68 protein-coding genes, 5 pseudogenes and 1 riboswitch (1 of these 74 cut by a window edge) are annotated in these 101,523 nt (G+C 43.2%); of the genes and pseudogenes, 22 read left to right on the plus strand and 51 right to left on the minus strand.

Going from position 1 to position 101,523, the window contains the following annotated elements:
* The 4 genes from VB836_RS16125 to bioB form a co-directional block, all read right to left on the minus strand.
* Nucleotides 1-1,792, minus strand: the 5' portion of a protein-coding gene (locus VB836_RS16125; protein WP_323220652.1) for a transglycosylase domain-containing protein. Its footprint begins 470 nt before the window's first position; only the first 1,792 of its 2,262 coding nucleotides appear in the window; it begins with the start codon at nt 1,790-1,792; its stop codon lies beyond the left edge, outside the window.
* 102 nt (nt 1,793-1,894) lie between these two features.
* Nucleotides 1,895-2,404 carry a signal peptidase II gene (gene lspA / locus VB836_RS16130; RefSeq protein WP_323220654.1) on the minus strand — a complete coding sequence of 170 codons (510 nt, stop codon included), beginning with the start codon at nt 2,402-2,404 and terminating at the stop codon, nt 1,895-1,897.
* A gap of 244 nt (nt 2,405-2,648) precedes the next feature.
* Nucleotides 2,649-3,233 (minus strand): biotin transporter BioY, encoded by a 585-nt coding sequence (locus VB836_RS16135; RefSeq protein WP_323220656.1) that lies wholly within the window; start codon nt 3,231-3,233, stop codon nt 2,649-2,651.
* A gap of 357 nt (nt 3,234-3,590) precedes the next feature.
* Nucleotides 3,591-4,724, minus strand: a complete 1,134-nt coding sequence (gene bioB / locus VB836_RS16140; protein ID WP_407659680.1) for a biotin synthase BioB — start codon at nt 4,722-4,724, stop codon at nt 3,591-3,593.
* Nucleotides 4,725-5,385: 661 nt separating this feature from the next.
* Here bioB and pstS (VB836_RS16145) point away from each other — a divergent pair.
* The 5 genes from pstS (VB836_RS16145) (at nt 5,386) to pstB (ending at nt 10,873) form a co-directional block, all read left to right on the plus strand.
* Complete coding sequence (gene pstS / locus VB836_RS16145; RefSeq protein ID WP_323220658.1) at nt 5,386-6,561, plus strand: phosphate ABC transporter substrate-binding protein PstS; 1,176 nt, start codon at nt 5,386-5,388, stop codon at nt 6,559-6,561.
* A 153-nt stretch (nt 6,562-6,714) separates the two neighbouring features.
* The gene (gene pstS / locus VB836_RS16150; protein ID WP_323220660.1) at nt 6,715-7,893 is read left to right on the plus strand and encodes a phosphate ABC transporter substrate-binding protein PstS; all 1,179 of its coding nucleotides are present in this window, start codon (nt 6,715-6,717) and stop codon (nt 7,891-7,893) included.
* A 143-nt stretch (nt 7,894-8,036) separates the two neighbouring features.
* Entirely contained in the window at nt 8,037-8,993 is a 957-nt protein-coding gene (gene pstC / locus VB836_RS16155; protein WP_323220662.1) for a phosphate ABC transporter permease subunit PstC, read from the plus strand.
* An 82-nt stretch (nt 8,994-9,075) separates the two neighbouring features.
* The gene (pstA, locus tag VB836_RS16160) at nt 9,076-9,966 is read left to right on the plus strand and encodes a phosphate ABC transporter permease PstA (protein ID WP_323220663.1); all 891 of its coding nucleotides are present in this window, start codon (nt 9,076-9,078) and stop codon (nt 9,964-9,966) included.
* An 85-nt stretch (nt 9,967-10,051) separates the two neighbouring features.
* Nucleotides 10,052-10,873: a phosphate ABC transporter ATP-binding protein PstB gene (gene pstB / locus VB836_RS16165; protein ID WP_323220665.1), complete on the plus strand. Its 822-nt coding sequence runs from the start codon at nt 10,052-10,054 to the stop codon at nt 10,871-10,873.
* Between the two features lie 65 nt (nt 10,874-10,938).
* Here pstB and VB836_RS16170 read toward each other — a convergent pair whose 3' ends face one another.
* Together VB836_RS16170 and VB836_RS16175 are read right to left on the minus strand one after the other, a co-directional pair.
* Nucleotides 10,939-12,141 (minus strand): RNA-guided endonuclease InsQ/TnpB family protein, encoded by a 1,203-nt coding sequence (locus tag VB836_RS16170; RefSeq protein WP_323220667.1) that lies wholly within the window; start codon nt 12,139-12,141, stop codon nt 10,939-10,941.
* 245 nt (nt 12,142-12,386) lie between these two features.
* Complete coding sequence (locus VB836_RS16175) at nt 12,387-12,554, minus strand: NblA/ycf18 family protein (RefSeq protein ID WP_046277609.1); 168 nt, start codon at nt 12,552-12,554, stop codon at nt 12,387-12,389.
* Nucleotides 12,555-12,862: 308 nt separating this feature from the next.
* On the opposite strand from VB836_RS16175, the gene VB836_RS16180 reads away from it, so the two are divergent.
* On the plus strand, nt 12,863-13,456 hold the full coding sequence (locus VB836_RS16180) for a phycobiliprotein lyase (RefSeq protein WP_046277608.1): 594 nt from the start codon (nt 12,863-12,865) through the stop codon (nt 13,454-13,456).
* 216 nt (nt 13,457-13,672) lie between these two features.
* Here the strand turns inward: VB836_RS16180 and VB836_RS16185 are convergent, their stop codons facing one another.
* The 6 genes from VB836_RS16185 to VB836_RS16210 all read right to left on the minus strand — a co-directional run bounded on the left by VB836_RS16185 (nt 13,673) and on the right by VB836_RS16210 (nt 20,480).
* Nucleotides 13,673-14,830, minus strand: a complete 1,158-nt coding sequence (locus VB836_RS16185; protein ID WP_323220669.1) for a sensor histidine kinase KdpD — start codon at nt 14,828-14,830, stop codon at nt 13,673-13,675.
* A gap of 227 nt (nt 14,831-15,057) precedes the next feature.
* Nucleotides 15,058-15,633 (minus strand): K(+)-transporting ATPase subunit C, encoded by a 576-nt coding sequence (kdpC, locus tag VB836_RS16190; protein ID WP_323220671.1) that lies wholly within the window; start codon nt 15,631-15,633, stop codon nt 15,058-15,060.
* Nucleotides 15,634-15,680: 47 nt separating this feature from the next.
* Nucleotides 15,681-15,923: a K(+)-transporting ATPase subunit F gene (kdpF, locus tag VB836_RS16195; protein WP_323220673.1), complete on the minus strand. Its 243-nt coding sequence runs from the start codon at nt 15,921-15,923 to the stop codon at nt 15,681-15,683.
* A 566-nt stretch (nt 15,924-16,489) separates the two neighbouring features.
* Nucleotides 16,490-18,547, minus strand: coding sequence for a potassium-transporting ATPase subunit KdpB (gene kdpB / locus VB836_RS16200; RefSeq protein ID WP_323220675.1), 2,058 nt, complete (start codon nt 18,545-18,547; stop codon nt 16,490-16,492).
* Nucleotides 18,548-18,609: 62 nt separating this feature from the next.
* Nucleotides 18,610-20,295: a potassium-transporting ATPase subunit KdpA gene (gene kdpA, locus VB836_RS16205; RefSeq protein ID WP_323220676.1), complete on the minus strand. Its 1,686-nt coding sequence runs from the start codon at nt 20,293-20,295 to the stop codon at nt 18,610-18,612.
* A gap of 17 nt (nt 20,296-20,312) precedes the next feature.
* Nucleotides 20,313-20,480 carry a hypothetical protein gene (locus tag VB836_RS16210; RefSeq protein WP_160315393.1) on the minus strand — a complete coding sequence of 56 codons (168 nt, stop codon included), beginning with the start codon at nt 20,478-20,480 and terminating at the stop codon, nt 20,313-20,315.
* A 375-nt stretch (nt 20,481-20,855) separates the two neighbouring features.
* On the opposite strand from VB836_RS16210, the gene VB836_RS16215 reads away from it, so the two are divergent.
* The 3 genes from VB836_RS16215 to VB836_RS16225 all read left to right on the plus strand — a co-directional run bounded on the left by VB836_RS16215 (nt 20,856) and on the right by VB836_RS16225 (nt 23,679).
* A complete protein-coding gene (locus VB836_RS16215; RefSeq protein ID WP_046279692.1) occupies nt 20,856-21,965 on the plus strand; it encodes a sensor histidine kinase in 1,110 nt (369 codons plus the stop codon).
* Between the two features lie 3 nt (nt 21,966-21,968).
* The gene (locus VB836_RS16220; protein ID WP_046279691.1) at nt 21,969-22,649 is read left to right on the plus strand and encodes a response regulator transcription factor; all 681 of its coding nucleotides are present in this window, start codon (nt 21,969-21,971) and stop codon (nt 22,647-22,649) included.
* Between the two features lie 268 nt (nt 22,650-22,917).
* Nucleotides 22,918-23,679 carry a phycobilisome rod-core linker polypeptide gene (locus tag VB836_RS16225; RefSeq protein WP_323220679.1) on the plus strand — a complete coding sequence of 254 codons (762 nt, stop codon included), beginning with the start codon at nt 22,918-22,920 and terminating at the stop codon, nt 23,677-23,679.
* A gap of 142 nt (nt 23,680-23,821) precedes the next feature.
* Here the strand turns inward: VB836_RS16225 and VB836_RS16230 are convergent, their stop codons facing one another.
* The 5 genes from VB836_RS16230 to VB836_RS16250 all read right to left on the minus strand — a co-directional run bounded on the left by VB836_RS16230 (nt 23,822) and on the right by VB836_RS16250 (nt 27,833).
* Complete coding sequence (locus VB836_RS16230; RefSeq protein ID WP_323220680.1) at nt 23,822-24,421, minus strand: TerD family protein; 600 nt, start codon at nt 24,419-24,421, stop codon at nt 23,822-23,824.
* A 66-nt stretch (nt 24,422-24,487) separates the two neighbouring features.
* Nucleotides 24,488-25,057, minus strand: coding sequence for a TerD family protein (locus tag VB836_RS16235; protein WP_323220682.1), 570 nt, complete (start codon nt 25,055-25,057; stop codon nt 24,488-24,490).
* A gap of 44 nt (nt 25,058-25,101) precedes the next feature.
* A complete protein-coding gene (locus VB836_RS16240) occupies nt 25,102-25,671 on the minus strand; it encodes a TerD family protein (protein WP_323220684.1) in 570 nt (189 codons plus the stop codon).
* A 263-nt stretch (nt 25,672-25,934) separates the two neighbouring features.
* Nucleotides 25,935-26,453, minus strand: a complete 519-nt coding sequence (gene def, locus VB836_RS16245) for a peptide deformylase (RefSeq protein WP_046279686.1) — start codon at nt 26,451-26,453, stop codon at nt 25,935-25,937.
* A gap of 117 nt (nt 26,454-26,570) precedes the next feature.
* Complete coding sequence (locus VB836_RS16250; protein ID WP_046279685.1) at nt 26,571-27,833, minus strand: HhoA/HhoB/HtrA family serine endopeptidase; 1,263 nt, start codon at nt 27,831-27,833, stop codon at nt 26,571-26,573.
* Between the two features lie 326 nt (nt 27,834-28,159).
* Between VB836_RS16250 and dnaA the strand changes: the two genes are divergently transcribed.
* Entirely contained in the window at nt 28,160-29,521 is a 1,362-nt protein-coding gene (gene dnaA / locus VB836_RS16255) for a chromosomal replication initiator protein DnaA (RefSeq protein WP_046279702.1), read from the plus strand.
* Nucleotides 29,522-29,608: 87 nt separating this feature from the next.
* Here dnaA and VB836_RS16260 read toward each other — a convergent pair whose 3' ends face one another.
* From VB836_RS16260 to VB836_RS16295, 8 genes are all read right to left on the minus strand, one after another.
* Nucleotides 29,609-30,706 carry a hypothetical protein gene (locus tag VB836_RS16260; protein ID WP_323220686.1) on the minus strand — a complete coding sequence of 366 codons (1,098 nt, stop codon included), beginning with the start codon at nt 30,704-30,706 and terminating at the stop codon, nt 29,609-29,611.
* Nucleotides 30,707-31,055: 349 nt separating this feature from the next.
* The gene (locus VB836_RS16265) at nt 31,056-31,241 is read right to left on the minus strand and encodes a hypothetical protein (RefSeq protein WP_323220688.1); all 186 of its coding nucleotides are present in this window, start codon (nt 31,239-31,241) and stop codon (nt 31,056-31,058) included.
* Nucleotides 31,242-31,649: 408 nt separating this feature from the next.
* The gene (gene cysS, locus VB836_RS16270) at nt 31,650-33,248 is read right to left on the minus strand and encodes a cysteine--tRNA ligase (protein WP_323220690.1); all 1,599 of its coding nucleotides are present in this window, start codon (nt 33,246-33,248) and stop codon (nt 31,650-31,652) included.
* Nucleotides 33,249-33,376: 128 nt separating this feature from the next.
* Nucleotides 33,377-33,748, minus strand: coding sequence for a phosphoribosyl-AMP cyclohydrolase (gene hisI / locus VB836_RS16275; RefSeq protein WP_323220692.1), 372 nt, complete (start codon nt 33,746-33,748; stop codon nt 33,377-33,379).
* 60 nt (nt 33,749-33,808) lie between these two features.
* Nucleotides 33,809-34,240, minus strand: coding sequence for a SufE family protein (locus tag VB836_RS16280; RefSeq protein ID WP_323220694.1), 432 nt, complete (start codon nt 34,238-34,240; stop codon nt 33,809-33,811).
* Between the two features lie 113 nt (nt 34,241-34,353).
* Complete coding sequence (locus tag VB836_RS16285) at nt 34,354-36,975, minus strand: bifunctional diguanylate cyclase/phosphodiesterase (protein ID WP_323220695.1); 2,622 nt, start codon at nt 36,973-36,975, stop codon at nt 34,354-34,356.
* A 237-nt stretch (nt 36,976-37,212) separates the two neighbouring features.
* Nucleotides 37,213-38,208: a porphobilinogen synthase gene (gene hemB / locus VB836_RS16290; protein WP_323220697.1), complete on the minus strand. Its 996-nt coding sequence runs from the start codon at nt 38,206-38,208 to the stop codon at nt 37,213-37,215.
* A 176-nt stretch (nt 38,209-38,384) separates the two neighbouring features.
* Nucleotides 38,385-39,806, minus strand: a complete 1,422-nt coding sequence (locus tag VB836_RS16295; protein WP_323220699.1) for a pentapeptide repeat-containing protein — start codon at nt 39,804-39,806, stop codon at nt 38,385-38,387.
* A 567-nt stretch (nt 39,807-40,373) separates the two neighbouring features.
* Here VB836_RS16295 and VB836_RS16300 point away from each other — a divergent pair.
* The gene (locus VB836_RS16300; protein WP_323220701.1) at nt 40,374-41,729 is read left to right on the plus strand and encodes a sensor histidine kinase; all 1,356 of its coding nucleotides are present in this window, start codon (nt 40,374-40,376) and stop codon (nt 41,727-41,729) included.
* Here VB836_RS16300 and VB836_RS16305 read toward each other — a convergent pair.
* From VB836_RS16305 to VB836_RS16345, 9 genes are all read right to left on the minus strand, one after another.
* Complete coding sequence (locus tag VB836_RS16305; RefSeq protein WP_323220703.1) at nt 41,726-42,601, minus strand: glycosyltransferase; 876 nt, start codon at nt 42,599-42,601, stop codon at nt 41,726-41,728. The genes VB836_RS16300 and VB836_RS16305 overlap by 4 nt on opposite strands.
* The gene (locus VB836_RS16310) at nt 42,598-43,671 is read right to left on the minus strand and encodes a glucose-1-phosphate thymidylyltransferase (RefSeq protein ID WP_323220705.1); all 1,074 of its coding nucleotides are present in this window, start codon (nt 43,669-43,671) and stop codon (nt 42,598-42,600) included. Before VB836_RS16310 ends, VB836_RS16305 begins: the two co-directional genes overlap by 4 nt.
* A gap of 128 nt (nt 43,672-43,799) precedes the next feature.
* Nucleotides 43,800-44,681 (minus strand): dTDP-4-dehydrorhamnose reductase, encoded by an 882-nt coding sequence (gene rfbD / locus VB836_RS16315; RefSeq protein WP_323220707.1) that lies wholly within the window; start codon nt 44,679-44,681, stop codon nt 43,800-43,802.
* A complete protein-coding gene (rfbC, locus tag VB836_RS16320) occupies nt 44,678-45,226 on the minus strand; it encodes a dTDP-4-dehydrorhamnose 3,5-epimerase (RefSeq protein WP_323220709.1) in 549 nt (182 codons plus the stop codon). The genes rfbD and rfbC overlap by 4 nt, the downstream gene beginning before the upstream one ends.
* Before the next feature lie 100 nt (nt 45,227-45,326).
* Nucleotides 45,327-47,192 (minus strand): hypothetical protein, encoded by a 1,866-nt coding sequence (locus VB836_RS16325; RefSeq protein WP_323220711.1) that lies wholly within the window; start codon nt 47,190-47,192, stop codon nt 45,327-45,329.
* Between the two features lie 198 nt (nt 47,193-47,390).
* Nucleotides 47,391-49,346 (minus strand): chromosome partitioning protein ParA, encoded by a 1,956-nt coding sequence (locus VB836_RS16330; RefSeq protein WP_323220713.1) that lies wholly within the window; start codon nt 49,344-49,346, stop codon nt 47,391-47,393.
* Between the two features lie 265 nt (nt 49,347-49,611).
* The gene (locus VB836_RS16335; protein ID WP_323220715.1) at nt 49,612-52,611 is read right to left on the minus strand and encodes a peptidase domain-containing ABC transporter; all 3,000 of its coding nucleotides are present in this window, start codon (nt 52,609-52,611) and stop codon (nt 49,612-49,614) included.
* Nucleotides 52,608-53,360, minus strand: a complete 753-nt coding sequence (locus VB836_RS16340; protein WP_323220717.1) for a peptidylprolyl isomerase — start codon at nt 53,358-53,360, stop codon at nt 52,608-52,610. The genes VB836_RS16335 and VB836_RS16340 overlap by 4 nt, the downstream gene beginning before the upstream one ends.
* A 492-nt stretch (nt 53,361-53,852) precedes the next feature.
* Entirely contained in the window at nt 53,853-57,575 is a 3,723-nt protein-coding gene (locus VB836_RS16345; RefSeq protein WP_323220718.1) for a glycosyltransferase, read from the minus strand.
* A 206-nt stretch (nt 57,576-57,781) separates the two neighbouring features.
* On the opposite strand from VB836_RS16345, the gene VB836_RS16350 reads away from it, so the two are divergent.
* Together VB836_RS16350 and VB836_RS16355 are read left to right on the plus strand one after the other, a co-directional pair.
* Nucleotides 57,782-59,488: a glycosyltransferase family protein gene (locus VB836_RS16350; protein ID WP_323220720.1), complete on the plus strand. Its 1,707-nt coding sequence runs from the start codon at nt 57,782-57,784 to the stop codon at nt 59,486-59,488.
* 22 nt (nt 59,489-59,510) lie between these two features.
* On the plus strand, nt 59,511-60,389 hold the full coding sequence (locus VB836_RS16355) for a calcium-binding protein (RefSeq protein ID WP_323220722.1): 879 nt from the start codon (nt 59,511-59,513) through the stop codon (nt 60,387-60,389).
* Between the two features lie 282 nt (nt 60,390-60,671).
* Here VB836_RS16355 and VB836_RS16360 read toward each other — a convergent pair whose 3' ends face one another.
* The 10 genes from VB836_RS16360 to VB836_RS16405 all read right to left on the minus strand — a co-directional run bounded on the left by VB836_RS16360 (nt 60,672) and on the right by VB836_RS16405 (nt 79,369).
* Nucleotides 60,672-62,798 carry a beta strand repeat-containing protein gene (locus tag VB836_RS16360; RefSeq protein ID WP_323220724.1) on the minus strand — a complete coding sequence of 709 codons (2,127 nt, stop codon included), beginning with the start codon at nt 62,796-62,798 and terminating at the stop codon, nt 60,672-60,674.
* 367 nt (nt 62,799-63,165) lie between these two features.
* Nucleotides 63,166-64,407, minus strand: coding sequence for a glycosyltransferase family 4 protein (locus VB836_RS16365; RefSeq protein ID WP_323220726.1), 1,242 nt, complete (start codon nt 64,405-64,407; stop codon nt 63,166-63,168).
* 61 nt (nt 64,408-64,468) lie between these two features.
* Nucleotides 64,469-66,070: a sulfotransferase domain-containing protein gene (locus VB836_RS16370; RefSeq protein ID WP_323220728.1), complete on the minus strand. Its 1,602-nt coding sequence runs from the start codon at nt 66,068-66,070 to the stop codon at nt 64,469-64,471.
* A 51-nt stretch (nt 66,071-66,121) separates the two neighbouring features.
* Entirely contained in the window at nt 66,122-72,439 is a 6,318-nt protein-coding gene (locus VB836_RS16375; RefSeq protein WP_323220730.1) for a glycosyltransferase, read from the minus strand.
* 64 nt (nt 72,440-72,503) lie between these two features.
* On the minus strand, nt 72,504-74,051 hold the full coding sequence (locus tag VB836_RS16380; protein ID WP_323220732.1) for a methyltransferase domain-containing protein: 1,548 nt from the start codon (nt 74,049-74,051) through the stop codon (nt 72,504-72,506).
* Between the two features lie 30 nt (nt 74,052-74,081).
* On the minus strand, nt 74,082-75,533 hold the full coding sequence (locus VB836_RS16385) for a class I SAM-dependent methyltransferase (protein WP_323220734.1): 1,452 nt from the start codon (nt 75,531-75,533) through the stop codon (nt 74,082-74,084).
* A gap of 108 nt (nt 75,534-75,641) precedes the next feature.
* A complete protein-coding gene (locus VB836_RS16390; RefSeq protein WP_323220736.1) occupies nt 75,642-77,048 on the minus strand; it encodes an ABC transporter ATP-binding protein in 1,407 nt (468 codons plus the stop codon).
* A 69-nt stretch (nt 77,049-77,117) separates the two neighbouring features.
* Nucleotides 77,118-77,948 carry an ABC transporter permease gene (locus VB836_RS16395; RefSeq protein WP_046281659.1) on the minus strand — a complete coding sequence of 277 codons (831 nt, stop codon included), beginning with the start codon at nt 77,946-77,948 and terminating at the stop codon, nt 77,118-77,120.
* A gap of 230 nt (nt 77,949-78,178) precedes the next feature.
* Nucleotides 78,179-78,532: a DUF4278 domain-containing protein gene (locus VB836_RS16400; RefSeq protein ID WP_323220738.1), complete on the minus strand. Its 354-nt coding sequence runs from the start codon at nt 78,530-78,532 to the stop codon at nt 78,179-78,181.
* Between the two features lie 41 nt (nt 78,533-78,573).
* Nucleotides 78,574-78,681, minus strand: a riboswitch (Glutamine riboswitch).
* 565 nt (nt 78,682-79,246) lie between these two features.
* Complete coding sequence (locus VB836_RS16405) at nt 79,247-79,369, minus strand: membrane protein (RefSeq protein ID WP_046281663.1); 123 nt, start codon at nt 79,367-79,369, stop codon at nt 79,247-79,249.
* Here VB836_RS16405 and VB836_RS16410 point away from each other — a divergent pair.
* Complete coding sequence (locus VB836_RS16410; RefSeq protein ID WP_323220739.1) at nt 79,368-80,051, plus strand: DNA-3-methyladenine glycosylase; 684 nt, start codon at nt 79,368-79,370, stop codon at nt 80,049-80,051. The genes VB836_RS16405 and VB836_RS16410 overlap by 2 nt on opposite strands.
* Nucleotides 80,052-80,287: 236 nt before the next feature.
* Here the strand turns inward: VB836_RS16410 and VB836_RS16415 are convergent.
* Nucleotides 80,288-81,249 (minus strand): annotated as a pseudogene (locus tag VB836_RS16415) (RNA-guided endonuclease InsQ/TnpB family protein); the annotation flags it as partial.
* A 113-nt stretch (nt 81,250-81,362) separates the two neighbouring features.
* Nucleotides 81,363-81,605, minus strand: a pseudogene (locus VB836_RS16420) (hypothetical protein); the annotation flags it as partial.
* A 303-nt stretch (nt 81,606-81,908) separates the two neighbouring features.
* On the opposite strand from VB836_RS16420, the gene VB836_RS16425 reads away from it, so the two are divergent.
* The gene (locus tag VB836_RS16425; RefSeq protein ID WP_323220741.1) at nt 81,909-84,965 is read left to right on the plus strand and encodes a UPF0182 family protein; all 3,057 of its coding nucleotides are present in this window, start codon (nt 81,909-81,911) and stop codon (nt 84,963-84,965) included.
* Between the two features lie 12 nt (nt 84,966-84,977).
* On the opposite strand, the gene VB836_RS16430 is transcribed toward VB836_RS16425, so the two are convergent.
* On the minus strand, nt 84,978-85,724 hold the full coding sequence (locus VB836_RS16430; RefSeq protein ID WP_323220743.1) for a creatininase family protein: 747 nt from the start codon (nt 85,722-85,724) through the stop codon (nt 84,978-84,980).
* Nucleotides 85,725-85,966: 242 nt separating this feature from the next.
* On the opposite strand from VB836_RS16430, the gene VB836_RS16435 reads away from it, so the two are divergent.
* From VB836_RS16435 to VB836_RS16460, 6 genes and pseudogenes are all read left to right on the plus strand, one after another.
* Nucleotides 85,967-86,128 (plus strand): hypothetical protein, encoded by a 162-nt coding sequence (locus VB836_RS16435; protein WP_160315455.1) that lies wholly within the window; start codon nt 85,967-85,969, stop codon nt 86,126-86,128.
* A gap of 85 nt (nt 86,129-86,213) precedes the next feature.
* Nucleotides 86,214-86,954: a winged helix-turn-helix domain-containing protein gene (locus VB836_RS16440; RefSeq protein WP_046281656.1), complete on the plus strand. Its 741-nt coding sequence runs from the start codon at nt 86,214-86,216 to the stop codon at nt 86,952-86,954.
* 88 nt (nt 86,955-87,042) lie between these two features.
* Nucleotides 87,043-88,695 (plus strand): annotated as a pseudogene (locus VB836_RS16445) (PhoX family protein); the annotation flags it as partial.
* 831 nt (nt 88,696-89,526) lie between these two features.
* Nucleotides 89,527-91,341 (plus strand): group II intron reverse transcriptase/maturase, encoded by a 1,815-nt coding sequence (gene ltrA, locus VB836_RS16450; RefSeq protein WP_323220746.1) that lies wholly within the window; start codon nt 89,527-89,529, stop codon nt 91,339-91,341.
* A 6-nt stretch (nt 91,342-91,347) separates the two neighbouring features.
* Nucleotides 91,348-91,941, plus strand: a pseudogene (locus tag VB836_RS16455) (alkaline phosphatase PhoX); the annotation flags it as partial.
* A 180-nt stretch (nt 91,942-92,121) separates the two neighbouring features.
* Nucleotides 92,122-94,053 carry an iron uptake porin gene (locus VB836_RS16460; RefSeq protein ID WP_323220759.1) on the plus strand — a complete coding sequence of 644 codons (1,932 nt, stop codon included), beginning with the start codon at nt 92,122-92,124 and terminating at the stop codon, nt 94,051-94,053.
* A 166-nt stretch (nt 94,054-94,219) separates the two neighbouring features.
* On the opposite strand, the gene VB836_RS16465 is transcribed toward VB836_RS16460, so the two are convergent.
* The 3 genes from VB836_RS16465 to VB836_RS16475 all read right to left on the minus strand — a co-directional run bounded on the left by VB836_RS16465 (nt 94,220) and on the right by VB836_RS16475 (nt 98,831).
* Complete coding sequence (locus tag VB836_RS16465) at nt 94,220-96,268, minus strand: serine/threonine-protein kinase (RefSeq protein WP_323220750.1); 2,049 nt, start codon at nt 96,266-96,268, stop codon at nt 94,220-94,222.
* A 273-nt stretch (nt 96,269-96,541) separates the two neighbouring features.
* Entirely contained in the window at nt 96,542-97,651 is a 1,110-nt protein-coding gene (gene cax, locus VB836_RS16470) for a calcium/proton exchanger (protein WP_323220752.1), read from the minus strand.
* A gap of 637 nt (nt 97,652-98,288) precedes the next feature.
* Complete coding sequence (locus VB836_RS16475) at nt 98,289-98,831, minus strand: DUF1349 domain-containing protein (RefSeq protein WP_046281956.1); 543 nt, start codon at nt 98,829-98,831, stop codon at nt 98,289-98,291.
* Nucleotides 98,832-99,531: 700 nt separating this feature from the next.
* Between VB836_RS16475 and VB836_RS16480 the strand changes: the two are divergent.
* Nucleotides 99,532-100,356, plus strand: a pseudogene (locus tag VB836_RS16480) (DUF3536 domain-containing protein); the annotation flags it as partial.
* Between the two features lie 46 nt (nt 100,357-100,402).
* On the opposite strand, the gene VB836_RS16485 reads toward VB836_RS16480, so the two are convergent.
* A partial coding sequence (locus tag VB836_RS16485) for an RNA-guided endonuclease InsQ/TnpB family protein (protein WP_323220754.1) occupies nt 100,403-101,523 on the minus strand: 1,121 nt, incomplete at its 5' end.

A 101,523-nucleotide genomic window follows, 5' to 3' on the forward strand; every position in this document is an offset into this window, starting at 1 on the left:
CTAACCCCGGAACCGCTTTAAGATCAGAACGAACTCCTAACTGTTTTGCCATAGTGATCACTCGATCTAAACCCACTTCTTGAGCAATTCGCAAAGCAGTAACATTTTCAGATAATGCCATCCCCCGATACATATCTACACTACCGCCTGAGCGTTCACAACCTCGAAAGCTTTGACCCTGCCAAGTTAACGGTTCACAAGAATAGGTACTTCCCGGCGGAATACCTTGATTTAAAGCCGCTGCATAGCTAAAAATTTTAAAAGTCGATCCCGGTTGACGCAAAGCTTGAGTCGCCCGGTTAAACTGACTTTCTTGATAGTCTACACCCCCAACCATCGCAACCACTTCCCCCGTCGTCGAGTTTAACGTCACAATTGCCCCTTGGGAAAAATCCGCCGCCCTCCCGGCTGTGTTGAGACTGTTGCGAAGGGAAGTTTCAGCTTTGTTTTGAAACTGAGGGTCTAACGCCGTTTCGACGATAAAGTTGCCTTCTCGGGCGAGTTGTTCCCCTAAAAGTTCTTCAATTTCGGTGAATACATAATCATAGAAATAGGGTGCAACCGTGCTTTGTAAAAGTTCTTTTGCTTTGGGGTTAATTTCAATTCGCGATCGCCTCGCTCGATCCGCTTCTTCTTCGCTGACCATTCGCAATTCTAACATCCGGCTAATGACGCGATCGCGATATTCTACAGCAAGCTGATAATTTTGAATCGGGTTAAACGTATTCGGAGCGGGTAAAATTCCGGCAAGAGTTGCCGCTTCTGAAAGCGTTAATTCTTTCGCGGATTTATCAAAATAAAACTGGGCTGCATCTTCAAAACCGTACAAATCCAAACCCAAAAAAACCCGATTAATATAGGTTAATAACAGCTTCTCTTTGCTATAAATCGTTTCTAATTTTAAAGCAACAATCGCTTCTCGCAACTTCCGACCCGCAGAATCTTCTGTTCCCACATAATCGCGAAACAAACTTCTTGCCAATTGCTGGGAGATTGTACTGCCGCCTTCACGAATTGTACCGCCTTCCACGTTCGTCAGAAAGGCTCGAGTAATGCCAATCGGGTCAACTCCTAAATGCCAATAAAAACGACTATCCTCAGAGGCAATTACGGCTTGGGGGAGATATTTGGAAACGTCCGAGAGATTTTCAACTTCTAAATGAGCATTATTACTGGATTGACGTAGGGGGCTATTGTCCTGAGAAAATACAATCACAGGCCCCGTGATCGTTTTAGGGAGGGGTCGAACCGAGAATTTTTGCCACTCAACTAAGACCAACACCGTCGCTGAAGCGCTCACCCCACAGAGGCTTAAAAAGCTGTACCACAGCAAACGACTGTACCAAGGGGGGGGATCAACATATTGCAGTCGCACCCCGTTAGCGAGTTCAGGAGGGCCGAGAGTGATTAAATCTCCATGACGCAAGGGAAGTTGACCGATGCGACGACTCCCGAGATAGATACCATTGGTGGAGTTTTCATCTTGGATGACAAATTGCCGCGATCTTGATCGTCCACGACGGACGAGACACAGATGCACCTGACTGACAACCGGGTTTCGCACCACGATATCACAAGAACGAGAGGAACGTCCCAAAGTGTAGCGATCGCCGAGTAGGGGATATACATCAGCAGTATCGGCGTCGGCATTTTGTACCCACAATTCAGGGACTCGGGCATTGGGTTGGAGAACCAGCCGAGAAAAATTGACCTTCGCATGGAGGGTCTGAACAACTTGAGTGATAGCACCCAGAAGGGTTCTAGGCTTCTGTGGAGGCTTCGTTGATGTCATACTGAGCGATGATCGGCAAGCAGCACAAAGCGTTTCACTCATTTTACTCGCAAGTTCTCGAACTTGGGGTGTGTTGGATGTCGGGTGTTGGGGAAAGAGGAATTAAGGTCTTCTCTCGGATGGATCAGTCGGAGGGCGGCGGGGTTGTTCTCCAATAAACATCGCAATTAGTAAACAAACAATCCCAATATTAATCGAAACATCGGCTAAATTGAACACCGGAAATTGAATGAGGCGAAAATCCAAAAAATCGACCACATGACCGGAGACAAATCGATCAATGCCATTTCCTAATGCTCCCCCTAATATTAAGCCATATCCAATTTGTTCCCAACGATTTACCCTTGGCCCCCACCACGCCAACCCCATTAATCCTAAACTTACCCCCAACGATAACCATCGCAACCACAATACCCCCCCATTACTAAATAAACTAAATGCCGCCCCGGTATTGATCACATAGGTCAAGTGAAAAACATCTAGCCACAGGGGAATTGTTTGGGGAGGATTGGTCAGTTCTAAGGTTTGAACGATCCAAAATTTCGTGAGATGATCGACAATTAAACTGAGAATTCCAGCGATCCAAAAAATCGGATTTTTTTGAAATTGCATAAAACAGGAGTCAGAATACAGAATTCAGAATTCAGAATACTCTACCCATAAAGGGATAGAGTTTTAAGGCGAGAATATTTTAATTTTTTTCGCTTGACTGAGGGCGAGGTTTTAACCAATATTCGTCACCCACTCGTACAGAATTCATACTGAATTCTGACTCCTGAGTTCTGAATTCTTCTTATAAACGGGGAACCGGGAAAGAAAAGCGGACATCAACTGTCTATTTTTAGGGGATTTTGATTCAATAAAACATTAACCCACGCAATACATAGGATAACACGGTAATGGCACAGGCGACACCAAGTTGACCGGGGAGAGGATGAAGGGAGTATTTTTGAATGGAGTCTATTAAAGATAGATTTTGAGTGGTGAATCCTTCAAAAACATGATTACCAATTAAATAGGTGATTCCGACTCCATGAATGATTAACAAACCACACAAACAACTAAATGCTAAAAGTTCTAACTTTGGGCTAGCTTTAAAGGCAATCATGCCACAAACCCAACCACCGGGAACAAAACCCAGTAAATAACCAAAGGTAGGTTCTCGTAAATAGCCAATCCCGCCCCCTTCAGAAAAGACAGGTAAAACCGTTAAACCGAGGACGAGATAAGCAATTTGTGAGATAGCGGCTGCATTTTTTCCGCCCATACAACCGACCAACAAAACGGCCCCAATTTGATAAGTGACTCCTAAAGAATAAACCGAGATTTCTTGTTGTTGCCATAGCCAAGATGGATCGGCAGCAAATGCTTCTAAAAATGTGCCACCGATGGTTAAAATAACGCCAATAATTGCCCACAGCAATTCCAAGGGAGGAGTCATTACAGTTATCAGTTATGCAGTGAACAGTGACCAGTTTTTACAGTTTACAGTTTACAGTTATGCAGTTACCAGCTTTTACAGTTTACAGCGCGAAGTGCGATCTTGGGGTTACGCCTGCGTGGAGCGCGTTCCTTGCGACGGGCGCGGTTTCCGGCGAGAGCAAAGTTCGTGCATAGAGCAAAGTTTGCAAGAGAGCAACTTCGCAAGAGAGTTTACAGTTATTAGTTATTAGTTACCAGCTTTTACAGTTATCACTGTTAACTGGTTACTGTTAACTGGTCACTGTAAACTGTTAACTGGTCACTGCATAACTGTAAACTGTTAACTGTTAACTGGTCACTGGTCACTGTTCACTGTTCACTGTAAAACAGGTGCTTCTCCTCCGATCAGTCCTAAAGACTCTAGCATCGCCTGATCTTGTTCAGGGGACTGGCCGAGAGTCGTCAAGTAGTTTCCGATTAACATAGCGTTTATCCCTGATTTTAACCCCAGGCTTTGCAGTTCACCCATGACGGCTTCTCGTCCTCCTGCGTAGCGAAGAATTTGTTTGGGGAGAATCAGTCGAAAGATGGCGATCGCTTTTAAGGCTTCGTAGGGGTCTAGTTTGGGTTGATCACTGAGGGGCGTTCCTTCTCGGGGGTTCAAGAGGTTCAACGGAACTGACTCAACTTCCAGTTCCCGTAAGGCTAGGGCTAAGTCGATGCGATCTTCCCAAGATTCACCCATCCCGAGAATACCGCCTGTGCAGGCTTGAATTCCGGCTGCTTTGAGGTTTTTCACGGTTTCGACGCGATCGCGCCAACTGTGGGTACTGACGATCTGGGGATAGAAGTTCTCTGAGGCTTCTAAGTTATGGTTGTAGCGGGTGACGCCAGCTTCAGCTAAAGCCGTTGCTTGTGAGGGGGTGAGTTCTCCCAGGGCGCAACAGGGTTTGATTTGGGTTTCAGTCTGAATACGCTTGACCGTCTCTAAAATTTGTTCAAATTCAGTAGACTTTGGACTACTATATTTGGGGCCGCGTCCTTGAGAAACCAAACAGAAGCGTTTGGCTCCGGCAGCTTCGGCGGCTTTCGCTTGGGCTAGAATTTCTTCAGGGGATTTTAAGCCATAAACCGGGGAATTGTCACCGGGATGATGAGCCGACTGAGAACAAAAGCCACAGTTTTCTGAGCAGTTTCCTGATTTAACGTTGATAATGCTACAGAGATCAACGATATTACCACAACAGGCTTGACGGACGCGATCGGCGGCTTCACACAGCAGCAGAATCTCATCTTGCGTTGTGATTTGTTGGGTCAGGGCGATCGCTTCTGAGCGACTGATGGAATCTCCGGAAATGATCCGATCGGCTAGATCCTTCAGCCAGGTTTGAAGGGATTGCGAGATTCCCTGTGCTGGAACGTTCTCTAGAGAAGAGATTGAGCCGTCGCCTTGAAGATGGGTTGAGAGTGGGACTTGAACCACGTTACGCTTCTGTAGTTTGAAATTCATCCAAATTTTACCAAAAATTGCCGCACACGCCCCTACCTTTTAGGTATGGGGATATAAGGCTCTTTCAAATGCTATAATAACTCTACTGGCAGGGTATTCAACCAGTTGAAAAACCCAGCATCTAATCGATGCAATGAACCTTGAAAACTTAAGGTATGGGGTTCTTGCCAGGAATGCTTTGGCCATATAAAACCTTAAAGCACCAAGTACAGAGAATCAAGCATTTTTTTCTCAAGTACGGTAGGGCATACCGAAACTATCTCTGAAATGGGATGAACGACTGGGGAGACGAACCCCTCAAAGAGTAGGTTAGGAAACCAGCTTGCTGTAAGGGTTGTCAATGAATCAGTAATCCAAAGCCGTGAGGTTTGGAGAATCCCCTTTCTTTAGAAATGGGGAGTATGTCAACATCTTACTACTTTTGCAGTCATTCCTCACCCTGAATCTGTTACCCGCTACCCCTGTTCCTGTTGAGCTTGTGTGTTGTCTGTCTTGATTGCCAGAGATTTTATACAATTTGGCCCTAGACTGAGACGACTGATTAAGATTTGCTTCTTGATTAATAATTTTGCTGAATCTTTAACCTTTCCTTTACCTTGATTTGTTAGTGAGACGCTATCCTCTAGGGTATTCGTGCAGTCAACACAACAATCCCATTGTTATGGTTTTTCGTCTCAATTCAATCAATCTCTCTAGCTTGATCGCAAAAGTTTCGGCTGTGGCTCTCGTGGCGACGTTAGCCGCTTGTGGAGGGGGCAGCGATACCGCAACCAATACAACAGGTGGTGGTGGCACAACCCCGACGACAGATGGTGGCACAGCCCCGGCTGCATCTGGGGATGGGGCCGATGCTAGACTCGTTCTCAACCAACAAGTAAACTTAGTGGGTGCGGGTGCAACATTCCCTGCTCCTCTTTATCAGCGTTGGTTTCAAGAATTTTCTCAAGGTACACAGAACTTGCAAATTGATTATCAGTCTGTGGGTAGTGGAGCGGGAGTTGAACGGTTTACCCAAGGCTTGGTGCAGTTTGGCGCTAGCGATGTGGCAATGACCGATGAAGAAATTGCCAAAGTTCAAAGAGGCGTTTTAATGCTGCCTGTAACAGCAGGAAGTATCGGTTTAGCTTATAATCTTTCTGGAGTCGAAGGACTCAAGCTCTCTCGGCAAACTTATGCAGACATCTTTCTGGGTAAGATTACCAACTGGAATGATCCAGCGATCGCCGAAGATAACCCCGGCTTGCAATTACCCGATCAACCGATTACTGTAGTCTATCGTTCTGACGGTAGTGGAACTACAGGAGTATTCACGCAACACATGAGTGCTGCTAGTGAAGACTGGAAGAACAGCGTCGGAGATGGTAAAACCGTACAGTGGCCGGTAGGAATTGGCGGTAAAGGGAATGAAGGCGTAACGGCTCAGGTCAGTCAAACCCCCGGCGCTATTGGTTACATTGAATATGGTTATGCTAAGAGTGCAGGTATACCTCTGGCAGCCCTAGAAAATAAGTCGGGTCAGTTCGTTGAACTTACCGATGAATCAACCTCCAAAACACTAGAAGCCATTCAATTACCGGAAGACTTACGAGCATTTGTTCCCGATCCAGAGGGAGAAGAATCCTATCCCATTGTTAGCTATACCTGGCTCCTAATTTACGGAGAATACCCCGATCCAGAAGTTGCTAAATCCATTGAGGCAATGGTGGAATACAGCTTAACTAAAGGTCAAGAAATCGGCCCCGATTTAGGCTATATTAAACTGCCTCAGAACGTCAGAGAGAAAGTTGCAGCAGTTGCCGATCAAATTAGCCCCGATTACCAGATCAATGTAAATTAACTGGGTCGTGATGATCGCTGGGAAGCTGTTTGTTTCCAGGTCAATTATCTGCGAAACAGACAGTTTAAATGGCTTGTCTAACCCGAAAAACGGTTTATGGATGGTTTCGCAAGATTGATTAGGAAAACAAACGCACGCTCAAAACACTAAATTATGGTTACACCTCGTGGTAACGTTCAAGATGTTGGACGATCTCACGCAAAAGCTGAGAAGCATCCCATCCCTTTACTCTTTCGTCTCAATCTAATCAATCTCTCAAGTCGGATCACTCAGGTGTTGGCAGTTGCTTCAGTGTTGGTGCTAGCCTCTTGTGGAGGCAACGACAGTACCAATGGTTCTGGTAATGATCGGCTCGTTCTCAACCAACGAGTTAATTTAGTGGGCGCGGGTGCATCTTTTCCCGCTCCGTTGTATCAACGGTGGTTCCAAGAACTCTCTCGAAAAACGCCAAATCTGCAAATTGATTATCAGTCTGTAGGTAGTGGAGCAGGCATTGAACGATTCACTCAAGGGTTAGTACAGTTTAGCGCGAGTGATGTGGCAATGACCGATGAAGAAATTGCCCGAGTTCAAAGAGGGGTTTTCTTGCTGCCAATGACAGCAGGGAGCATTGTTTTAGCTTACAATCTTCCAGGGGTGGAGAATCTGAGACTGTCTCGGAAGACTTATGCAGATATTTTTCTCGGTAAGATTAGGAACTGGAACGATCCGGCGATCGCCAAAGATAACCCTGGTGTGCAATTGCCAAACCAACCGTTAACTGTGGTTTTCCGTTCTGACGGAAGTGGAACCACAGGGGTATTTACTCGGCACATGAGTGCCATTAGTCAAGAGTGGAAGAATAAAATCGGACAAGGGGTAAGCGTACAGTGGCCTGTGGGAGTGGGCGGGGCGCGAAATGATGGTGTAGCGGCTCAAGTCAGACAATCTCCCGGTGCAATTGGTTTTCTAGAGTATGGGTTTGCTCGGAGTGCGGGCTTACCAGCGGCAACTTTAGAAAACAAATCGGGTAACTTTGTGGAGGCGACTGGCTCTTCAGCGACTAGAGCTTTAGAATCAGTGCCTTTACCGGACGATTTAAGGGCATTTATAGACGATCCAGAAGGGGATGAATCTTATCCGATTGTGACCTACAGTTGGTTGCTCGTCTACAGAGAATCTCCTGATCCCGTCATTGCTAAATCAATTGAGGCGATGGTGGAATACGGCTTAAATCAAGGTCAAGAAATCAGTCCCGAGTTGGGTTACATTCAACTCCCTCAGAACGTTAGAGAGAGAGTAGCAGAAGTCGCAGACAAAATCAGCCCAGATTTCCAGATTAAAGTCAAGTAATCAAGCCCTGATTGGGTAAGCTGAGGCTGAGTGGGTGAACGGCTCCTATAGGCGACGTACTTCACCCCTACTTGAAAATCTTCCTCTGTTTTCTAGAGTTCATCAAAAAATAAACACACAACCCCTTCACGAAACACTGAATTATGGTTGCACCCGTAGGTAATGTTCGAGATGTTGGACGATCTCGCACAGATGTCGAGAAGAAACTAGACTCAGGCTTTATTTGGCTAACGCGCATTTTTGCTTGGGGTATTGCTGGAATTTTGCTTTTGATTGCATTGCCCATTGCCCAGCAAGCGATTCCCGCGTTCCAAAAGTTTGGTTTAGGCTTTCTGTTTACGAGCGCCTGGAACCCGGTTCAAGAAACCTATGGCGCTTGGCCGATGATTTATGGAACCCTAGTTAGTTCCTTTATTGCTTTGCTGATAGCTGTTCCTTTGGGTTTAGGAACGGCGATTTTTTTGAGTGAAGATTTTATTCCTCCCGGAGTTCGCAGAATCTTAACGTTTCTCGTCGAACTGCTGGCTGCTATTCCGAGTGTTGTCTATGGTTTATGGGGAATTTTTGTGTTGATTCCCTTTTTACGACCCATCCAAATGTTTATATACAAAAGCTTTGGCTGGATTCCCATCTTTAGTACACCTCCTGCTGGCCCCGGTATGTTTCCGGCGGGTGTGATTTTGGCGATTATGACTTTGCCAATTATCACTGTTATTGCTCGGGACTCTCTGGCTAGTTTACCTTCGGACTTACGGCAAGCTTCGATGGGCTTGGGTGCAACTCGTTGGATCACGATTTTCCAAATTTTAATTCCGGCTGCCTTTTCCGGGATTGTTGGGGGAGTGATGCTCGGACTGGGGCGGGCGATGGGAGAAACAATGGCGGCTACTATGATTATTGGCAACTCCAACAACGTCAATATTTCTCTATTTGCTCCCGGTAACACCATTGCTTCTCTGATGGCTAACCAATTCCCTGAAGCTTCGGGTTTGCAAGTTTCGGCGTTGATGTATGCCGGTATGGTGCTTTTTCTGCTGACTTTGATCGTCAATGTTCTGGCTCAAATGATTGTCAGCCGAGTTCAATCAAAATACCAGTAACTACTCAGGCACAAATGCACGCTCAAAGACTGATAGGCAAATTGTTTCGAGTTGTTAAACTGAAGTTATCCTCATAGTCGCTATGTCAAATTATGCTCAACCTTACACCGATCCAGGTGCTAAAAGTTTAATTCGCGATCGCAGTCGTCCCCGAGATATTTTAGATGTTGCAATGACGGGCCTTGCTGGGACTTGCATCGCTCTGACGGTGATTCCTCTGTTTGCGGTTTTGTTTTACGTTTTGCTCAAAGGTGGAAGCCGCCTCAATATAGACTTATTTACCAAGTTGCCTCCTGCTGCGGGTCAAACTACGGGTGGAATTGCCAGTGCTATTTTAGGTACCCTGATGGTGGTTGGGATCGCTGCTTTAATTGCGGTTCCGTTTGGAGTGCTAGCCGCTATCTTCTTATCAGAGTTTAGCGGGGGTCAAGTCGCTCAGTCTATTCGTTTCGCAACGAACGTGATGAGTGGAGTTCCCTCGATTATTGCCGGGGTTTTCGCTTATAGTTCAATTGTCTTGACAACCGGACAGTTTTCGGTGATCGCCGGAGCCATTGCATTAGCAGTATTGATGCTGCCAACCATTGTCCGAACTACAGATGAAGCCCTACAAATTATTCCCCAAGATATCCGTCAAGCTTCTGTGGGAATTGGGGCATCGAACTATCAAACGGTTTTACAAGTGGTTCTTCCGGCTGCTATTCCGGCGATTTTAACCGGGGTAACGTTAGCAGTCGCCCGGGCGGCGGGAGAAACGGCTCCCTTGCTGTTTACTGTGGTCTACACCAACAACTGGCCTAGAGGGCCGTTTGCACCGACTTTGCCTTCCTTGGCTTATTTGGTTTACGAATTTGCCCGAGGATTCGATAAGATTTTGCAGGAATTTGCTTGGGCTGCCTCCCTGGTGTTGGTTCTTTTGGTTTTGATCACGAGTATTCTGACTCGTTGGGCTTCTCGTCAAGGTGATTTCTAAGGTCAGAAAACTCAATAATTGGGAGATTTGTACCACTGGGTGCTGGACGATTCAATCTTGAAAAATTTACAGGAAGTTAGGGGTTATGAAGGACTATAGCTATCAAAAAACGGTCAACGAAACGGAAACGGTTCTACAAGCTGAGAATTTAGACGTTTTCTATGGGGATTTTAAGGCGGTTCGGGGTGTTTCTCTGAATATTCCCAAAAATAAAGTCACCGCATTTATCGGCCCTTCTGGATGTGGGAAAAGTACCATTCTGCGCTGTTTTAATCGCCTCAATGATTTGATTCCGATTTTTCATTTAGATGGGAAGATTTATTATCAAAATAAGAACCTCTACGACCCCGATATTGACCCCGTAGAAGTCCGACGCCGAATTGGGATGGTGTTTCAAAAACCGAATCCTTTCCCTAAATCTATTTATGATAATATTGCTTACGGGGTGAAGGTAAACGGATTGGCGAAAACCAAAGAACAAATGGATGAGATCGTAGAGCGATCGCTCCGTCAAGCGGTACTTTGGGATGAAGTTAAAGATAAACTCGGTCAAAGTGGTTTCGCTCTTTCTGGAGGTCAGCAACAACGTCTCTGTATTGCTCGTACTGTTGCGGTGAACCCTGATGTTGTATTGATGGATGAACCTTGTGCTTCTCTCGACCCGATTTCTACACTCTCGGTTGAGGATTTAATTCACGAACTCAAGGAAAATTACACGATTATTATCGTAACTCACAATATGCAGCAAGCAACACGGGTTGCAGATATGACGGCTTTCTTTAACGCCAAGGCGATTGAAGGGGGTAAGCGTTTCGGGTATTTGGTTGAGTTTGATGACACCCAGACGATTTTCCAAAACCCCCAAGAAGAATCAACTCAACAATATGTAAGTGGTCGCTTTGGATAAAACAGAACAATTTTACTCTTTCTACCTCAACTTTGAGGTGGGTTGTTGACACTCCCCCGTCAAGCTTAAGCTGTGACGGGGGATTCTTGTTTCACGGAAGAATGCTTTTTAGTGCAAGCACTACTGAGTCTTATTTCTTCTCCACAAGCTTGAATTCCTGTGTGTCCCACAGTATTTGTTGACAGTATTCTTAGACCTTCTTCCCTAATGTTTTTCGCTGCATTCTCATCTCTATCATGGTGAGTTTTACAGTTTGGACAAACCCATTCACGAATACTTAAATTCAATGAATCGTTTTTGAATTTGCAGCAATTGCAAAGCTTTGTACTTGGGAAAAATCTGTCAACTTCAATCAACTTTCCTCCCTCTCTTTCAATTTTGTAGCCCAGGAAATTAATTAGCATTCCAAAACTAGCATCTAACACAGATTTTGCTAGCTTGGTGCGTGCTAATCCTTTAACGCAAAGGTTTTCCACTACAATGACTTGGTTCTCGTCAACTAACTTTCTGGAAAGTTTATGAAGGAAGTCAACTCTTGTGTTTGCTATCTTTTCATGGACTTTAGCAACCCTTTTGACTTGCTTCTTACGGTTATTAGAACCCTTTGTCTTTCGAGATGATGCTTGCTGCCTTCTTTTTAATCGCTTGGCATATTTTCTAGTGGGTTTAATTGGATCGACTTTCGTGTAAGTTTCACCGTCAAACATCGTTACCAAACTTGTTAACCCTAAGTCGATTCCTGAGATTTTCCCAGTGATATCAAGGGGTAAATTGTCAGATTCAAACAGAATAGCAGCAAAATATTTATCTGTACTTGTCTTAGACACGGTAACAGATTTAATTGGGCTGCTAATTGTTTTTGAGAGTTTGGCTTTAACAATCCCTAGTTTGGGAAGTTTGACTCCATTCCCTTTAATCGAACAACTTTCGGGATAACGAATTGATTGTTTTTTCCGCTTGTTTTTGAATTGAGGAAATCTAGCTCGGTGAGCAAAGAAGTTTTTGAAAGCAGTTTCTAAATTCTTTAATGATTGCTGTAATGTAGCAGCAGTAGCTTCTTGTAGGAACGAGTAATTAGGTAATTTTTTAAGTTGAGTTAAATATGCAGCCATGTCGCAATAACTTAACCCTTTTCCTGTTTCCTTGTACTGAGTGTTGGTTTTCTCTAAATAATAATTCCATACCATGCGACAGCAGCCAAAGTTTTTAGCTAAAGCCACTTCTTGTTCTTTGTTTTGGTACAGTCTTACTTTGAGAACCTCTAACATTGCTACTCTACATTGAGAATCTTCTGTTTAAATAACACTTAACGCTTAAAAATGTCAATTGAAAAAATATGTTGAGCAACAGGCAACTCCACAAAATTAATCGGATTCGCTACCGCTCATATTTATTTTTGTCGTGATTCATCTCACCGCCAAACCTCACGGATGTGGTGGGAGTCCTCTCACGATATTAAGATAGAAGTCAGAGGACAGAGGTGCTTCTGACTTCTTTTTTGTGTTGTCCTTCGTCAAGGGTTTTTCATCCAGTGACGCATCAAATTATCTTTAACCATACTTTGGCGTAAGACTTCCAGCAAATAGTCTTGAGCTTCTTCTAGGCTCAGACCCTTAACTTGCTCCCGCAGGACTTGGAGCTTGAACTGTTGCTCTAAACTTAGATTTCCAGGTGCTTTCATTGTGTTCTCCTCTTGGACGTGCAACTTCGACCTACAGAATTAGCAGGTAACGTGGGACCGTCTACTCTGCTCTTCTCTATTTGTAAATTATCGTAACAACTACTTGACAATCTGTCCATGATGTACAATTTTTCACTAATATACTTTGCAAAAGTTTATAGTTAGATCAGGGTACTGGGTACTGGGTACTGGGAATAGGTAAAAAATTGCTGACGGGGGTGAGCGATGACTGTCTCCCCCGGAACCCTAATAGCCCTATCATAGAAAAGGTATTAGCCTATAAAATCAATCAAAGGGAGAGTTTCTGCATGGATGCAATGCAATTCTTTCGGCAGAGTGCGGGACAGTGGCAGTCTTTACGAACTACCCATCATTTAGCTTTTAGACAAGCTGAAAAGGGTCATTCTAAAATCAACGTTGAAGCCCTGAGTGCGGATGATCCAAAAGTGGTTGAAATCTGCAAAATGCACGATGTCGATCCGGCAATTGCAGCCGGAGGTGCCTATGTGACTTGGAATGGTGAAATGGCTTGGGATAAGGATGATGAAAATCACTCCGGTTCGACGGTTTTTGCTATTGTTCCTGATGCGGATAATCCCCGCAAAGGTCGAATGTTGCGAGAACGAGGCTATGCGGAAATTGTTCCGGTTGTCGGACAGTTTGAGATGGATGAAGATGATGCTTTAATCTTAGTCACTGAATATGAAACGATGAGTTCGATAGAACGCTTTTGGTTTGCCAGTCCTAATGTCAGAATGCGAACCAGTGCAGTTAAACGGTTCGGTGGGTTTAATACTTCTACTTTCTGTACGGAAATTCGGATTGAGGAGACAGACTCAAAGGCTTCTTCTGAGTCTGAAAATGCAGAAAATACAGCTTTTTATTCTGCTTTAGGTTGGTAATTTACAGTGAACAGTGATCAGTGAACAGTGACCAGCTTTTACAGTGAACAGTGAACAGTGACCAGTGACCAGTGATAACTGTAAAAACTGGTAACTAATAACTAATAACTGTAAACTGTCAACTGTAAAAACTGGTCACTGTAAACTGTAAACTGTCAACTGTAAAAGCTGTTCACTGTTCACTGAAATAACTGGTCACTGTTTACTGTTAACTGATCACTGTATAAACCCGCCCTCTCTTTCTTGATTTTCTGTGGCGATGATGTGAATATCAATATCGGGAAGCGATCGCATTAAACGCTGAATAATTGAGCCTTTAAAGAATAATTGCCAGCGAGAACGATGGGTTTCACCGATGACGATTTGAGTAATTCTTTGAGTCTGAGCAACTTCTACAATTGTATCTAAAACATTCGTTGATTGAACTCGAATAAATTCTCCATGAAATTCTTTACAGAGTCGTTCACAAGTTTCTATATGGATGCTATCTTCTTTGGAGAGAAACTGATTATGATTATCTACAAATAAAGCGTATAATTTGGCATTCATGTAGTTAGAAATTCTTGCGCCTCGTCGCAAAAGTCTGATAGAATTAGGATAAGTGGAAATACAAACTAAAACCCGTTCACGGATATTGCAATAGTCAGATTTATTCCCATTACAACCACTTTCTTCGACATTATCCGCAACTTCTCGCAGCGCTAACTCCCGCAGTGCAATTAAATTACGTCGTTTAAAGAAATGATTCAACGCCTGATCAATTTTTTCAGGAGCATATATTTTCCCTTCTTTTAGCCGTTCTTGAAGGGTTTCTGGCGTGACATCAACGACAACGACTTCATCCGCTTCATCGATAACTGAGTCGGGAATTCGTTCTCGAACAACTATACCTGAAATGCGAAAGACTAAATCATTTAAACTTTCGAGATGTTGAATATTAACCGTTGAATACACATCAATTCCGGCGGCGAGAATTTGTTCGACATCTTGATAACGTTTGACAAACTTTGAACCGGGAATATTGGTGTGCGCGAGTTCATCGATTAACACCAGTTGTGGCTGCCTTTCTATTATGGCATCTGTATCCATTTCTGTCAAGCTTCGATGGGATAAAATCACATTTTTGCGAGGAATTAATTCTAACCCCATCGCTTTATTTGCAGTGTCTTCTCGTCCATGAGTTTCTAACAGTCCAATTACCACATCAATTCCATCTTGTTTGATAATTTTTCCTTCTTCCAACATCCGGTAAGTTTTACCAACACCGGGCGACATTCCAATAAAAATTTTGTGTTTCCCGCGACGAAGTGACACTTTATTTTTTCCTGTTAATTGGGGATTAACGGTTGTTAAAATTTCGTTAGATTTAATCATTTTTATTTTTCTGAGAAACCGGGTTCGATAACGAAAAATCTAGACAAGCTTATAGAAGTTGCAAGAAACCCGGTTTCTGATAGTACATCAAAAGAAATTTCTGAGAAACCGGGTTCGATAACGAAAAATATAGACAAGCTTATAGAAGTTGTAAGAAACCCGGTTTCTGATAGTTATGCAAGAATAAACAGATGTAAATTTGATACACCCAAATCACGATAATTGAATTAACTCAATTGATTTAAGGCCAAATTCAACTTGAGGACATTAACGCCCGGTTCTCCAAAAATTCCGAGAAAGCGTTTGTCGGTATTTTGAACAATTAATTCTTGAATTTCTTCGGTAGAAATTGAACGGGCTTGTGCGACTCTTGCAACTTGAACTTGAGCCGCTTCTGGAGTAATATGAGGGTCTAAACCCGAACCAGAAGTATAAACTAAATCAGCAGTGGGTTGAATTCCTGCTTGTTGAAGTCGAGTTTTTTCCTGTTGAATTCGGGTGATTAAATCAGGATTACTGGGTGCAAGATTACTAGCCCCTGAAATTCCTGTTGGTGCGCTATCTTCTCCCTGACTATAATTAATGGTACTCGGACGACTCCAAAAATAGCGTTCAGAAGTGAAAGATTGTCCGATTAAAGCAGAACCAACAATCTCACCTTGAGCGTTTGTAATTAAACTTCCATTGGCTTGATAGGGAAAAGCAACTTGACCGATAATTAGAAGTAAAGCTGGATAGAAAATTGCGGTAATTACCCACAAAATAAACGTGTTACGAACTCCAATCATTAATTCTGAAATCATGTTTTGAACTCCTATTTAATTGAAATACAGAACTTGTCTCAGCCGGATTAAAACCTCTCAGGTTGAAGAATGACAACAAATAGATAAACAGCCAGTCCGATAACGACTAATCCTAAAAGTCCCAAAGCATAGGCGGAACTTTTAGCAATATTGTTGTTAGTCGCCGCATAAACTAAGGGTGCGAGAACCACATTGAAACAAAGTGCTAAAAACAGACTGAGGGATAGTTTTCGATGTAGAAATCGACTCCCAATTAAATCACAGGTTTCGAGAAAAGAATTCAGTTTCATTGTCCGTAGGGGCGCAAGGCTTGCGCCCCGATAAATGTACAAAAATTGTCGGATATTTTGTTTGTAGATGGGTTGTATTTATCCGCCCGTTTAATTTTACCTAGCCCCCGGTTTGATCCCCCCTTGATCCCCCCTTTGAAAGGGGGGGGTAAGGCGAGGGGAGGATTTTTAAGTTTATTAAATATCTACAACTCTTATCCCAATAAAAAACTTTTTTCCTTTTCCCTCTCCTAACCCCCCTTTCAAAGGGCAGGGCCGTTTCATTCTAAAATTTTGCGATCGCTAAACCTTTGATGGGGGGCAAGTTTTAGGCTCTATTTAAACAGAAAATCTCAAAACTGTTGAAATAATCCTCCTTTTCTTTACAGAGAAAGGCTTTTAAGATTTGGCGATCGCATTTTTGAACCGAGAATGAAACAGCCCTGCCTTTCAAAGGGGGGCAGGGGGGATAGAGAGGGTAGGGAGAGGTCGAGAGGGTTAGGGAGAGGTAGAGAAGATGGGGTTAAAAATGGAACAGTCCTGTGCTTAGAAAGGGGGGATTCTATTGAGAATTAACGGGAAATCCGTTAGGCAAAACCAATCGCCGAAATCGTCACATCAATAAATTTGATAGCGATAAACGGTGCAATCACACCGCCAAGACCATAAATTAAGATGTTGCGTTGTAACAATTGATTTGCAGTCAACGGACGAAATTTCACCCCCGTTAACGCCAAGGGAATTAACGCCGGAATAATCAACGCATTGTAAATCAACGCCGAAAGAACCGCCGAATTCGGACTATTTAAACCCATGATATTTAACGCCCCAATTCCTGCACCCGCAAACATCGCCGGAATAATTGCAAAATATTTTGCAATATCATTCGCCACCGAAAAAGTGGTTAAAGCGCCGCGAGTAATTAACAGTTGTTTGCCAATTGTAACCAAATCAATTAACTTCGTCGGGTCCGAATCTAAATCCACCATATTCGCCGCTTCTTTCGCCGCTTGAGTTCCCGAATTCATCGCCAAACCCACATTTGCTTGGGCTAAAGCGGGGGCATCATTTGTTCCATCTCCCGTCATTGCGACTAACTTTCCTTGGGCTTGTTCTTGTTGAATAACTTGAATTTTGTCTTCGGGTGTGGCTTCGGCAATAAAATCATCAACCCCCGCTTCTTTAGCGATAACAGACGCCGTAATGCGGTTATCTCCGGTTAACATTACAGTGCGAACTCCCATCCGACGGAGTTGATTAAAACGTTCGCGAATTCCGGGTTTGATAATATCTTTGAGGTAAATTACGCCGTAAATTTCGTTATCCCGACAAACCGCTAAAGGTGTTCCTCCGAGTAACGAAACTCTCTCATAAGCGGTGTTTACATCCTCGGAAGGTTGTCCCCCTCGGGAACGAACAAACCCCCGTATCGCGTCTACCGCGCCTTTACGAACTTCGCCCCCGTCGGGTAAGTCGGTTCCGCTCATGCGAGTTCGGGCGGAAAATTCAACTCCTGTGGCTTTTTTTATGTTAAAATCTACCTGAGCGTCCATTCCTTCGGCTAACCGCACGATGGATTTTCCTTCGGGAGTGGTATCAAAAATACTCGCAGCTAGGGCAATTTTAGCGACATCTTCCACGCTGTATCCATCAACGGGAATAAATTCTTCGGCGAGTCGATTTCCTAACGTAATGGTTCCGGTTTTATCTAAGACTAAAGTATTGACATCGCCGCAAGCTTCCACCGCCCGTCCTGAAGTTGCAACCACATTAAATTGAGCAACTCTATCCATTCCCGCAATGCCAATTGCACTTAAAAGTCCGCCAATTGTTGTCGGAATTAACGCGACTAATAATGCAATTAACAGGGTGATGCTAACAGGACTATTGGCATAAAACGCAACCGGGGGAATGGTGGAAATAACAATTAAAAAGACTAAAGTCAAAACCGCCAGAAGAACCGTTAAAGCAATTTCGTTGGGGGTTTTGCTGCGTTCTGCCCCTTCAACTAATGCAATCATCCGGTCAATAAATCCTTTTCCGGGGTCAGCCGTCACACGGATAATCAATTCATCAGAAATGATTCGAGTTCCCCCTGTGACTGAACTGGCGACATCCGAACCCGCTTCTTTGAGAACTGGTGCCGATTCTCCGGTAATCGCGGATTCGTCAACCGATGCCACGCCCTCCAACACTTCACCATCGGCGGGAATCACGTCCCCTGCGACAACAGATATGCGATCGCCTTGTCTGAGGTTGGTCGAACTTACCTGCTCTATTGTACCATCTGGGAGCAATTTTCGCGCAATGGTTTCAGATTTTGTTGATCGTAACGCATCGGCTTGGGCTTTTCCCCGTCCTTCGGCGACGGCTTCGGCAAAGTTGGCAAACACAACGGTAAACAGCAAAATAACGGCAATTAAACCGTTAAATAAATAAAGATTGTCTCCGGTTACAGTACCGAATAAGTTGGGGTTTACGGTTAATAAAGCGGTGATTATTGTTCCCACCCAAACCACAAACATGACGGGATTTTTTGCCATGATGCGCGGGTGAAGTTTAACGAAGGCTTGTTGAAGGGCTTGTTGATATAAGCCCGATAAATTGGGTAACGGATGGTTTTGTTTTGAGATTTTGGAGTTCATGCTTTTGGAAACGGATTGGGTAACGGATGGGTTTTTTTTGAGATGGATGGGTTGGTTTTGGGTTAGGAAATGCTGGCTATTTTAAAGGCTTCGGCAACGGGGCCTAAGACTAAAACGGGTAGGAAGGTTAAGGCACCTAAAATGACGATAGCCCCGGCGGTGATACTGGTAAATAAAATGGTGTCTGTTCGCAAGGTTCCTGCGGTTTCGGGAACAGCTTGTTTGCGAGTCATATTATCAGCGAGTAACAACAAGGCAATAATTGGAATATAACGCCCTAAAAGCAGTGAAAAACTGGTGCTTAAGTTCCACCAAAGGGTATTATCGCTGAGTCCTTCAAAGCCGGAACCGTTGTTAGCCGCCGCCGAGGCATATTCATAGATAACTTGAGAAATTCCGTGAAAACCTGGGTTGGTAATTCCTGACAGGGTATCGGTAAAAGCGAGGGTAATTGCTGCGGGAATTAAAATGGCTATGGGATGAACCAGTAACACTACACTTGCCAACACAATTTCTCGTTTTTCGATTTTTCTACCCAAAAATTCGGGGGTTCGTCCGACCATTAATCCGGTTATAAAAACGGACAAAATCAGGAAGATAAACAGATAAGCGGTTCCGGTTCCTTGTCCGCCCCAAATAATTTGTAAAAACAGATTCGACAAGGTAGCAAAACCGCCCACAGGCATTAATGAGTCGTGCATTCCGTTCACTGCCCCGCACATTGTTCCGGTTGTAGCCACTGCCCAAAGTGCTGTTAATGCCCAACCAAAACGCACTTCTTCTCCTTCAAAATTTGCTGCGGATTTGCCTAAAATCTCGTTAACAATGGGGTTGCCTTGGTATTCACCAATCGCCGTAATTGCAATTAAGATTGCAAACAGAATAAATACCATCCAAAAGACTAACCAACCTTGTTTATGATTACCTGCCATAATGCCGTAAGTATGGATTAATCCGGCTGGAATAATCAGCATAATGACGGTTTCTAAGAAGTTGGTAAATCCGTTAGGGTTTTCAAAGGGATGTGCGGAATTGATTCCAAAAAATCCCCCGCCATTTTCACCGAGTTCTTTGATAATTTCAAAGTGGGCAACGGGACCGCGAGCGATATATTGGGTTGCGCCTTCTAGGGTGGTAATTTCCGCAGGTGCGGCTAAGGTTTCGGGAACTCCAGCGATGAGTAAAATAATCCCACCAATGATAGAAATAGGGAGTAATATTCTGGTAATGGATTGGGTTAAGTCAACGTAAAAGTTGCCTAAAGGTTTACCCGTTAGTCCGCGAATAAAGGCAATTGCAACTGCAATACCCGTCCCCGCAGAGGTAAACATTAAAAACCCTAACGCCAGCATTTGTGAGAAGTAACTGTAGGTTGTTTCTCCTGAATAATGCTGTTGATTTGTATTGGTAACAAATGAAATAGCGGTGTGTAGGGCTAAATCCCAACTGGGGGGGTTTAATTGAGTTGGGTTAAGCGGTAAAATCCCTTGCAATAGGAAGATTGAAAACACGAATATTCCCATCACAAGGTTACTAAAAAGTACCGCCCGAATATATTGCCAACCGTTCATCGAGTCTTTGAAATGAACTCCGCTTCCGGCATAAATAAACTGTTCAACGGGCTTTAATATTCGGTCGAGTGCGGTTCTTTGATGTAAAAAAACACGCGCCATATAAGCCCCTAAAAGCGGAGCAATTAGCAGCAAAATGAATAAAGTTAGAGCAATTTGAAAGAATCCTTGTAACATGGTTTGAGAAAATACTATTATTTAGATATTTGAGAAACTGACAAGGGTTTTAATTTCTTTAAACAAAGTTGTAATTCGGGTGAATACATGGGATTAATAGCAACAGCTAATAAAACGTCATCGCACTTAACTTCGGGATTTTCGCTCACAAAAATAACGTTATTTCCTCGAACTAATCCCAGCATTTGACATTCTTCTGGTAGAACGATATCTCTCAATCTAATGCCACAGTAACAACTCTTAAAACAAACTCTGATACTTACTGCTGTGGGTTTTTCTCGGTGCATCATTTTCCTGAAATAGCCTAAATTTGGCTATCGATAAAATAGTTGATAGCTTGATTATGCCGAAGATTTCACCAAAAAAGAAGGTATAGAGGCGAGTTAATTGGAAATTTATATTAACCTGTTTAAGCCGAAGAATATAGAAGCGTTTAGCTTGAAGCTAAACATCTATATCAGCAGGTATAGATTTGCCTAAACGCCCGGTTTGTTATTAAACTAGATAATTAATCGAGATCGGGCTATCGCCGATTATTAAACTCTTTTTGGTCATTCAATATGCAATTTAGATTACCCGCTTTCTTTCATCGTCTCTGGCTGTATCTTCCCTATACTCAATGGCTAATTGTACTGGTATTTGCGATTGTTATTGCTTTAGAATATTCCACTCCGCCGCCCTATGTGTTTGGCTATCTGTATATTGGGGCAATATTACTGGCTAACTCACACCTCAGTCGCAAAGCCACTGCACAAGTGGTCTTATTTGCGGTAATATTAACTGTATTAAACTTAGTCATACCGGGATTAGAAGCGATTTCACCTGCAACGGTTGCTAATCGTTTTATTGCTGTTACCGCTTTAATTGTCACGGGTTGGTTAAGTCAAAAAAACCGCAGCTACGAAGAAGCAATAGCCCGTCAACGAATGCAATTATTTGCCCAAAAAAAACTGATTCAATTACGAGAAGATTTTGCGTCTACTCTAACTCACGATTTGAAAACGCCCCTTTTAGGTGCAATTGAAACTTTAATCGCCTTTGAACAGGGAAAATTCGGCGCAGTTACTTCAACACAAACTAAAGTGATTGATATTATCAAACGGAGTCACCAAAATACTTTACAACTGGTGGAAACGTTACTCGATGTTTACCGCAATGATACGGAAGGTTTGCAGTTAAAACGAAAGTCTGTAGACTTAGTAATCTTAGCCGAAGAAGCGATTTCAACCCTAACAACTCTCGCTTCTAGTCGTCAAGTTTACATCCGTTTAACCCAAGAAAACTCCGATTTTCGTTCCCGATGTTGGGTGAATGCAGACCCCCTACAATTGCTGCGTGTCCTCGTTAACCTGATTTCTAATGGAATTAATCATTCTCGTCGCGGAAGCACTGTACAGGTGATGCTGATGGCGGATAATGGCGATTTTGTGGTAAAAGTAATAGATGAAGGTCAAGGCATTCGAGATGAGGAACTCCCGATGTTATTTGAACGCTTCTATCAAGGAAATGGCGATCGCCAAGCCAAAGGTTCGGGATTAGGACTTTACCTCAGTCGTCAAATTGTAGAGGCGCATGGTGGTAAAATTTGGGCAGAACAGCGATCGCCTCATGGTGCGATATTCTCCTTTCGTCTTTCGGCTGAAATTTCCTCTGCGATGGCGAATTCTTAATTAATGAACCCCAAACCGTTAAACATTTTATTAGTAGAAGATGACGAATTATTTCGTCTCGGTTTAGTCACTCGACTTCAGCAAGAAGGAGATATTCTAATTGTCGCAGAAGCCGAAGATGGAGAAACAGCCGTAGAATTGGTGAGTCAGTATTCGTTAAATGTCGTGATTTTAGATGTCGGACTTCCCGGAATTGGTGGCGTAGAAGCCTGTCGCCAAATCAAACAAAAACAGCCCTTACTTCCGGTTTTAGTTTTGACTTCTCACTCTCAAAAACCTCTGATTAATCGCTTAATTGAAGCCAAAGCACAAGGGTATTGTTTAAAAGGAATTGCACCGGAAGCATTAATATTAGCCATTCGTTCGGTAGCCGCAGGTGCTTCTTGGTGGGACCCGATGGCGACTCAAGAAATACAAGAAACCTTTGGACGATTTGCAGAGGTTCCAGAAGGTTCAGAAGCATATTCTGCGAGTAATCCTTTAACGAAAAGAGAACAGGAAATATTAGCTTTAATTGCTTCGGGTAAATCTAATCAAGAAATAGCTGATATTTTGTATATTGCACCGGGGACTGTACGAGTTCATGTGCATACTATTTTGAAGAAATTAAATGCACGCGATCGCACCCAAGCGGCTTTAGTTGCTATACAAAAGAAACTGGTTGCAGCGAATTTTTTGGAGTAAAGCCGAAGCATTGATTCTCATCAACTTTGAAGCGGTTTGATTTTCGACAAAAGATAGACAGATCGGCGATCGCTTCTCTTGAGAAAAAGGGATTTGTGCCGGAATGTTACAGATTGTTGCATTTGTTCACAAAAATGAGACGTAAACCCCGTGATCCCCTAATCTGAAGGATGGTATAGTGATGCCAATATATTCCCTTGTTATCAAGGGATGGCTTAACAGCCAGATGAAGTTATCAACGTTAACTTTGAGATTAAGGAGATTTTAAGTGGCGCTTCCTTTATTAGAGTACACACCCATTAGCCAAAATGTACGGGTTGCAGGATACGAAGTCGGGAGTGATGAACAACCCAAAAAGTTTTCGTCTGAAAATTTACCCTCTGGGGCGGAATGGGACGAATTAATTTGGGCGGCTTATCGCCAAATTTTCAGTGAACACCAGCTTCTCAAGAGCAACCGTCAAAAGATTTTGGAGTCTCAGCTTAAATTTGGTCAAATTACCGTGCGAGACTTCATCCGGGGTTTAGCAACCTCTGATCCTTTCCTGCGGTTCAACTACCAAACCAACAGCAACTACCGTTTTGTGGAAATGTGTGTTCAGCGCATTTTAGGACGGGACGTTTACAGCGAACGGGAAAAAATCGCTTGGTCTATCGTTGTTGCAACCAAAGGGCCATTAGGCTTTATCAATGCCCTGGTTGAAAGTGATGAGTATCTCGAAAACTTTGGATATGATACCGTTCCCTACCAACGTCGTCGGGTTCTCCCCCAACGTAACCAGGGAGAAACACCGTTCAACCTGAAAACCCCTCGTTACAACGAGTATCACCGCAATCAGTTAGGTTTCCCTCAAATCGTTTGGCAAACCACTGTGCGTCGCTTTGTTCCTCAAGAGAAGCAAGTCAAAGCAGGCGATCCTTCAATGTTCTTGGGTATGGCGCGGGAAGTTTCTCCCGGCGTCAATAAAATCACCCAAGTTGCAGTCGGTAACATCAATATTGAGATGATGGTTCCCTACCGCAAAAAATAAAGCTCTAACGATTAATTAGAAGAGCAATTTTTGAAGGTCGTTGATTGTCGCTGTCAGGAGTTAGAAGTTAGGAGTCCGTTGCTTAGTGCAGAAGACGCTTAAGGTTTAGCACTTGACAGCGACTATTTTATTTTTACAAGTTCTATAAAAAAGAACGCACAACACCATTGAGATCAGATTCAATCGGAGTTCCTAACGCTTTAAATTTCCACTGTCCGTTCTCTTTATAGACTTCTCCCATCAACATGGAAATTTTTCCATCATAAGAGGGTTCTCCAGACAAGCTATAACGAGCAATTTCAATTCCCGCCGCATCTACAGCCCGCACAAATGCGTTTTCAATCATCCCAAAGTTTTGCTTTCTAGCCACTCCCTCATAAATATTCACCCCCAAAACAATGCGTTCATAGACTTCGGGAAGGCTATTGAGATAGAGAAAAATCTGTTCATCATCGCCATGACCTTCGCCTGTGAGGTTATCTCCTGAATGAACAACCGTTTTATCGTTAGATTGCAAATGAGCGTAATAAATCACATCTTCTTTGTAATTTTTTAACTTATTATTTCTCCCCAATAAAAGAGCATATCCATCTAAATCAAAATCTACCGTTTTACCCAGTAATCCTTCAATTAATCCTTTCGGTTTGGCGACATCCCAACCGAGTCCCATTGTCAATCTCGATAAATCATATTCACTTTTATCGAGAACGATGCTTTGCCCTTTTTTTAAGTTAATTGCCATTTTTCTGAAAATATTATATTGAGCAATATTCGGGTTATAACCTTGCCTAAAACCTCTCTACTGTTGTTACACGTACTTGTCTACAAAGCTTTGTAAACCTGCATTATAACCCTGTCCAACCGCTTGAAATCGCCATTCGCCATCTTTTCGATAAAGTCGGCCAAATTCAACTGATGTCTCTCTAGAAAAGTCTTCCTCTAAATCATATCGGGTGACTTCAGTATTGGTTTCCGAATCATAAATTCGGATAAAAGAGTTACGAACCTGTCCGAAGTTTTGGCGGCGTTGATCAGCTTCGTGAATGGTGACAACAAAAATCAATTCTTGAATGGCGGAATTAATTTGAGTTAAATTAATTTCAATCGTCTCATCATCTCCACTCGCTTCGCCTGTGCGACTATCTCCTAAATGTTTGACTGAACGATCAGGAGAGAGTAAATTATTGTAAAACACAAAGTATTCATCCTCGGGAATTTTGCCATTTTCACCCAGCATAAATACAGAAGCATCCAAGTCAAATTCCCCGCCCGTATCGGTAACATTCGCATCCCAACCTAACCCCACTCCGACTTTTTTGAGTCCGGGTGCTTCTTTAGCCAGGTTGATTCGTTCTCCCTTTTTGATGTTGATTGACATAGTTCTAACTCAATCTTTACCCTTTACTCAAAGTCTTTATCTAACTAGGCGTACTGAGCTACATAAGCTTCTAAATCAGAATTTGACCCTTGTCCAACAGCTTTAAATTGCCACTCATTTCCCTCTTTAGACAACCGTCCGATTTCCACAGAAGTTTCTCGGGAAAAATCTTCTTCTAACTCATAACGGGTGACTTCAGTTTGGGTTTCTTCATCATAAATTCTGATCGATGAATTTCTCACTTGTCCAAAGTTTTGTCGGCGGGCTTCCGCTTGAAAGATCGTGACAATAAACACTATTTCTTGGATAGAACTATCGACTTTTTGCAAGTCTATTCTGATGGTTTCATCATCACCCTGACCTTTTCCGGTGCGACTATCTCCCGATGATTTCACCGCACCATCGGCTGATTCTAGGTTATTATAAAAGACAAAAAACTTTTCACTGGGAATTTTACCATTAGCTCCCAACATAAACACCGAAACATCCAAATCAAAATCAGTGCCGATCTCAGAAGAATTGACATCCCATCCCAGTCCAACTCCTGCTTTTTTCAAGCCCGGAGCTTGCTTGGATAGATTAATGCCTTCACCTTTTTTGAGGTTAATTGTCATGTTTTCTCACTCAATTTACTCAAACAACAAGCGTAACGTCCAATTCTAGCTTCAAGGAAGGACTCACCAATATTAACAGTTAATCCGGTTTCAACCTAACGAAATCTTTTCAGTCCAAAATGTTAACATCGAAAGGTCTAACACCTGCCCCTCGCTTCAGAATTAGCCTGTGTGTATCCCGTTCTCTAGGTCGGTCTACGACCACTCTAATTGTAGCGTAGACGTCTAATCTTGCGACTCAGCTTTTGAAATTCAGGTTGACTCTAACGACGATACAAAGCCTGATATTCAGCTTCGGTGAGCCAATCTTGATCACTCTCGACTCGATCTAAAAACAGGATTCCTTCGAGATGGTCATATTCATGCTGAAAAATGCGAGCTACAAAATCCGTCAGTTGCTGTTGCTGAAGCTGACCATTTCGATCCCTGTATTCAACCTCAATCGTTTGAAATCTGGCAACCAGTCCCCGTATTCCTGGAACACTCAGACAGCCTTCCCATCCCTTTTCCTGTTCAGTCGAATGACTAACAATTTTCGGGTTAATCATGGCGGTTGGTTCCATCAACGGCGCCTGGGGATAGCGAGGATTAGGACGAGAAGCAACAATAAACAGGCGATCGCTTTGAGAGACTTGGGGCGCGGCAATTCCCACACCGTTAGATTTTATTGTAGTAGCAATTAAATCATCAATCAGGCTTTGAAGACGAGGATCTGAAATTTCAGTAATCGCTTCAGCTTGACGACGCAATACTGGATTTCCCAGTTGAGCAACTTGTAACATATCAACCCTAAAACTCAGATCTCAAAAAATAAGGTAGGCACTCTTGTAACAGGTGACTGGTACGGGTAATTTATGAAGCCACTCCTACAACTGTTAACTGTAAAAACTGATAACTGATTACAATTGTGGGGGTAGATTTCCGGTCATTACACTGAGCGTTAGATTCTGCCCATTGCGGTTAAGTTCCACTTGCAGAGAACTACCGACAATTTTATTTTGAACGATCTGCTGCACGGTTTCGGATTTGCGAACCGATTGACTATCAACTTTTTGAATCACGTCTCCAGGTTGAACTCCTGACTGTTCCGCCGGAGAACCAGGAACCACATTCACCACCAAAACCCCTTCATCTGTGGAAATCGGAGAAGGTAATTCCGGGTTCAGTCGGCGTTTAACTTCTGGAGAGAGCGTCACCATCTCAATCCCCAAATAAGCGTGTTCAGCGCGACCTGTGGCGATTAACTGTTGAGCAATTTGTTGAGCCTTGTTAATGGGAATGGCAAACCCTAGCCCTTGAGCGCCGCTAATAATCGCCGTATTCATCCCGATCACTTCGCCTTGAGCGTTGAGCAGTGGCCCGCCGGAATTTCCGGGGTTAATCGCCGCATCCGTTTGAATAAAGCCGATGCGCTTATCAGGAACACCCACATCGCTACTAGAACGACCTGTAGCGCTAATAATTCCCACCGTTACCGAGTTATCTAAACCCAAGGGATTGCCAATGGCAATCGCCCATTCTCCAGGGGCTAGCTGTTCAGAATCTCCGATGCGAACATTGGGTAGATTATTGGCATCAATTTTAATCACCGCCACATCCGTCACCGAATCTGTCCCTAAAACTTGACCTTCAAATATTCGACCATCCTTGAGAACAACTTGAACAGTATCGGTATCCTCAACCACATGGCTGTTCGTTAAAATATGACCTTCTGAACTGATAATAAATCCTGATCCGGTGCCTTCCTCGGTGGGGGACTCATCAGGTAAACCGGGCGGTTCTCCAAACCCAAAAAACTCATCGGGAAACGGCTGATCAAAGCGATCTAAACCTCGGCGACCCACCCGCCTCGAAGCGTTAATTCGGACAACGGCAGGCCCTACTTGTTCAACCGCCGACACGATAAAGTTGGAGTTGGCGGTTTTGGGAATCGGAAGTGGGGATTTTTGGGCAAACCAAGCGGGTGAATTGGCAGTTAAATCTTCTTTTTCGGAGGGCGTGGGAACTGGGGCGAGTTCCTCTCTGGGGCTGTCTTGCGAGGAGACAATAGTCTGGTTCTCTATCCACCGTTCACCCATGAGAGCGGCTCCGGCTCCAGTGAGCATCAGCATCAGATAGAGTATGGGTTGCTTCCAAAAAACTTTTTCCGTTGTACTACTCATCGCCAGATTATCCGATTGACTAATAGGATTCGTTAACAGGTGTCGGGTCTTTCAGGAGTTAAACCGTTTGAGCCACCATTATAGAGAGCAGTTGTTCAATTGCTTCTCTCAACTGTAACATTATCGCTGCCGGAACAATCGGTTTTTTAACTGAAAGCCTGATTTTTGCCAGCTTCGAGAGTCGTGAAGTGATGGGTTCAACGGTTGAGCTAGGCGTGATTGAGGTGAATCCATTAAACTGGTATTTTTTGTAGACTCGAATGGCAGGCTGTGTACGGGTCTATTGTCCCACAGTGTCCCAACCCTATTCAAATCGGAACTTAGCAGTGGAAATTTCCCTTGAAAGTTTATGGCATCAAGTCTTAGACCGTCTCCAGGTGCAACTGGGTGAACCCACATTTGACACTTGGATCAAAACAGCCAGTCCTGAACGTCTCGAAAGTCATTGTTTGGTGATTCGCACGCCGAACCCTTTTGCTCGCAATTGGTTACAAAAACATTACAAGGAAATCATCGGCGAGGCGGTTCAAGATATTTTAGGCTATACGGTTGAAATTTATGTCACGACGGAAACTGAGACGAGTCTAGAAAATGTTGAAGCCCAACAACTCATCTGGCCGTCTCATGTCGCTGAATCTCCCGCTACTCAACGACTTAAACCGACGAACCTCAATCCTAAATATCAGTTTTCTCGCTTTGTTGTCGGGGCGAATAGTCGTTTAGCTCATGCGGCGGCGTTGGCGGTGGCTGAGTCTCCAGGACGAGAGTTTAACCCGTTATTTTTGTGTGGCGGTGTGGGTTTAGGCAAAACTCATTTGATGCAAGCGATTGGACATTATCGGATTGAAATTAATCCCGATGCTAAGGTTTTTTATGTTTCGACTGAAAAGTTTACAAATGATTTAATCGCGGCAATTCGCAAAGATAGTATGCAAAGTTTCCGAGAACATTATCGGGCGGCGGATGTATTATTAGTTGATGATATTCAGTTTATTGAAGGTAAAGAATATACTCAAGAGGAATTTTTTCACACGTTTAACACATTACATGAAGCCGGACAACAGGTGGTTCTCGCGGCTGACCGTCCTCCGAATCAAATTCCTCGCTTACAAGAACGGTTATGTTCTCGCTTTTCGATGGGGTTGGTGGCTGATATTCAACCGCCTGATTTGGAAACCCGCATGGCAATTTTGCAGAAAAAAGCCGAATATGAAAATGTACGCCTTTCTAAAGAGGTGATCGAATATATTGCGACTCGTTACACCTCTAATATTCGCGAACTTGAAGGGGCATTAATTCGGGCGGTTGCTTATACTTCTATTTCGGGTTTATCGATGACAGTAGAAAATATTGCTCCGGTTCTTAATCCGGCTGAAAAGCCGGAAGAATCTTCTCCTGAAGCTGTTATTCAAACGGTTGCAGAAACGTTTAAAGTCTCTGTTGATGATTTAAAAGGGAATTCTAGACGCCGAGAAATTAGTGTAGCGCGTCAGGTGGCGATGTATTTGATGCGACAACATACGGATTTGAGTTTGCTGAAAATTGGGGAATTATTTGGAGGAAAAGACCATACAACCGTGATGTATTCCTGTGAAAAAATTGCTCAGTTGCGTAATCGAGATCTCGAGTTAGCACAAACCCTCAGACAGTTGAGTGATAAAATTAACTATACTAGCCGATATCACTAACCTTTCTTCAAAGTTTCCCCCGGCTTGATCGTTTCTACCAGGGGAAATCTTCAATTGATAAACGTGCGAAACCCTTGATAACAACTACTACTGAGGAGCCTTCACTTCTAATATCCCTGAAGTCGAAAAGACCACTTCAAACACCGTCGCCGCTTCCGTTGCTGTCGCGTCAGACTTCACCAAGGTAGGAAGGGGTGTATTGTTGACGTTGTTTTTAGCAACTTGAGTTTTGGGTTCGTAGCTGATAATCTCACCATTGCTATTCAGCTTCACCACATAGGCTGAATCTCCTTCAACCGGAGAACTCCAAGCTGAGTCAATTGTATTATAGAGAGTCTGGCTTAACTCGGTTGTATCCACGCTTGAGGGAGCCGCCGCAGTGGTTGTTTGTCCAGTTGCCATCTCTGGGGTAGATGCGGCGATTTCACCGTCTCCTGCTTCGCCTGCGGCGGGGTTGAGGGTGTCCGGTTGGGTGGGTGGGGTTGCTGTAGGATCTGTAAGATCTGCGGTGGGTTGAGTTGTCTCAACGTTAGGGGAAGCAGTGGGTACTGATGTCGTCGGAGAGACAGGCGGTAAACCGGAGGGGTTAGAAGCAGTTGGATCTGTTGTCGGCGCTGTGACTCCGGGCTGAGTGGTTTGTAATTGAGAGGGGGAAGCCGTTGGATCTGTTGTTGTTGCTCCTGTGACTCCAGGCTGAGTGGTTTGTAACTGGGAGGGGGAAGCCGTTGGATCTGTTGTCGATCCTGTCACCCCAGGCTGAGTGGTTTGTAACTGGGAGGGGGAAGCCGTTGGATCTGTTGTCGATCCTGTCACCCCAGGCTGAGTAGTTCCTAATTGGGAAGGAGAAACGCTAGAGTTTGTGTTTGTACCCATGTCGGTTTGTGGGGTAGCCGATGTAACAGAAGTCGGAGTTTCGATGTCTTCAACAACGATTACACTGGGTTCGGTGGGTGCCGATGGGCTGAGGGATTCTACTTCTTCACTATTGCTGCTGAGGGTTTCCGGGGAGGGACTCGCCATTAGAGAACCCACCAATGATCCTAACACCACTAACGCTAACGCCACCTTGGAAGCAATTTGAACCCCAGGCGAGAGTGGTGATGTCGCGACGGATTTTACGGGCGATAGGTGACTGGTGTGCTGGGTTTCTGATGGAGTAGACGATGAATCATATTTTGTCTGCATATTTAACACCTCTGCTGTTCTAAAATAAGAATTGGGTGCTATTCTTACACATTTCCAGTCCCTTTCTCATTCCTACCCGGTCGGGTTTGCCGAAATTTTCAGTCTGGTGTTCTGATTGTTCCTCAGATTAACGATTGTCAAAGTTGTCTAGGATACAATTTTTCGGTGAATTGGAGTGGGTAGCGATCGCCGACTGGGGATCGTTGAGAGGTTGATGATTCAGCCGTCTCGCCCCTTGGCTTGTCGTCTGATTTCCCTAGCAATCAGGACAAACTGACAACAGCACTTAAAATTTCTCCCTCCAGACAGTCTTTGTTTTTTACCGATTAACTTAAGAAATTATTGATCTTTAATCTTTCCAGAGACTCGCCTCATGGGGAATAAAATCCGTTGAAATGGCGGACATCGGTAGCAGTGCAATCGGCACCAGTCCCATCGACAAGGAAGTTAACACAATGACTAAAACGAGGTTGAAGCGATCGCTCGGCTGAGATTTAATCCGATAGTCGTATTTTAACTGTTCTTGAGTATTCATTCCTAAGTTCCCCTTGCTATTGTCCTCTGTGACTCTTTTTTAGTTTATCGAATTTTTTGTATTCCAGAATACAGAATTAAAAATCCGTTACAAAAGCTACAGTTTAATAAATAGGGGACAGGGGACAGTGAGCGTAGGGGCGGGTTCTGCAAAAATCTATGCTTCCCAGAAACAACATTAATAAACCCGCCCTTGACAGTGAGCGTAGGGGCGGGTTCTGCAAAAATCTATGCTTCCCAGAAACAACATTAATAAACCCGCCCTTGAGTAGAAACCCGGTTTCTTCAAGAAACCGGGTTTCTGGTTTGTACCTCATAGGAGCGTACACCGCTATAAACCCGCCCTTGACTGAAAAAACGGGTAGGGGTAAATTCATGAATTACCCCTACTGCATAACGGATAACTGCCTTAACGATGCCAGACGGTTTCTCCACCGGGGCGATCAATTAACGTAATTCCCGCTTCTTTCAAGCGATCGCGAATTTGATCACTTTCCGCATAATTTTTCGCTTGACGGGCATCGAGTCGTTTTTGAACTAAAGTTTCGATCTCGGCATCACTCAACCCAGATACAGCATCAGTTTGGGTATCCTCCGTCTGAACTTCTAACCCCAACACCTTCGACAGTTGTACCAAAGTCCACCAAGTTTGCTGAATGTCTTCGAGAGGCGTTTCCGTTTTGCCTTCGTGAGTGATCACATTTCCTTCCTTGCGTAACTCCTTCGCCAGTTCAAACAGAACCGCTAATCCCCCTGACGTGTTAAAATCATCATCCATCGCAGTTTGGAAGCGTTCAACGGCATTCTTGTCAAGCTGAGAATATTTTTTCTTGACGGTGCTTCTCCCTCTTAATTTATCTACTACAAAAATCCACGATTCTCGTGTGTTTTGATACAAAATTCGACAGATAGCGAAAAATACGAGAGCAGGAAAAATGGGCTTTTTGGATTTATCATCATCGTTTATAGACTCTGTTGTGTTGCTATTAACAACCCACCCCAATTTTTCAGCAAATTGAGATTTAAACAGCAGTCCCTCTTTAAACGTATTCCAGCCATTTTCTGCTGATGCGATCGCCTCTGAGGTAAAGTCTAATGGCTTGCGATAATGGGCTTGCAAGACAAACAACCGGATTGCCATCGGATCAACCTGTTCCAATAATTGGCGAATCGTGGTAAAATTTCCCAAAGATTTTGACATCTTTTCCCCGCCGACTGTGACCATGCCGTTGTGCATCCAGAACCGGGCAAGCGGTTCACAGTTCGCTGCTTCTGACTGAGCAATTTCGTTTTCGTGGTGAGGAAAGACTAAATCACCGCCTCCGCCGTGAATGTCTATGGTTGAACCCAGGAGTCGCCGCACCATTGCCGAACATTCTATGTGCCAACCGGGGCGCCCTTCTCCCCAAGGAGACTCCCAAGCGGGTTCTCCGGGTTTAGCGGCTTTCCAAAGGGCAAAGTCGGAAGAATGTTTCTTTTCCCCCTCGGAAGCTGAGACTCGCCCACTGGCACCTGCAAGCAGTTGATCTTGCTTGCGTCCTGAGAGTTTACCGTATTCAGGAAATTTTTCAACACTGTAGAAAACATCGCCATTGCTGGCGTAGGCGTAGCCCTTTTTTTCTAATTGTTGAATGAGTTGATAAATTTCGGTAATATTTTCAGTTGCGCGAGGATAGGCATCAGCATCTCGAACGTTTAAGCGGCGCAAATCTTCATAATAAGCCTGAATAAAGCGCTCAGATACGGCTTCCATTGAAGAGTTTTCAGCTTGAGCGCGATTGAGAATTTTATCATCAATATCGGTAAAGTTCTGCACGTATTTAACGGTGTATCCTAACCATTCTAAATAGCGACGCACCACATCCCAGGCAATATAGGAACGGGCATGACCGAGATGGCAATAATCATAAACAGTTACCCCACAGCAATACATTTTAACTTGTCCGGGTTCTAGGGGGATAAAGGTTTCTTTGCTACGACTTTGAGTGTTATAAATTTGGAGAGACATTCTTTACAGTGAACAGTGAACAGTGAACAGTTATCAGTGATTAGCTAACAGTTAGAAGTGAACAATGTAGGAGGATGTTTGATTTTAATGAGAGTTTATATATGATTAATTCATCCTTTGATAAACCTTCAATCAAACTCACCTAAACGTTTAAAGTTTTTGAGCGTAACGGAATTAAAAAAACAACTTCTGACTCCGGTATGACAAGCGATGCCTCCAACTTGGTCTATTTTAATTAACAATACATCGGCATCACAATCGTAGTAAAGTTCTTTAACAATTTGAATATGCCCGGATGTTGCCCCTTTATGCCAGAGTTCACCTCGAGAACGACTCCAGTAGTGAACTTCTCCCGTTTCGAGGGTTTTTTGCAGGGCTTCGTGATTCATCCAAGCCATCATCAGAACGGTGTTATCTTGATAGTCTTGAGCGATCGCGGGAATTAATCCTTGTTGATTAAATTTTAGGGTTTCTATCCACAAATAGTCTTGATTAATCATCTCTTTTTCAACGAAAGCTGCGGCACGGGTAAGGGAGATCAGTGTTGAGTTTCTGGGGGATTAAGCTTTAGTTTTGATCGCTTTTTGCTGCATCGTTTTAAAGATGTTGTAAAATCCGTTCGCTCGTGAGGGAGTCAGACTGGCTTGTAGGCCTGTTTCTTGAATAAAATCAGGAGTAACGTTTTCAATTTCGGGGATAGATAGTCCGTTTAATCCTTGAATTAATAAAGCGACTAATCCTTTGGTTAATTGGGAATCTGAGTCTCCTTGAAATTGCACTTTGCCGAAATCATCTAAATCTGCAATCACGTAAACTTGAGACACACAGCCAGGAACTTTATTGTCTGAGATTTTAGCATCGGCGGGAAATTCAGGCAATTTTTGAGCGAGTGTGAGGAGTTGTTCATAGCGCAGTTTGTTGGAAGATGCGCGTTTGAACCGTTGAACAATGCGATCAAGCGATGGCGGTAGGGGTGTTGCAGTTGAGGACATGATCAGCAATTTTTTTAGACCTTATCTTTCTCCAGTCTAACTGAAAGCGGGGTTTGAGATAGCAGAAAATTGAGGTAGCCCGAAAACGAAAGATGCACTTCCAGATGATAAAGTTAGCTACAAATCGGAGGCTTGAGGTTTAGACTCGGATCAGATTGACAGAGGAGTTGAGAGATTTCAGCCGCCGGAACAGGGGGACAGAAGAAGTATCCTTGAGCAAGATCGCAGTGAATGGAACGTAAAAAAGCCAACTGTTGGGGGGTTTCGACGCCTTCAGCGACGACTTGGAGTTTGAGTCCTTTACCCAAAGCGACAATGGTTTGAGCGATCGCGGCATCATTGGGATTATCGACTAAATCTTTGACGAAAGAGCGGTCAATTTTCAGGGTATTCAGGGGAAAATGTTTGATGACGTTGAGGGATGAGTAGCCAGTGCCAAAGTCATCGATAGTGATGTGTAAGCCCATCTCTCGCAATTCTTGTAAAATTTTGATGGTGAACTGTACATCCTGCATCGCAGCACTTTCAGTAATTTCTAACTCCAGATATTGGGGATCGATTTCGGTTTCTTGCAGGGTTTGCAGAATAATTTTGATCAGATGAGATTGATGGAATTGTCGGGCGGATAAATTAACCGCAATTCTTATAGGCGGAAAACCCTCAGCCAGCCAGGTTTGATGTTGAATACAAGCGGTTTGTAAGACCCACTGTCCAATGGGTGCAATTAAACCAATTTCTTCGGCTAAGGGAATGAATTGATCCGGGGAAACGAAACCAAGTTGGGGATGTTGCCAGCGAATTAAGGCTTCTAAACCCACGATACAACCTGTGGCAATTTCGACTTGGGGTTGATAATAGAGGAGAAATTCTTCTCGGGCGAGGGCGCGGCGCAAGTCTCGTTCAAAGGCAAGTTGATTGAGTGCTTTGTGGTGCATCTCTTCGGCAAACAGTTGATAATTGTTGCGACCTCGCTGTTTGGCGCGATACATGGCAGCATCGGCGTGTTTGAGAAGGGTTTGGGCATCTTCTCCATCATAGGGACAGAGGGCAATTCCTAGACTGGCTGTGACATAGAGTTCTTGGTTATCGATCACGAAGGGAATGGTGAGTTTATCGAGGATTCTCTGAGCAATTTTGGTGATTTCTTCTGATGAACTCAGATTAGGGAAAAGCAGGGTGAATTCGTCTCCACCCCAACGGGCGATGGTGTCACAGTTTCGTAAACATTGCTTGAGGCGAATGGCGACTTGCTGCAACAGTCGATCTCCGGTGGCGTGGCCAAGGGTATCGTTAACGACTTTAAAGCGATCGAGATCTAAAAAGGCGACCCCCAGAATTTCTGGATACTGTTTGCTGTTGACGAGGGCTAGAGCAAGCTGTTCATCGAAGAGGAGGCGGTTGGGAAGGCGAGTCAGGGAGTCATGGGAGGCTTGATAACGCATAATCGACTCGACTCGTTTTTGAGCGATCGCCATGTAAAGATGGAGTCCGATGGATTTAGCGAGTTTTAGTTCTTCAGGACTCCACTGAGGGGCTTGATCGAGTTTTTGTTCTCGCCAAGCTTCAAAGGAACAACGAGGCTTTTGGTTGCGTTCGTCGGGACTGTGACGACCTGCCCAGTAGACTTCGCTGTTATAGCCGTTACGAAACAGGGTGAGACAGCCGACTTGTGAGGAGTAAAACTGGAGGGGAATTAAGGCAATAGAACGAATCTCGGTTCCCTCAAATGCTGGGGCGAGGGGTGCGAGATCCTGATCCGTTTGCAAATCTTCTAGGGTGAGGAGGCGATGGGTTTGTTCTCCGAAATTCCAGGTGGTTAATTGTTGGTGATTGAGTAGGTCTTGGCTATATAACTTCGACTGTTGTAAAGAGTGGGTTTCTTTGAGTTCACTCTTGGGTTTTCCGATGGAATGAATTAATTTTTCCCAGAGTGGAATTTCTTCGAGGAAGGATTGACGGGGTTGAGGCCCGACGGTGTAAAGTTGTGCGGAGATGCCTGTGGGTTCGGCGATGATGTACAGTCGCCCTCCAGAGGCATTCAGGGCGGCTACGGTTTCTTCTAAAACACGCTGACGAATTTCGTTGCTGGACAGAGGACAGTGCAGCAGTTGGCTGACTTGATTGATGATTGCTTCATAATGGGCTTGTTCTCGGGTGCGCCGTAGAAGGTCTGACTGGGCGATCGCAACGGAGACTTGATCGACGATCAGTTGCAGGATTTGCAGTTCTCGCTCTGTGTAGGGACGCGGTGTTTTATGATGAACTGCTAACAGCCCCCAGAGTTGCTTGTTGTACAGAATCGGAGTCACCAGTGAGGCTTGTACACCCATTGCGCTTAAATACTGCACATGGCAAGGATCGACGGTGGCGTAGCGGATATCTTCTTGAGGGAGTTGCTCTCCGGTTTCTGGACTGTCGAGTTGATTGGTGATTCTCCGTTGAGCGGCTACGTCTACGATTACTCGTTGTCTGGCTTTGATGAACAGATGGCGATCGCGACTGGGGATGTCTGTGGCTGGAAACTTCAAGTTTAACAGTGAAGGAAGGTTTTTGTCTTTGATGGATTCGGCAATCACTTCTCCACTGCCATCTGCATCAAAACGGTAAATTTTCACCCGATCCACATCTAAAAATAAACGGGTTTCCTCCACAGTTGCGTTGAGGATTTCTGGCAGTTCTAGAGATTGTCGAATCCGGTTGGTAATTTGATGGAGAAAATATTGTTGATGTGGCATTTATGATCTTTTCTTTTGCTTTAAAAGAGTTTGTTTTAGGACGGGTTTCTGTCAAACTGTATCTTTTTTTATACTTTAAATTTTATCAATTTTTTTGATTTTGGTCAATTTCATCTAATATTCAAGCAAACTATAACAAACTGTTGAGAAAAATTATTAATTCTTCATCTAAAAAAAGCCAAAGACTTTTTTCCTTGGCTTGAAGGTGATTCAGTTTGAAAGTTGAGGAGACTCTATCTAGTGGAGAATTAAAGCCACTTCTTTGGCAAAATAAGTTAAAATTACATCAGCACCTGCTCGTTTCATGCTGGTGAGGGTTTCTAGCATTACTTTTTTCTCGTCAATCCAACCCTTTTGTCCGGCTGCCTTAATCATGGCATATTCTCCGCTAACATTATAAGCGGCAACGGGAAGGTTAGTTGCTGAACGAACTAAATGAATAATATCTAAGTAAGCCAGTGCGGGTTTAACCATCACCATATCTGCCCCTTCTGCGATATCTAGCGCCACTTCCGTTAAGGCTTCGCGGGCGTTGGCTGGGTTCATTTGATAGGTTTTTTTATCACCAAATTTCGGGGCGGAATCTAGGGCATCCCGGAACGGGCCATAATAAGCTGAGGCGTATTTAGCAGAATAGGCTAAGATGCTAACATTCGTATAACCTGCGGCATCTAACCCCTGACGAATGGCACCGATACGCCCATCCATCATATCAGAAGGGGCAACAATATCGGCTCCCGCTTCGGCTTGAGAAACGGCTTGTTTGACTAACACTTCGACGGTTTCATCGTTGAGGATTTCTCCTTCGTCACTAACGATGCCATCGTGACCTTTGGTTGAAAAGGGATCAAGAGCAACATCCGTCACAATCATTATATCAGGAACTTCTTGTTTAATGGCGCGAACCGTGCGTTGAATTAATCCCTCGGAATTGTAGCTTTCGGTTCCGGCGTTGTCTTTTTTGTCTTCGGCGACAAGCGGAAAAAGTGCGATCGCCGGAATCCCTAAAGCATGGGCTTCTGTGACTTCCTTCAACAGTAAATCTAACGTATAGCGGTAGCTTCCGGGCATTGAAGCCACTTCGACTTTCGTATTTTCCCCTTCCATGACAAACAGGGGATAAATTAAGTCATTAACCGTGAGTTGAGTTTCACAAGTCATGCGTCGCAGAGCATCGGTACGACGAAGACGACGAGGGCGTTGGACTAGATTTAAGCGAGAGGAGTGACTCATAATAGATCTCAAAAATTGCGTTAGAAATGCTAACTCTGAGCTTGAAAAACTGTGGCTTTAATTCTCAGTTTGATCTCAGTCTGATCAAGTTGATCATTATTGCATCTGTTGAATCCCTTAAAATTCTGCCGATACAAATCCATACAATTGTGTGAATAAGTATGAAAATCTCTTGACTAGGGAGAAACTTTCCCGTTCGGTAAAATTGCCCCGGTTAGATCCACATCTCGCAAATTCGCACCTCTGAGACTAGCACCTTTGAGGTTAGCCCCGCGCAAATTGGCACCTTGTAGATAAGCATTTCTGAGATTGGTGTCTTGGAGGTTAGCTCCCCGTAAATCAGCACCTTGTAGGTTGGCTTCCCTCAGATTAGCATCTTTGAGATAGGCACCAATCAGGTTAGCCCGCTCTAAATTTGCGCCTTCGAGGTTGGCTGATTCGAGGTTAGCATCTTCTAGAATAACGCCTTCTAAGATGGCATCGGTTAAGTCAGCTTCTTCTAAATTTGCGCCTTTGAACTTGGCATAACCGAGTTTGGCTTTTGCTAATATGGCATTTTTGAGGTTAGCCTTTTCGAGTTGAGCAACCCAGAGTTTAGCTTCTGTTAAATCGGCGTTTTCTAAATTGGCTTCGATCAGTTGAGCATCGCCGAGAGTGGCTTTTTGCAGGTTCGCTGAACTTAGATCTGTACGAGTGAGTCGGGCTTTAGTCAGATTGGCTTGTTGGAGATCTGCTTGATGTAGATTCGCTTCTTCTAAGTTAGCGCCGAGTAAGAGGGCTGATCCGAAGTTAGCTTGACTGAGTTTAGCGGAGGCGAGGTTGGCATTTTCGAGTTTAGCGCCACGCAGATCTGCTTGTTGTAAATTGGCATCCACAAGTTGAGCTTCTCTGAGGTTAGCTTGCCAGAGATTGGCGCCGGTGAGATCGGTATTGGTGAGTTTGGCCCCCATAAAGTTGGCATAACCCAGGTTAGCGTTTTTGAAGCTAGCATAACCCAAGTCAGACCCTTGCAGGTTGGCACCACGCAAGTCGGCTTTTTCGAGGTAAGCATTGGAGAGATCGGCTTCTCTGAGGTTAGCTTTCCAAAGGTAGGCGTCTCGCAGGTCAGCCGATCGTAGGTTCGCACTACTGAGATCACATTCTGGACATTGACGAGTGTTGAGGGTTTGCTGCTGTAACTGTTGTTTTTTCTCTTGTTCTGAAGGCGTCTGCTGGCGGGACTGTTCGGCTTGTAGGCGATCGCTGAGTCGATGATTTTCCCGCCCGATGCTAATGGCGATCAGGGTACTCAATACAGCTAGACTCGCCAGTAGGGTGATCCCGACTAAAGTGATTGTTTTCTGTTGAAAGAAGGGAACCGCAGAGGGGGATTTTTCCAGGGGAGAGGTTATGTTGGGACGAGCTAAGGCTTGCAGGGCTTTCACCGCAGTCGTTTTCTGCTCTATGGGATGTTGTTTGGAGTGAGGTTCTACCATGTTTTGCTGTTCTTGAGTAGATTGCGATTCGGCTCTGTTGGTACTAGAGACGGTGCAACCCGATGCTATTTTTAGGACTCGAACCACCGTCTTTCTTAGACTATCAGGATTAGAGGCATCCATCAACAGTTAACAGTGATCAGTGACCAGTCACCAGTGAACCAAGCTAAAAACCCCGGTGCGCGATAAAGTTACCGGGGTTTTGAGTCGAATTTTCGTTTTTTGAACTTTACTTGAGGTTGAATAATTGTTTGTCTTGCCTTGATGATAACACCAAATGAATTCCGATATCTATCTAATACTATTTAGGATTTGTGATATTCTGATGAAACTCAAAAATCCACACCTCCTCACAGTAATAATTTGATTAACAGTCTGTGAAAATCTCAGTGATTCTACGGATGCGATCGCCAAGTTCTGCTACAGGGATGATCGGGGAAATCTCCTAAACTGTAAAGGATTCTTAAATTCTATCAAAAAACTCGATCTGAAACCCAGAGGGAAGTCACATCGGAAAAAATATAACCTGGTCTTAACCTAATTGGGGGAGTTATTTAGCTAAACTTAAATTGATCTATTATCTTGATTCAAAGCTGGATTAAATGATTGAAGAACTTTCTTGAGATCAAAAAACATCCGGTTTAGGCGAGCGATCAGTCCAGTATTTGCATATAAAAATCCCCGTTTATTATGGTTATGATGTCAGAATCTTTATTCTCTACTTCCTCTGTTTTTTTAACGCAAGAGATCCATTTAGAATCAACGGTACAAGATCTTCCCCTGTATAGTTTTCAAGTTGATCTGGAAGAACCCGGAATTAGTTTGACTCGCATTTTTGAAACCCATCGATTTCTTCCGGGTATCATCCTGACTGATCAAGGAAAGTTTGTCGGAATGATTTCTCAGCGTAGATTTATCAGAATGTTGAGTCGTCCCTATGGACGAGAACTGTTTTTAAATCGTTGTATTCGATTATTACATCGTTTTGTGACGGATGAATTGTTAATCTTATCCGGTAATACTCCGATTTTAGAAGCAGCTAATAGAGCGGTTAAAAGAGATACAGAAATGCTGTATGAACCGATTGTTGTTCGTCTGTTTCCTGAAGAATATCAGGTGCTTGACACTCAACAGTTATTATTGGCTCAATCTCATCTTCATCAACTCGCAACTCAGTTACTCAAACAAAAAACACAAGCACAATTAATTCAAACAGAAAAGCTAGTTTTATTAGGTCAAATGGTCGCTGGAATCGCTCACGAACTAAGAAACCCTCTCAATTGTATTTCGGGAAATTCTAAGTTTATTCAAGATAGTTGTCAGACTCTATTAACGGTTTTAGGGGTTTATGAAAAGAAGTTTCCCGATGCTGAAAATGAAGACATAAAACAGTTTAAAGAAGAGCTAGATATCGAATTTTTAAAACAAGATTTGCCGGATTTAATTAAAAGTATTCAACTGTCTTCCGAACGGATGAATCAACTGGTTAGTAGTCTACGAAGTTTTTCCTATATGGATGGCTCCCATCGAAAAGAAACTGATATTCACGAGTGTTTGGACAGTACATTATTAATTCTAAAAAATCGTCTCAAGATGGGAATTACAGTCATTAAAAATTATCAAAATCTTCCTTTAGTTCCTTGTTATCCCGGACAGTTAAGCCAGGTTTTTATGAATTTAATTGCCAATAGTATTGATGCTGTAGAAGAACGCCTAAAAACAGATAGGGATGAATCTCCTGAAGTTAGAATTCAGACGGAAATCAAACAATTATTAGATTCAGATGATCAGATTAAAGACTACATTTCTATTCAAATCGCTGATAACGGTTTAGGAATCCCTGTAGAAATTCAAAATAGAATTTTTGAGAGCTTTTTCACGACAAAACCAGTCGGAAAAGGAACAGGACTCGGACTCGCTATTAGCCATCAAATTATTGTCGAAAAGCATGGCGGACAATTGATTTTAAATTCTACACCGGGAGTAGGGACTGAATTTGAGATTTTGTTACCGCTAAAACATGACAACGAATCAGATGAACGCTAAGGTTTATAAATTCTATTGAGAGGGTGCATTCTTCGACAATAAAGCAAAATTCCGATGAGTTTATGACGGGAAAGTTGAGGAGAAATGAGTAAAGAAACAAGAGAAACCAGACTCATTCTCAACAAACGATATCCCAACACCCAAAAGTTTGTATGTTTTTCTAAGCTGAGAAGATAACTGTAAATACTTTGCTGAATTTTTAAGGGTTGATTTTGCTTCGTAATGGATGAAGGTTGATGAATGACTCGAATTTCTGAAGACATCACCACTTGATGTCCTTGTTTTCCAGAGCGCAAACAAAAGTCAAAATCTTCGTAATATAGAAAATAATCGGGGTCAAACTGAGGACATTCAGAAAATCGTTTGAGATTAATTAATAAACTACATCCTGTTACCCATTTCATGGTAATATAAGGTAGATTAGATTTCTGATTTTCTGCGATCGCATCTAAAGCAATAATTTGTCCTGTTTTTGCGTTAAACTCTCCACCCCCAAACCATATTTTTCCCGTCGGTTCATTAACAATTGTTCCTAAAATCGAAATATCAGGATAGGCTGTGAAAAACTCCATTACTTGTTTCAAGCTATTTTCTGTTAAATACGCATCGGGATTAATTAACCAAACAATGGCTTGAGGATTTTGTTGATAAACCCAATTTAATCCAATATTACAAGCTCGACCAAAACCAATATTTTCTGGAGAATCTAGAACAGTAACCCACTCAGTTTTCAAACCATAAATCGAGCTATCATCTGGAGAATTATTAACGATGATAACTCGATAATTGATTTCATCTTGAACTGGAATTGAGTTAATTAATTGCTCAATTAATGAAGTTGAGTAATAATTAACCGTTATCCAGTAAATCATGTGAGTTCAATTTGACAGTCATCTCCAATCATAAACCGCATGGCTTTGGGACGTTGAGGACTGGTTGTTAATACAGCACGTCGTCCAACTAATGTATCTACAATTCGAGGATGAATATTGACAATTTTTGACCCTTTTAAAATGACGCTATGCTCTAATTCTGCCTCAATAATGGTCACTTCATCGGCTATACTACTATAGGGGCCGACAAAGCAGTTTTCTAAGTGACAATTCTCGCCAATCACAACAGGGCCACGAACACTACAGTTAATTAATTTACTTCCCGAACCAATTTTAACCCGTCCGATAATTTGAGTTTTTTCATCGACTTCACCCTCGTTAGAAGGCTGAATACATTCATCGAGAATAATCTGATTCGCACTCAAGAGATCATCTTTTTTCCCGGTATCTAACCACCACCCATCTAAGCTACGGGCTTCAACTTTTTTCTCAGTTTCAATCAGTTTTTGAATGGCATCGGTAATTTCTAACTCGCCCCGAGGGGAAGGTTGAATATTTGCGATCGCATTATGGATCGTTTTATCAAAAAAGTAAACCCCCACCAAAGCTAAGTTTGAAGGAGGAACTTTCGGTTTTTCAACTAACTTTAAAACTCGTCCTTGTTCATCGACGACTGCAACCCCAAAAGCGGTAGGATTTTCAACAGTTCGTAGTAAAATGAGGGCATCGAGTTGTTTAGATTTAAACTGTTCAACAAAAGGATTCAATGGATTTTGAATCAGGTTATCTCCCAAATACATCACAAAGGGAGAATCCCCTAAAAAGAATTGAGAGATTTTAACCGCATGAGCTAAACCTGCTGGTTGATCTTGTAAAATATAGGTAATATTTGCACCAAAACGTTCTCCATTTCCCGTTACCGCTTTGACTTCTTCTCCAGTTTCGGGACTAATCACAATCCCTATTTCGGTGATACCTGCGGCAACAATTCCTTCAATTCCATACCATAAAATCGGCTTATTCGCAACAGGAACAAGCTGTTTTGCTCCTGTATAAGTCAAAGGACGAAGACGAGTACCTTTACCACCAGAAAGAATGAGTGCTTTCATAAAAAAATCTCAGAATTTGTCAAGTCTTTGATGTTTGCACGGGAAATGTTAAGCTCGTTTTTGGGTAGGCTTTTGATGGGAATTGCTTCTCCACCTACCCCAAAAACCTCAAATCTAACCTAACCTGATTAACCCTTGGTTGCCAACTCTGAGAGCATTTTTCTCAAACTTTGTCGCCAATGGGGAGGATATGTTCCAAGTATTGCCGATATTTTTTGGGTATTGAGAACCGAATAAGCCGGACGACGTGCGGGAGTTGGATATTCCGCCGTAGAAATGGGGACAACTCGTTGAATTTTCAGAGGAAAACCCAGGTGTTTGGCTTCTTCAAAAATAGCAACGGCGAAATCATACCAACTGGTAACTCCACTATTTGTATAGTGATAAATTCCGGTGGTTTCTGAATTAATTTTCTCACTTAATTGAGCGATCGCTACGGCTAAATCCCCCGTCCAAGTTGGGCTTCCTACCTGATCACAAACCACTCGTAATTCTTCTCGTTCCGCCCCCAGTCGCAGCATGGTTTTCACGAAATTTCCTTTCCCTCCCACGCCATAAACCCAGGCGGTTCTAATAATAGCTGCATTTGCCTCTGTTTTCAAAATCGCCTGTTCTCCGGCTAATTTTGACTGACCATAGCCGCCTAAAGGCTGAGTTTGATCCGTTTCTAAATAGGGATGACTTTGGGTTCCATCAAAGACATAATCTGTGGAAACATGAATCAATGTCGCCCCGATTTGTTGGGCTTCTTTCGCCAAAATACCGGGAGCGGTGCCATTAATTGCAAGTGCCAATTCCCGTTCACTTTCGGCTTTATCTACGGCTGTATAGGCTGCTGCATTAATAATTAAATCGGGCTTATGATCAGCAACAATTTTAGCGATCGCCTCTGGGTTTGCTAAGTCTAAACTCTCTCGTCCAAAGCTTTTCACCTCTCCCAAGGGGGCGAGAAACGGTTGTAATTCCTGACCCAATTGGCCGTCTTTACCGATGAGTAATATTTGTCTCATTGAAAAACGTCCGCAGTTTTCAAGGTTGTACCGTCTTGATCTTTGGCTGAAAGCATTGGAGTGATCCCATCTATAGGCCAATTAATTCCTAAATCGGGGTCATTCCACAAAATTGAACGTTCGTGTTGCGGGGCATAATAATCTGTCGTTTTATACAGAACTTCCGCAATCTCTGAAACGACTAAAAATCCATGAGCAAAGCCGGGTGGAACCCAGAATTGTCGTTTATTTTCAGCCGAAATTATACAGCCCACCCATTGTCCAAATGTAGGAGAACTTTTGCGGATATCAACAGCAACATCATAGATTTCACCCTGAACAACCCGTAAAAGTTTACCTTGGGCTTGCTCGATTTGATAATGCAAGCCTCGCAAGACACCTTGACGGGATCGGGAGTGATTATCTTGAACAAATGCTGCTGTTACACCTGTCTTGTCTGCGAAAACTTTCTGATTGAAACTTTCAAAGAAAAATCCTCGTTCGTCTCCGAATACTTTCGGTTCTAGGATTAACACATCCGGGATTTCTGTGGGAATTACATTCATGCCCTATCTAAGCAGCGATTCGCCACTTTACATCTTAACAAAGAAATTATACTTTTCTGAAAATTTGACTAAATCTTTAATTTTTCCCCAATTAACGGGCTTATTCCGTCGCAATGCTGAGTTTGACTTCTCCCTGCAACCGTACAAATTGCTGTTGCTGTGGATCATAAACCCAAGCCGAAATCTTCGTTTCCCCTATGGGTAAGGACTCGGCGGAAAACATCACCTCCCAACGGGCTAAACCGTAGCGCTGAGAGTTGAGAAATTCGGCGATATCGGGACTTTCTCCTATGATATCAGCATTTGCAAAGAATGAATTTTGTTCACCGAAAGATAAAAAAACTAAACGGGGTTGTTGGGTTTTATCGGGTAAAATTGCCCATCCTCCTATACGAAGGATCTGATTAACTTTAAGCTTTAATGGTGTTGAAGGTTGATCAATATAGCCGTGAACTTGATTCGGTTGAGAAATAAACGGGATATTTTCAGCAAAGCTTCTCATCTGGATTTTATCTAATGATTCTACCCCATCTCGAATCCACCAGGTTGATTTACTCATCGGAAGTAAACATCTATCAGGTGAGATTTTAAAAAAGTCCGAATCTTCTAGATAATAAAAGAGGTTTAAACAGGTTTGACTACTTTGTTTGTTGGGAAGTTCTAATTTTGCCTGAGTCATAGCGGTTTGAGAACTAACTGCAATTAAACTCAATAGAATTCCCCCCAAAAAGCTATAGATTAAAATTCTATTTTCTCTGTTGAAATTCCCGATTTTTTTAGAATGAGTTATTAACAGTCTACACAGTTGAACAAGAGAAACAATTAATAATAAAGTATGCGTTGTATATCGAGTGGCTGTCAAGGGATAATTTCCCCCAAATTCCACTCGTCCCCAAGTCATCAACAGAGAAGTCAAGAGAGAAAATAAACCAATAGATAACCAAGGCGCAAATTGATTATAGGAATTTTTGGTGATAGGAAGTGTGATTAATGATTCCTCGATTTTATGACTCCCCTCGCCTAACCCCCCTTTTAAAGGGGGGCAGGGGGGATAGAGAGGAGTTGGGGGGCAGGTTAAGTTTAAGGAATAGGTTTTCAAACAATAGATCAATATGCCGATAAATAGAACAAAAATTATCGCTCCAATAAGAGTCGATAAAATTGGGATTTTTACAATAGGTGCGGCTAATAAATTTAGAAAAAACTGAATTGCTGTTAATAGATATTCAGTGAATGATAGGTTGATAATTCGGGGTTCTTGTTGATAACCTATGGCATAAATTCCACCAGATAAAATAAATCCTGTTAGCCAAATTAACAATTGCTTCTTTTTAGAGATTTGGGGTTCATCCTGTGATAATATTAGGGGAATAACGGCTAGCCAAGTGATTAAACCTTGAACCGAAGAAAAGCTAGCAACAAAGCAAAAAATAGCCGCTAAAATCAGTTTATTTTTAGAGTTTAAACATTTTAATGATAAAACGAGACAAGCCAGAATCAAACAAAAGTTAATCAAAAAAATAGGAAGTTGAAACCCCCAAAGCCATTCTTGATTTAAACTAAAAATTAAACAGCCGGTTAAAAGATTAGCTACATGAAATAAGTTGCGATCTTTGGGGGATGAAGTAATAGAAGCGAGAATATAAATAGCAATAAATGTGAGAACCGCTAACCCCAGACTGAAAAACATTTCGAGTTTAATATTCCAATCTGACAGGAAAGCTAAAGCGATAAAAATCAGGCGAGGAAAGAGAATTCGATGATTATTATGGAGTTCAAATAAATCCCTAAAATAAAGTTGGTTTGTCGCGACTTTTTCAAACAGTTTCGGTAAAACCCATTGATCATAGACAGGAATATTAACCCCAAACTGTGTAATATATCCAATAACAATAACAAAGGGTATAAAATAGAAAGCGAGAAGAATAAAATCAGTTTTAGAAAGTCTGAAAGATTGTTTTAACATCCATAGTTTTAGTCAGGTTTCAGGTGTCAGTAAACCGTTTTGTAGGGGCGGGTTCCGCATTGATGTCTGTCAGTCACTGATCACCTAGATAAACCCGCCTTCTCACTCTTTACTGCAAGTAAGGGCGGGTTTATCAAAGTTTTCGGTAAGAGATAAATCTTTGTCGAACCCGCCCCTACACTGTTAACTATTTACGAATTATCTCACATCCGTAACACTATTAAACTGTCCAGTGAGTCGGCTAAACAGCATTTGTAAAACCGTCCGTTTACCAATATTAACCTTGGAGTTTACGGCCATACCTGCTTGTAAAGCGACTTGAATATCTTCCTCTTTATTTAAAACAAAGTGTTCACGCTCTAACTTAACCTTAGCTTTAAACGAAAAATATTGACGCAGTTCATCGGGTGGAATCGCTTCTTGGCTAATCCATTTTAACTCACCCGGAACGGTACCAAATTCCCCAGCCGGAAACGCATCAATATTCAGTTCAACCGGAAGACAATCGCGATCATTCAAACCTATTTCTTGACGTGCTTCTTCAGACTCAGGACAGATACAGTCTTTCTCCGGTGTACATTCAATCACTTCTCCAGCGATTTCCTGATTATTGTAAGGAACCAGCTTTTCTCGCTTGTTTCGCAGCGCATTCAACACCAGAGCAACATCCGTATTTTGAACATAAACAACGGCTTCCAAACCCCCATCATCATCTAAAATTTGCAGTAATTTTTCGGTTTGTTGCGCTTCATAATAGGCTTCTTCGCAGCGTTTCGGTTGAGGATCTCCGGGCTGGAGAATAGAAGAAACAATATACTGACAAATCTCATCTTGATTGAGATCTAACTCCGAGTCATCTTTCGTCGAAGGTGCCAATTCATAAATAATCCCTGCGGCGGGCGCTCGGAGAATTTGAGTATCTCGCTGTTGTCCTGCTTTTTCAACTTGAGCATTAATTTCCGACAACCGCTTTTGGTTTTCTAGTTTATATCGACCGAGTTGAGCATCTGTGCTGGCGATCGCTTTTTTGTTTTCTTCAATACGAGTATAAAGTTCTCTGGCCCAAGCATCTCTTGTATTTTGCAATTGTTCTGCGGTTCGGGACATGGCAACCTGAAGGCGTTCCTGTTCTCCGATTTGATTTTGAATTTCAGCTTCAACCCGTGAAATTTCACCTTGACGAGCATTAACTTCTCCTCTGCGGGTATTAATTTCCCCTTGGCGCTGGTTAATTTCTCCGAGACGGGCTTCGATTTGATCTTGTTGTCGGAGGACTTCAGTTTCCCCTCTGAGAACTTCTTGCTGTTGACGATCTTTTTGGAGTTCTGCGATCGCACCTTCAGCAACTAACGGATCAAGTCTACCGAGAATCCGTTCATTAGAACCTAAAACTTCTTTTGATTTTTCCAGTTGTCCTTTAGCAAGTTCGAGCTGTTCTCGGGAAGAATTTAATTGTTCTTGAGAGTAAGTCAATTGATTTTCCGCAGAAGCCAACTGATCTTGTGCGAACCTCAACTGTTGACGAGCGGCTGATTCTGAATCTTCAGCTTGATTGAGTTGTTTTTGTAACTCTTGAATTTGCAGTTGCACGGTATTAATCCGAGACAAATATTCAGCCCGGTAGTTCGACACCAAACCCGCGAGGGCTGGATTGTAATTGCCGATTCCGCCTTGACCATTATAAAGTTCATCAAGCAGCGATTGCAGGGCTTGATTTTCCCCGATGCGAGCTTCTCGTTCTTTAATTAAAGTTTGTAATTCCGGCGAAGATTGTCCGTTGGCTTGACCTCCGACAACGCCTTGATAAAATTGATTTTCTTGCTCTAGGGTTTTTCTAACTTCTTCTAAAGACTTGAGATCAGCACTGGGATTTGTCGGACTAAAGGTGAGGAGGGGTTGATTTTTGACCACGCGATCGCCATTTTCCACGTGTAATCTCACGACTGCGCCTGTAGTTGGGGCTTGAATTTCCCGCGCCCCATCCGAAAATTCTAATTGTCCGACAGCCGGAACCGTTTGTTCAATTCGGGCGAAATAAGCCCAAACGATCGCAGAAGTGGAAACCAGCATGATCATCCACAAAAAGATATGAGACCAAAAAGCTGGTTTTTCTAAAATGACGGGTTGATCGGAAAGTGATATAGAAGACTTCATTGTTATCTCGCTTTTTATATGGTTCGTGGTTTGCTTTTGATTCAATTGATGATCAACTTCAAAACGGATACTAAGCCTCTGAACGGATTAACTTGACTGTTGGAATCACCAATCTCTGAGTTCTAACATCGAGTGAATCCGTTTTTTCTTGTAAGTATCTGTTTCACTTTACCCCTCACCGCTAACACTCCTACCCCAAGTTTTTATGGGTTCGGGGGAGATCGATCTAAAATCATTAATCCAGCTTTTCTCATTGAATACCCGACTATTGTTGTGATTCCTGTTGTTGGAATAGACAGTAGTAACGCCCTTTGAGTGCCATCAGTTCATCATGGCTACCCTGCTCTACAACGGAGCCTTGATCCATCATAATGATGCAATCGGCATTTCTGACGGTAGGCAAACGGTGAGTAATAAAAAAGACCGTTCGACCTTCAAAGGCTTCTTCTAAATTTTCGGAAACCAGGCGCTCAGACTGATAATCCAAGGCGCTGGTGGCTTCATCGAGAATCAGCAAGTGGGGATTTTGTAAGACGGTACGAGCGATCGCAATTCGTTGTCGTTGTCCACCGGACAGAGAGCCACCGCGTTCTCCTACGATAGTATTGTACCCATTGGGCAAGCCCATGATAAAATCGTGAGCCGCAGCAATTTTAGCAGCCCGAATAATTTCATCACTCCCCGCATCGGGGTTACTCAGGGCAATATTGTCTTGAACCGTACCATTAAACAGCAGGGTATCTTGTAGAACTACTCCAATTTGACGACGCAGCGAATACATCTCGACTTTGGTAATATCATAGCCGTCGATTTTAATCCGGCCAGACAGAGGCGGATAGAGGCGTTGTAGGAGTTTCATCAGGGTACTTTTACCCGAACCACTCAAGCCAACAATTCCCACAAATGATCCGGCTGCAAACTCTAAATTCACATTAGCCACTTGCAAAGGCCCACTTTCACCGAAGCGGAAGGACACTTCCTCAAAAGTCACAGCCCCATAAACTTCAGGCATGGGAATATTATTGCGATCGTCCGCATCAACTTCTGGAGGAGAGTCGAACACATCCCGCAAACGTTCAACGGACATTCCCACCTCTTGGAAACTTTGCCAAACGCTCACAAACCGCAACAGCGATCCGGTGACGTTTCCGGCGATAATTCGGAAAGCAATTAAAGCCCCGATCGTCAGTTTGTTGTCAATTACCAAATAAGCGCCCACCCACAACAGAGCTAGTCCAGAGAGTTTGTTGAGGAAGCCACTAATCGAACTCGAAGCGGTTTGAGTCAAGATGGTGTTGAAAGAAGCGCTCATAAACCGAGCATAGCGTCCTTGCCATTCCCAACGAGATTTCAGTTCAATATTTTGAGCTTTAACCGTTTGAATGCCATTTAGCACTTCTACGAGGTAGGATTGAGAGTCGGCGTAACGTTCGGCTTTTTTCCTGAGTAATCGCTGAATAATCGGAGAGTTAATAATAATAATCCCCGCAAACAGAGGCAAGGGAGCCAAAGCCACAACCGCCATCGGGATGCTCAGATAGAACATCATCGCCACGTAAACGACGGAAAACACCGCATCTAAAACCACCGTCAGAGCGGTTCCAGTTAGGAAACTGCGGATGTTCGCTAATTCTCCTATCCGACCGACCAAATCTCCAACCCGACGATTATCAAAATAGTTGAGGGGAAGCCGTAGTAAGTGATCAATCACCTCCGCCGAGAGTTTGACATCCAGGCGGTTTGTCGTATCGACAAATAAATACGTTCGTAGGGCGGAAAGCAAAGCTTCAAATAAAGCCACCCCCAACATCAAAACCCCCAAAATATTCAGGGCGTCAATATTTCGCTGTCCCAAGACCTTATCAATAATGATCATGGTCATCAGGGGGTTAACCAGCCCGAACAACTGCACAAAAAACGATGACAGCAGCACTTCCAGAAATACCGTGCGATGCTCCATCAACGCCGGCCAGAACCACCAGAAGCTAAACTGTTCTTTTTGTTCAGTTTTGGGGGCTTGCAGCAGTAACACTTGTCCGTCTTCGCCCCAAGTCTCGGCAAATTGCGCCGGACGCATCCGTTTGAGACCCCGTTCCGGTGTAGCGATGGTTAGTTCTCGCTCAGTGATGTTGTAGAGGATGGCAAAGCTGTCTTTCCACGACACCAGAGCAGGCGCTCTGAGGCGACTAATGGCTTTGGCTGGCACTTGAGCTAACTGGGCATTGAGGCCCATCATTTGAGCAACAGCACCACAGGCTTGTAGGCTAATAGAACCAACGGTGGTGAATTGATTTTCCAGAACCCGGCGCACGAGGTCTTTCCGAAAGTTGACCTTGTAATACTTGCTCAACATATTAAAGCAAGCCAAGGGGGCGTCAATTTGTCCTGAACCCCGTACAATTGGGAAACGTTGAGAAGCTTGAGCCAGTTCGAGTTCGGGATCGGGGGGAGTCAGGGGAGCAACAGGAACTTCCGACAAGTCCAGGGGTTTGTGAATTGTTGCGGTTTCCCCATTGGGTGCGGAGTTGGCTTCTTCGGGTTGAGAACTGAGGGTTGGACGAACTCCAATTAACCGCACTCCACCGGAGGCTCCTTCTATTTTCAGGGAGCCTTGCAGTCCCTCTAAAATCAGTCGATTTCCGGTGGTTAATTCACCCACAGACCCCTTACTAATCAGCCAAACCCGATCCGGGTCAAGCATCGAGGCTAAGTCCTGTACTCGCTTTTGACCGTTGAGCAGGTTAACAACAACGGCATCGGGCCAGACATCCAGACTCAATTCCTTGAGGTTTCCGCCTAAATTGGCTCGTCGTTGGACTTCCTGGCTTAATAGCTCAAACACTTCACTAATGCTGGCATGATCGCGGAAGGCTTCCCCAAAGTTGGGTTCTCGACTGATTAATTGCAGAAACTCTTCAGCAGGCAGGGTAATACAAATCATATCTGTCGAGGCGATCGCCGTTTCGCAAGGAATACTGCGAATTAAACCCGGCCAGCCGATGATTTCTCCTGCCCCCAACAGTCGCAAACTCATGTGGCGTTGCGTTCTCAGGTCATAACCCAATAACCGGGCTTGTCCCTGATAAATGATCGACACTTGGGTGGGCATTTTTTCCCGTTCAAAGATGGGTTGACCTGTGCGATAACCCAACAGTTGACATTTGGGCAGAATGGCTTTAAGAGCGGCTTCTGACAACCGATCAAAAGGGCTGGTTTCTGCTAAAAAGGCTTGAATCTGAGTCTGAGATACGGTAGTTGTGGTCATAATACAGAAGACACTGAGGTTTGAAGGGGTTCAAGCGAACCGACTGCCGTCAGTTGTTCGCGCATCCAGGTTTCAAACAGTTCATCAATTAGACGGCGACGCATAGACTCGTCTAATTGTGCCGGGATAAACTTTTCTAGGCGGATAATCACCATCCATTCTGCTAGAGGACGGGGCGCCCACAGTTGTCCCGGTTGACTGACCGATAGCAGTTTACTAATGGCCGGGTGCGGCTGAGACAATGGCACTGGCCCTAACAATCCTCCGGTGCGTGACTCTGGCCCTTCGGAGTATTCACGAGCGGCTTCTGCAAGGGATTGTTCTCCTTCTAGAATACGGAAGTACAGTTCGTGAGCGAGTCCTGAGTTTTTCGTCCGAATGAGCGAGTAAACCACATGATCGAGGCTGCTTTTTCGGCTAATAAAATAGTTGTCTACCTTGTGACTCCAAGTATTCTGCTTAAATTTTTCCAGTTTAACAGGACGTTCAGCGATCGCTTGTAGATCTTGTGTGGTGAGGTTTTGGCTTTTCAGCCATGCTTGTTGGGCTTCGGCTGAGGTGAGTTGATGTTGAGCGGCAAATTTTTCTAATGCCGTTTTTTGTTCTTCTTCACTACAGTCTATCCCCGCGATCGCGCCATCAATGATTACCTCTCTGAGAAATTGAGGCATAAGCTGATAACGCTTCAGCAGTAATGGTATTTCTTCGGCTTTGATAACGGTTTCTCCGACCTTATACACTCCTGTCATTGGACTCTCCAACGGACTTGCACTATGCCTTTCTAGCTGACTGTGGGACTGCCACTGCGACCCCTAATACCATAATCTTACTGTCCCGATAATAGCAGACACAACTAACCCTCAGCGAGGGATACACCCAGGTTATTGCTTTTCAGGAGAATTACCTAGCTTTATTGCTTAAGACTATTAAATTAGGTTGCCTCTTGTCTTAGACTACCCTAGAGTGGGTCTACTACTCACAGAAATCTGAGTTATTCTCTAAAATTAACTAGACAGGTTTGAGGCAGTGTTTTCAGGATGGGGGTTGAGTGCGTAGGAAATCTCAGAACTTTGTTGGGTGGCGTCCTTCTCATTTTAGTATGGGTTTCCAAAAAATACAAACTGATCAAGATTTTCTCTTTTTGTGTCTTAGTATCTTTGTGGTTTTTCTTCTTAATTTTTCCCGAGTCGGGCTGAAAATTGGGTTGAGGTTTAACGCTTAAATTCTAAGTTTTCGAGTCGTTATCGGTTGAGGTTTTGTAACATGACTTCTAGCTGACTAACATAGGCTTGACTATCTAAAAAGGGCGGATTTTTTTTCAGGGTATTCTGAATTTTCTGGCGGTACTGTTGGCGGAAGTTGGGCTGGGTTGCGACTGTTATACTGAGTTGAAGATAGGTTTCCTGAGTTTGGGTAATCAGTTCAGGAATTCCCAGTTCCTTTAACAAGGCAGCGTTTTGTCGGTGGCGAGGGGTTTGACCTTCGTAAACGATCGGTACAACGAGAGCGAGTAATGCTTCGACAATTGCTAGGGTTTCGTTACAGGGAAATAAGTCTAAATAAATATCGGCTAAACTCATATATTTTCTCAAGTCTGCCACTGAATTTAAGGGCTTGACCCTAACAAATCGTTTCCCATCTATTCCGGCTTGGCTGAGATCGGATTGGATGCGGTTGAAAACGGGGCTAATAATATTGTTTTGGGCTTCTTCTGAGGTTTGCGGAAGTAAGAGGATGATTGATTGTGGAACATTAACCAAGATTTGCATCAAAGTCTGTCTGAACTCTGGGGCGATCGCATTGAGTTTTCCACTCATGGCAAAAATTACGCTGTCTTCGGTTGCTCCCCAACTTTGACGTGTCGGCTCTACCGTCGCCTCGGGTAACGTTGAGGGATAATTCCAACATAATCCTGATCCCTTGAGGCTGATCACTTGCTCTCGGTACTGTTCTGGTTCGGCTGAGGCTTGGGTGAGTTCTCCGGTGAGAATATAGTCGATGTGGCGAATTCCCGTTGTCAGTCCCGAGGTTGCGGTGATTAGTTGTTGGCGGGCGAGTCGATGTAATGCCAGTTTAAAAGTTTTGTTGGTTTGGGCGGTGACATCAGACGCGATTAACAAGAAGTCGAGGCAGTCTTGGCGGATGCGGGAAACCGCTTCAGTTAAGGCTTCTGGCAGTTGAATCGGCTGATTTATTGAGTTTGGACACAGTTGACCCAAAATATCTTTTTCAATACTAAAAGTATACAGGATGAGCTTAAATTGTGTCAAGTCTATTTTTTTAAGAATAGGAATTATCGCAAAAGTATCGCTATTAAAGCCTATTTTTTCGATGAAAATTCCCAAACAAATTTTAGAATTATGGTACTTTTTCGGTGCTAAATCCTGTTCAATTCGATGACCTGTTTGTTTCAAGTAGATTTCGACGATATCCGCACGATAACTGCATAAGGCTTTTAAATTCTGGGGGTGAGGACACAGTTTCCAAACCTCTCCTTGAGAAACTTGACTATAAACTGAAGCGATATACAACCAAACGGGATTTGTGGTATCCGTCATCAGGTGATGATAAACATATTTTAGCAAATTTTGCATGAACTCAACGAACTGTTCAATTTCGCCAAATTCTGGACAAACTCGAACTCCCCCAAATAAAAATTCCAGAAAATCTTGAAAGATATATTTAGGAATTAAAGCATTTTGATATTGCAGGGGAAGTTGATAAGCTTTTTGATAAAGCATGGCGGCTAAAACGACTTGAATTCCTGTCACTTCTTGAAATCCTTGAGCGACTTGTTGAGTTAATCGTCGGACAAAGATTTGTTCGGAGTTTGTTTGTTCTTCTTCGAGTAAACCACAACTGATTAAAGCACGATGAGTTTGACCCCAATCTCCTTGATAGGCTTGTTTGAGTTGGTCTATGGATAAGGTTAACCATCGTTGGGCGAGAATTTGACGAATTTGACGCAGATAGGTGGAAATTGATTGATCAAGCGGATTTTTTTGAGAGTTTTCGATCAGGAGTTGGGTTAAGGAAAAATACTCTGGAGATTGAGTCAGGATTTTTTGGAAAATCTGAGATTTAAAATCAGGGCTTAGAAAGTTATAAACTGGATCAAATAGGATCTTTTGATAAAGTCTTTGATAATCTTTGAGGTTTTGACCTGTTGAAATATTTTTTTGCGTTTGCTGTTGGGCGTGAATTCTCAAACTCGAAAGGGTTTGATTGACAAAACCGACTTGATATTTTCCCATAATTCTCAACCACAAATCTACATCTAAAAGTTGATGAAGGTTGGGATCAAAACCGCCGATTGTTTCAAAAACCGCTTTGGGAATTAAAACGGTAGTGGGTTCACCAATTTTGTTGAGTTGTCCTTTCAAACAGTTAGGATCAGATAATAGCTCTTTCCCCCACTGAATGGGTTTGAGGTTTGACCATTTTTGATGGAGATCTTTACCTCCATTTAAAGCGGCTTGACAGGTTGGGTTTGATAGAGAATTAGCAGCAATGAACACTCGCCTTTCTGAAAAGACTAAACCCATTTCTGGATTTTTTTCAGCCAGATTAACCAGGGTTTCAATACATTGAGGTTCGAGTAAATCATCTTGAAATAAAAACTTGATATATTTTCCTTTTGCTTGGGAAATGGAGAAGTTCAAATTTTCCACTAAGCCATAGTTGACATGAGAGAGAATCAAAAACGGGAAAGCGGTTTTTTGTTTGAAGGCTTCAGCAATTTCTAGGGTTTTATCGGTTGAACCGTCATCAGAAATCAGGATTTCTAAATGAGGATAGGTTTGAGATAACGCACTATTCAAGGCTTCGGAAAGAAAGGCTTCTCCGTTGTAGGTCGGAATGATTAAACTAACGAGAGGAAATTCAGGGCGGCTTTGCAGGGTTGAGGGAGAAAAGGTTGAGTTAGCTTGAACTTTTGTTGGCGGTTTCGGTTGTTGAGTTTTGAGTTTTTGAGTCGCCATCAGGTTGAAAATATCAGAACTTCCGGTGAGATACGCCAAACGGGAATAGTCGAAGTTGTAATACTGTTTAATTAGGCGAGATTTTTCAGAATCTCCCAAGAGGTTAAAGAAAGTCTCTAAACTTAAATATCGATGGGGTGAACGTTCAACTTTTAAGGCTTGTCTAGCGATTAAAAAATCAGCTAAACGCGGTTCGAGTTGTTCACCGGATTCTAGACAGTCGGGAAATATTTTCAGTAAGTTTTCGTAAACGTCTTGACAGAAGTATCGTTTTAAGATTTGAGACAGTTCAAAGTTGTGACGAATAACGGTTTCGGGTTTGATTCCACTAATATTAGACGGATGAACTCGATAGTTTACTAAAGGTTCAGGTAAGATATAAAGTTCGTATTTCATGCAAAATCTTACCCAAAAGTCAAAGTCAGGAATTTGTCGGAAGCGAGAATCATATAAACCGACTTTTAAGTAACAGTCTTTGCGAATCAGGGAACTGGTTTGACAGAGACAGTTATCTTTCTTGAAAAAGCTGTTCAGCCATTGAAAGCGACTGCGGTTATGCTGAAAAAATACGGTATCTAGAAAGGAGTTTGACGGAGGTAATATTTCCCCTTGAGTGTTAATGAGCTGCGGATAACTCAAAACCGCCTGAAATTCCGGATGTTCATCTAAAAATCGAACTTGTTTTTCGAGCTTGTGCGAAACAAAGACATCATCAGAATGAAGAATGGCTATGAACTCGCCCTGGGATTGTTCAATACCATAATTAGTGGCTGCACTTTCGCCTTGATTTTGTTCCAAGCTAAACAGTCGAATTCGAGAATCCTTTTTGTCTAAAATTTTCTCAAGGGTCTGATCGGTAGAGGCATCATTGACAATGATCATCTCAAAATCTTGATAGGTTTGAGCAAGAACACTATCAAGTGCTTGAGAAATATAGGCGTCTTGATTATAAGTCGGGATAACAACAGAAACTCGTGGCATCATTAAGCGAGATAAAGTTTAAATAGAAATCACCGTTTAAAGTCAATCTTCGTGTCTTTGTGTCTTAGTGGTGAGTGTGTCCCCCCGTCAGGTACTCCTAGAACTTGTCAATCTGGAAAAAAGACATCAAGTTTATGATACAGTAAATAGAGTTCAGTTCAGTTTCAAGGATTTGATCGAACATTGCGCTGAGTCTGGCTGTTAAACGAATGAATACAAATGTAGCTAGCTCCCCAACTCGAGAAGAAGAACGTTTAGATCCGTTCTCTCAACCTTCTGATTTGCTCTGCTTGTTACCTGCCAATGCTCAAGTCATTGTTGAAGTCGGATATCAAACAGGAACAACCGCAAGTCAGTATCAACAAATTAACCCTCACTGTTCCTATCTCGAAATTGTATCAAATTTAGAAACGGTTGAAGTCGAGCAAAAATTTGAATATCTCCCCGTCGGAATAACATCAGGAACGGTTGATTGTTTGGTCTATGATAATAGTCTACCGTTTATGAAAAATCCGGCTAAAATTCTCCAGCATCAAACCCATTGGTTACACTCAGATGGAGAAGTAGTAGCTTGTATTCCGAACGTCCAGTATTGGCGGAAGATTGTGGGTTTGTTACAGGGAAAATGGGGAATAAGAGAGGATCAAACATTATCTCAACTCGAGCAATTACCCCAACAGGAATTTACTCTAGAAAAAATTCAACATTTGTTTCAATCTGCGGGACTGCAAATTTATGAAATCCAAACTCGGGGACAAAAAGATGAGGAATTTCAACAGTTTTTACAACTCATTCAACCGATCATTCAAGCCTTAAATTTAGACGTCAATCGTTTTGCAACTCAAACAGCCGCCCAACGCTATTTAATTCGAGCAACTCGTTCCTTGAAACCCCTCCGTCGCTTACTGATTCAAACGGTAATGATGGCGCCAACTGCTTGCGATCGCCTGCGTGTTTTAGAACCGGATCGTTTCACTCAAACTCAACCGGGAACTCGTGCGGTTTCTGGAGTAAAATCTTTTCCGACAGTCGCACCAATACCGGGAGAAGAAAAGGTGATAATATGGCAGAGAGCAATTATGTCTTATCAAGATTATCTGCCTAAATTAAGACAGTTACTGCAAGAAGGTTATCTGATTATTGCTGAAATTGATGATAATCCCCTGCGACGACGAGAATATGCAGAAAATCGTTATTTAAGTTATCGAGGATGTCATGCTGTACAAACCTCAACGGAAGCTTTAGCAGTTTTTTTACGACAACTTAATCCTCATGTTGCTGTCTTTCAAAATCAACTGGCTTATTTACCCCCTCCGCGAATTGATCAAGGGGAAACTGTGACGTTATTTTTTGGGGCGTTAAACCGCGAAAAAGACTGGAAACCGATTATTCAGGCGTTAAACCGAGTTTTAGCGAAACATCAAAATAAAGTCCGAGTTAAGGTGATTCATGATCGCTTGTTTTTTGACTCCCTAGAAACGCCTCACAAAGAATTTGAAGCCTTTTGCAGTTATGAACGGTATCAAAATATTCTGCATACTTGTGATGTTGGATTATTACCCTTGGCTGCTACACCCGTCAATTTAATGAAATCTGATTTAAAATTTCTAGAATGTGCAGGTCATGGGGTTGCGGTTTTAGCCAGTCCAACGGTTTATGAAAAATCGATTATCCAGGGAAAAACGGGATTAATTTATCGTACAATTAAACAGTTTGAAACGCAACTCGATGAATTAATTGTTAATCCGACAGTCCGACAACAACTCGCCGCGAATGCCTATGAATGGGTGAGAAATCATCGCCTCCTTTGTCAACATTATCCCAAACGACGAAGTTGGTATTTGCAAATGCGCGATCGCTTACCGGAGTTAAATCAACAGTTACGCCAGCGTGTACCAGAATTGTTTGTAGAATAAATCAATAAATGGTAGCAAAACAATGCGAATTTTATTTACTCTTCCCCATTTTTATAAAGCCACTGACGAAGGAAAACACGCTTCCCTCAATAAAGATCCTCGTCCCCGGATGATGGCATTAGGTATGGCATTAACAGCGTTGCGGGGGTTGTATAGCCAGTCTCAATGCACAATTGATATTGCTAAATGTGTTACCCTTCCGGCTAACGAAACCAACAGAAACGAGATTGATATTGTGATTTGTACCACCCAAAACGCTCATTTATTAGCCCATCTTCCGTTTCCTGCGGGAAGTTACAAACATCATCAAACTAAAGCTGAACCGATGTTGTTGGGGTTTGAATGTCAAGCGGTTTTACGAGAGGGTTTGGGTAAGTACGATTATTATTGCTATTTAGAAGATGATTTAATATTACATGATCCTTGGTTATTTGTCAAGTTAGGTTGGTTCACTCATCATGCAGGAAATGGATGTTTATTGCAATTAAACCGCTATGAAATTTCTCCGAATGGTAAAGTCGCCAAAGCTTATGTGGATGGCGATCTTTTACCTCATCTAACGGCTAAGTTTCAAAATGTACAGGAAAAACCGCAATTTGTGGGAAAAGTCATGGAACAGTCAGTGAAGTTTCAACGGGCTTTAAACCCCCATTCAGGCTGTTATTTTTTAAATGCTGAACAGATGGAATATTGGGTGAAACAACCCTATTTTTTAGACCGAGATTGTAGCTTTGTGGGGCCGTTAGAAAGCGCGGCAACATTAGGAATTATGAAAACCTTTAAAATCTATAAAGCGGCTCCCAGTCATGCTAATTTTATGGAAATTCAACATTTTGGCTCAAGTTTTTTGAATTTAATTGGTAAACAAGTTAAATTTCAAAATCCTGAAACTAGCGATTAAAATCCCTGTCTGAAAGTCAGTTTGCCATTGTAGTCAGTAAAGGCAAAAGGCAAGAGGCAAGAGGCAAAAGGCAAGAGGCAAAAGGCAAAAGGCAAGAGGCAAAAGGCAAAAGGCAAGAGGCAAAAGGCAAGAGGTAATCGCAGCGTTCATGCAAAATTTGGGAGGAATTTAAAGTGCTACTCTACCAATCGGATTTGGTATCCCAACTCAAAAAACAATAGGATGAGCAATGCCCATCCTACTTAATTTTATTGAGAATTCCAGAGAACGCGCCTCATACGTTTAGATAAAGGTAACGTCAGTCCGAGACAAGTCAGGGCCACGTCCATCGACTAAACTAAAGCGAGCGACAGTCGTAGCAGCATCAGGACCTGAACCATCTGGATCGTACTGTAAGATACCGCCTTGGCGTTGGTAAACGAGAACTCCTGTATTGATCTCTGCCCGTACAACACCAGTGACGGTACTGGTTCCAGAGGCTAGGTAAGTTTGAGTAGGACTCAGTTCAATTAACTCATCGTCGTTCGGGCGTCCAGTGGAAGCAAAGTTGAAGCCACCATTGCTAGTTGCACCCTGACGAGTAAAGACTAACTTATCAACCCCAACCGTGAAGTCCCCAATCAAGTCACCTATCGTGCTTGTTGCTCCGGTACTTTGGAAGACTTCAGCTTTAAACTGATAGAAGAAGGAATCGCTTCCCTCTCCACCGACTAACGTATCTCCAAAAGAAGGTCCACCTGCAACAGGGTCGGAGTTGAAGCTACCTTGGAGGGTATCATCTCCATCTTGACCAACGAGAGAGTCATCGCCCTGGCCACCGAAGAGGAAGTCATTTCCACCCCCGGCGAGGATGGTGTCATCTCCTTTACCGATAAATGCCAATGCGCCCTGGTTATCACTGGTAATACCTACAATCGTACCACCCCGCAGGACATCATCACCCGCACCCCCTACGATACTGTCATCCCCTATACTACCGTTAATCACGTTGTCGCCCAAGGTGTCAAACAGAACAAAAACTTCACCTTCTGGGGCTTGATCATTTTCAAATTGATAATTGGCAGTAATGCTGTCGTTTCCTTCCAGGTTTGCGGAGTCTGTGAGTAAGACATCACTGGTGGAATTGAGGGTAATAGTGTCGTCTCCGGAACCGCCCGCAAAGATGTTGATTAAACCGGTTGCGGTTTCAGCTTGAGACGCGCCACTCAGGATGTCATTACCTGCACCGCCAAACAGACTGACTTCGAGTGAAGTGGTTGCAGTTCTGACGAAGCCACTCCCATCGAGGGTATCATTACCGTCTCCGCCATCCATCAGAGTGAACAAGCCTCTGAGGAGGTCATCACCGCCACCCCCAAGCATGAAATCGCTCTCAAAAGCGGCTGTCAGGGTGTCAGCGCCTTCACCGCCATCGAGGGTACTTTCTCCAGCAAAACCCGGTAAACTGCTGAATACACCTTGAGCGGTGAGGACATCTGAGGTCATTGTCATCAGACTGTCATCCCCATCGCCCCCAAAGATGGAATCCTGGACAGCGAAACTTTGGATCGTGTCGCTACCCGCACCACCGTTAAACAGGTTACTACCTTCGCCAAAAAAGCCAATACCGCCTCTGAGGAGGTCGTCACCATCGCCCCCTTCAAGGGTTGTCCGGCTGATACCGACAGTAGAGGCTGCTGCGGTTGTTCCCCCGATCGCAGTCCGTTGTTCGATGCGGTTTTGGACAACGACAATATCATCACCCAAATCACCGCCGAGGAAACTGCTGCTACCGACCCCAACAATGGAGTCGTCATCTTGACCCCCGTAAAGGCTTTCGGAGTCACCTGTACCTACGATGGTGTCATTACCAAGGTTTCCTGCAACGAAGTTACGACCTTGGTTAACGCCTGCAATTTGAGAGCCGATGGAAATGCCGATGTTACTGCCACCACCAGTGGTCGAGAACCCGATCAGGTCGTTGTCTTTACCGCCATAGATGGAGTCACCGCCCTGGACACCCCCTAAGATGGTGTCATTCCCCTCGTTTCCGAACTGCAAGTTGTTGACCGACAGGGCGATCATAAAGTCTCGGTCAGCGCCCCCGTACAGGGTAGCTGTTGAAGTAGCGGTTAGGGTATCGCGACCGTCATCGCCAATTGCTGTGGAGACGTTTTCGACAATCAGAGAGTCATTACCTTGACCCCCGAAAAGTGTATCGTTAGGGCCTCTACTGGTGAGAATATCGTTGTCTTGGCCGCCCTCGATTTGACTGCCGCCCAAAGTGGCTGAGAGAATCGTATCATTGCCGATTCCCCCCAAAACAGTATCCGGTTTCACCGCCACTATCGAATTTTGATCCCAAAAATTAGGACCCGAGCCGAGTATTTCGTCAAGTCTTGTCGGATTACCGATTGGTTGTGATGTCATTGATTTTTCACTCCTCCGCAATCATGTCAATAAAACCATTGGGACTACAGACACTGCCTGAGACACCATACTTTGTTCGGCAGTAGTTTAACCTTTCCGCCCTCAGCAAGTCTAGTGCCTGACAACCAGTTCTGTCTACTGGCTGTCGGTGACTGTTTATACGGCAGTAGTTTACCTTAAATGTTTTCAAACTTGACCTTCCTCTAAGTGTCTGCTAATCACTTCTCTATAAAGTTATGTCGAGTACCCAACCGTTCTAGACGCAGTGGGTTTGCGAATGGTTCCAGTTGATCCTCTGTCATCCCCTCACATTACCCCTGGACGCTTAGACCATCGTAAGACGAATGAACACAGGGATGCTATGCACTCAATTTCCAAGCCTGGGAACGCTTAAGGAACGATTTGCCACGTCCTGAATCAGTTTTAACTGTTGGGGTAACAGTTTCGCTAAATCATAGCGTTCTAAAGCCGTTTGGCGTGCTTTGAGACGGATTTCAGCCATGTGGTCTGGGTGATCGAGGACTTCACAGACCCGATCGGCGATCTGTTTGGGGGAGAAAAAGTCTACTAATAAACCGTTTTCGCCATCGCGAATCACTTCCTTGACAGGCTGCGTATCCGAACCCACCACTAAACACCCCGTAGACATCGACTCAATCATTGACCAGGACAGCACAAAGGGTCGCGTTAGGTAGATATGGACGTCAGATGCTTGAATCACTTTTAAATATTGACCGTAAGGCAATGGCCCGACAAAATGAATTCGCGATAAATCCAAGGGAATTCTCTTGAGCATATGCTCTTTGTAACTGACCCCATCGGGTAAGGATTTGCCATAACAAACCCGTTCCGAACCCACCACCACCACATGACAGTTAGGCCGACGCTCCTGGATATACGCCACTGCTTCAATAAATTCCGGAAAACCTCGATAGGGTTCCATTCCTCGGGCGACATAAGTCACCAGTTCCTCTACACCCGATAAATCGCAGTTGGGAAGAACCAGTTTTGCTCCCGGATCGGGTTTAAAGTAGCTGGTATCGACGCCATCATGGAGAACGGAGATTTTGCTTTGCAGTTCCGGGGGAAATTGCGATCGCTGCCAATAGGTGGGAGACAGTCCCCAGTCGCAGGTGTATAAATCGACCAGGATCGGAGTATTCTTAATCCGAATTCGGGCCATATCATCAACAGTTAGGGGATCGGCGGGGTCAAAATCTGCATCCGATCCTTTACTGTGATAGAACCATTCAAAATAACACAGTAGGGGAACATCGGGAAAGGCTTCTTTGACAAACAGCGTTGGCCCCCAACCGGAATGACCACAGATGACGTCGGGGACAAACCCTTGGGCTTTCAGTTGTTCGGCCATTCTAAATACACCCTGTCCATGCAACACGGCACTTTCTAGGGCGCGGACATACTGATGGGTTTGGGGACTGGCATCGCGAGAGGGTTTAAATAGGGCTTTGCGAACTCCGGGAATGTTCCACTCGGGACGCTCATTTTTCGTCCCAAACACAACTTGATTTTTCGGATCAGCTCCTAATGCGGTGATAATATGACGATATTGAGCAGGAAAGTTCGGATGCAAAAATAAGGCTCGCATGATTCATGTAAAATGGGTTTTTAGGATTAATACAAACTTCAACACATCACAGAGAAATTCATTAAAATTCGGCGGGCGCTCGACACACCCAAACACAATCTCTCGGAACGGATTGAGTATCTTTTAATAGAATCTCATAGTTGAGATGGGTGAGAAATTTTTCCATTATTGAGTCGGTCATCACTGAAAATGCCGTTCCATGTCGGCGCCCCAATAAGTTCTTATCCCAATCACTTAGAAATTTCTTCCATCCCAATTCACTTAAAACATTTGTATGGTGAAAAAGACAGAGGCGATCGCCTCGCATCAGCCGAGGAATTTGGGTGAGATAGTTAAAGATATCTCGCGGTTCTATATGCACCATCGTATCGTAGCAGAAACAGACATCAATTGAACCTGAGTCAACACCTTCTAAGCTTAAACCATCCAGTTTGACATAGCTGACTCGTTCTTCCCCTAAGCGATCGCGGGTTGCTTGCAACATTCCTTCGGAGATATCGGCACAAACTAAGCTTTGACAATATTTGAACAGTAATGCGGCGGTTTTTCCGCCCCCAATTCCTATTTCTAAAACGGTTTGATGGGGTTTAATATAAGGCCTAATAAACTGGTTTTCAATTAACGCCTCATATTCGGCTAAAGTTTGAGCGGCACCTGCGGCTAACCCGATCCATTCATCGCCGGGATAAATATATTCAGAGTCGGTACTCTGCCAATTTTTAACATAGTCATCCCAAGCCCCTTCATAATCAATTTTTAACTCGTTCATCATCGGTTTGTTGATTTGGGTAGTAGACAAAAATAAGGGAGAAGAATTCATTTCTGTCGTCGCTTCTCTCAAGAAGTTTTCGGATTCAGATTTTGGCGTTGATTCTTCGACTTTCCATTCAAAGGCTGCACCGATTAATTCTACCAGTTTTTGATTATGCGGTTGAAAGTATTTTGAGAGTTTATCTCGGACTTTTTGCGGGGCGGATGGATACTCTCCGACATTATATTTTTTGTAATTCAGCAGTTGAAAACGGGGTAAATCGAGAAAATCAAACACTTGATTGAGGATCTCTGGAGATTGGCTCGAAAAGTCTTCACTTTTGAGGATTAAAAACTGTTCTCGCGGAAAAAATTTCATCCAGTTTTGCAGTTGTTCGATATAAATTCCTCGGGAAAGATAGGAATAATGTTGATGGTTATAACTATAATAATTTTCATCGGCTAGGATTTTTTCGGTTTCTCCCAGAAGACGATTATGTTCTTGGCTAATGGCTTCTTCTAAGGATAACATTTCATAGCCTAAGTTCACTTCCCAATAGTAATGAGAAATCGCTCGATCTACAGGGTTTCTCAGTAAGACTATAAATTTCATGTGTGGAAAGTGATGATAAACCCGTTGAGGAACACCAGGATGAAACAGATAATAAGGGGTTCCTTCCCCGGTTAGCAACAGTTTTCCATCGGCTGTTGAGGGAAATTGAGATCGATACCAGTCTATTCCCTTGTGATAGTGTAAGGTAAAAAAATGAACTTCTTTTTGGGTTGCAGGTAAAATCTGAGGATGCTGACACAGATGGTTATACAGGGAGTTTGTTCCGCCTTTTTGTGTTCCTAAAATGATAAAATGAGGCGGTTCAATGCGTTCAGATGGATTGATATTTTGGGGGTTCAAGTTTTTCTCCTGACTATTTTTTCGGTAACAATTTAGCTTTAAACATCGTTGCTAAAATTTCTTTGGGCGCAAGATACACAAACAAAAATCAGATTCTAAACCCCCCGGAATTTCCATTAAAATTTCTTCAAATTCTAGCAACAGTCGAACTATCGTTTCTCCCTTGGGTTCTCCCGGTAAGAGTTGAACATGATTTAACAAGGGATAAAGCGGATGTAAAATTCCGCCCCCAAAAGGATTATAAACTTCGATGTCGAAATAATATTCAATAAAGGGTAAAATTAACTTAGAGCGAACGGCTTCCGAGGGATCAGTATTAAAGACTTGATAAATGGTTGGGTTAATAAATTCGCTTTGCAGTCCTGAACGCAAGAGTTCGTTAAAGCAAGCATACAAACGATTAATTAACTCAACTTTTTTTCGGTTGTAAATACAGTAGTTATCGCCGATATATTCATTGACGATAAAATACCCTTCAGGATGCAAAGAACGATGAACAATTTCTAAAAATCGCTCTAATTCTTTGACATGATGCAATGAACCAGAACAAAATGCAATATCGTATTTCTTCCCACTATCGAGGCTAAAGGTATTAAAATCATCGGTGTAGAAGTTAACTTGAACTCCGGCAATTTCCGCCCGACGTTTTGCCATTTCTAGGGAAGCTTCCGAGAAGTCAAAGGCATCAATACTGCGGGCAAAGTTTGCTTGTGCGAGGGTGACTTCATGGTTTCCCATTCCACATCCCAAGGACAACAAATTATTAAAGGTTCTTCCCGCAAAATAATCTTCAATTAACCATCGTAACCAATATTTATTTGTTTGACCGCCTGACATTCGCTGATGAATAACATCCTCAATAATGGGGTTTGATATCCATTCACTCGCACTCGCCGCAGTCGGGTTTGCTTCCCAATAACTTTTATCTTGAGTGGGTTTTGTGGGTGGTGAAACGGCTTCAGGTGTTGACACAGGTTGAATAAATTCTTGGGGGGGAAGCGTTTGATGAGGATGGGGGTTAATAAAGTAAGCTTCCTCAAAAATTTGCTGGTATTCCTGGGTCATTTCCTCAAAACTATTCAACAAGGCGAGGACATATTTAGCATTATCCGCGAGGTGTTGACGTTCCGACTCATTATCGAGAAGTTTAATCAAATTTTCGGTTAATTCTTCGGGTTTATCGGGAGTGTAAAATAAACCATTTACTCCCGGTTTAACTTGTTCGGAAATGCCAAAAACGGGAGTAGTAATAATGGGTAAATTGTACGCCATTGCTTCGAGAATAACTCGCGGATAACTCTCAATACGAGACGTACAAACAAAAATATCGGCAGCTTGATAATATTTCGGGGTTTCTGGAGTTTCAGGAACGATAGATATTTTAGACTGTAAAATCGGCGGGAGTTGCTTGACGAATGTGGTCAGTTGTGTACTATAAACACTCGGGCGATCGCCAACAATAAAACAACGAATGCGGCTATAATATTCTGGGGGTAATAATGCTAAGGCTTTGACTAAATCTTTCTGACCTTTGCGTTCACAAACGGTTCCAAGTAATAGAATAACAATTTCGGAAGCTTTAATTTGTAGCGCTTCTCTGGCATCTTGGCGGTTCCATTGTTCAGCGACTAATTTAAACCGTTCCACATCCATTCCATTGTGAATAACGGTAAAATTGTGATGACTATTTAAAGGTAAATAGGTGTTTCGGGTTGCATCCGCCACAAAAATAATTCGATACGGATAGCGGAAACATTCTAACGCTCGGGCGGCTATTTCTCCCCCAAACCCATTAAAATAAGTTTGCCAAGCTTCGCTTTCGTGAACATTCCAAACGGAAGGAACCCCCATTTTTTGGGCGCAGTCTACCATGAAGAAGTTTTCTAAAGTATTCGCATAAACGACATCATAACAATTGAGTTGTATTTGTTCAGCAAAATCTTGGAGGGCGAGGTCATATTGTTCCCGTTGATAGATGTTAATTAAAGGATGGTCTTGTACAATAACCGGAATACCTTTTTGTTCATAAGCTTCTCGCAACGGCCCATCATTGACACAAAAAATAACAGGTTCTATTTTATCCTGTGCGGCTAATTGTACGGCAATTTCATACTGATGTAACGGGGCGCCCGTATATTCTAAAGCGTTGCTACACATCAACACTCGGGGTTTAATTTTTACCTGATAACTTTGTATATTAAACCGTCGGGGTTGAACCTGGAACCATTCGTTAGCGAGGGATAAATGATGGCTGTAATAAGGGTCAATTTTATCGGCATATTTCTGACGGAAATTCGCCACTTCTTTCGGGTCATCTTTAAACCCTCGGGAGGTTCCTTCTTTGTGTAATAATTCCGCTTCGGCACAATAAACGCAGCGATAATTATTTTCTGTTAAACGATAGCCGTAGTCCGCATCATTATAAGCAACGGCGAAGTTTTGTTCATCAAAACCGCCTAAGTCTAAAAACAGTTGACGAGGCGTTAATAAACAAGCGGCGGTGACTGCTGAATAGTTCCGCAGGACTTTAGAATAAGCCAAATATCCAAAATAATCTCGATGAGACAGTTTAAACGCATGACCCGCCAATTTGTGGTGTAACCCATGAATAATTCCGGCGTGTTGAATATGGTCATCGGGGAAAATTAATCGCGCCCCTACCGCCCCAACTTTTTCTAGCTGAATATACCCCATCATCTGACTCAACCAACGGGGAGAAAGTATCTCTGTGTCGTTGTTTAAAAAGAGAACATATTCACTTTTAACCTGTTCAACCGCCCGGTTATTAATTGCTGCAAAGCTAAATTTACCGTTAGAATTGGCAACTTTGAGAATCGATATTTTAGGTTGAGTTTCAGCGTGAGAAATCCAATCAAAATATTCAAGGGTTTTGGGGTCGTCGCTTTCGTTATCAATAATCAGAACTTCATAGTTTTGATAAGTCGTTTTTTCTAACAACGTTTTTAAACAAGCTTGTAATAATTTAAGCTGATTTTTCGTGGGAATAATAACGGTAACAGACGGCCCATTATCGGGGAATTCATGGGAAAAAATCCCCAAACTTTGTTCAACCGCCCAACGAGGTTGATACACATTTGACTCAATTTCTCGGCGGTTTAACGCATCTTGAACCGCTTGGCGACCTGCTTCAAAACTCGCAGGTTTGGCGGCGCCTGAAATTGCCGTTGAACCGGGAGCCGTTCGCCAGTGATATAATACTAAAGGTAAATGAGCAATATGACGAGTATTTTCTGTGATTCTCAACGCTAAATCATAATCCTGCGAACCTTCAAATCCTAACCTCATTCCGGCAACTTCTTCAAACAGTTTGCGTCGCAGAACTAACGCATGACTCATATACATATAAGATAGGAGTAATTCCGGCGACCAGTCGGGTTTAAATTGAGGTGCAAATCGTTTTCCTTGGGTGTCAATTTTGTCGTCATCGGTATAGAGAACGTCGGTTTCAGGATGTTCAGCCAGGTAAATCGCGATTTCTCCTAACGCATTCGGCGTGAGTTCGTCGTCGTGGTCAAGTAATAAGATAAATTCACCAGTGGCGAGAACTGCGGCGGAGTTGGTCGCGCGACTAATATTGCCATTTTCTGGGCGAAAAATTACCCTGATTCGTTCATCTTCTTGGGAAAATTTATTCAGCGTTAGGGCGATTTGGGGGTTGGTACTGCAATCATCAGCGATGCACAATTCCCAGTTAGAATAAACTTGGTTAATTACACTTTCAATGGCTTTTTCTAAAAATTCTATCGGGGGATTATATACAGGCATCACCACCGAAATTTTTGGCAATTTTTCCGCCGAATAAGTTTGCAGTCGAGTTTGTAAATGGTCTAAACTGCGTTGTGTCCATTGGTTCGCGCTCAACCAAGCGTCGTAGGGGTCGATGGGTTTGGGGAGTTCAAAGCCGGGAGGCAGAAGGGCGAGGTCTGTCGTCGCTTCGGTTTTGCGGTACATCAGCCGCGCTTGCCGAATAATAGCAGGAATTTCGCCAGGTAGAGGAAGCAGGCGTCCGAGGCGTTGCTTGCGTTCGGCGGCCCGTTGACGAACAGCAGCAACAAATTCTGATAATTGTCGCATTTTGGCCGAACTTTGGGCGGAGAGTCCATAACGCCTTACCGTCAAGGGCTGGCTGAAGGGATAAGTAACGGTTTCTCCGGTTTCTAACTCGGCTTCTAACTTCATCGGCCACTGACCAACGGGAACATCCATCACCGCTTCAAACCCACTATTTGCACTCCCTGGCCAGTCGGGAAAGACTTCGCCCACGTCCCGACGTTGCAACCCATAGGCACATTGCATCGAACGTTCGCCACAATATAAAGTGAGTTGAGTAATGCGATATTCGGGATGACAACACCAGCCTGCAAATAGAATTTGTCCGGGTCGTTGTTCGCCAGGAGTGGGAACATCTAGGGAGGCTTGAATGGGGCAAACTTGCAGGGAATAGGTCGCAAATTTTTGCCATTTTCCGTTGCGATTTTGCAGTTCTAAATTAACTTTGTGGTTGCCAACTTTCAGGGGAATTTCCAGGCGAAATCCGCAATTTTGAGCGGCTTCTATCCAATCAAATTGTTGGGCAACATCCAAGCGTTCAATCCCATAAACCCCGGTCAACGTTTCTGAGCCTATTTTAGCACGAATTCCGGTAAAATTACGTTTTCCCGTGTGGAAACACCAGCCTTCAATTTGGGTAAATGTGTCGCCATTTCCGATAAATTCCCATTGAGTTGGGGTATCGAGAGAATAAATATATTGGGGTTTGATTGTTCGACGAGAAAAGCGTTTAAAGTCAACCCATTTTTCGCGAATTTTCCAAAGTTTAGACGATTTTATCGCGTTAACTTCGCCTTGGGTTTGCACGAGTTCGAGTTGAGTTTTACCGAGTTCATTTTCGAGGCTATAAATTTTGTTGAGGGATTCTTGAAAACGGGCTTGAGATGCTAACAAACTTTGCTGAAGTTCTGCCGTTTGATATTTGTATTGATTGAGTATATTTTCAGTTTGGGTATATTGAGTGGCACTTTCATTCAGTTTTGCTAACGTTTCCTGGTATTGAATTTTAACTTGTTCTAATTGTCCTTGGGTTTTGCCGAGTTCCGTCTCGGTTAACATCAACTTCTCAGCCGCTTCTTGAAAGTTTTTTTCTAAGTTTTGGGCGTGTATTTCTGTCCCCTGTAACTGAATTTGTGTTCCTTCGAGTTGTTGTTGGGTTTTGCCGAGTTCTTCTTCGACAGTGGTGAGTTTTTTAACGGCTTCTTTGCGAGTATTTTCGGCGGTATTCGCTTTCAGTTGGGCTTGACCGAGTTCTTCTTCTGTGGTAATCAGTTTATCGAGGGTTTCTTGATAACGAATTTCTACGCCATCGAGTTGCAGTTGGGTTTGACCCAGTTCGGTTTCAGTTTTTACTAATTTATCAACGGCTTCTTGAAATTTATCTTGCCATTGTTCAATATCTATTTTTAACTGGTCGTTTTCTTGGGTTAATATTTTTTTGTCTTTTTCTAACAACCGCACCTGTGACCAATCTTTAAAGACCCAAGTTAATGAGCTAGACTGGTTTAAAACTTGTGACTCTACCGGAGTTAAGCCGCGACTGAGATTTTCTGCTAAGGCTTCGATTTGTAGATACAGGTCAATAGAATCAGGAAAACAATGTTTAATCAGTTGGGGTCGCGGCGTTGCTAAAATATTATCAACTAATAAATAAGGATCAAAATTATCTTCAGGAGGGGAGGGTAAATTCCGGTTAAATTTAGAATTAAGTGCTTGAACAAAGTCTTGCGGTTTTGTCCCAACTTTATAGACATTGACTAATAAACTATTTTCGGGATTTTCTCGATAAAAATTGAGTATTTTTTTGTTATAATGTATCCACATCTTAACGGCTAATTCGGGGGATTTAATTAGCGTTAAATCGGTAGAACGACGGTAAAGGGAATCAACAACTTCCCAAGGGGAACGATAAACAAAAACAAAATGTGCTTCGGGTAAAATTTCCTGCCAAAACTCCAAAAACAAAGTGGTTCTGGGGTCTTTCCATCCCCAAGGATGTTGAGAATCTTGGTTGTGTTGAATTAAACTCTGAGCTTGTTCAATCTGTCGGGAATTTAGGGAAATATTCGACTGAAAGGTACAACCCAACTCATCAATATTATGGTCATGTAAAATCGCCTTGTGAAATTCGACAAAATCAATATTTTCAAAATGTCCTTTCACATTCCCATAGTTCGCCCCAACGAGCCGTTTGCCAATATTCACCCCCAAACGTTCTAGTAAAGATGCCGTTAGGGAAGTTCCAGAACGGTGCATTCCAGCAACAATAATCGGTGAGTTACGGTCTGATTTATCCATAGTTTTGTCGGTGGTTTTTCAAAAGTAGTTAATAATCCTTTTTTCTCCCTCAAATCCCTTTTGTTCACTCGTTATCGGATAAGCCGATAGCACGCCTCAGTTTAAACCATTTTGCCCTCAATTTCCAAAATTTACTACTTTCCATTGCCTGAATGCGGTTTTGTGCCTGTTCTAACAAAGTTTGCTTTGATTCCAGTTGCCATTGACATTGACCCAGTTCCGTTTCAGTCTGTGAGAGTTTCGCTTCACATTGTCTAAGTTGAGCCTGCACAAAGTCAAGTTTTGCTTCCGTTTGCAAAAGTTGGGCTTGAGTTTTCCCCAATTGTCCATCAGTTTCAGCTAGTTTAGCCTCAGACTGTTCGAGTTGATTTTGGGTTAAGTTTAATTGTTTCTGAGACTGATTGAATTGTACCTGTAGATGTTGCAGTTGAGTTCGCCATGAAATAAGATGGGTTTGCCATTGCGTTTGAGAAATGAGGGATTTGACAAAACCTGTTTCAATAATCCACTCCAAACCCGCAGGATTAACCGCTCGAATTAAAAGAATATCTTCCGGTGAAATCTGATGACTATTAATTTCACAACACCAACCTGAGTTTAACGCTTCTTCTTGGTTAAAATGTTCAACTAAATCGGGTCGTTTGATTGTCGGTTGACACTGTTTAATCAGTTGATTATTCACTAACATTTGAATCGTTTTGACCTGACTCCCCGGATTCAAATCAACCGCCCAACCTTCTAAATAAAGATTACCATTCGGTTGAATTTGGCAAGCATCCAAATACCCAAGCGGATGATAACTAAAGTTTAATTCTGTAAATTTATCATGTTTTTTGGGAGTAACAGCATACAAATCTTGATAGTTACTCAATCCTTTTTTTACCCGATAAATCGTCGCTTTATTTTGACTGACTTGCTCGATTAATTCGTGAATGTAGGTTGCTGTAACGTAGGTTGTGCCGTACTCATTCCGGTCAAGATATTGACTCTCACTACTTTCAGTTGAAAAGACAATTCCTGACGGTAACATCTGCACATGGGACGGCATAATTGCCTCATCTAATACACTGAAAATTAGCAAACCTTCCGGCGTTAAAAGGTCATAAAGTCGCTGCATCCAACGGGTAAAGGTTCGCTGCGGCATATGGCTAAAAAACGACCCCGCATAAATACAGTCAAATTTTTGATCACTTGGATAATCTTCCGGTTCACGAGTGGAAATAATGCCATTCACCCCAAAGATTTCCATCTGAAATTTAACCGCATTGGCATAAATATCAGACACCCAAACATTTTCGGGAGGGATTTCTTGAATTAAAAATCGCGTCGAACGTCCATAACCACAGGCAAAATCGAGGAAAGAAGAAACTTGAGCAAAACTGCCAAAGTGTGCATTAATAATTTGTCGAATAGAATCAATAATAGAACGTCCTAATAGATAATAATAGACTAAAGCGCGATCGCTATTACGGTCTTCTGACTCATCCAACTGATACAAATACATTTCATCCTCGGCTGCAATTTCCGGCTGAAAAGTTTGCGGCGAGTGGGCGAGATGTTGAGTTACCGTTTGAACAATTGGGTTGTTTTTAACAAAGCGATTAGTTTCCATAGTTGTGATGTTGAATGTTGGATAATTGCTCTATTTAGTTTGATTTTTTGGGAGAATTCCTAAAGTTTGTTTGAGTTTAAGCCATTGGGTTCTGAGTTGCCAAAATTTACTACTTTCCATCGCTTGAATGTGATTTTTTGATTGTTCTAGCAGAAATTGACTGGATGAAAGTTCCAACTGACAGTCACCCAGTTTAGCTTCTAGTTGTGTTAATTTATCTCTCGCTTGGGCTAGGGTAAATTCGGTCAATTCGATTTGAGATTGTGTTTCTTGGAGTTGACTTTCACGCTGCTTTAACTGATTCTGCGTTTCTAAAAGATCATCTCGCCATCGAGTTCTAACCATCAGATTTTTAACTTCTTCTACTGCAATAATCCATTCGAGTCCAACGGTGTTAACCGCTTTAATAATCATAATATCTTGAGGTGAAATTTGACCCGCAGAAATCACACAAGACCAACCGGATTTTAAAAGTTCAGGTTGATGAAAATGTTCAACTAAATCAGGACGTTCTTTTGAGGGCTGACACTGTTGAATGACTTGATGATTAACAATAATCTGGATGCTTTCAACCGAATGATTAGAGTTCCAATCAATTGCCCAACCTTCGAGTTGAATTTCTCCAGTTGGGGTAATATTACACGCATCTAGATAACCTTCCGGATAATATTTAAAGTCTAAGGCGGTAAAGTCTCGATTTTGCTGAGGCGTCACCAAATATAAATCTTGATAGTTACTGAGTCCTTTAGGAATGCGAAAAATAGAAGCTTTATTTTGACTAACTTGCTGAATTAACTCTCGAATAAAAGCTTCTTTAACATAGGTTGTACCATAGTCATTCCGGTCAAGAAATTGACTTTCACTACTATCCGAAGAAAAAAGAATTCCCTCTGATGGCATCTCGATAGCCCCTGGTAAAATTGCCTCATCTAATACACTAAAAATGAGCAATCCTTCAGGATTTAATAAATCATAGAGTTGCTGCATCCAAGCTTTAAACGTTCGGGGCGGCATATGACTAAAAAATGACCCGGCATAGATGCAGTCAAATTTTCGTTGAACTTGATAATCTTCAGGTTTAGGGGTAGAAACAATACCATTCACCCCAAAATATTCAGTTTGAAACCTCACCGCATCTGCATAAATATCAGAAGCCCAAATCTTTTCGGCTGGCATTTCTTGAACTAAAAACCGCATAAACCGACCATATCCACAAGCAAAATCCAAAAAGGATGAAATCTGTTCAAAACTGCCAAAATATACGTTAATAATCTGTTGGATAGAATCAAATAATGTCCGACCTAAACTATAATAACTCACCAAAGCCCCATCACTATTTCGTTCTTCGAGTTCGTGAAAAGGATATAAAAACATCTCATCGGCGGCGGCAATTTGAGGCTGAAACGTTTGAGGAGATCGAGCCAAATGCTGAATTAAGGTTTCAACAATCGGATTATTTTCAACAAAACAATTGACTTCCATGTTCACTGTTTCCTGAAAAAAGGGGCGGGTTTATAAAGGTTATTTGTTAGAGACAGATATTTGTTCGGAACCCGCCCCAACATTAACCGAATTTTGGGTTAAGATTTTTTAAAGATATTGTTGTATTTCTTGCTCCTGTTCGATTTGACCCGAAGTGACGGTTAATTTTGGCTCAACGAGCAAATCTACAACTCCAGTACCGCAAGAACTCTCACAAGGTTGAACTCTAAACATGGCAACATCAATACATCGATCAAGATAAGTAAATTCACCCTCTACAATTCCTGAAACTCCAGCATTTAAAAAGTAAACATCCGGTGCGAGTAAACATTTAAACCTGAATTCTAACACGAGTTGAGTACCGGGGGAAATGTGTTTAATAAATTGGGATGAAGCGAGGAAAGAAGCCCCAGCGAGTTCAAACCCACTGATGGTTTTGACTAACATTCCAAAGCGGACGTGTGAAGCTGCTTTTTGAAATTCTACAGTGTAGGAATAGATGTAATCATTTCGAGCAATGATATGATTCACTCGTTCACCTTTAGGGGTGGCAATATGAGGATCAGTAATCGTTGCGCCACGAGAGGGATATTGAATTGGATGATCGGGTGCTAATTTCGGGTCATAATAGTCATAATAATCAGCTTGTTTGGATTCAGTTTGATGTTGATTCGCTTGGCTGCGATGATACTTTTTCCACTCAACCTTTTGAAAGACTTCCTGGGGCTTAAATGAAGCTTTGAGATGGCGAATTTCCTCTCGCAATCGTTCCGATTCTGTCGCATCAGCGTAGATCATTTTTTGATATTTTGATATAATCATTTTGGGGCTATGTTCTAACAGTATTTCACCCCGATCCATCAAAATTGCTGAGTCACAAAGTTGAGTAACCGATGAAGCCGCGTGAGAAACAAATAAAATCGTTCCGCCTCGATCTTGGATTTCATGGATACGACTAAAACATTTGCGTTGAAAGGCTTCATCCCCAACAGAAAGGGCTTCATCCACCACTAAAATATCGGGTTCAGAACTGGTTGCCACCGCAAACGCTAACCGCACATACATTCCGCTAGAATAGGTTTTAACGGGTTGATTGATAAAGTCTCCAATATCGGCAAACGCGACAATTTCTTCAAACTTTTGTTCGATTTCGTAGTGTTTTAATCCCAGGAGTTGACCATTAAAAAAGACATTTTGCCGTCCGGTAAATTCGGGGTTAAACCCACTACCCAGTTCTAACAAAGCCGACACTCGACCCTGAACTTCTACGTTGCCATTAGTAGGAGTGAGAGTGCCTACAATAATTTGCAACAGCGTACTTTTTCCTGAACCATTTCGGCCAACAATTCCTAGCGTTTGTCCTTTATAAACTTGTAGATTAATCTCTCGTAACGCCCAGAAATTCTCAGCGAGTTGCTGACGCGGCAAAAAAATCTCTTTAAGTCGGTCAACCGGATGTCGATACCGCTTAAAACACTTGGAAACGTGATTAACTGAAATTGCAATTTCGGACATTCGTCGTTTACTAGCTACCGAGATATCGTAATCCGTCAGTGAGGTGAGGTCGGAAGAAGACAGTCATTGCTACAAAACGTCAGCAAAAGCTGGACGCAGGCGTTTGTAGACCCACACGCCTCCATAAAATATAATGATAGAGACGATAGTTGCTGTAGCAAGTTCTCCCCCGTGTTGAATCTGACCCTTGAGTACAATATCACGGTAAGTCTCAGCGATCGCTGTAATCGGATTCAACCAAAACACCCAAACCTGCCACGCTTCTGGAATTTTAAAGGCAGGATAAACAATGGGAGTCGCATAAAACCAGAGATTGAGAATCACGCCTAAACTTTGAGGAATATCTCGCAAAAAGACCGTTAAACCTGCGGTTAAATATCCTAAACCTGCGGTGAGGAGAAGTTGCGGAATCCACACAAAAGGTAACAGCCAGAGACTAACAGCAGGTTCAGGAATAATAATCAAAACCAAGGTGATTAAAGCAACTAGCCCAAAGGTACTTTCAATAAACGCTGAACAAATTGGTACCAGAGGAAGCAGGCCCAATGGAAACACGACTTTTTTAACTAAGTTGGGCTGTCCCACAACACAAGTCGCGGCTTGCGTCAGTCCATTGGTAAAGGCTAACCAGGGTAACAATCCTGCAAACAACCACAACCCAAACGCCAGTTTATTGTCCGCCGGAACCCCTTGTATATTCAATTTAACTTGTAAGACAATTGAAAAAACATAGGTAAAAATCAGCAATTGCACAAGCTGATTAAGCAGTGGCCATAAATTCCCCAAAATAGAACCTTTATAGCGGGCTTCCAAATCTCGCCGTACTAGGGTAATCAGTAGGTTCAGTTTGATCGACCACTGACTCTCTAGCAATTGTCGGCGGAGGACAACGCTTTTCATAGATCTGACCAATTTCTGTTTCCTCGTCCACTACACACCACGACTAGATTATCCTCAAACCCGTTCCTTGAGCTTACACCCGGAATCAGCTAAAAGGGAAAACGACCAGCATTTTGGCTTAGTCTATAAGTGTGCCATATCAGGGCAACTTCTGGGTAATCGTCCACAAAAAAACACCCCACAAGGGGGTGCGTAGTTCTACAACAGAGGTTGATTTCGCAATCCTGCTATTATGCTGGGTTATAGAATCCTGTATCGTTGAGATTCAGTCCGACTTCATCGGCCAGACGGTTCAGCATAGACTGATCGCGTTGAATTTCTGAGCGTTCCCGCTTCAACATCAGAATTCGCGCTTTCTCAGAAATCGTTAGGGGACTGTCTGTACCGCTAACCGCCGAAACGGGATTATTGCTATATTTAACCCCCCGATAGGTGAGATTATAACTGGGTTGTAAAACCGGGGGTTTCTTCAAGTTGCAAAAACGCCAATCTTGTCCCCGATATTTTCCAGCTACTTCTCCAGTTGCAGTGGCAACTTGTGGAGGATTGTATTGATAATCGATACCACGATAGGTTAGTTTCATCTGATCGCCTCTCCTTTTTGATGCGATGGTTGACAAAGTGAGGCGCGTTCCTTCAGGAATGATGATTTCCCTACTTCCGTCTCTCTGATCTCGATGATTTTCCTGACTTTACTGAGATCAGCGTTCTCTAGATCCGAGAGATGAACGTTTTCTTTTTTCTTTCTGTATCTATTGTTACGGATTTTCAGAAAAATGTCAAGTGTCTATCACTTTTTTTAGGCAAGAGGCAGAAGGCAACAGGCAAAAGGCGATCTTGCAAAAGGCGAAGTCTTTAACTGCTAACTGGTCACTGGTCACTGATAACTGGTCACTGATAACTGTCCCCACTGGTCACTGATAACTTATAACTGGTCACTGTTGAGGGCGGGTTTATGTAGGTTCCTTCTGGGAAGACATACATTTTGACCTAACCCGCCCCTACATGATGGGTGACTGTCCCCACTGGTCACTGGTCACTGGTCACTGGTCACTGATGACTGTCCCCACTGGTCACTGGTCACTGGTCACTGGTCACTGATGACTGTCCCCACTGGTCACTGGTCACTGGTCACTGGTCACTGGTCACTGATGACTGTCCCCACTGGTCACTGGTCACTGGTCACTGGTCACTGATGACTGTCCCCACTGGTCACTGGTCACTGGTCACTGATAACTGTCCCCACTGGTCACTGATCACTGGTCACTGGTCACTGATAACTGTCCCCTAATCACTGTCTAATGGGCGCAACCATTACCATGATAGTCATCGCTATCATAGAACCCGTTTTTCGTTCCGAAGAACAAACAGGAAATGGTAAACAAAACAGTTAATCCTGCTAAAACTAACTTGACATCCATGACTAAACCTCCTGTAATCAATACAATTTTCAATGAGATTGTAGACGCGACTTGGCTATCTCGTCCATCTCCTACCATAGCGTTAGAATTATTGGGTTGTACTCTAGTACGACAACTTCCCAACGGTGAACAAATTCGCGGTATGATCGTCGAAACAGAAGCTTACATGGCAGGTGATCCAGCTTGTCACGCTTACAGCAAACCAACCCCTCGCAATGCTGTCATGTTCGGGCCTGCTGGGATGAGTTATGTTTATCTCATCTATGGAATGTACCATTGTTTTAATGTGGTAACAGATGTTGAGGGGGTGGCGAGTGCGGTGTTAATTCGGGCTTTAGAATTGTCTGTGTTTCCTGACTCCCTTCCACAAAATTTAAGCTTAGGTTCAAAAAGCGATCGCCATATTAAGAAACCCTTAAAAAAAGATCAACTTGCTCGTCTCGCTGCGGGGCCGGGAAAACTTTGTCGGGTATTACAAATTGATCGCACTTTGACGGATTTACCCCTACATTTTAATCAGCCTTTATGGTTAGAACATCGAACTCCTACTTTTCAACAAGCAGTGAACTCGGGGAAAATAGAGTTTGTACAAACGACTCGGATTGGTATTACCAAAGGCACGGATTTACCTTGGCGATGGTATATTGCAGATTGTCCTGCTGTCTCTAGATTGTCGTTTTGACATCCTCTCCGCCCTCAAGGACGGAGATTCCAAACATCACTGTCTGGGTTTCCTCTTTCGACGAGTTGACTTACTCAATTGGGTTTCCCCGTTCAAGCAGAGATCAGTCTCTCGGGAGGCGTTGATTTCCGTCTGCCCGACGGTATTTTAAAAACAGATATTAAGCGGAAAAACGGATTAAGCTACGTGTGAGAAGCCTAGATTTATGCGTTTTACAGTCAAGTTAATCCGTTAATCTATTTCTTATCCGTTTCTTGATTTGATAACTGTTTAAGTGCAGATTTCAGAATGTTTTTTGCCGCATTTTCATCGCGGTCACTCTTATACCCGCAGTGAGGGCATTTGTGAGTCCGGGTGCTGAGAGTTTTGACAACCTTTTCACCGCAATTTGAGCAGTTTTGAGAAGTATATGCGGGTTCAACAGCAATCACCGGAACCCCATAAATTCTCCCAAAATATTCTAACCATTCTCTAAATCTGTACCAAGCAGCATCATTAATTGACTTGGCTAGATGATGGTTTTTAACCATGTTCCGTATCCGTAGGTTTTCAATCGCTACCAAGTCGTTAGACTGTATGACGTGTTGGGCCTGTTTACAGACCCAATCGTTACGTCTGCGTGAAACCAATAGATGCGACGGCGCTCTATGTGCGGACGCAGGTTCCGCACCCGCACCTCCCCTCCCTAACCGATTTCTGGCTTTTTTACAGTTTTGACTTCCCTTTTTTTTTCGAGATAATCGACGTTGCAGCTTTTTAATTCGTCGCTCGTCTTTTCTGAAAAAGCGAGGGTTTTCTATTTGATTACCAAAAGAATCGGTGTAGAAATAGTTAAGTCCAACATCTAGCCCGGTTTGTTTTCCTGTGAGTTCTTTATTTTCCTCTCGTTCATGGTCGATTAAAAATTGAGCATAATACCCATCGTATCTTCTAATCACTCTAACCCGTTTAATTTGTTGGAGTTGATAGAAGTGTAAATCTCGGCTACCCCATCCCCCCTTTTGGTTCCCCCCTTAGAAAGAGGGGATAGGGGGGATGCTTGAAACTTATCAGAAAACGTTAAATAGCGTCTATCCTCTGAAAGTTGACCGCCCGTGCTTTTATACTCAACAGAAGCTCGAACCTGATATTTTTTAAATTTGGGAAATCCTTTCTTCCCCGGTATTTTTTGCCGACAATTTTGATAAAATCGCTCAATTTAAAACAGATAGGATAAGGATTTAACGGATTAAGCTATCTGTGAGATGCCAAGATCTATGGGTTTTACAGTTAAGTTAATCCGTTCTTCCGCTTCTCTATCCGTTTTTAAATTGATGCCCATGCTCTCTCCGCGTGCGCTTGTCGAGCCATAGAATTGAGTTTGTTCACCCAGGGAAAACTAGGATTGTCTGACAGCAGTTTGCAGTAGGCATAAGCGTCGTTACGACTTTTGATTTGACCGTCTATCCATGCTTTAATGATGCTATTACGGACGAATCGACCTGTACGGATAGCTTCGTCTAGCCTTCTGTACTGGGCAACAGTTCCTTGTAGCTTCATTTCGTAGACAATCATGTTTATCATTGTCGAGCCACGATAAACTATTGTAGCATAAAACAATCCGTCGTGAACGACCTTGCTCTAAACCTACTTTTTATTGGTAATTTTGCTGAATTGAGTTCACCATAACAGCTTAAAAATTGAACGGAAATCTCCCCCTTTGAAAAAACTTAATATCATTTTTCTAACTTTTACGGTAAAATAAGACATTATGGTAAAGTTGAGGCAAACTCTGGCTGTCAGACCCCCTACAATCAAAAGTCGGGCTGCTGAGTGAGCAGAACATCTGGAATTTAGCATTTTACCCCTTGACTCTCAATGGTGAGTAAATCCCCGATTCTCAAAGCAATTCTCATCCTATTTGGGTTGTGGCTATTCGCTGATTTAGTCAGTCATATCCTAGCGGAAGGGTTTTGGTTTGAGGAATTGAACTATTTATCAGTCTATTGGTTGCGCTTAACAACCCAAGCAATGCTTTGGTTCTTCGGCTTGACTGTAACCGCAGGTTTTCTCCTGGGAAATCAATTCATTGCCAACCGCTACAAATATCCTCCTTCCCCCACCCTAAAGCCTGATAAAATCCCCTTTTTCTCCCTAGAAAAACCGCCCTCTATTCCCGCATTAGAGTTTGGTTGGCTTCTCGGATTTGTGATCAGTTTATGCCTGTTGTTGGCTTTAGTTGTCTTACATTATGGACAAGTATTCAGTCAATATTGGCAACCCGATTTTACTCAACCCCTAGTCGCTCCTCAACTCCCTAATCGCTTTGATGTAGAACCTTTATTAAAGCTTACTCAACAGTTATTTTCTCAGTGGTGGTTATTTGGACTCTTCGCGGGTCTTGTAATATTATTAGTCGTTGAACTTGATTTTACCCTGATCGCGATCGCTATATTTCTGAGTTTAGGATTTGGTTTGGTTTTATCCAGCCATTGGCCGAATATTCTGCAATATTTTCATCCAACCTCTTTTAATAAAGCTGATGATCTTTTTGGACAAGAAATTAGCTTTTATATCTTCACCTTACCTGCTGCACACCTCCTAGAATTCTGGCTCGTTGGGTTGTGTTTGTGTGGATTAGTCTCTTGTAGTTTAATTTATCTTCACTCCGGAAATAGCCTCAGCCAAGGGCGTTTTCCCGGTTTTTCCCAACCCCAACAGCGACACTTACACGCCCTGGGTGGAATGTTCATGCTGAGTGTTGCCTTCAAGCATTGGCTATCTCGATATGAACTCCTTTATTCTAGACGAGGTGTCATTTTTGGTGCAGGCTATACCGATATTAATGTACAAGCTCCGGCTGACTTAATGTTATGTATTATCGCCGTGATCATTGCAATTTTTCTATTATGGCAAGCCTTTTTCTCCGTCAAAGCCATTGAACCTTATATTGAAGTGGGTTTAAAGCTATTTAGTTTAAAGCTATTGAAGCGGCGTATTCGCCGACGCAAATTTTTTCCGAAGACTCAGACCCGATTATTTGCCGATAGCTATTCACTCCGAGCAATTTTAGGATGGTATTTAACCATTGCTTTTATTGCAGGTTGGTTATTACCCCAAACCGTACAACGCTTCATCGTACAACCCAACGAACTAGCACGAGAAGCCCCCTATATTGAACGGAGTATCAGCTACACCCGACAAGCTTTTAACCTCGATGTCATTAACTCAAAAATCTTTCCCCTCGAAGGTGAACTTACTTACAATGACATTCAAAAAAATGATCTCACCATCAAAAATATTCGTCTTTGGGATCAACGTCCCCTTCTACAAACCAACCGCCAGTTACAGCAAATTCGCTTATACTACGAATTTCCAGATGCCAATATTGACCGCTACACCTTACTCAAAGCCCAAGCCGAACAAACCCCAATCGGTCGCACAGAAAAACAACAAGTTTTAATTTCAGCACGGGAGTTAAACTACGATGCCGTACCCGATGAAGCTCAAACTTGGGTGAACAAACATTTAGTTTACACTCATGGTTATGGTTTCACGTTATCTCCTGTCAATACCGTTGGCGAGGGAGGACTTCCAAATTATTTTGTTAGAGATATTGGTGCCGATCCAAAACTTGATCCGCAGAGTACCCTAGCTGTAGATCCACGAATTCAATATAGTATCCCTATCGGAAAACCACGTATTTATTATGGTGAACTCACCGAAACCGATGTGATGACTTCTACCCTAGTTGAGGAGTTAGATTATCCCGTCGGAAATGAGAATATTTATAATACTTACGACGGTCAGGGTGGGATTACAATTGGTCAGGGATGGCGACGGTTACTGTTTGCTAAACATTTGAAAAACTGGCAAATGCTGTTTACCCGAAATTTTTTACCGGATACAAAGTTACTCTTTCGTCGCAACATCAAAGAACGAGTAAAAATGCTAGCACCTTTTTTGCGCTACGATAGCGATCCCTATTTAGTGGTTGCGGATGCCAATTTTAACGAGTCTCAACCTCAAGAAGAATTAACCCCCCCTAACTATTTGTATTGGATTATTGATGCTTATACAACAAGCGATCGCTATCCCTATTCTGACCCTGGAAACGGTGAATTTAACTATATTCGCAACTCCGTTAAAGTCGTCGTTGATGCTTACAATGGTAAGGTTCGCTTTTACTATTTAGATAACCCAGAAGATCCGATTTTAACCACTTGGCGAAAAATATTCCCTGATTTGTTTAAGCCCATTCAACAAATGCCGGGAAGCCTCTATGCACATATTCGCTATCCCTTTGATTTATTCAAAGTTCAATCCGAACAATTATTGACGTATCATATGGATGATGTGCGAGTCTTTTATAATCGAGAAGACCAATGGCGAATTCCCAAAGAAATTTATGCGAATGAAGCGCAATCGGTAGAACCGTACTATCTAATTATGCGGCTTCCTGAAGAAAGCAGTGAAGAATTTATTCTGCTACAACCGTTTACACCTGCCAGTCGAATTAACTTAGTCGCTTGGATGGCAGCTCGCTCCGATATTCAACAATATGGTAAACTATTATTATATCGTTTTCCCAAGCAAGAATTAATTTTCGGCCCCGAACAAGTGGAAGCCTTGATTAATCAAACGCCCGAAATTTCTGAACAAATTTCCCTTTGGAGTCGCCAAGGTTCACGAGTCGTACAGGGAAATTTATTAGTCATTCCGATTGAAAGATCATTGCTTTATGTCGAACCGCTCTATTTAGAAGCGACTGAAAACAGCCTCCCGACACTCGCCCGCGTGATTGTTTTTTATAACAATAGAATTGTCATGAGGCCTAGTTTACAACAAGCCTTAGAAGATATTTTTAAGGCGGAACCCGCATCGATTCCAATTAACGTTCCACCTCCCACAGATGTGGATATTCTTGAAAATTAATCTCAACTGTTTTTAAGTGGGATTCACGAATTCTAGATAGCTCTGACTCAGGTCTTTGACAGCAAGTTCATAGAGTTGTTTTCCATGTTCAGGAGTAGCTAATGCTGGGTTTGATCCCATCCGACCATCGGGATAATGACGGCGAAAATCAGCCGCCCCGTAAATTGGATAACCTTTAGCCACTTCTTCCGATAAGGTCGCCTGTTTGATGGCTTCAGGATAAAGATATTGCGTCACAGCCACTTCACTGGGGGTTGCGTGAGACCCTTCTTGATCGCCGTAAAGTTCCTTGGCGAGTTTGTAAACCGATCTACACATGAACCAATTTCCCACCTGACATTGTACAAGATTCGCGTTGGGGAGTTGCAGGTCCCCAAGATGGGCGTAAGTCTCAGCAAAAGCGGCTTTCAAGGTGGCAATATTTCCCCCGTGACCGTTGATGAAGAAAAATTTGTTAAAACCATGTCTCGCCAAAGATGTGATATAATCAGTGATTACGTTAATTAACGTGCTAGGTCGGAAGCTAATAGTCCCAGGAAAAGCCATGTGGTGAAGTGCCATTCCCACATTGAGAGTCGGGCTAACGATAGCATGGGTTGCTTCTCCGGTTCCTCGTGCGATCGCTTCAGCACAAATCGCATCGGTGCCAATCAGTCCAGTCGGCCCATGTTGCTCAGTCGAACCAATGGGGAGAATAATCCCAGTTGAGTGGGATAAATAGGTTTCGACCTCGGGCCAGGTACTTAAATGGAGTAACATTATATGAAGTTAAAGAGGTTAAACAGTGGGCTGTCAATTCAAGTGTTAAGTTCGGTTTACACCAGATGGGCGCAACAGTCAAGTCGGCTGGATTGAACCCCAAGCCCAGCTCAGAACGGTTTAACCCTTGATAATAACTTAACCTAATCATTACCAACAGTTTACCTAACCTTAACCTTCCACCCATACAATCAAAGCTATATCCCCTTTATTAATCCGACCGAGCCTATTTGGAGTAGATAATGTTTAGAAAGCTCGCATCGCACTTAGTAGATGAGCGAGTAAAAGGCTTATGGCTCACTTTTGTGAGTGGGGATTTTCAACCTGTTTTACCCCTGTTCTCTCAATGTGGGCCGATTGATCAATGGCAGCATATCTACGTTGGATGGATTGTCAAGAATTAACTTTCCTTAAAAGTCACTCAGCCTAAAAGTTAAGTCTGATTAAAATGACAATTCCACACCATCCAACCAGTAGGAACTGATATTTATGTTTTCCCCCGACTTAGGCAAGAGTTCTCATCGTTCTGACCTAAGATATACAGGTCAAATCTTGTTACTTGAACATGAAGAACCCTGGCGGGATATCCTGTCTTTAGCCCTCAAAGAACACGGCTATACTGTTGTGATTGCTTTAGACGGACGCGAAGCTCTCCCAGCCGTTCATAGTCCCTCATCTAAGATGAGTGAATTTCCATTCAACCTTTTGATTCTAGATGCTGTCAATGGTCTTGATCTGTGCCGAATGTTACGGCATCAAGGCAACCCCGTCCCCATTTTAATCATTGGAACAAAAGAAACAGCAAATAACTGTGCTTTTTACCTGGAAGCGGGAGCAGATGACTATCTAAGCAAACCATTTGGAATGAGAGAATTTATCGCCAGATGTCGCGCTCTCATGCGTCGTCAACGCTTGTGTCAGCTTCCGGGACCAGTAATGTTGCAATACAAAGATATTATCCTCTATCAAGAAGAATGCCGGGTTGTGGCTCGGGGTGAAGAAGTGAAGCTTTCCCCCAAACAATTCCGCTTGTTAGAACTATTTATGAGTTATCCCCGGCGAGTTTGGTCTCGTGAACAGTTACTCGATTTGATTTGGGGACCTGATTTTATTGGAGATAGCAAAACCGTTGATGTTCATATTCGCTGGTTGCGAGAAAAACTAGAAATTGACCCCAGTAACCCCGAATATATTGTAACCGTGCGCGGCTTTGGATATCGGTTTGGATAGGCTAGAACCTTGAGTGGCAAAAACCCATTGATCATCGTTAAAATAATCAATGGTTAGATTGCCAGCTTCTACCTTCCTCTAATATTTTATGAGACTAAAACGACGAGAATTTTTGCTATTCCTCGGTGCTAGCTTAACGACAGCTAGCTTGAGTTCTTGTGAAGATAAAAATCTTCCCCTTGACCCCAAATCTTCCCTCAAACCCCCTAAAACTCCCTTGAGTTTTAAACCCGTAAAAGGGCCGATGCCGTTAGCAACAGATTACGCAGAAACTCAAGTTGGAGAATGGGTTCCTATTAGCACAGTTTCAGCTTCAGAACAACAAATTAAAGCCTATAAAACCTATGAAATTGTTGATGATCTCGTTCTTCCAGAAGGGTTTACATATGACCTAATTGCGGCTTGGGGTGATCCAGTCGGTGATTCTCGGTTTGGCTACAATAATGATTATTTATCCTTCATCGAAACGAGTGAAAATGAAGGATATTTAACCGTCAATTTTGAGTATATTAGTTCAGAAACTTGGGTGCAAACCTACGAAAAAGTCATCGGCAAAACCTTACCGATTAAAAGCATTGAAGCGGCTCTAAAAGCCGAGAAAAAACCCAAAATAAATGCCTTTGCATTGCCCGCCAATAACCCCGTGCGCCAAGCCATTCGAGAACTATCCGAACAAGGGTTAATCGACATGGGAATCGGTGTTATTTCCATTCGTCGGAACTCAGAAGGCAAATGGGAACGCACCTACTCAGCCGAAGATCGACGGATTACCGGAATTTCGGGTTGGAAAGATCGCCGTTACCTAAAGTCAACGGGGCCAGCCGCGGCCGTATTTCGCAAAAAAGGTAAAGGTTATAATGACCGCTTAGGCGATCGCATTATTGGCAGCTTTGGCAATTGTGCAGGGGGAACCACCCCTTGGGGAACAGTGTTTAGTGCCGAAGAAAACTTTCAAACCCATGTTCCTGAACCCGTCTACCCCGATGGAACTTCTGTTGATCCGAGTAAGAACCCCTTTTCAGGAAGTTTAGATGGGTTGGGTAATGTGTTCGGATTAGCGGGAAATAAATATGGTTGGATGGTGGAAGTTGATCCAGCAAATCGTAATGATTATGGGACGAAGCATACCTGGTTAGGTCGTTATCGTCACGAAGCCGTAGGAATTCGGGTAGAAGCGGGTAAACCCTTGGCATTTTATTCGGGCTGCGATCGCCGAGGCGGACACGTTTATAAGTACGTGAGTCAAGATCGCGTTAAAGACCCCAAAGATCAAGCCAATTCTCGCTTACTCGAACAAGGAATGCTCTATGCAGCGAAATTTAATGAAGATGGGACAGGTCGTTGGATTGCTTTAAAAGCGAATACACCCGTTAATCCCGATTTACCCAGTGTTCATGTCGGGGGAAAGATCAGTTTACCCAAACGACCCGAAGGCGGCGCTGTCGTGGCGGTAAAAGATTCCGAAGCGATCGCATTCAAACAGCAGTATAAAACCTTAGCCGATTTATATGAAGGGGAAAATCCCGAAGAAGTTCAGGGTGCCATCTTAATCGATGCTCATTTAGCCGCCAGTGCAGTGGGAGCCACTTGTACAGCCCGTCCCGAAGATACAGACATTGCGCCGGATGGTTCCTTATTTATTGCCTTTACCTCGGGTTCTGGGGATGACAAAACTGGAGGCCCAGACCAACGGGTGTTTAAAAGTCCAACTGGGGAAACCGCCTATGAGTATGGTTGGGTGCGATTCGTTTGGTATAAACCAACACATCTAATGTGTTAGGGGGACTACCAGCAAGGATGTTAATCCTTGACAACTAAGTGTTTATGCAGGTGTAAGTAACATCAATAGGATTGTTACCCAGTCCTGCCCCACAGGTGCAGTGGTGACAGCATCATCCCTTCGGTAGCGACTAGCCATCAATCCGAAAAGCGGGATGAAAAGGAGGTAAAAAGAAACGGATAGGGAAGGCCGAAGTTCGGATTAAGTTATCAGTAGGACAGCATAAATCTCTGATACTCACAGTTAAGTTAATCCGTTAAATCCTTATCCCATCTGTTTTCAAAACTGGTAGCCTAAACCGGAATCCCTTTGAGCAAAGTACCCATGAGTAACGTGCATTGAAGATGTGTTTAAAACGTCGATAACTCGAACCAGCTAAATAAGGCTGATAAGCTGGAACCAAAAGGTAAAGGATAAAGAAACGGATAGAAAAGGCCGAAGTTCGGATTAAGTTATCGGTAGGACAGCATAAATCTCTGATACCCACAGTTAAGTTAATCCGTTAAATCCTTATCCCATCTGTTTTCAATAGGGAGTTGGCAATCCAACCGCGACCAACAAGCACTTCCCATAAACCCGGCGTATAGCATCACTCTAAAGGTACATAAACATAAACACTTGGAACGAAGTAACCTCTAGTAAGCTCTTGAAACGGTCGATTTTTCAAGTAGGTGCTAACCGGATGCTGCTAGTAGGAAAGATGATGTAAAAAGCAAATGCTAGAAGTAATTTTCTAGATAAGCTGACGTACATCCGATGAATTGGAAGATAGAGACTTAAGTAGGAGTACAAATGTCTAAAACCAGTTCAATTAATGACACTAGGGTGGAATGGAATGCGATTAACTGGCGCAAGCTAGAAAAGCGTGTTTATAAGCTCCAAAAACGTATCTATCAAGCCTCTAATCGTGGTGATGTAAAAGCAGTTCGCCGACTCCAAAAAACGCTGATGAGGTCTTGGTCTGCAAGATGTTTAGCGGTGCGTAGAGTTACCCAGGATAACCAGGGGGCAAAAACTGCTGGTGTGGATGGCGTTAAATCGCTGACCCCAAAGCAAAGAATAGCCCTGACTGGAAAACTCAAACTGGGTTCAAAGGTCAGCCCGACCCGGAGAGTTTGGATAGACAAAACCGGGGATGTTGAGAAGCGACCTTTGGGAATACCTACCATGTATGACCGCGCATTGCAATCGCTTGTCAAAATGGCTTTAGAGCCAGAATGGGAAGCGAAATTTGAGCCTAACTCATACGGGTTCAGACCAGGCCGATCATGTCAAGATGCAATCGTAGCAATACATACAGCAATTAACAGAAAGCCCAAATATGTGCTAGATGCTGATATTGCAAAATGCTTCGACTGTATTGACCACAAACGACTCTTATCAAAATTAAATACTTATCCAACCCTACGAAGACAGGTTCGAGCCTGGTTAAAATCGGGTGTCATGGATGGGATAGAGTTGTTCCCTACATCTGAGGGTACGCCACAGGGCGGGGTCATTTCTCCGTTACTGGCTAACATTGCCCTTCACGGTATGGAATATCGGATAAAAGAGTTTGCCAAAACCCTTGACATAAAAAATGATAAGGGCTATCAAAAAAGTTGGCAAATGAGGGTGCAATCATTGACCCTCATCCGGTACGCTGATGACTTCGTGATTCTCCACGAAGACATAAATGCCGTCCAAAGATGTAAAGAGATAATCTCTGAGTGGTTAAAAGACATGGGTTTGGAACTAAAGCCAAGTAAAACGAGGTTAGCCCACACGCTAAACAATTACGGGCAAGAAGAACCGGGGTTTAATTTTCTCGGTTTCAACATCCGACAGTTTAACGTAGGAAAATATCACTCGAAGCAAGGCTTTAAGACCATCGTCACCCCAAGCAAGAAAAGCATAAAGGTACATTACGACCAAATCGCAAAAGTAATAGACTCTCACAAATCGGTCAGTCAGGATGCACTAATAAGACATCTAAACCCAATTATCCGAGGATGGAGTAATTATTATGCGTCACAAGTAAGTAAAGAAGCTTACTCACAATTAGATCACCTCATGTACCAAAAGCTAGAATCTTGGGCAAATCGTCGTCACTCCAACAAAGGGAAAAAATGGGTAGCCAATAAATATTGGCACAGAGTAGGTAACGCCAATTGGGTCTTTTGTTCCATAAAAGATGGAGAAATCACGGCTCAATTACTTAAACATAACGCGACACCAATCGTTCGTCATGTAAAAGTAAAAGACGTTGCATCCCCTTATGACGGTAACTTGATATATTGGAGTTCAAGAATGGGTAAAAACCCAGAAATGCCAACCAAAGTTGCAAAGCTTTTGAAGGCACAAAAAAGGGTATGCGCTCACTGCAATTTACACTTCCGAGAGGATGATGTGATGGAAGTAGACCATATCATTCCTAAGTCGAAAGGCGGAAAGGATGAGTATAAAAATCTGCAACTATTACACAGACATTGCCACGATGAAAAGACCCGTTTCGACGGTAGTTTAAGAGGTACTCGTGACAAGAGCCAAGTCATTGAGGAGCCGGATGAGGTGAAAGTCTCACGTCCGGTTCTGAAGACGAGTCAGAGGGGTGACTCTCTGGCTTAGTTTAATATTATGCGCTTGAGTGAACAAGGAAATCAACCTGATGCGATGACCTTTAGTTGGCAGATGTTTGCTACAGGGGGGGAAGTCGCCGATGGAGGTTCCGGTTTTGCCAACCCCGATAACCTCCTATTTGATGGGAAGGGAAATGTCTGGATGGTCACAGATATGTCTACCAGTAAACAGAATCAACCCGTACCCTCCAGTCGAGTTGATGAAAAAGGTCAACCTCTGAGTCAAACAGATTTATTAGGGGTGTATGGCAATAATTCGGTTTGGTTTTTACCCACCTCGGGGGAGAATGCGGGAAATGCCTATCTATTTGCGATTGGGCCGATGGAATGTGAGATGACCGGGCCATGTTTGAGTCCGGATCAACAGACCTTGTTTATGTCAGCCCAACACCCAGGAGAAGCCAACGGGATTCGTCAAAACATGGCTTCACAAGAGCGTCAGTTTGCCATGCGAACCACAGACGCTCAGGAGTTTATGCAAACTCGGCTCGTTCCAATTGGTTCAAACTGGCCGAGTAAAACAGCAAACAGTCCACCTTTACCTGGGGTTGTCGCAATTCGTCGCCTCAATTCCAAACAAATTGTGTAGGATGAATGGGGGAACTCAGACGATCATTGAACCAATGGGATTAAACACACAGAAGTAACTGCCACTGTTAGACCCGCTTGACTGTCAGAAAACTCCTGTTAAGATTGTGGTACTATTGGTTCAACTGAGCTGGGGACTCCCTTGCTTTTGGTATTTTAAGTCGGTGTGAGATTTGAGATGATGAACAAAATTCTATGGAACACTCTTAAGCAGAGTCCAGGTATTCTGGGTGCTGCTCTTGTCTTAACTAATGCCGCCCTAGCCACCGAAACCTCATCTATGAGGCTCGGTTCACCCTCTGACTTAGGGAATGAAGCGATTCATTCAGTGGAGTGGCAGCAAACAGAGCATTCAGAATTATCGACTCAGGAACTCAGCGTTTCTGGTATTCAATCCTTAGACTATCACGCAAACGCATCTGAAAATCTTGAGGTTGCCACGGCAACAGAAAGCGATCAGGGTGAGGCTCCAGCTCAGACCGCAACTTCAGAAGCGCTTTCCACCCCGGAAACGGCTGAGTTGGAACTGGCTCAAGTTGAAACCGCAGACCCAGCAGCGAGTTCTCAAGTGGGGATCTCAGAGATCGAACAGATGGAACTCTACAGCCAAGAAACAGATGTCATGGATCAGGTGACATCGGTTTCCCAGCTTTCAGACGTACAACCAACAGACTGGGCGTTCCAAGCCCTGCAATCTTTAGTTGAGCGTTACGGTTGTATTGCGGGTTATCCCGATGGAACCTATAAAGGAAACCGGGCGATGACTCGTTACGAGTTTGCGGCTGGTTTAAACGCTTGTTTAGAACGGGTTAACGAGTTAATTGCGGCCTCTACTGCGAATTTGGTCACTCGAGAAGATTTAGCCGTTTTGCAACGCTTACAAGAAGAATTTGCGGCGGAATTGGCAGCTTTACGCGGTCGGGTGTTAGCTTTAGAAGCACGCACGGCTGAATTGGAAGCCAATCAGTTCTCCACAACGACCAAGTTGAGAGGGGAAGTGATCTTCTTCATTGGTGATACCTTCGGCGATCGCTCTGAATATACCGTTGCAGGTGGCCCGAACGTTGATGAAGAAGAAGACCCGACTCAAAGCTATTTCGGTTATCGGGCGCGTTTAAACTTTGATACCAGCTTCACTGGGGAAGATTTACTGCGAACTCGTTTGGAAGCCAAAGACGTTCCTAACTTGAGCCGCGAAAACTTAACCAATACCCTGATGAGCCGTTTGGGTACAGATGGGGGAGATGGGGACTTTATCCTCGATGACCTCTACTATCGCTTCCCGATTATGAACGGTAAAGGTCAAGTTTACTTCGGTGCGAAGAGTTTGGACTTAGACGACGTTCAAGATCCTCTTAGCCCCTTCCAGAGTACAGGTGCAGGTGCGGCTTCCCGCTTTGGACGCTATAACCCCACGACCTTCCGGGGAAATCAAGGTACAGGTGCGGCCCTCAAGTATCAGCTTAATGAAAGAATGCGGCTGAACTTGGGTTATCTCGCCAATGATGGGGATTCACCAGATCCGTCTGAAGGTCGAGGTTTATTTAATGGCGGTCACTCGGCTTTCCTGCAATTCGTCTACGAACCCTTGGATAATTTAGCGATCGCTATCGATTACAACCGCCGCTATTTCCGCGAAGATGACGTAAACGTTAGTGGGGGAACCGGAAGTTTCCTCGCCAACCGTCCGTTTGGAGATACCGCCACAACAACCGACAACTTAGGCTTCCAGACCAACTGGAGAATCGCAGATAAGTTTGAGTTAGGCGGTTGGTTGGGTGTAGCTTGGGCTGATGACAAGGCGAGTAGCGGCGACAGTGATGACCTTGATGCGACTATCCTGAACTTCGCCATCACCCTAGCCTTTCCTGACTTATTCCGAGAAGGCAGTTTAGGCGGTATCATCGTGGGTATGCAGCCTAAAGTGGTTTATCACACCCTTGAGCGTTTGGAAGAAGATAAAACAGGAATTCACATCGAAGCGTTTTATCGCTATCAGGTCAATGACTACGTTGCTCTGATTCCTGGTGTTTACATTGTCACAGACCCCGAACATACGGATGAGAACGACACGATGGTCGTGACAACATTCCGGACTCAATTCCGATTCTAAATAGAGAATGCCTAGCCTCACTCAAACCCGTTTAGCGTTGGGGTGAGGCTTAATTATAAAAGTTTAAAAAGAGGGGAAATAGGAGAATTATTCGCCTAACTTCCCCTCTTTTTTTATCAAAAATTAAGACAAATAGTCAGACTTTCAAAAGCAGGTGGAGTTCCATTTAGTTGTTAACTGGAACTTGCCAAATCTTAATCGTTTTATCTTCACTGCCACTCACTAAAACTTCACCATTAGGACTTAAAGCCAAAGCATTAACCGTTTGTGCATGACCCCAGAGCGTCGCAATCGGTTTTCCCGTTTTTAGATCCCAAATCATAATCCGATCGCTACCACTCATTAAAGTCTGACCATCTGGACTAATCACCATCGATTTCACTGCACCCCCATCACCGGAAAACAACCGTTCTTGATCACCCGTATTCGGATTCCACAAGCGGGTTGTACCATCATCACTGACACTCCCTAAACTTTGACCATCGGTCGTATAAGCAATCGTATTGATTGCCCCTGCATGACCAGAAATCGTTAATTTTCGAGTCCCTTGAGTCAAAGTCCACAGTTTAATCGTTCTGTCCGTGCCTCCACTGGCTAAGGTTTGACCATCTGGACTGAAGGCAATCGTATTGACCGGGCCATCATGAGCTGAGATCGTTAATATCCGTACCCCTGTGTTGAGATCCCACAACCGAATGGTCTGATCATCACTTCCACTGGCCAGAGTACGACCATCTGGGCTAAATTCGAGGGCATTGACGCTTGCTGTATGACCTTCAATCGTCCGCAGGCGAATTCCTTGTTTAAGATCCCACATCCGAATGGTTTTGTCGTTACTTCCACTCGCTAAAGTTTCACCATCAGGACTAATTGCCAGAGTTTTAACCCAACTTGAATGGGCGGCAATTGTATGCCGCAATTCCCCCGTTTTTAAATTCCAAATCGTTATATTTCCAAAACTTCCCGCCACGAGTGTTTGACCGTCCGGACTAATCACCACAGTATAAACTTGACCGACAGCACTTTTGTATCCCTGTAGCCACAAACTGCTCGGTATACTTTTAAGAATCAAAATCGGATTAGCCGGAATGAATCCGTAGCGTAAATAACCGTCAATTTGAGTGTAAAACAGTCCTCCAATTAACAAAACAGTTCCCATCATCCAGAGGAACTTAAACGGAAAATTAAATTGAAAAGGACGGGATAAAGGAACCGATATTTTTGGTGTTCTCTGTTTTTTCTTAGGAACTGGCGGAGGTGGCGGCTCAGGTTTCGGTTTCGGGGGTTCAGGTTTCGATTCTGTTTGTTGAGTCAGATCGATTTCTTTGAGACACTGCAAAATGACTTTAGGAGTTTGAGGCCGATTTCCGGGAAAGGGAGCCATCAAATAATCCAAAACATCTGCTAATTGTTGAGAAATATTCGGGGCCCCTTTTCGCCAGAGTAATTTTCCAGTTCTAGGGTTTTCTGGATAGGCTGTTGGCGGTTTACCTGTTAAAAGATAAATAAATGTTCGTCCTAAAGCAAAAAAATCAGACTGAGGAACGGCTTTCCCGTTGGTTTGTTCAGGTGGAGTATAGCCAGGAGAAACAATACCTGTAACGTTTTGTCCTCCCTCCACCTTGGCAATAAAAGTATCTGTAACTTCCCGAGCTGTACCAAAGTCAATTAATACTAATTGCCCATCAGGTTTTCGCATAATATTCTGCGGTTTAATATCCCGATGAAAATAGTTTAAGCTATGAACTTTATCTAAAATTTCTGCAAGCTGTTTTAACCAATCAATCGCTTGTTCTTGAGAAATCGGCTCTTTCTTGCGACCTTTCATCCAGTCTTGCAAATTAGAGCCTTCTATTTTTTCCATCACCAGACAGTGAATCGGTTCTTTGCCTCCTTTCGGCATAAAGGTAAAATAACCATCCTTTTCAACCTTTGGAATACCGGGATGTCTAAGCTGACTCAAAACTTTGGCTTCTTGCTTAAATAAAGACACAGCCTTTGGATGCTCTTTGAGCAAGACTTTCAAAACTTTCTCACTACCCGTTTGGTCATCGGTAATTTCAAAGGTTTTACCAAATCCACCACCACCTAGCTGTCTGCTAACACGATACCGACCTTGGAGTAACAAATCTGAACCGCACTGACAACAAACACGTCGATTAGCATTCGACGGATCAGTCGGACTTGGACAGTTGGGATTAAGGCAATAACTCACAGAAACCAGAACCCGGATCTAGGTTGCCAGATTAACTCCACTATAACTTAGCGGACTACCATCTGTCTGAGAAATTCCTGCCTGTAAGAAGTCTCAGCTTCAGAAGGTCAAAAGAGGGGGTCAAAAGTCAAAAAACGGGGGTATAGCCACAAGCAATAGGCTTATCGTGAGGGATAGTGGTGGTTTTGAGAAGACCTGTAGTTTTTTGTCACTTTCCCTCATTTTATGTCCTACCGATTGAGTCAAGACATTGGGGTTTTTTAGCGATGTTTGTTATACAATCACCGGATGAAAGTAAAAAGCCAGTCCTAGAACCGTGTAAGCAGCCAGGAGCAGAGCGCCCTCTAACCAGTCACAACGACCATCTGAACTGACTGAGTTAGCAATTAAGACCGCAACAACTACCGCTACCAGTTCAAAGGGGTTAAAGTTGAGATCCATCGGTTGACCGATTAAATACCCAACCAGCACTAAAACAGGTGCCACAAATAAGGCAATTTGCAAACTCGATCCCACCGCTACAGAAACGGATAAATCCATTTTGTTTTTCATCGCCACCGTCACGGCGGTTGTGTGTTCAGCAGCATTCCCAATGATCGGAACCAAAATCACTCCCGTAAACAAAGACGTTAGTCCCAGGCTTGCTGTTGCTTCTTCGAGACTATCAACTAACAGTTCTGACTCCAGGGCAACTGCTAGGGTTGCGACTAATAGAATGATAATCCATACCCATAACGGGGAACGGCTATGAGATTCTGAGGCGCGCGCTGTTTCGCCGGACTCTTCTAGGATTTCAGTTTCTGCCACACCCACATCATAGAGATAGGTGTGAGTTTTCATCGAAAACAGCAACGTCAGTATGTAGACCCCAATCAGAACGATCGCCACTGCACTCGACAGGTTTTGCATCGTGGCTTCTTCGATGCCTGTAGAAGTATATTCCACTGCGGTTGGAACTAAAATAGCAATCACCGCCAAGTTCATCGCCGAAGCGTTCAACCTCGCCACAATGGGCTGAAACTTTTGTTCTTTGTAGCGCAAGCCTCCCAGAAGCATTGATAAGCCCATAACTAACAGCAGGTTGCCGATAATCGAACCTGTGATGCTGGCTTTCACCACATCCAACAGTCCGGCTCTGAGGGCAACAATACCGATAATCAGTTCTGTGGCATTTCCGAAGGTGGCGTTCAGCAGTCCCCCCAAATTTGGGCCGAGGACGACAGCAATTTCTTCTGTGGCAATTCCCATCCAACCCGCTAAAGGAATAATTGCCACCGCAGAGATAATAAAAATAGGGGTCGAACCCCATTCTAAGAGATGGGCGGCAATGGAAATCGGAATGAAGATCAGTAGGACAGAAATAATTGTTTTGGCATTCAGCATTGGTATTGACTCGCCAATCAGGTCAGTTAACAGTTACACAGCAAAATTATCAACATACGGTCTTGATTAGCAGATTAACATGGAAATTGACCCCATGCAGGGGTATGAATAACCTTCTGATCTCTTAGCCAGCCCATACATAGAAGCAGAAGATCCGGAACAAAAAAGGTTTGTCCCCTCTTGAGGGCTGGGAGTTGTAACATACAATTTCTTAAGTATTAGGAAGAGTCTATGAAAAAGTAGGAATTTTCGGATATACGTTTACGAATGGTATAACTGTGATTTGATCATCGGGTACGCCGTATATTTGGCGACTAATTCAAAGGGAACCCAACGAATATGGTGTGTGAAGATATAGGTAATTCTGATTTTCTGTTCTGCTATAGTCATAACTGTAGGATCGGTAGCCTTTGCATCGGTGATTAGGTGTTTTGGAATTATACCTAACTCGGGCAGAATCTAGCAAAATCTGTTGTCAATCTGCTTAAATTGAACCGTTGCAGGACGATATAACAATACCAAAAAAGACGCTATTTTTGAATTGATGGATGCCTGATTATTCCTCAAATTTCACCTGAAATATACCTCCTGTATTGACTTATTGTTTAATGATGCGTCTAAACTCAAGCCAGCGTAACTAATCCGACAACGTTTTGATTTGGAAATCTTCAAAGCTGACTTGAAACCCTTCCCGTTCCGGTGAGGCGCACATTAGACCGACCTGGACTGTTTTCGCTTCAGTTAAATAAGCGAATCTCATCATCCTAAATTGTTCACCATCAAGGGAGTATTTGACCTCTACAGCACCTCCTTCACGTTTGAGTTTTAGCCACAATGAAGTCGGATTTTCTGGAAGAGCAACTACAGACCAATCAGAATAGTCCCGTGTGACAACTGTGCTAGCATATTGTAGGCTGTCTACAAACTCAATTCCGCATTTTAACCAAGTCAGATCATTCTCGCGAACCATTAACCCGGCTTGGTCGTATAGAACCTGATATTGTCCGGTTATTTTCACTTCAGCGATAAAATCACTGGTCATTTCTTGATAATAAAAGTGTCCGGTATCGCGAATAAATCCGTAATGGGTTTTGCGCCAGAAATCTGTTTTTAGTCCAGAGGTAACTGAAATAACTTGATCTTGCTCATTCCAGACAGGTGGCTCATTATACCATTTCATATTCCGATTAATTTTCCATCGATTATGGGTTAGGAACCATCATATCAGATAAAACAGTCAGCTTTACCCATGAAGGTTTGTAAATCTTTTCAGTATAGTTCTTGCAGTTGATCCTGTATTAATCTAGGATAGTCAATCCTGTTGTCAAGATAGCTCTAAAAGTTCATCATTTTAAAGTGTTCAAGTCTCACCAATTATCGAGGGTTCTATGTGGAGCCAAAGCTGAAATGTTTGTTAAATTTTACCATCAAAGAGGATAGGTATTCTATCCTGTAATAGTAGTAATATATTATTCTCTCTTCAAAAGCTTGGGTTAGCGTCTGATGACTGCATCAGCTTCTGTCTTGATTTGAGCGACATAACAATCACTTTGTAAGTTGTCAAGGCTAGATTCATTAACAAAATTTTCACCAATCTATAGCAAAAAAACCTAGGCTGAGTTCAACTGAAAACAGATAGAAATAAGCATCTGTTTATCAACTGAGTTGAACTCGACTCAAGCTTCTGTTTTGGCTATTGATGTGACGGTTTTGAGTTTCTAAACGTTACAGGACACAACAAGATGACCTCTACTTCAAACTTTCAATCTATGGCGGTTACGAATGCTGTCGAGAGTTCACACCCTTTAGAACATCAAAGTCTTCGTGATCCCGGACAATTTCAAACCTGTGATCCCCTACAAACAGCAACCGGAGTTTATATTGTTATTCACGGTCATTTCTATCAACCTCCTCGGGAAAATCCCTATATTAATACCGTTGAACGTCAATTGAGTGCTGATCCCTACCATGACTGGAACGAACGAATTTACCATGAATGTTATCGCCCCAATGCTTTAGCCAGAGTCTTAAACAATCAAGGAAAAGTGGTTGGGATCGTTAATAACTATGAGTATCTCAGCTTTAATATCGGCCCGACATTAATGAGTTGGCTAGAACGCTATGATATGCAAGTTTATCAGAGAATCATAGAAGCCGATCGCATCAGTTGTCAGCGCCTCAATGGACATGGAAATGCGATCGCCCAAGTTTATAACCATATTATTATGCCCCTCGCCAACGAACGAGATAAATACACTCAAATTCGTTGGGGAAAAGCAGACTTTCGTTCCCGGTTTGGGCGCGATCCCGAAGGAATGTGGTTAGCCGAAACTGCCATTGATTACGCCACCTTAGAAGCGTTAATTAATGAAGGGATTCGATTTACTATCCTTGCCCCTTCTCAAGCCCAACGCTGTCGTTTATTCGCCTCTGAAGACATCCCTGATCCCGAATGGATAGAGGTTAGCGAAGGTCAAATTGATCCCACTCGTCCCTATCGTTGTTATTTAAAAAATGAAGCCGGAGAAAAAGACACATCCCGTTATCTTGATATATTCTTCTATGATGGGCCGATTTCTGCGGATATGGGCTTTGATGATGTCCTCAGCAGTTCGGGACATTTAGCTGGACGACTCAGCCAAGCCGTTCACGGGGACGGGCGGCCAACCCAGGTGATCTCTGTGGCGACTGATGGAGAAACCTTTGTTGACATCCTCCCCGTCGTAAACAACGGGGATTCCCAGCAGAAGACTATTTCAAAATATCAAATATTGATAATTGAACAGCATTCTCTAGGTGGGTTGACGTTTCACGGGCTGCTGCTTCAATAACCGAAGTCTCACGCCTGCCTCCGCGTCCGTTTAGGCTCTCCGAAAGTCCTCCGGCGAGTAAAATATTTGAGGCGGCATTTCCATCACGATCATGTACTGTTCCACAATTTAAACAAGTCCACTCACGAACAGAAAGGTCTAATTTACCACCTTTAAAGCCGCAGCACGAACATTTTTGAGTTGTCGGTTCCCACCGACTTATTACTCTAAATTCTCGGCCATATTTTTCGGCTTTACCTTCAAGAAGGGTTCTAAACTGTCTCCACCCTAAATCACTAATTGCTTTGGAAAGCTTATGATTTTTGACCATTCCCGACACATTCAAATCTTCCAGAACAATCACTTGGTTTTCGATGATTATCCTGGTTGATAACTTGTGCAGAAAGTCTTTGCGGGTATCCTTCATTCGAGCGTAGAGTTTAGCTTTTCTAACCCTCGCTCGTTCGTATCGCTTAGAACCCTTCTGTTTTCGAGAAAGATTGCGGTTAAGTTTTCGCAGTCTTTTTATCCGTTTTTTCAGAGGCTTGGGAGCATCTATTCTCTCTCCTGAACTCAGAACCGCAAACGTTTTAATGCCCAAGTCTATTCCTATACTATTGGGAGACTTGGGCATTAATTGTTGATTAACCTCAATAACAAAGCTGAGGAAATAACGGTTTGCGGCATCTTTAATGACTGTAACTGAACTTGGTGAACTGGGTAGAGGTCTTGACCAAATTATCTTGAAATTTCCAATTTTGGCTAAAGATATTTTGTCTCCATCCAGTTTAAAGCCACCAACTCGAAACCTGGCTGACTGCTTGGCGTTTCGTTTCTTCAACTTAGGCAGTCTAACTTTTCTCCCAAGTCGCGTTCCCTTACACGACTTAAAAAAGTTTTGATAAGCCTGTTCTAGATCGTTCAAGGATTGTTGTAAAGGGATATTAGAAACTTCTGATAACCATTCCCGTTCTGCCGTTTTCTTCGCTTGGGTAATAAACTGCTTTTGGAGTTGAGCATTACTAGGCTTTTTTTGCCCAGTTTTGTACATTTCGATACAGT

This window comes from Limnoraphis robusta BA-68 BA1 (genome assembly GCF_034932365.1).
GTDB classification, from domain to species: domain Bacteria; phylum Cyanobacteriota; class Cyanobacteriia; order Cyanobacteriales; family Microcoleaceae; genus Capilliphycus; species Capilliphycus robustus.

Bases quoted from the DNA above. Each gene is read 5' to 3' on its own strand.
- VB836_RS16330 (WP_323220713.1), bottom strand. From the start codon at position 49,346: ATGAAGTCTTCTATATCACTTTCCGATCAACCCGTCATTTTAGAAAAA.
- VB836_RS16435 (WP_160315455.1), top strand. From the start codon at position 85,967: ATGTTTAGAAAGCTCGCATCGCACTTAGTAGATGAGCGAGTAAAAGGC.
- VB836_RS16185 (WP_323220669.1), bottom strand. From the start codon at position 14,830: ATGATTAAATCTAACGAAATTTTAACAACCGTTAATCCCCAATTAACA.
- VB836_RS16410 (WP_323220739.1), top strand. From the start codon at position 79,368: ATGACTAAACCTCCTGTAATCAATACAATTTTCAATGAGATTGTAGAC.
- VB836_RS16310 (WP_323220705.1), bottom strand. From the start codon at position 43,671: ATGAAAGCACTCATTCTTTCTGGTGGTAAAGGTACTCGTCTTCGTCCT.
- VB836_RS16180 (WP_046277608.1), top strand. From the start codon at position 12,863: ATGGATGCAATGCAATTCTTTCGGCAGAGTGCGGGACAGTGGCAGTCT.
- pstA (WP_323220663.1), top strand. From the start codon at position 9,076: ATGTCAAATTATGCTCAACCTTACACCGATCCAGGTGCTAAAAGTTTA.
- VB836_RS16325 (WP_323220711.1), bottom strand. From the start codon at position 47,192: ATGTTAAAACAATCTTTCAGACTTTCTAAAACTGATTTTATTCTTCTC.
- pstC (WP_323220662.1), top strand. From the start codon at position 8,037: ATGGTTGCACCCGTAGGTAATGTTCGAGATGTTGGACGATCTCGCACA.
- VB836_RS16280 (WP_323220694.1), bottom strand. From the start codon at position 34,240: ATGTCCTCAACTGCAACACCCCTACCGCCATCGCTTGATCGCATTGTT.
- VB836_RS16135 (WP_323220656.1), bottom strand. From the start codon at position 3,233: ATGACTCCTCCCTTGGAATTGCTGTGGGCAATTATTGGCGTTATTTTA.
- VB836_RS16440 (WP_046281656.1), top strand. From the start codon at position 86,214: ATGTTTTCCCCCGACTTAGGCAAGAGTTCTCATCGTTCTGACCTAAGA.
- VB836_RS16285 (WP_323220695.1), bottom strand. From the start codon at position 36,975: ATGCCACATCAACAATATTTTCTCCATCAAATTACCAACCGGATTCGA.
- VB836_RS16170 (WP_323220667.1), bottom strand. From the start codon at position 12,141: ATGTTAGAGGTTCTCAAAGTAAGACTGTACCAAAACAAAGAACAAGAA.
- VB836_RS16375 (WP_323220730.1), bottom strand. From the start codon at position 72,439: ATGGATAAATCAGACCGTAACTCACCGATTATTGTTGCTGGAATGCAC.
- VB836_RS16400 (WP_323220738.1), bottom strand. From the start codon at position 78,532: ATGAAACTAACCTATCGTGGTATCGATTATCAATACAATCCTCCACAA.
- VB836_RS16235 (WP_323220682.1), bottom strand. From the start codon at position 25,057: ATGTCAATCAACATCAAAAAGGGAGAACGAATCAACCTGGCTAAAGAA.
- VB836_RS16425 (WP_323220741.1), top strand. From the start codon at position 81,909: ATGGTGAGTAAATCCCCGATTCTCAAAGCAATTCTCATCCTATTTGGG.
- VB836_RS16360 (WP_323220724.1), bottom strand. From the start codon at position 62,798: ATGACATCACAACCAATCGGTAATCCGACAAGACTTGACGAAATACTC.
- VB836_RS16215 (WP_046279692.1), top strand. From the start codon at position 20,856: ATGCAATTTAGATTACCCGCTTTCTTTCATCGTCTCTGGCTGTATCTT.
- VB836_RS16230 (WP_323220680.1), bottom strand. From the start codon at position 24,421: ATGGCAATTAACTTAAAAAAAGGGCAAAGCATCGTTCTCGATAAAAGT.
- kdpA (WP_323220676.1), bottom strand. From the start codon at position 20,295: ATGTTACAAGGATTCTTTCAAATTGCTCTAACTTTATTCATTTTGCTG.
- kdpC (WP_323220671.1), bottom strand. From the start codon at position 15,633: ATGATTTCAGAATTAATGATTGGAGTTCGTAACACGTTTATTTTGTGG.
- VB836_RS16260 (WP_323220686.1), bottom strand. From the start codon at position 30,706: ATGCAGACAAAATATGATTCATCGTCTACTCCATCAGAAACCCAGCAC.
- VB836_RS16345 (WP_323220718.1), bottom strand. From the start codon at position 57,575: ATGATGCCACGAGTTTCTGTTGTTATCCCGACTTATAATCAAGACGCC.
- lspA (WP_323220654.1), bottom strand. From the start codon at position 2,404: ATGCAATTTCAAAAAAATCCGATTTTTTGGATCGCTGGAATTCTCAGT.
- bioB (WP_407659680.1), bottom strand. From the start codon at position 4,724: ATGAATTTCAAACTACAGAAGCGTAACGTGGTTCAAGTCCCACTCTCA.
- VB836_RS16340 (WP_323220717.1), bottom strand. From the start codon at position 53,360: ATGACAGGAGTGTATAAGGTCGGAGAAACCGTTATCAAAGCCGAAGAA.
- VB836_RS16380 (WP_323220732.1), bottom strand. From the start codon at position 74,051: ATGGAAACTAATCGCTTTGTTAAAAACAACCCAATTGTTCAAACGGTA.
- pstB (WP_323220665.1), top strand. From the start codon at position 10,052: ATGAAGGACTATAGCTATCAAAAAACGGTCAACGAAACGGAAACGGTT.
- VB836_RS16305 (WP_323220703.1), bottom strand. From the start codon at position 42,601: ATGATTTACTGGATAACGGTTAATTATTACTCAACTTCATTAATTGAG.
- hisI (WP_323220692.1), bottom strand. From the start codon at position 33,748: ATGATTAATCAAGACTATTTGTGGATAGAAACCCTAAAATTTAATCAA.
- VB836_RS16220 (WP_046279691.1), top strand. From the start codon at position 21,969: ATGAACCCCAAACCGTTAAACATTTTATTAGTAGAAGATGACGAATTA.
- VB836_RS16430 (WP_323220743.1), bottom strand. From the start codon at position 85,724: ATGTTACTCCATTTAAGTACCTGGCCCGAGGTCGAAACCTATTTATCC.
- rfbD (WP_323220707.1), bottom strand. From the start codon at position 44,681: ATGAGACAAATATTACTCATCGGTAAAGACGGCCAATTGGGTCAGGAA.
- VB836_RS16395 (WP_046281659.1), bottom strand. From the start codon at position 77,948: ATGAAAAGCGTTGTCCTCCGCCGACAATTGCTAGAGAGTCAGTGGTCG.
- VB836_RS16175 (WP_046277609.1), bottom strand. From the start codon at position 12,554: ATGAAAGCACCTGGAAATCTAAGTTTAGAGCAACAGTTCAAGCTCCAA.
- kdpB (WP_323220675.1), bottom strand. From the start codon at position 18,547: ATGAACTCCAAAATCTCAAAACAAAACCATCCGTTACCCAATTTATCG.
- rfbC (WP_323220709.1), bottom strand. From the start codon at position 45,226: ATGAATGTAATTCCCACAGAAATCCCGGATGTGTTAATCCTAGAACCG.
- cysS (WP_323220690.1), bottom strand. From the start codon at position 33,248: ATGTCTCTCCAAATTTATAACACTCAAAGTCGTAGCAAAGAAACCTTT.
- VB836_RS16350 (WP_323220720.1), top strand. From the start codon at position 57,782: ATGAATACAAATGTAGCTAGCTCCCCAACTCGAGAAGAAGAACGTTTA.
- VB836_RS16250 (WP_046279685.1), bottom strand. From the start codon at position 27,833: ATGAGTAGTACAACGGAAAAAGTTTTTTGGAAGCAACCCATACTCTAT.
- pstS (WP_323220658.1), top strand. From the start codon at position 5,386: ATGGTTTTTCGTCTCAATTCAATCAATCTCTCTAGCTTGATCGCAAAA.
- VB836_RS16405 (WP_046281663.1), bottom strand. From the start codon at position 79,369: ATGGATGTCAAGTTAGTTTTAGCAGGATTAACTGTTTTGTTTACCATT.
- VB836_RS16300 (WP_323220701.1), top strand. From the start codon at position 40,374: ATGGTTATGATGTCAGAATCTTTATTCTCTACTTCCTCTGTTTTTTTA.
- VB836_RS16475 (WP_046281956.1), bottom strand. From the start codon at position 98,831: ATGAAATGGTATAATGAGCCACCTGTCTGGAATGAGCAAGATCAAGTT.
- VB836_RS16295 (WP_323220699.1), bottom strand. From the start codon at position 39,806: ATGGATGCCTCTAATCCTGATAGTCTAAGAAAGACGGTGGTTCGAGTC.
- pstS (WP_323220660.1), top strand. From the start codon at position 6,715: ATGGTTACACCTCGTGGTAACGTTCAAGATGTTGGACGATCTCACGCA.
- VB836_RS16390 (WP_323220736.1), bottom strand. From the start codon at position 77,048: ATGTCCGAAATTGCAATTTCAGTTAATCACGTTTCCAAGTGTTTTAAG.
- VB836_RS16365 (WP_323220726.1), bottom strand. From the start codon at position 64,407: ATGCGAGCCTTATTTTTGCATCCGAACTTTCCTGCTCAATATCGTCAT.
- cax (WP_323220752.1), bottom strand. From the start codon at position 97,651: ATGCTGAATGCCAAAACAATTATTTCTGTCCTACTGATCTTCATTCCG.
- VB836_RS16460 (WP_323220759.1), top strand. From the start codon at position 92,122: ATGAACAAAATTCTATGGAACACTCTTAAGCAGAGTCCAGGTATTCTG.
- hemB (WP_323220697.1), bottom strand. From the start codon at position 38,208: ATGAGTCACTCCTCTCGCTTAAATCTAGTCCAACGCCCTCGTCGTCTT.
- VB836_RS16335 (WP_323220715.1), bottom strand. From the start codon at position 52,611: ATGACCACAACTACCGTATCTCAGACTCAGATTCAAGCCTTTTTAGCA.
- VB836_RS16240 (WP_323220684.1), bottom strand. From the start codon at position 25,671: ATGACAATTAACCTCAAAAAAGGTGAAGGCATTAATCTATCCAAGCAA.
- kdpF (WP_323220673.1), bottom strand. From the start codon at position 15,923: ATGAAACTGAATTCTTTTCTCGAAACCTGTGATTTAATTGGGAGTCGA.
- VB836_RS16265 (WP_323220688.1), bottom strand. From the start codon at position 31,241: ATGAATACTCAAGAACAGTTAAAATACGACTATCGGATTAAATCTCAG.
- ltrA (WP_323220746.1), top strand. From the start codon at position 89,527: ATGTCTAAAACCAGTTCAATTAATGACACTAGGGTGGAATGGAATGCG.
- VB836_RS16210 (WP_160315393.1), bottom strand. From the start codon at position 20,480: ATGCTGGGATTAGTTCGAGGAAATAACGTTATTTTTGTGAGCGAAAAT.
- VB836_RS16385 (WP_323220734.1), bottom strand. From the start codon at position 75,533: ATGGAAGTCAATTGTTTTGTTGAAAATAATCCGATTGTTGAAACCTTA.
- VB836_RS16355 (WP_323220722.1), top strand. From the start codon at position 59,511: ATGCGAATTTTATTTACTCTTCCCCATTTTTATAAAGCCACTGACGAA.
- def (WP_046279686.1), bottom strand. From the start codon at position 26,453: ATGTTACAAGTTGCTCAACTGGGAAATCCAGTATTGCGTCGTCAAGCT.